At 50.6% G+C, this 115,343-nt stretch carries 104 protein-coding genes, 1 rRNA gene, 1 other RNA gene, 6 pseudogenes and 1 other annotated feature (1 of these 113 running past the window's edge); of the genes and pseudogenes, 55 read left to right on the top strand and 57 right to left on the bottom strand.

All coding sequences use genetic code 11. The features are described from left to right. From F4V72_RS00550 to F4V72_RS00480, 16 genes and pseudogenes are all read right to left on the bottom strand, one after another. Positions 1 to 324 carry the 5' portion of a type IV toxin-antitoxin system YeeU family antitoxin gene (locus F4V72_RS00550; protein ID WP_136058078.1) on the bottom strand. 48 nt of this gene lie to the left of the window's left edge, so only the first 324 of its 372 coding nucleotides appear in the window; its start codon is at positions 322 to 324; its stop codon lies off the left edge, out of view. Beyond that, positions 296 to 661, bottom strand: a complete 366-nt coding sequence (locus tag F4V72_RS00545) for a type IV toxin-antitoxin system YeeU family antitoxin (RefSeq protein WP_136058079.1) — start codon at positions 659 to 661, stop codon at positions 296 to 298. The genes F4V72_RS00550 and F4V72_RS00545 overlap by 29 nt, the downstream gene beginning before the upstream one ends. A gap of 17 nt (positions 662 to 678) precedes the next feature. Then, positions 679 to 895 (bottom strand): annotated as a pseudogene (locus F4V72_RS00540) (DUF987 family protein). Further along, positions 892 to 1,182 carry a hypothetical protein gene (locus F4V72_RS00535; protein WP_109183672.1) on the bottom strand — a complete coding sequence of 97 codons (291 nt, stop codon included), beginning with the start codon at positions 1,180 to 1,182 and terminating at the stop codon, positions 892 to 894. The pseudogene F4V72_RS00540 and the gene F4V72_RS00535 overlap by 4 nt, the downstream one beginning before the upstream one ends. A gap of 139 nt (positions 1,183 to 1,321) precedes the next feature. Next, the gene (locus F4V72_RS00530; RefSeq protein WP_109183673.1) at positions 1,322 to 1,798 is read right to left on the bottom strand and encodes an antirestriction protein; all 477 of its coding nucleotides are present in this window, start codon (positions 1,796 to 1,798) and stop codon (positions 1,322 to 1,324) included. An 83-nt stretch (positions 1,799 to 1,881) separates the two neighbouring features. Beyond that, positions 1,882 to 2,253, bottom strand: coding sequence for a hypothetical protein (locus tag F4V72_RS00525; RefSeq protein WP_109183674.1), 372 nt, complete (start codon positions 2,251 to 2,253; stop codon positions 1,882 to 1,884). Positions 2,254 to 2,407: 154 nt separating this feature from the next. Further along, entirely contained in the window at positions 2,408 to 2,662 is a 255-nt protein-coding gene (locus F4V72_RS00520) for a hypothetical protein (protein WP_109183675.1), read from the bottom strand. After that, positions 2,662 to 3,480, bottom strand: coding sequence for a DUF932 domain-containing protein (locus F4V72_RS00515; protein WP_136058080.1), 819 nt, complete (start codon positions 3,478 to 3,480; stop codon positions 2,662 to 2,664). Before F4V72_RS00515 ends, F4V72_RS00520 begins: the two co-directional genes overlap by 1 nt. A gap of 108 nt (positions 3,481 to 3,588) precedes the next feature. Continuing rightward, positions 3,589 to 3,819: a hypothetical protein gene (locus tag F4V72_RS00510; RefSeq protein ID WP_136058081.1), complete on the bottom strand. Its 231-nt coding sequence runs from the start codon at positions 3,817 to 3,819 to the stop codon at positions 3,589 to 3,591. Then, on the bottom strand, positions 3,816 to 4,049 hold the full coding sequence (locus F4V72_RS00505) for a DUF905 domain-containing protein (RefSeq protein ID WP_109183677.1): 234 nt from the start codon (positions 4,047 to 4,049) through the stop codon (positions 3,816 to 3,818). The genes F4V72_RS00510 and F4V72_RS00505 overlap by 4 nt, the downstream gene beginning before the upstream one ends. A gap of 73 nt (positions 4,050 to 4,122) precedes the next feature. Next, positions 4,123 to 5,091, bottom strand: a complete 969-nt coding sequence (locus F4V72_RS00500; RefSeq protein ID WP_232081657.1) for an inhibitor of vertebrate lysozyme family protein — start codon at positions 5,089 to 5,091, stop codon at positions 4,123 to 4,125. 35 nt (positions 5,092 to 5,126) lie between these two features. Beyond that, entirely contained in the window at positions 5,127 to 5,537 is a 411-nt protein-coding gene (locus F4V72_RS00495; protein WP_136058082.1) for a hypothetical protein, read from the bottom strand. A 146-nt stretch (positions 5,538 to 5,683) separates the two neighbouring features. Further along, entirely contained in the window at positions 5,684 to 5,899 is a 216-nt protein-coding gene (locus F4V72_RS00490) for a transposase (RefSeq protein ID WP_136058083.1), read from the bottom strand. Between the two features lie 12 nt (positions 5,900 to 5,911). Next, positions 5,912 to 6,058 carry a hypothetical protein gene (locus F4V72_RS24015; protein WP_001509365.1) on the bottom strand — a complete coding sequence of 49 codons (147 nt, stop codon included), beginning with the start codon at positions 6,056 to 6,058 and terminating at the stop codon, positions 5,912 to 5,914. Positions 6,059 to 6,466: 408 nt separating this feature from the next. Beyond that, positions 6,467 to 7,342 carry a GTPase family protein gene (locus F4V72_RS00485; RefSeq protein ID WP_136058084.1) on the bottom strand — a complete coding sequence of 292 codons (876 nt, stop codon included), beginning with the start codon at positions 7,340 to 7,342 and terminating at the stop codon, positions 6,467 to 6,469. Between the two features lie 101 nt (positions 7,343 to 7,443). Continuing rightward, complete coding sequence (locus tag F4V72_RS00480; protein ID WP_232081656.1) at positions 7,444 to 8,358, bottom strand: hypothetical protein; 915 nt, start codon at positions 8,356 to 8,358, stop codon at positions 7,444 to 7,446. A gap of 501 nt (positions 8,359 to 8,859) precedes the next feature. Between F4V72_RS00480 and F4V72_RS00475 the strand changes: the two genes are divergently transcribed. From F4V72_RS00475 to F4V72_RS00445, 7 genes and pseudogenes are all read left to right on the top strand, one after another. Continuing rightward, positions 8,860 to 9,066 carry a helix-turn-helix transcriptional regulator gene (locus F4V72_RS00475; protein WP_025715112.1) on the top strand — a complete coding sequence of 69 codons (207 nt, stop codon included), beginning with the start codon at positions 8,860 to 8,862 and terminating at the stop codon, positions 9,064 to 9,066. A gap of 97 nt (positions 9,067 to 9,163) precedes the next feature. Then, on the top strand, positions 9,164 to 9,757 hold the full coding sequence (locus F4V72_RS00470) for a hypothetical protein (protein ID WP_136058085.1): 594 nt from the start codon (positions 9,164 to 9,166) through the stop codon (positions 9,755 to 9,757). Positions 9,758 to 9,954: 197 nt separating this feature from the next. Continuing rightward, entirely contained in the window at positions 9,955 to 10,527 is a 573-nt protein-coding gene (locus F4V72_RS00465) for an inovirus-type Gp2 protein (RefSeq protein WP_136058086.1), read from the top strand. A 182-nt stretch (positions 10,528 to 10,709) separates the two neighbouring features. Next, positions 10,710 to 11,129, top strand: coding sequence for a putative zinc ribbon protein (locus tag F4V72_RS00460; protein ID WP_136058087.1), 420 nt, complete (start codon positions 10,710 to 10,712; stop codon positions 11,127 to 11,129). Continuing rightward, positions 11,117 to 11,515: pseudogene (locus F4V72_RS00455) on the top strand (putative zinc ribbon protein). Before F4V72_RS00460 ends, F4V72_RS00455 begins: the two are co-directional and overlap by 13 nt. Positions 11,516 to 11,555: 40 nt before the next feature. Further along, positions 11,556 to 12,095: a hypothetical protein gene (locus F4V72_RS24205; RefSeq protein ID WP_211361491.1), complete on the top strand. Its 540-nt coding sequence runs from the start codon at positions 11,556 to 11,558 to the stop codon at positions 12,093 to 12,095. A gap of 113 nt (positions 12,096 to 12,208) precedes the next feature. After that, positions 12,209 to 12,793, top strand: a complete 585-nt coding sequence (locus F4V72_RS00445) for a hypothetical protein (RefSeq protein WP_136058088.1) — start codon at positions 12,209 to 12,211, stop codon at positions 12,791 to 12,793. A gap of 488 nt (positions 12,794 to 13,281) precedes the next feature. Here the strand turns inward: F4V72_RS00445 and F4V72_RS00440 are convergent, their stop codons facing one another. The 6 genes from F4V72_RS00440 to F4V72_RS00415 all read right to left on the bottom strand — a co-directional run bounded on the left by F4V72_RS00440 (position 13,282) and on the right by F4V72_RS00415 (position 20,163). Further along, entirely contained in the window at positions 13,282 to 14,076 is a 795-nt protein-coding gene (locus F4V72_RS00440; protein ID WP_136058089.1) for a transcriptional regulator, read from the bottom strand. Then, positions 14,063 to 14,569, bottom strand: a complete 507-nt coding sequence (locus tag F4V72_RS00435; RefSeq protein WP_136058090.1) for a CaiF/GrlA family transcriptional regulator — start codon at positions 14,567 to 14,569, stop codon at positions 14,063 to 14,065. The genes F4V72_RS00440 and F4V72_RS00435 overlap by 14 nt, the downstream gene beginning before the upstream one ends. 159 nt (positions 14,570 to 14,728) lie before the next feature. Further along, positions 14,729 to 15,823 carry a fimbrial protein gene (locus F4V72_RS00430; RefSeq protein ID WP_232081655.1) on the bottom strand — a complete coding sequence of 365 codons (1,095 nt, stop codon included), beginning with the start codon at positions 15,821 to 15,823 and terminating at the stop codon, positions 14,729 to 14,731. A 94-nt stretch (positions 15,824 to 15,917) separates the two neighbouring features. After that, positions 15,918 to 16,670 (bottom strand): fimbria/pilus periplasmic chaperone, encoded by a 753-nt coding sequence (locus F4V72_RS00425; protein ID WP_150342417.1) that lies wholly within the window; start codon positions 16,668 to 16,670, stop codon positions 15,918 to 15,920. 56 nt (positions 16,671 to 16,726) lie between these two features. Further along, complete coding sequence (stdB, locus tag F4V72_RS00420) at positions 16,727 to 19,216, bottom strand: fimbrial outer membrane usher protein StdB (RefSeq protein ID WP_150342416.1); 2,490 nt, start codon at positions 19,214 to 19,216, stop codon at positions 16,727 to 16,729. Positions 19,217 to 19,560: 344 nt separating this feature from the next. After that, positions 19,561 to 20,163, bottom strand: a complete 603-nt coding sequence (locus F4V72_RS00415; protein ID WP_232081654.1) for a fimbrial protein — start codon at positions 20,161 to 20,163, stop codon at positions 19,561 to 19,563. 988 nt (positions 20,164 to 21,151) lie between these two features. Between F4V72_RS00415 and F4V72_RS00410 the strand changes: the two genes are divergently transcribed. The 27 genes from F4V72_RS00410 to F4V72_RS00285 all read left to right on the top strand — a co-directional run bounded on the left by F4V72_RS00410 (position 21,152) and on the right by F4V72_RS00285 (position 49,746). Further along, on the top strand, positions 21,152 to 21,910 hold the full coding sequence (locus F4V72_RS00410) for a CZB domain-containing protein (protein WP_136058092.1): 759 nt from the start codon (positions 21,152 to 21,154) through the stop codon (positions 21,908 to 21,910). A 57-nt stretch (positions 21,911 to 21,967) separates the two neighbouring features. Then, complete coding sequence (locus tag F4V72_RS00405; RefSeq protein ID WP_136058093.1) at positions 21,968 to 22,294, top strand: hypothetical protein; 327 nt, start codon at positions 21,968 to 21,970, stop codon at positions 22,292 to 22,294. A 658-nt stretch (positions 22,295 to 22,952) separates the two neighbouring features. Next, positions 22,953 to 23,696: a type IV pilus major pilin gene (locus F4V72_RS00400; protein ID WP_136058094.1), complete on the top strand. Its 744-nt coding sequence runs from the start codon at positions 22,953 to 22,955 to the stop codon at positions 23,694 to 23,696. Positions 23,697 to 23,784: 88 nt separating this feature from the next. Beyond that, complete coding sequence (locus tag F4V72_RS00395; RefSeq protein WP_136058095.1) at positions 23,785 to 25,572, top strand: pilus assembly FimT family protein; 1,788 nt, start codon at positions 23,785 to 23,787, stop codon at positions 25,570 to 25,572. Between the two features lie 73 nt (positions 25,573 to 25,645). Then, a complete protein-coding gene (locus tag F4V72_RS00390; RefSeq protein ID WP_232081653.1) occupies positions 25,646 to 26,167 on the top strand; it encodes a TcpQ domain-containing protein in 522 nt (173 codons plus the stop codon). 29 nt (positions 26,168 to 26,196) lie between these two features. Next, on the top strand, positions 26,197 to 27,699 hold the full coding sequence (locus F4V72_RS00385; protein WP_136058096.1) for a type II and III secretion system protein: 1,503 nt from the start codon (positions 26,197 to 26,199) through the stop codon (positions 27,697 to 27,699). Further along, positions 27,699 to 28,283: a hypothetical protein gene (locus tag F4V72_RS00380; protein ID WP_136058097.1), complete on the top strand. Its 585-nt coding sequence runs from the start codon at positions 27,699 to 27,701 to the stop codon at positions 28,281 to 28,283. Before F4V72_RS00385 ends, F4V72_RS00380 begins: the two co-directional genes overlap by 1 nt. A 3-nt stretch (positions 28,284 to 28,286) precedes the next feature. Then, positions 28,287 to 29,108 carry a hypothetical protein gene (locus F4V72_RS00375; protein ID WP_136058098.1) on the top strand — a complete coding sequence of 274 codons (822 nt, stop codon included), beginning with the start codon at positions 28,287 to 28,289 and terminating at the stop codon, positions 29,106 to 29,108. Next, a complete protein-coding gene (locus F4V72_RS00370; protein ID WP_136058099.1) occupies positions 29,096 to 29,617 on the top strand; it encodes a lngG in 522 nt (173 codons plus the stop codon). The genes F4V72_RS00375 and F4V72_RS00370 overlap by 13 nt, the downstream gene beginning before the upstream one ends. Before the next feature lie 20 nt (positions 29,618 to 29,637). Beyond that, positions 29,638 to 31,152 carry an ATPase, T2SS/T4P/T4SS family gene (locus F4V72_RS00365; protein WP_269059979.1) on the top strand — a complete coding sequence of 505 codons (1,515 nt, stop codon included), beginning with the start codon at positions 29,638 to 29,640 and terminating at the stop codon, positions 31,150 to 31,152. Next, positions 31,136 to 32,167: a type II secretion system F family protein gene (locus tag F4V72_RS00360; RefSeq protein ID WP_136058100.1), complete on the top strand. Its 1,032-nt coding sequence runs from the start codon at positions 31,136 to 31,138 to the stop codon at positions 32,165 to 32,167. Before F4V72_RS00365 ends, F4V72_RS00360 begins: the two co-directional genes overlap by 17 nt. A 15-nt stretch (positions 32,168 to 32,182) precedes the next feature. Continuing rightward, positions 32,183 to 33,445 carry a hypothetical protein gene (locus tag F4V72_RS00355; RefSeq protein ID WP_136058101.1) on the top strand — a complete coding sequence of 421 codons (1,263 nt, stop codon included), beginning with the start codon at positions 32,183 to 32,185 and terminating at the stop codon, positions 33,443 to 33,445. Between the two features lie 15 nt (positions 33,446 to 33,460). Continuing rightward, entirely contained in the window at positions 33,461 to 34,348 is an 888-nt protein-coding gene (locus F4V72_RS00350) for a prepilin peptidase (protein ID WP_136058102.1), read from the top strand. A gap of 229 nt (positions 34,349 to 34,577) precedes the next feature. Further along, a complete protein-coding gene (locus F4V72_RS00345; protein WP_394355410.1) occupies positions 34,578 to 35,024 on the top strand; it encodes a transglycosylase SLT domain-containing protein in 447 nt (148 codons plus the stop codon). 107 nt (positions 35,025 to 35,131) lie between these two features. After that, a complete protein-coding gene (locus F4V72_RS00340) occupies positions 35,132 to 36,064 on the top strand; it encodes an omptin family outer membrane protease (RefSeq protein ID WP_136058104.1) in 933 nt (310 codons plus the stop codon). A gap of 92 nt (positions 36,065 to 36,156) precedes the next feature. Then, positions 36,157 to 36,378 carry a glycogen synthase gene (locus tag F4V72_RS00335; RefSeq protein WP_136058105.1) on the top strand — a complete coding sequence of 74 codons (222 nt, stop codon included), beginning with the start codon at positions 36,157 to 36,159 and terminating at the stop codon, positions 36,376 to 36,378. A 163-nt stretch (positions 36,379 to 36,541) separates the two neighbouring features. Continuing rightward, a complete protein-coding gene (locus tag F4V72_RS00330; protein ID WP_136058106.1) occupies positions 36,542 to 37,039 on the top strand; it encodes an RDD family protein in 498 nt (165 codons plus the stop codon). A gap of 54 nt (positions 37,040 to 37,093) precedes the next feature. Continuing rightward, the gene (locus F4V72_RS00325; protein WP_136058107.1) at positions 37,094 to 37,696 is read left to right on the top strand and encodes a YebB family permuted papain-like enzyme; all 603 of its coding nucleotides are present in this window, start codon (positions 37,094 to 37,096) and stop codon (positions 37,694 to 37,696) included. Positions 37,697 to 38,103: 407 nt separating this feature from the next. Continuing rightward, a complete protein-coding gene (locus tag F4V72_RS00320) occupies positions 38,104 to 39,927 on the top strand; it encodes a DEAD/DEAH box helicase (protein ID WP_136058108.1) in 1,824 nt (607 codons plus the stop codon). A 221-nt stretch (positions 39,928 to 40,148) separates the two neighbouring features. Continuing rightward, positions 40,149 to 40,781, top strand: a complete 633-nt coding sequence (locus F4V72_RS00315) for a DNA-binding protein (protein WP_136058109.1) — start codon at positions 40,149 to 40,151, stop codon at positions 40,779 to 40,781. Further along, positions 40,747 to 42,279 carry an LAGLIDADG family homing endonuclease gene (locus tag F4V72_RS00310; protein ID WP_136058110.1) on the top strand — a complete coding sequence of 511 codons (1,533 nt, stop codon included), beginning with the start codon at positions 40,747 to 40,749 and terminating at the stop codon, positions 42,277 to 42,279. Before F4V72_RS00315 ends, F4V72_RS00310 begins: the two co-directional genes overlap by 35 nt. A gap of 380 nt (positions 42,280 to 42,659) precedes the next feature. Beyond that, positions 42,660 to 46,325, top strand: a complete 3,666-nt coding sequence (locus F4V72_RS00305) for an ATP-binding protein (RefSeq protein WP_136058111.1) — start codon at positions 42,660 to 42,662, stop codon at positions 46,323 to 46,325. Continuing rightward, positions 46,325 to 46,948 carry a condensin complex protein MksE gene (locus tag F4V72_RS00300; RefSeq protein ID WP_136058112.1) on the top strand — a complete coding sequence of 208 codons (624 nt, stop codon included), beginning with the start codon at positions 46,325 to 46,327 and terminating at the stop codon, positions 46,946 to 46,948. The genes F4V72_RS00305 and F4V72_RS00300 overlap by 1 nt, the downstream gene beginning before the upstream one ends. Further along, a complete protein-coding gene (locus F4V72_RS00295) occupies positions 46,948 to 48,186 on the top strand; it encodes a hypothetical protein (protein WP_136058113.1) in 1,239 nt (412 codons plus the stop codon). The genes F4V72_RS00300 and F4V72_RS00295 overlap by 1 nt, the downstream gene beginning before the upstream one ends. Further along, positions 48,183 to 49,061, top strand: a complete 879-nt coding sequence (locus F4V72_RS00290) for a DUF7281 domain-containing protein (protein WP_136058114.1) — start codon at positions 48,183 to 48,185, stop codon at positions 49,059 to 49,061. The genes F4V72_RS00295 and F4V72_RS00290 overlap by 4 nt, the downstream gene beginning before the upstream one ends. Before the next feature lie 146 nt (positions 49,062 to 49,207). Then, positions 49,208 to 49,351, top strand: coding sequence for a hypothetical protein (locus tag F4V72_RS24010; protein ID WP_170245732.1), 144 nt, complete (start codon positions 49,208 to 49,210; stop codon positions 49,349 to 49,351). A gap of 2 nt (positions 49,352 to 49,353) precedes the next feature. Then, positions 49,354 to 49,746, top strand: coding sequence for a putative signal transducing protein (locus tag F4V72_RS00285; RefSeq protein ID WP_136058115.1), 393 nt, complete (start codon positions 49,354 to 49,356; stop codon positions 49,744 to 49,746). 532 nt (positions 49,747 to 50,278) lie between these two features. On the opposite strand, the gene F4V72_RS00280 is transcribed toward F4V72_RS00285, so the two are convergent. The 16 genes and pseudogenes from F4V72_RS00280 to F4V72_RS00210 form a co-directional block, all read right to left on the bottom strand. After that, positions 50,279 to 50,824: a hypothetical protein gene (locus tag F4V72_RS00280; protein ID WP_136058116.1), complete on the bottom strand. Its 546-nt coding sequence runs from the start codon at positions 50,822 to 50,824 to the stop codon at positions 50,279 to 50,281. Between the two features lie 27 nt (positions 50,825 to 50,851). Continuing rightward, positions 50,852 to 51,682 (bottom strand): cytolethal distending toxin subunit B family protein, encoded by an 831-nt coding sequence (locus F4V72_RS00275; RefSeq protein WP_136058117.1) that lies wholly within the window; start codon positions 51,680 to 51,682, stop codon positions 50,852 to 50,854. Between the two features lie 15 nt (positions 51,683 to 51,697). Further along, complete coding sequence (locus F4V72_RS00270; RefSeq protein WP_170245731.1) at positions 51,698 to 52,345, bottom strand: cytolethal distending toxin subunit A; 648 nt, start codon at positions 52,343 to 52,345, stop codon at positions 51,698 to 51,700. A 292-nt stretch (positions 52,346 to 52,637) separates the two neighbouring features. Then, positions 52,638 to 53,003, bottom strand: a complete 366-nt coding sequence (locus F4V72_RS00265) for a DUF1353 domain-containing protein (RefSeq protein WP_136058119.1) — start codon at positions 53,001 to 53,003, stop codon at positions 52,638 to 52,640. Positions 53,004 to 53,133: 130 nt separating this feature from the next. Further along, a pseudogene (locus F4V72_RS00260) lies at positions 53,134 to 53,460 on the bottom strand (DUF4880 domain-containing protein); the annotation flags it as partial. Then, positions 53,457 to 53,965 (bottom strand): annotated as a pseudogene (gene fecI / locus F4V72_RS00255) (ferric citrate uptake sigma factor FecI). The pseudogenes fecI and F4V72_RS00260, both read right to left, overlap by 4 nt. Before the next feature lie 760 nt (positions 53,966 to 54,725). Then, positions 54,726 to 54,952 (bottom strand): annotated as a pseudogene (locus tag F4V72_RS00250) (tyrosine-type recombinase/integrase); the annotation flags it as partial. A gap of 77 nt (positions 54,953 to 55,029) precedes the next feature. Next, a pseudogene (locus F4V72_RS00245) lies at positions 55,030 to 56,299 on the bottom strand (tyrosine-type recombinase/integrase). Between the two features lie 197 nt (positions 56,300 to 56,496). Then, positions 56,497 to 56,745: a hypothetical protein gene (locus F4V72_RS00240; RefSeq protein WP_232081651.1), complete on the bottom strand. Its 249-nt coding sequence runs from the start codon at positions 56,743 to 56,745 to the stop codon at positions 56,497 to 56,499. A 148-nt stretch (positions 56,746 to 56,893) separates the two neighbouring features. Beyond that, positions 56,894 to 57,109, bottom strand: a complete 216-nt coding sequence (locus F4V72_RS00235; protein WP_136058121.1) for a transposase — start codon at positions 57,107 to 57,109, stop codon at positions 56,894 to 56,896. An 11-nt stretch (positions 57,110 to 57,120) separates the two neighbouring features. After that, complete coding sequence (locus tag F4V72_RS24005; protein ID WP_001458941.1) at positions 57,121 to 57,270, bottom strand: hypothetical protein; 150 nt, start codon at positions 57,268 to 57,270, stop codon at positions 57,121 to 57,123. A gap of 1 nt (position 57,271) precedes the next feature. Then, on the bottom strand, positions 57,272 to 57,979 hold the full coding sequence (locus F4V72_RS00230) for a WYL domain-containing protein (RefSeq protein ID WP_150342415.1): 708 nt from the start codon (positions 57,977 to 57,979) through the stop codon (positions 57,272 to 57,274). A 213-nt stretch (positions 57,980 to 58,192) separates the two neighbouring features. Further along, positions 58,193 to 59,068 (bottom strand): GTPase family protein, encoded by an 876-nt coding sequence (locus tag F4V72_RS00225; RefSeq protein WP_109183680.1) that lies wholly within the window; start codon positions 59,066 to 59,068, stop codon positions 58,193 to 58,195. Between the two features lie 99 nt (positions 59,069 to 59,167). Further along, positions 59,168 to 59,383: a hypothetical protein gene (locus F4V72_RS00220; protein ID WP_047414867.1), complete on the bottom strand. Its 216-nt coding sequence runs from the start codon at positions 59,381 to 59,383 to the stop codon at positions 59,168 to 59,170. Continuing rightward, the gene (locus F4V72_RS00215) at positions 59,370 to 60,068 is read right to left on the bottom strand and encodes a hypothetical protein (protein ID WP_047414869.1); all 699 of its coding nucleotides are present in this window, start codon (positions 60,066 to 60,068) and stop codon (positions 59,370 to 59,372) included. Before F4V72_RS00215 ends, F4V72_RS00220 begins: the two co-directional genes overlap by 14 nt. A gap of 48 nt (positions 60,069 to 60,116) precedes the next feature. After that, on the bottom strand, positions 60,117 to 60,461 hold the full coding sequence (locus tag F4V72_RS00210) for an FxLYD domain-containing protein (protein WP_041692654.1): 345 nt from the start codon (positions 60,459 to 60,461) through the stop codon (positions 60,117 to 60,119). Positions 60,462 to 61,046: 585 nt separating this feature from the next. On the opposite strand from F4V72_RS00210, the gene F4V72_RS00205 reads away from it, so the two are divergent. The 3 genes from F4V72_RS00205 (at position 61,047) to F4V72_RS00195 (ending at position 66,677) form a co-directional block, all read left to right on the top strand. After that, the gene (locus tag F4V72_RS00205; RefSeq protein WP_047414871.1) at positions 61,047 to 61,973 is read left to right on the top strand and encodes a helix-turn-helix transcriptional regulator; all 927 of its coding nucleotides are present in this window, start codon (positions 61,047 to 61,049) and stop codon (positions 61,971 to 61,973) included. A 283-nt stretch (positions 61,974 to 62,256) separates the two neighbouring features. After that, on the top strand, positions 62,257 to 64,209 hold the full coding sequence (locus F4V72_RS00200) for an ATP-dependent nuclease (RefSeq protein ID WP_136058123.1): 1,953 nt from the start codon (positions 62,257 to 62,259) through the stop codon (positions 64,207 to 64,209). Positions 64,210 to 64,394: 185 nt separating this feature from the next. Continuing rightward, a complete protein-coding gene (locus F4V72_RS00195) occupies positions 64,395 to 66,677 on the top strand; it encodes a hypothetical protein (RefSeq protein WP_015683443.1) in 2,283 nt (760 codons plus the stop codon). A 315-nt stretch (positions 66,678 to 66,992) separates the two neighbouring features. Here the strand turns inward: F4V72_RS00195 and F4V72_RS00190 are convergent, their stop codons facing one another. Beyond that, positions 66,993 to 68,822 (bottom strand): hypothetical protein, encoded by a 1,830-nt coding sequence (locus F4V72_RS00190; protein ID WP_136058124.1) that lies wholly within the window; start codon positions 68,820 to 68,822, stop codon positions 66,993 to 66,995. Between the two features lie 99 nt (positions 68,823 to 68,921). On the opposite strand from F4V72_RS00190, the gene F4V72_RS00185 reads away from it, so the two are divergent. The 3 genes from F4V72_RS00185 to F4V72_RS00175 all read left to right on the top strand — a co-directional run bounded on the left by F4V72_RS00185 (position 68,922) and on the right by F4V72_RS00175 (position 71,638). Then, positions 68,922 to 69,143 (top strand): AlpA family phage regulatory protein, encoded by a 222-nt coding sequence (locus F4V72_RS00185; RefSeq protein ID WP_136058125.1) that lies wholly within the window; start codon positions 68,922 to 68,924, stop codon positions 69,141 to 69,143. A 30-nt stretch (positions 69,144 to 69,173) separates the two neighbouring features. Continuing rightward, the gene (locus F4V72_RS00180; protein ID WP_109183684.1) at positions 69,174 to 70,682 is read left to right on the top strand and encodes a DUF3987 domain-containing protein; all 1,509 of its coding nucleotides are present in this window, start codon (positions 69,174 to 69,176) and stop codon (positions 70,680 to 70,682) included. Positions 70,683 to 70,957: 275 nt separating this feature from the next. Then, on the top strand, positions 70,958 to 71,638 hold the full coding sequence (locus F4V72_RS00175; protein WP_109183711.1) for an inovirus Gp2 family protein: 681 nt from the start codon (positions 70,958 to 70,960) through the stop codon (positions 71,636 to 71,638). Positions 71,639 to 71,724: 86 nt separating this feature from the next. Here the strand turns inward: F4V72_RS00175 and F4V72_RS00170 are convergent, their stop codons facing one another. The 7 genes from F4V72_RS00170 to smpB all read right to left on the bottom strand — a co-directional run bounded on the left by F4V72_RS00170 (position 71,725) and on the right by smpB (position 90,983). Further along, on the bottom strand, positions 71,725 to 72,966 hold the full coding sequence (locus F4V72_RS00170) for an integrase (protein WP_109183685.1): 1,242 nt from the start codon (positions 72,964 to 72,966) through the stop codon (positions 71,725 to 71,727). Between the two features lie 182 nt (positions 72,967 to 73,148). Then, positions 73,149 to 73,511: a transfer-messenger RNA gene (gene ssrA, locus F4V72_RS00165) on the bottom strand. 71 nt (positions 73,512 to 73,582) lie between these two features. Next, positions 73,583 to 74,746 carry an HlyD family efflux transporter periplasmic adaptor subunit gene (locus F4V72_RS00160; protein WP_079836885.1) on the bottom strand — a complete coding sequence of 388 codons (1,164 nt, stop codon included), beginning with the start codon at positions 74,744 to 74,746 and terminating at the stop codon, positions 73,583 to 73,585. A gap of 7 nt (positions 74,747 to 74,753) precedes the next feature. Next, positions 74,754 to 76,934 carry a type I secretion system permease/ATPase gene (locus tag F4V72_RS00155; RefSeq protein ID WP_070801714.1) on the bottom strand — a complete coding sequence of 727 codons (2,181 nt, stop codon included), beginning with the start codon at positions 76,932 to 76,934 and terminating at the stop codon, positions 74,754 to 74,756. Further along, positions 76,931 to 78,340: a TolC family outer membrane protein gene (locus F4V72_RS00150; protein WP_053529740.1), complete on the bottom strand. Its 1,410-nt coding sequence runs from the start codon at positions 78,338 to 78,340 to the stop codon at positions 76,931 to 76,933. The genes F4V72_RS00155 and F4V72_RS00150 overlap by 4 nt, the downstream gene beginning before the upstream one ends. A gap of 65 nt (positions 78,341 to 78,405) precedes the next feature. Then, entirely contained in the window at positions 78,406 to 89,880 is an 11,475-nt protein-coding gene (gene bapA / locus F4V72_RS00145; RefSeq protein WP_150342414.1) for a biofilm-associated protein BapA, read from the bottom strand. Positions 89,881 to 90,500: 620 nt separating this feature from the next. Continuing rightward, positions 90,501 to 90,983 (bottom strand): SsrA-binding protein SmpB, encoded by a 483-nt coding sequence (gene smpB, locus F4V72_RS00140; protein ID WP_001518569.1) that lies wholly within the window; start codon positions 90,981 to 90,983, stop codon positions 90,501 to 90,503. 188 nt (positions 90,984 to 91,171) lie between these two features. Between smpB and F4V72_RS00135 the strand changes: the two genes are divergently transcribed. Next, positions 91,172 to 91,609, top strand: coding sequence for a type II toxin-antitoxin system RatA family toxin (locus F4V72_RS00135; protein WP_001543334.1), 438 nt, complete (start codon positions 91,172 to 91,174; stop codon positions 91,607 to 91,609). Then, complete coding sequence (locus F4V72_RS00130) at positions 91,599 to 91,889, top strand: RnfH family protein (RefSeq protein WP_053508972.1); 291 nt, start codon at positions 91,599 to 91,601, stop codon at positions 91,887 to 91,889. The genes F4V72_RS00135 and F4V72_RS00130 overlap by 11 nt, the downstream gene beginning before the upstream one ends. Before the next feature lie 165 nt (positions 91,890 to 92,054). On the opposite strand, the gene bamE is transcribed toward F4V72_RS00130, so the two are convergent. From bamE to nadK, 3 genes are all read right to left on the bottom strand, one after another. Then, entirely contained in the window at positions 92,055 to 92,393 is a 339-nt protein-coding gene (gene bamE, locus F4V72_RS00125; RefSeq protein ID WP_136058126.1) for an outer membrane protein assembly factor BamE, read from the bottom strand. Positions 92,394 to 92,542: 149 nt separating this feature from the next. Then, complete coding sequence (gene recN / locus F4V72_RS00120) at positions 92,543 to 94,204, bottom strand: DNA repair protein RecN (RefSeq protein WP_053508971.1); 1,662 nt, start codon at positions 94,202 to 94,204, stop codon at positions 92,543 to 92,545. Positions 94,205 to 94,289: 85 nt separating this feature from the next. Then, the gene (nadK, locus tag F4V72_RS00115; protein WP_053508969.1) at positions 94,290 to 95,168 is read right to left on the bottom strand and encodes an NAD(+) kinase; all 879 of its coding nucleotides are present in this window, start codon (positions 95,166 to 95,168) and stop codon (positions 94,290 to 94,292) included. Positions 95,169 to 95,291: 123 nt separating this feature from the next. Between nadK and grpE the strand changes: the two genes are divergently transcribed. After that, positions 95,292 to 95,885, top strand: coding sequence for a nucleotide exchange factor GrpE (gene grpE, locus F4V72_RS00110; protein WP_023180624.1), 594 nt, complete (start codon positions 95,292 to 95,294; stop codon positions 95,883 to 95,885). A gap of 60 nt (positions 95,886 to 95,945) precedes the next feature. Here the strand turns inward: grpE and F4V72_RS00105 are convergent, their stop codons facing one another. Both F4V72_RS00105 and F4V72_RS00100 read right to left on the bottom strand, forming a co-directional pair. Continuing rightward, the gene (locus F4V72_RS00105) at positions 95,946 to 97,232 is read right to left on the bottom strand and encodes an HlyC/CorC family transporter (RefSeq protein ID WP_127172650.1); all 1,287 of its coding nucleotides are present in this window, start codon (positions 97,230 to 97,232) and stop codon (positions 95,946 to 95,948) included. A gap of 19 nt (positions 97,233 to 97,251) precedes the next feature. Then, complete coding sequence (locus F4V72_RS00100; protein ID WP_001664422.1) at positions 97,252 to 98,043, bottom strand: cytochrome C assembly family protein; 792 nt, start codon at positions 98,041 to 98,043, stop codon at positions 97,252 to 97,254. A 165-nt stretch (positions 98,044 to 98,208) separates the two neighbouring features. On the opposite strand from F4V72_RS00100, the gene ffh reads away from it, so the two are divergent. The 5 genes from ffh (at position 98,209) to rplS (ending at position 101,932) form a co-directional block, all read left to right on the top strand. After that, on the top strand, positions 98,209 to 99,570 hold the full coding sequence (gene ffh / locus F4V72_RS00090) for a signal recognition particle protein (RefSeq protein WP_000460056.1): 1,362 nt from the start codon (positions 98,209 to 98,211) through the stop codon (positions 99,568 to 99,570). Positions 99,571 to 99,916: 346 nt separating this feature from the next. Beyond that, positions 99,917 to 100,165 (top strand): 30S ribosomal protein S16, encoded by a 249-nt coding sequence (rpsP, locus tag F4V72_RS00085; RefSeq protein ID WP_000256453.1) that lies wholly within the window; start codon positions 99,917 to 99,919, stop codon positions 100,163 to 100,165. Positions 100,166 to 100,183: 18 nt separating this feature from the next. Then, a complete protein-coding gene (gene rimM, locus F4V72_RS00080; RefSeq protein ID WP_023246179.1) occupies positions 100,184 to 100,732 on the top strand; it encodes a ribosome maturation factor RimM in 549 nt (182 codons plus the stop codon). A 44-nt stretch (positions 100,733 to 100,776) separates the two neighbouring features. Further along, on the top strand, positions 100,777 to 101,544 hold the full coding sequence (trmD, locus tag F4V72_RS00075) for a tRNA (guanosine(37)-N1)-methyltransferase TrmD (protein WP_023246178.1): 768 nt from the start codon (positions 100,777 to 100,779) through the stop codon (positions 101,542 to 101,544). A 40-nt stretch (positions 101,545 to 101,584) separates the two neighbouring features. Then, a complete protein-coding gene (gene rplS / locus F4V72_RS00070; RefSeq protein ID WP_000065257.1) occupies positions 101,585 to 101,932 on the top strand; it encodes a 50S ribosomal protein L19 in 348 nt (115 codons plus the stop codon). A gap of 156 nt (positions 101,933 to 102,088) precedes the next feature. Here the strand turns inward: rplS and dgcN are convergent, their stop codons facing one another. After that, on the bottom strand, positions 102,089 to 103,309 hold the full coding sequence (gene dgcN, locus F4V72_RS00065) for a diguanylate cyclase DgcN (RefSeq protein WP_079836881.1): 1,221 nt from the start codon (positions 103,307 to 103,309) through the stop codon (positions 102,089 to 102,091). Next, a complete protein-coding gene (locus F4V72_RS00060; RefSeq protein ID WP_053508962.1) occupies positions 103,302 to 103,820 on the bottom strand; it encodes a YfiR family protein in 519 nt (172 codons plus the stop codon). Before F4V72_RS00060 ends, dgcN begins: the two co-directional genes overlap by 8 nt. Positions 103,821 to 104,259: 439 nt before the next feature. On the opposite strand from F4V72_RS00060, the gene aroF reads away from it, so the two are divergent. Genes aroF through F4V72_RS00045 form a run of 3 tightly spaced genes read left to right on the top strand, consistent with a single transcriptional unit; the run spans position 104,260 to position 107,426 of the window. Then, entirely contained in the window at positions 104,260 to 105,330 is a 1,071-nt protein-coding gene (gene aroF / locus F4V72_RS00055; protein ID WP_136058127.1) for a 3-deoxy-7-phosphoheptulonate synthase AroF, read from the top strand. Positions 105,331 to 105,339: 9 nt separating this feature from the next. Further along, the gene (gene tyrA, locus F4V72_RS00050) at positions 105,340 to 106,461 is read left to right on the top strand and encodes a bifunctional chorismate mutase/prephenate dehydrogenase (RefSeq protein ID WP_079814106.1); all 1,122 of its coding nucleotides are present in this window, start codon (positions 105,340 to 105,342) and stop codon (positions 106,459 to 106,461) included. A gap of 56 nt (positions 106,462 to 106,517) precedes the next feature. Next, positions 106,518 to 107,426 (top strand): SMP-30/gluconolactonase/LRE family protein, encoded by a 909-nt coding sequence (locus F4V72_RS00045; RefSeq protein WP_136058128.1) that lies wholly within the window; start codon positions 106,518 to 106,520, stop codon positions 107,424 to 107,426. Here F4V72_RS00045 and pheA read toward each other — a convergent pair. The 4 genes from pheA to bamD form a co-directional block, all read right to left on the bottom strand. After that, complete coding sequence (pheA, locus tag F4V72_RS00040; RefSeq protein WP_136058129.1) at positions 107,387 to 108,547, bottom strand: bifunctional chorismate mutase/prephenate dehydratase; 1,161 nt, start codon at positions 108,545 to 108,547, stop codon at positions 107,387 to 107,389. The genes F4V72_RS00045 and pheA overlap by 40 nt on opposite strands. A gap of 22 nt (positions 108,548 to 108,569) precedes the next feature. After that, positions 108,570 to 108,696: a sequence feature (Phe leader region), on the bottom strand. Then, a complete protein-coding gene (gene pheL, locus F4V72_RS00035) occupies positions 108,648 to 108,695 on the bottom strand; it encodes a pheA operon leader peptide PheL (protein ID WP_102025861.1) in 48 nt (15 codons plus the stop codon). (Overlaps the previous feature by 48 nt.) 102 nt (positions 108,697 to 108,798) lie before the next feature. Then, complete coding sequence (gene raiA / locus F4V72_RS00030) at positions 108,799 to 109,137, bottom strand: ribosome-associated translation inhibitor RaiA (protein WP_000178449.1); 339 nt, start codon at positions 109,135 to 109,137, stop codon at positions 108,799 to 108,801. A gap of 271 nt (positions 109,138 to 109,408) precedes the next feature. Beyond that, the gene (bamD, locus tag F4V72_RS00025) at positions 109,409 to 110,146 is read right to left on the bottom strand and encodes an outer membrane protein assembly factor BamD (RefSeq protein WP_136058130.1); all 738 of its coding nucleotides are present in this window, start codon (positions 110,144 to 110,146) and stop codon (positions 109,409 to 109,411) included. A gap of 131 nt (positions 110,147 to 110,277) precedes the next feature. Here bamD and rluD point away from each other — a divergent pair, with 131 nt between their 5' ends. The 4 genes from rluD to F4V72_RS00005 form a co-directional block, all read left to right on the top strand. Next, positions 110,278 to 111,258, top strand: a complete 981-nt coding sequence (gene rluD, locus F4V72_RS00020) for a 23S rRNA pseudouridine(1911/1915/1917) synthase RluD (RefSeq protein WP_023246170.1) — start codon at positions 110,278 to 110,280, stop codon at positions 111,256 to 111,258. Continuing rightward, on the top strand, positions 111,255 to 111,986 hold the full coding sequence (gene yfiH, locus F4V72_RS00015; RefSeq protein WP_053529745.1) for a purine nucleoside phosphorylase YfiH: 732 nt from the start codon (positions 111,255 to 111,257) through the stop codon (positions 111,984 to 111,986). Before rluD ends, yfiH begins: the two co-directional genes overlap by 4 nt. A gap of 129 nt (positions 111,987 to 112,115) precedes the next feature. Beyond that, complete coding sequence (clpB, locus tag F4V72_RS00010) at positions 112,116 to 114,689, top strand: ATP-dependent chaperone ClpB (RefSeq protein WP_023246168.1); 2,574 nt, start codon at positions 112,116 to 112,118, stop codon at positions 114,687 to 114,689. A gap of 451 nt (positions 114,690 to 115,140) precedes the next feature. Beyond that, positions 115,141 to 115,343 (top strand): 16S ribosomal RNA (locus F4V72_RS00005); the annotation flags it as partial.

Below are 115,343 nucleotides of genomic sequence, written 5' to 3'. Positions count from 1 at the left end.
AAGATAAACATAGCCACAGGAGCCGAGAGTATCGGCCTCGCAGACAAGGCCATTGTGGTACAGGGTGACGCAGTGCTGATGGTGGGGATTAAGTTCACCGGAAAGCAGCATCAGTTCCAGCTGTTTGAGCATCAGCGGGAATGCCTGGTCAAGCTGGCGTAAATGCGCAGCGCTGAATTTACCCACAATACTGGCGCGGTCGGCAAGGTAGTGCAGGCGGTTCCCCTCCTGGACCAGGCGTGCACCGAACAGTGGCGCGACGGGACGATTCAGGCCCCACCAGGGCGAGGCGATATCATGTACTGTGGTTGTGGTCTTCGTCATTTGCGGGCTCCTCTGACGGGGTTAATTCAACAGATGTCGGGTAAATCATCAGGCAGACAGCGCCCTGTGGACCGGGTTCTGATTCGCAGGTCAGGCCGTTGTGGTGAAAGACATTCGGCATCAGTGCCTCCGGTGAGCCGGGAGCAGCTGTCGCGACCATCTGCTGTAATATCAGCGGGAAGGCCTGCGCCAGCCACCGGGCTTCCTCCTCGGTGAAAGCCGCCCTGATATCGTCCCGGCTGGTCTGTAAACGGAACAGACAGCCGTCCTGCAGCAGACGGCCCCGGATGCAGGGGACTGAATGATTATCCGGTCGTTTACGGTTGTTCTCTGACATTATTTTTCCTTCGTGGATTAATTCAGGGTGACGCACATCAGGCGGGTGTACGGGCCGTGATGGTCCCGGCGACGTTCAGCGTACACCGCCAGTACGCCACGAATATCCTGCACGTCCCGGCCGTACCAGTACGCTGCCGGACCACGGGTATTTCCCGGTACAGAAGCGAAACAGGCGGGACTGCGGATGCCGGCGGTATATCGTCATTGCCCGGCGTTTGCTGATGATTTTCATACGCCGGACCTGCCTGAGCCGGTGCCTGTCAGCAGGGCATCAACAATGTCATTCCAGCACCACTCCTCATCATCCGGAACAGGTAGCGTTATCTGTCTGAACGGTATCTTCAGAAGCCCGGCAAGGCGTGCAGCAATATCAGTGAGAGGTTTATCACCCTGCGCGATATCGGCACACTCCAGGAAGAGGCCGTGTATATAAACCGCTTCATCCCCGTTCTCCAGGCGAAGAACGGTCACGCCACTGAAAATATCAGCGGGTGTAACCTGCATTTCATCGTTTCTCATGGTGTCATTACCGTTTTAAAGCCAGCCGCGTTCAGCGAATGAGACAATATCCATCCCCCCCCACCACCAGGTGATCCAGCAGGCGGATGTCGGTAATGTGGCGGCAAACAGAGGTAACAGTTGTCTCATGGCGGTATCCTCAGTCGGTGATATGCATGATGGCGCTGCATTCAGGATGGTTAAGGGCATAATCCCGCAGGCGGTAATAGTGCGCGGTCATCAGGTCGCTGTTCGTGCGGCAGGCATGGTGGCTGTACTCCAGCAGGCAGGCGGTGATCCCGGCAGCCTCAGGGCTCATGTCCGTGCCGTTGCCGTTCATGCCGTTGTACAGTGACCAGACGTCATCCCCGTCATTCGCCTCCGGGGCCATAAACGCGCCACCGTTACTCAGCGTGTAAAACTGCCAGATACCGCCGCTGTAGTCCGCACACAGGCGGTCCGTCCATGCGAAGATGCGGGGCTCCAGTAATATCCACTGCGGGATACCCCGGAAGTGGCGGGGCCAGAAGTCAGGGCGGTCCTCGTCCTCCACGGGTGTGGCGGTGATGAGAGTGTCATCTGATGCAGGGATAAGTTCAGCGTCGGAAGCGCTGGTCGGATTAAATGCTGTGGTCATCATGGTTTCCTCAATAAACAGAAATAAAACCGGCTCCGGGGATATCCGGAACCGGCTGAGCGGAATGGCAGGACGGTGTGACGTCACCACCAGGCGTGGAAGCACAGACGGTGGGCGTCAAAATCAAACGACGCCAGCTGTTGCTGTACAAACTGTTTCAGATTCTCCACGTCAGACCAGTAGTCGTCGTTGTACTCCTGTGAGCCGAAGAAGAAGCCTTCGGTGGTCGGGAACAGGTCGTTGCAGTTTTCCGGCGTGAGGCGGTCGAGGGTGCCCCGGAGTTTTTCCAGGTCATGACGGGTCAGCGGCACATCGGTACAGTTCTCCACCTCCCCGGCGTTGGCATCAATCCAGTTGAGCAGGGCGTTGAACTTGCGGTAATAGCCGACGGCCTCATCCTGCTCCCTGCGGGTGGTGTCAGCCGGACGTTTAATGAAATACACATCGAGTCCCATGAGGAACCTCCTGATTCAGTTGAGATAAATGAAAAAGGCCATGCACGGGAGGGGCATGGCCTGTGGTGTCTGTCGGTGAATAAGCTGAGTGGGGGGATGTTGTTACCGGCGATATCACGGGTCAGTAAGGCAGGTCTGCCATGACGTTTTCGTCTTATTTGCCGGGGTGAGTACTCCGGTTCAGGCAAAATGCCGGACAGGACTGTGCATAGCCGTCAGTGTCAACGCGCGCGGGCCAGATACCCTCAGTAATGAACAGCCGGCACAGGCTGAGTTCAGCGGGCCGGTAACAGAGGCGGGAGCACCAGGCGCAGAGGTCATCGTCGGAGACGGAGCGGCAGCCCGGCTGGTTTTCCAGAGATACCGGATAAATCCCGGTCTGACGGGCATCAGCAGGAACATGGCGCATCAGCTCAGCGCCTGCTGCATCTGTTCCGCCATCACCCACAGGGCACGGTTGAGCCTGACGTCGCCATCAATACCGTTCACCGCGCGGGTATGGGTACGTTTACCCTGAGCGGTGCGACCGGGAAGACCGCCCTTCAGCAAATTTTCCTGAAGCGTATTCCAGACGGTCCATAAATCCTGCCCGTAATCCTCCCGGCGACGTGGGGTAAGAACCTGCGTGGTGGTTACGGGCTGGTGCTCTTCGCCAAAGCGATACGTCAGGGCGGCTTTTGCCAGCGCCTGTTGTGCCGGTGGCGGGAGCTGCAGTGACTGCATGGCTTCACGCTTTTCTTCCACCCGGTCAAACACGCCCAGGACTTCGTAAGCGCCCTCAATCACTTTCCCGGCGATATCGCCCCGGTGTGGAACTCTGATTTCGCCAAAGGACTGCCCGCAGACGAGCGAATTGGTACAGACGCTTCTGAAGTACCCCGGCAGCATCTGGTACGAACTGGAACCATCGTGGCTGTTGAGCAAAATAATCTCCGGCACTTGCATACCGGTAATCTGCCCGGCACGGCGCAGGCGCAGCAGGTGTTTGGTATGTTCGCGTTTGCCGGGGTCCCTGACTCTGGACTGGCAGGCAAAGAAGGGCTGAAACCCTTCGCGTTGTAGATTCTCCAGCAGTGTGATGGTGGGGATGTAAGCGTATCGGTCACTGCGGGATTCGTGGCGGTCTTCACTGAACACGCTGGGGACCACCTGCATCAGTTCTTCATGGGTTAATGGACGGTCACGGCGTATCTGGTTTATCCGCCCGAAGCGGCTGGCTAATCGCATGGTTTACTCCTCGGTAGTGGGGTAACGCTATAAAAAAGACCATGCTCCCGGTGGGAACATGGTCTGATGCCGGGCAGGTTGCGCCCGCTGTGGCTGAATGTCGGTGGGCTACGTCTGTGCTTCTGTCAACTGGTCACTGGCCTCCTCCAGTGCGCTGACTGCTGCATCCAGTGCAGCAATGGCCGTCTGCATAGCATCGCCGCGCTCGCCGTTCTGTATGCCTTCCGGCAGGTTATTAAAGGCGTCCTCTTCCTCATCGAGCACAGATTGCACGTCATCCTTCAGTTCAGCGAGTTGCTGTGACAGTTCGGCCAGGTGTTTGCGGCGTTCGTTATTCACACCGGCCCCTTACGAATGCCGTAGTCGGCAATAAAGCGGTTCAGCCCCTGACCGGCTCTGGCGGCGAAGTTCCAGTCCCGCCAGATAAGGCTTCCGTCAGTATTACGAATTACCAGACGGAAATGAGAGCCCTGGTCGTCTTCGATAGCAACGTTGGTATATTGAGACGCAACCGCTTCTGCCTGCTGGCGAGTAAACGGTCCCTCAGGTAGTTCAGTGAGTTCAGGCATACAGTTTCCTTAAAACAAAAAAGCCATGTACCCGGAAGGAACATGGCCTGATGGAATGTTTTAACTCTGATGATTAATGCTGCTGGTTTTTCTCTTTAACCTTTGACCATGAAGGGCGTTTTTTTCCTGAGAATTCCTTCTGCATTGACCAGTAGCCAATCGGGAACTGTTTCACGAGCACCCCGTTGATACCAATATCGACCGACAGATACTGACCATTGCTGATACTGCCCTTGCGGATATACGCATCCGGGCTGCAGGTACCCGTGTCATACTGTCGCCATGATGCGGTATCACGGGCGGCGACATAAAAATCACCGAAGGCACAGCCGGTTGCTGATTTGCGATTCAGAACGGCAACGTAATACTTAGTACTGGCGATAATGGTGCAACTGCTGTTCTGAGCGCCACAGACCTGCCATAACGATTTGCCACCGTTGTCCTTAAAGGTCCAGATAGTGTTTGCTGGTGCGCCGTCTGCAGGCGTTGTCGTCACTGCCGGAGCCTGTTGCACCGGGGCAACGTCCGGTACATCACGGCGTAATATTCGTGCTTCTGCATCTCCGGCGTCACCAAACATCTTTTCCTCACCACCGTTGTAGTAAAAACCTGCCACAACATGTTCTGAAGGGATATACAGAATTTTCAGATAATGGTCACCGCAGTTACCCTGTTCACAGACAGAGCCCAGCAGCCACTTCTCGTCACCAATATCGACCGGAATTAATCCACTGTCAGGGCCGTTCATTGACCCCTGTTTTCCCGTTAACCCGGTAAGTCCTGCTGACTTCAGGGCGTCATCAAGGTCTTTCCTGAATACCGGGTCAGCATCGTAAATGCTGCCCAGAAAGGGGCAGGAACCGTATCCGTTGTCATTATCACCTGCATCAGGATTGCAACTCATTGCATCCTCTGCAGTTTTTGCAATATTAGCGGCATAAACCCCGGTGGTAATAAAACAAAGCAAGGATATCAATATTGCCTGTTTTAATTTACGTAAATTAAAAGACATTATTAGCCCGATTCCATTATTTTTGTTCAAAATAAACGGGCCCCGTGCAGAGCCCTGTAACAGACTTAAAAATCAATAGTATTCAGCCCGACGTTCTTTTTGATGGTGGGATCGTAAATAACGACAGTAAGGTGACCGTTCTCCGGTGAACGGACAAACTTCGCGGTGGCCTCACCGCTGCATGTCGCATGACGGTTATAGTCCATCATTTTTCCCTTTGCGGTGGTAAGGTTCACCACGATGAGATAAGGGTCGTAACAGGCCATGCCCCCCGGGCTGCTTAACAGCGCATAGTGGCTATCATCAGAGACACTGACGAGGCTGCACGTTCCGTCTTTCACATCTTCACTTCCGCACATCAGCTCACTGCCGTCTTTCACATCAGTCACTGTCCGGGGCAATTTAACCGCTGCAGCACTGGCTGAGGCACTCAATAAAAAACCAGAAACCATTAATGACAATATAAATGCTTTCATCTGTTCATCCTGTTTATTGTTAAAGTAACAATGATTGTGTGGCGTAAATCACGGGCTGGTCTGCATCCTGTTTATCATTACGGGGAAATATTCACTTCCCCCTGAACATAACCACAGGCAGGGCCTGAGCAGGCCCTGCGAAATAACTAACGGTCCCCCCGGTCACGCAAGACCTTTCGTGCCAGACGCTTTTCCGCCTCCGTTGCGCTGCTGAAAATACCGTTGTCGGTGACAATTCTCTTAAGTTCTGCACTACTTTTTGTCTCCAGTCGGTCATGAATCGCTCTTACCTCCCGCGCACTGTCGAGGGCGTCTTTTGCCACTTCTTTAGCCAGTTTCCCGGCTGTATCCCAGAATCCCATCTCATTTACCCTTTACAGATAACCGTTATCCTTGCCCCACTCACACCCGCAGTCCCGGCACATCCAGCCATCGGCCCAGGGAATGGTGTCGTGAGAGCCACAGTCCGGGCAGCGTTTGCCGGAAGTCGGATTGCCGGGTGTGATACGTCTTATTTTCATCGTGTTATCCTTCTGTTGTTTGTTGACGTGGTTCCGGGCTGAAGCCAGACGGCGCCAATATTCGTCAGAGGCAGTCAGGGATACGGGACTGATATCCGCCCGTCAGATACCCGTTACACTTATGAAGTACCAGCCTGCGGAGGATGTTCAGACGCTTTTTCACAGGGTTAACCTGAGGTATTAACGGTCTGCAGTATCAGCAGAAAAAGGGAGCGAAAATATAAAGCCCTTCCTGCTTATCTCCGGTGAATCAGGAATGAATCTGGTTCATCATGTTGATTTTAAATAAGTAAATATGACCTGATTTTATAACCCTGTAGTCGGGCAGGATAATGAATTAAATCGATCGGTTCGATCGATAATCATGATTGTGGGGAGCCTTTTCACCAAAGGAAGAGGAAAGGGGAGTCAGAAGAAGATCCAGTCCCAGACGGCCCGTGCGACGGACACCACCGCATCGCGCACGGTACGAATCACCGTTTTCAATGGGGCGGGCAGGAGCGACGATGACTCTGCTGTATCAAACACACGGCCCACCGCCTTACCAAAGCCGTCACGGGCCTGCGTCCTGACCGGCTCGGTACAGAGCCTCCCGTGCAGCTGTGTTGCCACCGGGCTGGTGGCGCGGTCAGGCAGACAGCGCATCATGGTTGCTACCATGTCCTCAATACCCCAGCCGCTACAGGCGGATACCAGGCAGACCGGGTGATGTGGCTTAAACATCGCCGTAATGGCGGCCTGTTTCTCCTGAAGATTTGCCCGTTGCTGTGCTGAGGGGGTACTGGTACGGGTATCCCATTCATGGCAGGGTTCGATTTTGTCGGCCTGGTTAATGACAAACAGCACCTGCTGCTGGTACGTCTGCATCACGCCGCGCCAGAACTGCTCGTCCACCGACAGCGCCCGGTCATCAGCCTTAATGACCCACAGCACCAGATCCAGTTCAGGCAGTATACGCCGGTACAGGGTGCGGTATTCATGGTCCCGTTGCCCGTTTTCCCCCACACCCGGTAAATCGACAATCACCAGACTGTGACGCCCGCTGCGCAGCCGGAAGCGCAGTACGTCACGGGTACAGGCGTTCACATCACTGACCGGGGAGACCTCACCCCGGAAGAGTTCATTACAGAGCGATGATTTACCGGCACCGCTTTTGCCCATGATACCAATCACCGGTTCGTAGTGGGTGAGATTCTGAATACGTTCAAGAATAAGCCGGCGAAGCGTATCGGGAAGCGACGCCAGCGGTTGTTCAAGGGCCTGAAGGCCGTGTGGTTTATTCATACAGGGTTCTCAGCGTGAAAAAACAAAAATCCCCGCGCTCCGGTCAGGGAGGCGGGGGATTCACGAAGATAATATCTGTCTGAAATTATTTGGAGTGAATGCTATTTATCTTCTGCATATCTGGCATCGTGCCAGGCATTCATAATGATCACTTCAAGTTCTTCATTAATTTTTCGACCATTATTCTTTGCCAGCATATCGAGCTTTTCTTTAATATCCTTCTGGACATAAGTGTTAATCACTTTTTTGTCAGCTATGTTTTCCCGGAATATATTCTGGTTGTATGTTTTTTTCATCCGCTGAATCATCAGACGCCGGGTATCAGGGTGGGCGGGCCAGGAATAGAGTACGGCCGTGAGAAACGTAACTACCTGTTGCTGTCTGATTTCAGTCATAAATGAAGGCATATAATCTGGTTTGATATGCTCCATCACATACTTAAAAGCCCACGCACATTGCTTATGGTTTTTTACGTCAATCCACCTGAATGGCTCCGGTAGTTCCCGGTTAAGTCTGAACCAGTGTTTTTTTAATGAGCAAAGTGTATTGCTTTTAATCAGTAAGCCAGTATCCCAGTTATCAAAGCAGGAATATATTGCAGACAGTGCATCCTCCCGGCTTTCCGGAATGACCGGGATTAAATCGTTCTTAATGAGAGGTTTCAGCTCGCTGCTGAAATTCACCTCAAACGCCCCAGCTTCATAGGGTCCCATGGTTGAAAGAACATTCCATGCAAAATACGCTGATGCGTAATCCTTTATCCATTCAAACTCTTTTTCCGGAACGATGCTGGAAAATAGCTCATTCTTCATTCCCCGAACAAACTGATTGTATTCCTGAGTGCTCTTAAATTCGTTGTTAAGCTCTCTCAGGATCATGTCGATAATGTCCTGGTTTTTATAGTCAGGGATAAGGATGAGCGGCGTTCGATCACTGTAACCTTCGATTTTTCTCTTCATATATTCAATATAAAACTGGCACGCTCTTTCTGTTCTGTCCGTCAGTTGTTCTTTCATAATTACATTTTTATTGGTTTTAAAGTAGATATCACTACGTAGATTAATACGTATACAAAGCGTAGTCAAATGCGTTGCTTTCTTCGTAGTAATTTACGGATTAAAAAGTGTAGTGAAAGTCATATATTAAATAATGCATAGTGATACGATTTTAAGTGGTTTTCAATGAAAAACAACAGGATAAGTCGCTCGCCGACCTTATAGAAAAGTAAAAATGTCTGTTTCAAAGGACAGATATTCCGGTGACTATAAGTCCATGGAGACAAAAGAGGAAGGATGACCGACACCTGAGCGATTAATGTCTGCAAAGATGAGGTAACAGAAGAATGTCAGACAGTCATGCACATGAGCACTTCGAAATACATCTCAGAACGGGTTGACCTGCAGAGGTCAATATAACTCGCTTTTTTTACGTATCTCCCCATGGGTATGCCCCGGAGCAGTGACAGCAATTAAATATCACTCATCCGGCTTACCTTTCTTAACCGGAGATACCAAATCATGACTACGCATCCCTTACTTACCGAAGACCAGTTGATTGACATGGCATTTATTACCAGTTTGCTGCAAATGACAGACAAGTGGATTTACAAGCTCATTAAGGACGGAGCCTTTCCCAAGCCCATCAAGCTGGGTCGAAGCTCCCGATGGCGGAAGAGCGAAGTGGAAGTCTGGCTCCAGGAGCGTATCGACCAGTCCCGTAAATAACCTCACTCAGAACTAATCCCACTGGCAAGACAATAGCTATCCGGTTACCCCGGAGGTTTTCTGCTGCCTGTAATTTAAGCCTTAAGGAAAATAAACAATGAAAGAATATAAACCTCGTTACGAAGAACTTCACAAATATTACCAGGTCTGGCTGACCGACTTTACGAAGTTAACGGTCAGGTCGGGCATGTGTCACCAGAATATCTACCACCACCATACCCTGACGGTTGGCAGCCTCAAGTTCCCGGGAGAGGAAGAGGTTATTGCCATCGTTCCCCAGTGCCTGCATCGAATTATTTATGGCAGAGCTGCAGCATCTTTGACGGTCAATGATGATCTGAGCGTCAGCCTATTCACCCAGGAGCACCTGCTTGCTCACCATCCAATGCTTGAAGGTGTTCTGCTTTCTGAGTGCGTACGTTTAAAACAGCGTCCTCTGGCGAACAAGCTCATCAGTTTGTTCCGGCAGTTCAGCGGTAGCGAGCTGCGTCTGAAGCTGGTCTGGTTGTGCTGGTACGATTTGATGCTGGGTAATTGCCTTGATGACTGGACCGACAATCTCAGGTTCAAAAAAGACAAAGAGATGGATATCTGGATCAATGACCGACAGGCAGAAAACCCTGCGCTGACCGGTCTGATGGACGAGTACGTCTGCTTTGCGTGGCGGACGACAGCCGAACCACTTAATTAGACATCAGGCCAGGTCCTGCAAGGGTTCTGAGGTCAAAGTAGAGAGTGAATATTAATTTGGGTTAATTAATATTATTAAGTTGAAGGTACACCCTTTTACATCCCTCTCAGTAACCCTTGTCAGTGATCTCATCATATCCTCCCACCGGAGGCTTCCTCAAACCTGCTGCTCTCTGCCAGCATGAAAGAATTTATCCTATGCAAAATAAACCTAAATGGGAACCAGACTGGTATCTGGGATCTCTTCTGAACAACCATATCAATGAAATGGTTGACCGCTACTCCTGCCTGCGGGCACTACGCATCGATCTGTTCTATCAGCATCATACTGCTAAATATCATCTGCAAGACCACCGCCAACTTGAAATGGATATCCGTGTGCTGATGGCTGGAATGATGCAGGTTGGCGTTGTCGTGGGTTTCTTCTGGGTAATCGAATGGACGGAAGATCACCACTACCACGCGCATGTTGTCTTCTGGCTTGATGGCAAATACACACAGAAACCCTACATCTGGGCTGAGAAGGCTCGTGAACTCTGGGCGTTAATAACTAATGGTGATGGCTGGCTACACCGCTGTGAGTTTAAGCCGCATTACAGCGCCAGTATCAATATCCCGGTGCATTACGACGATGCGGACAGTATCGCCAATATCCGACAGGTGCTGGCGTATATGGCTAAAACTCAGCAGAAGCATGGCCTGCTGTTGTTTGGCTGCAACGAGGTACCTGAACGACCAGTAACCGGACGGCCACGTAAGACGGACTTCTGAATCCGGCAGTTTTTTACGCCAGAACTCCATAGTGTGACAACCACAGTACCGTAACGACAGCCAGCACAGGCTGACTCCCCTTTCGATACTTCTTAACAGACCCGCCATTCACTCACTGACTATGCTGCTCATACCGGGACGGCTGATGCCTGCGTGTCGTCTGGCGGTAAGGAACTAATACTATGTACGCTAAATCTTTTCTCGCGCTCGACGGTAACGGTCGTCTGACTGGTGCCCGTACCGCACAGACCACCCCTTACGACCGCTATACCTGCCACCTGTGTGGCAGTGCACTGCAATACCATCCGGAATACGACACGGAACGCCCGTGGTTTGAACACACCGCCAGTGGTCTGACCGGGGATGGTCAGCATTGCCCTTACGTGAACCCTGACACCAGCGAAGTCAGGCTGGTGAAACGTCTGCAACGGTGGGTACCACAAGCGCTCCCGGTGGTACGCAAAGCCGACCGGCACTGTACAAACTGCAATTCTGATTATTATGGGGAACGTTACTGTCTGGGCTGTCGCACTGGTGAGCACAGCCACAGGCTCCCTGATGCTGAAAAGCGGACTGCGGAGGTGACGGAATGCGTATGCTGAAGTGCCATCTGGCAAATAACCGTGAAGGTCACTTTGTGACGGCTGAGGAAGCCATGAGCGCACCCGGGCAGGTATGGAGCTGCGCCTCCTGTGGCTGTCGTCTGGTGTTACATGCTGGCGCTGCTGGTGGCCCGGCGTGGTTTGAACACGATACGTAGACTGTGGCCCGGGATGTGCTGATGAACTGTACCTGGCTCGATCCTGAAGTGAAAGCCGAAGCCCGGCACAGAAAACTGCGCAGTATGATCAACGGGCTGGATACGCCTGTGACGGTTCTGTCCTGGTACTGCGTGTGGTGCGAAAACCATTATCAGGGGGATAAACGCTGCGTTCCCTGCGGGACAGGCATCTACAGCATCGAAGACACTGATGCAGGAAACCTGTGACCTCATCCTGTTATCCGCCATCACCCGGAGTAAATCCATAATGACACATTGTCATCCAACGTCCACTGACGCACACCTTACCGGGGGGGATAGTCTCCGTAAGGTCCTTCAGCAGGCCACCGACCAGTATCCACGCCTTGTGGCATTTCAATTGATTCTGCCAGCGGTGACGCAGGATACGGTACTACATTTTCACGACGTTGTTTATCAGCAGGTCAGCGGACTGGCAGCCACCCGTCAGCTAAGCGGCAGACCGGTTCCCCCGACGGTACTGCGCTGGATTTGGGCGTCTCCGCCAGGCCAGACGGGCAGGATGTTACTGCTGCTGAACCAGGACACCTTTTGCCATCCCCGTTATGACAGACCACCGGACCGCTGTTTTGAAACGATGAAGACGCTGCTGCGGGATGCGGTCAGTACGTTAAATGACGTCCGGCACCACCAGCCGCCGGAGATAACCGTGTTCAGGGTGGACCGAACCAGCCCGGCGCAGGCAGACGCGCAGTACAGCCGTCTTCGGGAATGTGCCCTGTCGCTGGCTCCCGCAGCCACTGCCCGTAGTGAACGCATCAGCCCCTGAACCACGATTACACCAGTCTTTCTTTCAGAAATCCCATGCTCAGCATCAAATCAGGGTACCGCCACGTGCAGTGCCGGGTTTGCTGCGCCCTGTACCAGAGGAGAATAAATCCGATGTATAACCCCTGTAATGAAATAACGCCACTCGTTGAAGTTTACCAGCGCTGGCTTAACGACCAGACCCGGCTTGCCGTTCGCTATGGTATCAGTACCCGTAAAACTCACCGCTGGCACACCCTGACGACCACCGGTATCACGCTGGCTGACGGACGACGGGTAGCCATGGTGGTTCCGGCCTGTCTGCTACCGGTTTCACCGGGGGTGAGAGAACCCGGGAATGAGGGGGCTTTTTCTGTGCTGGCCGATATCAGCAGTCTGCGGGCTTATCCGCAGTTACCCGGTATCCTGCTGAGTGAGTGTATCCGGCTGCGGCTTGATGGTTTACATAACTGTCTTGAGCGGGTTTTCAGTCGTCTGAGGGAGCCAGGCCTGCGGGAGTCCCTGACGCTGCTGTGCTGGTATGAGCTGGTGAATGGCCTGCAAAACAGCGACTGGCTGTATCTGCCGGGATTAAGTGAGCAGGAAGTGAAGACATGGGTGGTTACGCGGTTGTCGCAGTATTCATCGCTGTACGGCGTAGTGGATGAATACGTGTTCTTCTCCTGCTTTGGTTTCTGGTCTGAGACCGCTCCATGTTAATGCTGCCGAAACATTACCTGGGGAGTAGAAGGTAAAGTCCGGGCTCCTGGCTGCATATCCGCACAGTGATAGATTGCCCATTCGGAGCGAATCGCTGACAGATGTTCCGTGTGAAAACACAATCGATCAAAACGGAATACGCAACATGATGAGAAAACCTTATTTTAATAACGTTGATACAGGGAAAGTCATTCACCTGTGATGAGTTTGTTATAACCGTATTACACAATAATAACTCACTGCAATCTTTTGCCACTGTATTGCCTCGCTTGCGGTTTTTTTGTAACCACGCTTCATGTCTGTAATTGTTTGTTGCCTGTATTCTTACTTATATGCCGGTGTTCCATTGTGTTAAGTCGCCTGTCTTTCTTGCAGGTGGCCCGGATATAAACAGGGGCGTGTACTTTTTGTTCTCGTCAGCGAGGGGGGGGGATAATGGCTGTTGACGGGGTTGTTGTTAACCGGGGGCCATCAGCCATCAGCTGCGGTTACTCTTTTTGACGCCCGGAATCTTCAAATCCGTACATGTTGTTTATTTCATCCGGAGGAATGAAAGCGGTCCGCTGTTTTTCCGGACAGAACCGGGTGCCGTAGAGAAGTTCATACAGTCGGTTTTTCATGCCCAGTTTTACCAGCAGCCGATATTTATCCTGCCAGATTTGCTTCTCGTTCCTGTTCAGTACAGCTGTCATTTCCGACAGTGAGTACTTCCCTTTGTAAACCTCCTCCAGCAGCTTCTGCTGCTCAGGTGTGATACCACAGTTTACGGTGGCCCGGAACATCAGTAAGGCCATGTAGTTCATCAGACGTTTCGGGTGATTAAAAATCAGCGGAACCGCGAATAATCCTGTGGCGGGTTTTGGGTCAGCCAGAAAACTGGTCAGTCTGCTTTTAACCCGGGAGGACAGTTTTTCGTTCTGCCTTATACGTGTCACTATGACGGTGAGCTCCTGGTGCAGTACCGCCGGCAGCTCCCCCCAGTTGTGCAGAACCACCCGGTCACTGAACAGCAGTTCATCGCTGATAACCAGGGCCGGATGATACAGCAGTACCTCTTTAAGGGCATAGAACAAAAAAATATGTTCACGGGGACGCAGGCACAGCACCAGCATTGCCTCCGGCTTTCGGTGCAGTTGCTGCAGCAGTTCAGGCAGTGTGTACGTGGTTTCACACTCACTCCAGGGCAGAACTGCCCGGCTCAGATGTGCCACAGCACTCACCACCGGCCAGCAGTCACCGTGAATAATGACCTGCCGGGCCGGCATCCGGTTACTCCCCGTCATCCTCATCCTCCTTTTTCAGTATTTTTCCTGCGTTTCTGTTACTGCGCAGGCGGTTCCACAGTTCATTCGCCTGCGCACTGTCACCATTCCCCACCCGACGACGTGATGCCGGTGGCGTTACCGTCCGTTCACGCCTTGCCGGTGCCGGATTTTCCAGAACACGCACGACAAAAATCTCATAGCGTTGCGCTTTATTGGACAACGTCTGGTGGCGGCAGACGCAGACCACCCGCGAGGCTTTATTTCTCAGGTAGGACATCAGGTAGCTGGCCCGCCTCGCAGTAATGTGAAAGGCCTCCGATATCTGCCCGCGCTGAACCCAGTCCTGTTGCTGCTGACACCAGTGCGCCACGATGATATACAGGGGTTCGCCGGCATACTGGCGAACACTCTCCGGAATAAAACAGGCATCATGATTTGTCTGTCCGGGATAATGAATGTCATTATCCGCTGCCGTGTATTGCTTCTTTCTGTGTGTATTGTCAGGGCACATAAAAACCTCGTTATCATGATTAACGAAAAAAAGACCGGAGGTAATTAATATCTGCAGATTTATAACTTTATATATTCATATATGAATACAGTCATATGTTCATTATTTTACTGGCGGCATCCGGCGGGCGTTAATCATTCAGTTCCCCGCCGGAGTCCGTCAGTAATAACTCACCTTCACCGTCACCTGCGTCCTGTATTTCCCGGTTTTTACTGGTTTACCCGTTGGTAACAGGGTGGCAGTATATTGTTTATTTACTGTAAATATACCATCGTGGAATTCCCCCAGTTTGTTGGCAGGTGAAGCTTCGGGCAGGGATGCACTCTCGTTATTAAACGTAACGAGGTTTCCTGCAGGGTCAGATATTTTCAGCTGAAGACCATTATTCTCATTGTTTTCATTCTTCAGAATAATCGCTTTATTGTCAGAAGACGGCGTTCCGCCACTGTTAATTAAAAAAGCCACTTTCAGCGGAAGCTGCAGATAATAATTCCCGACACCTTCATATGGCCCTGTGAGCTGGTTCTTTCCACAGGCCGGGTCACTGTCAGCGCTGGCCCGGATGGAAAAAGTACGCGGCAGGGAAAAATTGTTGTCCACATCCGAGGTTATCACCGGCCCAAAATCCACTTTGTTCGTGCTCAGGCCGGCCTGCACGAAACAATTCGGCACATACTGAATTCTGGTTGCCGTGGTGTTAATTTGTATAGCGGAACCTGTTTTATTCAGGTGAGCATACAGTCTGAATGACGACAGCGGAGGCACAACATAAAACCCGGAGGCTATTTTTCTGTTTACAGTCAGTTTCAGCCGGATAGTCAGCGTCCTGTTTCCGGTATGCTGAATACCGTTACCCGTTGATATATAATCGCTTCCGATACCGACATAGTCGGGGGACCCGGTGAAATGGTCAAAGACGGCCTCCCCGCCACCGGATGAGTCAGACAGATGAATCTCTAATTTCAGCCCTGCCTTATCCAGTGCATCTGTTAAAGGTTTAAGGTCCCCAAGACGGGCGAACGCCACCCGGAGGGCAGTGCCGGGCCGGGTGAACCCACCGTACTGGCACTGGTAGTCAATGGTATACGGCGGGCTTGTGTACAGAACCGTACCGGGGCCCGGGGCGGTTTCCGGTGCGAAACTGACTGACGGGGGAACATTCAGAGTTACCGTTCCGCTCCCCCCCGTCGTGGTACACATTGTATCTGAGTCAGCGGCATACGCATACCCCGGCCCGGCCAGAACAGACACCATCAGCAGCCACCGCAACAGCGCCGGCAGGTTCAGCCTGCAGCTCTGCGCAAACGCTGTCCGGTCATCCCGTGTTTTCATTGTTCCATTCCCGGCCTTAATCATGAATACGCTCCCGGAATGTGCATTCCCCCGCCGTACAGGTAAAACGGTTCATTCTCATTGCCCCGTAATCATCCACATTGCCCACCAGTATCCGGTCCGTACCGGCAGGCAGGACGGTATTCAGCGTCTGCGATGAAAACGGCGCCACCATCGTTCCTTCCTTAAAGCCCGCCAGCTTCTGCTTCGGGTTTTGTCCCAGCCAGACAAGCGTGATGTAATACGGCGTCGGATTTTTCAGCGTCAGCGTTCTGCCTGACTGCAGTACCTCCAGTTTCTGCTCGGGCGCGGCACTCCCTTCCGCAGCCAGCGAGGCCGGGCGCAGGAACAGTTTCAGCTGGCTCTGCGTGGCAAGCTGCAGAATATTTTTGCTTTTGTCATCCGGTGCGGGCGGAATTTCCCTGACGTTGAAATAAAACAGACTCTCCCGGTCCGCCGGCAGCGGGGCGGCACCACTGTTCTGCACCCGCATGATCCTGACCCGGGATTTTTTCCCCGCATCAATACGCTGCAGCGGCGGCAGCGCCATCAGTACATTCGTCGCCTTTCCCTGACTGTCCTCCACCCATGACTGCGCCAGATAGGGCTGGTCCCGGCTCTCATTACTCAGCCCGACGGAGACCGCCTTCGCATCGCTGCTCATGATGATGCGGGTCCGGTCAACATTAATGGCCGCCTGACTGACACCGGGCCCGGCAAGGGCTGCCACCAGGGCGGCAATGAGTCCCGCTTTCTGTCTGTTGTTCACCTGTTCTCTCCGTATGAATAATGTTGTATGTCTGCCACGTGCTGTACGCCTGACCGTTACCGACAGGGGAGCAGCAGCGCGCCCTGGCTGAGATTCGCGTTCTCCGGCAGGGACAGCCGGCACTGCGTCCTGCCGTTCCAGGTCACGACCAGAGCATTGCGCTCTGAAGCATCAATGCCCGTCAGGTAGACCAGCCCGTTATCACCGACCATTCCCGCCGTTTTACCGGTTTTCTCCGGGACCACCTGCGCCCCGAAAGGCGGACTTTTCCCGTCAGCCAGCCGGATATGCCCGAGAACCTGTTCCCCCCGGCTGGTCTGAACAGGCCAGTAGCCGACCGCCCCTTCCGTCAGCACCTGACTGACCACCGGGTCAGTCACATCCACCCCCGCCGGCAGGGCGGACACATCCACGGAGCTGTCACCCGGACGATAGCTGCTGCCGGCACTCACCACAGCAATGCCGAAACGGTTGGTCACGCCATTGCCACTGTTAACCGGCACCCCGGCCACGCCCCCGGTGTCAATCATCATGCGGGGCTCATTCCCGGCCATTGACTGACTGAAGGCAGCGCCGTGAGCCGTGGCGGTCAGTGAGCCGTACCAGTTCAGTCCCAGACTGCGGTACTGGCCGGGCTGCAGGGTGAAGTCCGCCCCGGCCTGACCATAAGGCAGGCGGCTCTGAACGTTGCCGCTGAAGCTGTTACTGCTGCCGCTGTCATACTGACTGTGACCGGCACTGATATTCCATGTGGTGTCGGGACTGTGGAAATCGCTGTAGTTCAGGGTCTGCTGCATACTGCCCCGGTTATCCTTCTGCATGCTGTAACTCACCTGGCGGCTGTCGCCCCACGGGACGCTGACTGACAGCCAGACCTGGTTCTGCGTCAGGCTGTATGCCGTCTGGTTGCGGGACAGGGACAGCGACAGGTTAACCCCGTGAACGGCCCCGATATCTGCCGACTTACTGACCGACAGCGTCCAGTTATTACTGCCGTCAGTATTCCAGTAGCTGATACGGCTCAGGGACAGGGAAGCACTCATGCTGAGCGCTTCCAGGTACTGGCTCCAGCTCACGGAATAGCTCTGCTTTTCATCCTGCAGGTAATTCCCGTCATACCCGGAGCGTGCCAGGTATTCCTGAAGGGAGATGAAGTGCCGGTCGGAAAAACGGTATCCGACAAACGCCAGCGTGCTGCCGGTGCTGTCGAAGGTTTTGGTGTAGTTAATCCGGTAGCTGTAGCCCGTCTGGCGTGGCGTGTGTGCAGACGGCAACTGCGCCTGTGAGCGGGTGACATCAGCCGATATCGCCCCCAGAATGCCCATGTTCTGCGCCGCACCCAGGGCCAGCGCCTGGTAATCCCCGGTGGAGGCAATGACCCCGCCGTACAGGGAGGTGTTGTTGAATGCTCCCCAGGTGGCTTCCCCCATCATAAAATCGGGGCTGACCGTGTTGTTGTTATGCCGTCCGCCGTACAGCGGGCGGCCGGCCGCCACCTTGTAGCGAACCTGTCCCTGACGGGCCATAAAGGGTACGCTGGCAGTGTTGACCTGCCAGGTGTGAACCGTCCCGTCGCTTTCCCGGACACTGACATCGAGGTTTCCACTGATGTTCTGACTCAGGTCCGGCAGGATAAAGGGACCGGGGGAAACCCGGGTCTGGTACAGAACGCGGCCGTTCTGGCTGACGGTGACCTGCGCGTTACTGTTCGCAATGCCGCTGATTTGCGGGGCGTAGCCCTGCAGGGAGGACGGCAGCATCCTCTCATCGCTGGCCAGGGTGATACCGGCGAAGCGGAAAGAGTCAAAAATGGCGGAACTGAGATACGTCTGGCCGAGCGTCAGCTTTGAACGCAGCGACGGCAGCGGGCGGAACAGATACGTCTGCGGCAGCCAGAAATCAGACTGCACGTTCCCGTTTCCGCTGTCATAGCGGTTGTACTGGTAATCGCTGCGCAGGCGCCAGGCGCCGAGGTTAAATCCGGCAGTGCCGTACAGGCTGTAACTGGTGGAAGTGTCACCATGATGCGGCATGTACCGGTTCGCCATCAGGTTATAGTCGAGCAGCGCTGCGCTGACGCCATCATCCCAGCGGGCAGGCGGCACCCAGTCAGGGTCCTGATATTCCATCCAGGCCTGGGGCAGCGTGACGGTCAGGGACTGATTATCCGGCGAGTACTGCACCCGGCTGTCCGCCGTGGTCAGGTTCAGACACCGGCCGCCTGTCCCTTCCACCGGAGCAAGCTGACGGCGGCTCTCCTCTTTCAGGCCCAGCATATCTGTCAGCGCCGGAGTGATACAGAACAAAGAACGTCCGTCGCCGGCGTCCACTGCGGTGACCGTATACTGACTGCGGATGAGTCTGTCATTGAGATAAATATCCAGCAGGTAATCGCCCGGCGCGACATAGCCGTCCCGGCTGAAGGCAGATAAATCCACGCTGCTGTGGTCACTGTTTTTCAGAAAACCGGCGCTGAACTCCGTCGCCAGTACCGGCAGCGACAGTATGTTCAGGGTAACCAGCAAGGCCAGACGTTTCATTTTCATGATATATGTCGTTATCTTTTCACCGGAATGTCATATAAGGGAAATCTGTACACACTGCATACGCATATAAACAGGTAAATAATAAGTATGTTTAAATCTGTTCAGTTTAAATTTATTCATATGCGCAGAAATATAATCCACCGGATAAATAACAGGTATCCGGATAATCACGGACAATAAATAACCAGCCGGTTATCCGGACGCCTGAAAAAGAAAAATAAACAGCCTCCACACGAAATACCGTGTTGTTACGGTTTGTGCGGGTTTAATAAAAAAAGAACCGTTTATTTTTTGTTGTTTATTTGCTTTTTATATTCCTGATTAATACCGGACTACCGCCTGTATCAGAAATAATGCAGTTTATAGGTGACTGTGGCACCGACACTGCCGGCTTTGGCTGCTCCGGTAATAGTCATCATGCGGGCATAGAATTGCAGCTTATTGGTTGACGAAGTGGTATCGAGCTGAATATCACCCTCTGTGGGGCTGGTTTTTGTCAAATCCACAGGCGTAGAGGCATCACTTTTCAGGAGCTGAATCACCACATTTTCTGCCGGATTAGTGGCACTATTTGCTATTTCCCCTTTAGTCGCATCTCCGTTTGCCGGGGCCTGAGCATTCGGGAACGTCACGGATACTTTTGAATATTGAACAGTCGTACTCCCGCTAGCTGGCTCATCAAATGAGCATCCTGTCAGATTGATGGTGACCGGTACTGCACTGGAGGTTTTATCTGCGCCAGATAGTGTTTTTAAACTCACCTGACCCAGGTTTACCTGAATATTCTGGTCGTTCGGCACAATGCTGCAGGGCGCATCAATAACAGAGCCGGTGAACTCTATCGTTCCCTGGCCTGCATCAGTTGTGGCGATAGGTGCTGCAAAAGCAGGTACGGTACTCATCATGGCAGCAACGGTGGCTGCGGATAAAAGCGTTTTTCTGAACATAATCTTATTCCTTTGGATAAAAGCACTAAAAATAAAATCGTTTTCCCGAGTGAGGAACACAGCAGACATGATGTGGAACTGGTTCATTTGAGTATGAGCAGGGACGCAGTTAATTATTTGCAGGCTATCCTTAATAATCTATGAACCCATTTTCCGGAGTGAATACCCCCGGACAGATAGATATTAAGGGAGCGCTCAAATAATCACCTGAACACACATCAGCGGACACTGTGTAGTGCAGTTATAGGAAAATTCTCAACCTGATTACATTAAAATTAAACGATCGATAAGATCGATATAATCAATCGTAAATTAGGAATAATACTCAAAAAAATATTTATCAGAATAATTATTATCGTGAAAACGATAAGTTAGGTAACTGGCTGAAAACATAAATGACAAAAACACGGGGGCGGATGAGGGAGGATGTGGCTATTATAGTTGTAAAAAAATCAACAGAGCTAAATTCTTAATAGTCCCTTTGAATATATTTTTTCCCTTAATCACGTACTTTATTTGTGGTTTTTATGGGATTTTATACTGAACAGTAAATTTTATTTAAAGCTGACGGTCACCCCCGGAACAGGTGGGAGCAGAAAATGAAACTGGTTCTCATTCGGAGTATTTTTTTTAATTAATGTGATTTTCATCACATTCATGAAAGGGCCACCGACGAAAGAAGGAGGTACACGGGAAGTGCCGACATTGTTTCTTTCCGGTAAATATACAAAGCTTATGGAGAGATAATGGTATGTTCACCCGATAAATCCGGGCTGCCATGGTTCGTTATAACCGGGCGTAACGATCGACATATTCGATCGTTACGAACAGTATATTTAATTTTTAAAGGGTACCTGACGGACATAAAGTAGCTCCGGTTCTTTCATAAGATGATTTTATAGAAGCGAATTCACAGGCTGATAATTATTGCTTTATCAAAGGGATAAAAAACAGAACGAGGTTTTTATTGTCGAAGCGTGGAGTATTTATGGCACCTGAGAGTAAAGAGAAACTGCAGTATGTCTACAGGCTCCAGCAGAGTAAGCTGGTCAGTATTGGCCACCTGACTGAGAACCTCAGTGGTATCCGGAGCAGTCTGGAAAGCTTCTGCGATGAGCAAAGAGAGCTGGCCAGCGAACTGGAGAGTTGTACCAACAGGTGTCGGGTGACCATCAGACGCCTTGAGCAGAAAGGTAATAAAGATAACAGTAATAAAGAAGAAAATGCCGGAAATGATGACGAGGAATACAGGGCACTGTCTCCGGCGAGAAAGAAATCGTTTTTACACACTCTCCGGGAAGTACATGACACATCATCGTCAGTTGCCGGGAAGATTTACAGATTGTCTTCCGCTCATAAATATTCTGCAGAGTTACTGGACCTGTCGGTGATTATGGTGAAACACTTCCTCTGGCGTGAGCGGGTGTTTATGGCCATCATTCTGGGGGGGTATGACAGTGAGGTACTGAAACAGGTCAGTATCAGAAGTTGTGCGCTGGGCAGGTGGTATGACGACAGGGGTAAAAAAGCGTATTCTCATTTACCGGCGTATCGTTTGCTCGGAGAGGTTCACTCCCGTTACCATGATGTGATAAATGAACTCGTTGATAAAGGTGCGGAGAGAATGACATTCAGTGAACTGGCTGCGGAATTAACAAAACTGGAAGTGCTGGGTCAGCAGCTTGTGGGACTTATTGGTCAGATACAGCACCATGTTGCATTGTTGCAGGATTTACAGACTGACTGATTTTTTCTGGCAGATTTTTGTATCCGTACGGTTCTGCTAAATTTACAGTTTACAGGTATGTTTGTTGCTGTTGGCACGGTACAAAATGACGATTCTGTCCGGATGAAGTTCCACAGATACCCGGCCTGGCTCATTCTCTCTTATTCTGATCTGAATTGTCAGGCCATATCCGGGAAAATCTGGCTGATAAGTCATATTTTGCCGGATTCTCCCGGCGCTGCAGCTTTGATTGATGACGTTACTGTTCAGGACCGGATGGGTAATCGTATCCGGGTTTTTCTGACGCAGAGATATCCCGCACCGGTGCGTTCCCGGGCTGTGATTGATTTCCCCACCCCGGTGGTACATATCTTTTCCCGGTTCTCCCTCACGACGGGGCGATAATCTCCCTCAGGCAGACACAGTTCCGGGAGACTCAGGCACTGACAAAAATACAGGAGCCAGTTCTGGATGGGGCCACTGACAAAACCGCAATGTGATGCCCTCCTTTATTTTTTTATTACGATAAATGAAATCTGTGTTTATAAAACATCAGGAAGTACAGCACTGAGCATATCCCTTCCAGCATAAATACCCTGCCGGGTACACCTGAGCGCTTCAGTCTGGTTCCAGACTTACGAAAAACAGATATGTGAGATGATCTGGATCATGTTTCTCTTTATAAAATTAAATGGTTACAAATATAATCAGCCTGAAAACCATCCCGACGTCTGATGCCTTATTAAGGCAATTCACTGTTTTATCGACTTTTTATAATTTCTTACGGAATAATTCGTTTATTGTGATGAATATTATCGATCTTATCGATCGATAATTCGGTCTGTAATTTCAGGAGCAGAAAACATCATCATTTTTTTCAGATTGTTCTGGATGGAAATAAAGGAGTGTCCGTACCGGGAAAAGAGATAGCGTTTCAACCTGAGTGAGATTGAGGATCTGTCAGCACTGTATCATTCATTACGATGAGTGGTGGGTTATTTTATATTTATAAATGAGGTTCAATATGAAAACAATTTGCCTTCGGGACATCAGAAAGCGTTTTATGGCACAGCCAGAGAAATATTTAAATCTGAAGAAGCAACGTGGTATGACTCTTCTGGAAATCATTATTGTACTGGGTATTATCGGTACCATTGCCGCTGGGGTGGTTATTCTGGCTCAGCGTGCGTATGACTCCAAGGCAATGACTGACCTGACAACTAATATCAATACTATTCGTACCGCAATGAAAGATGCTTATGGGGCAACGGGTATTTATCCATTGCCAGCAGGGACAGCCACGGCCGCATTGAATGACCAGACAATAAATGAGGCCGCTGGTCAGGCAACACCTATCGGGAAACTGATTGCCCTCGGAAAATTATCTGCGGATGAAGCTAAAAATAATATTTCAAATGATTTCATTAGTACAGGGGCCGGTGATATCAGTGCCAATGGTGTTCAGAAGGGGTATTTCATTGAGATTAATGGTCTGAATCAACAGCAGTGCCGTAATATCTTACTCCAGGCAGGAAACAGCTTCGATTATGTTGAGGTTACTGATAATGCTCCTGCAGGTGCGTATCACTATAATAATACTTCAGTTAATCTTGTTGACGTGCTTACTGGTGTCACTCCCGCCGTGCCGGGAGCAGATGCCACTCACCCTGGAACACCAGCCATTTTAACCGGCTCAGGTGTTTTCCGCTCTCTGGTAACTGGTGGTAACACGCAGATTACCGCTGATGGTGTCATTACTGCATGTAGTGACAACTCGAGTAACAGCGTAGTTCTCGGTAGCCGTTGATTTTATTTGTTTCATCAGTGCTCCCCTGCCGGGGAGTACTTTTCATCGTGGATAAATACAGGAGTATATCGTGGTGAATGGGACCTTAATGAAAAAAAAGATAATAAAGTCCCGGGGCTTTTCACTGCTGGAGGTTATTTTTGTTCTGGCTTTCCTGGGGATTATTTTACTGGCTGCCGGGAACTATGCCCGTAAATTAATTGATGAGAAAACCCGCCAGACTGCTGCTGATGCTGTGGCCCAGGACGTTTATGGCACCCTGCAGTTTATTAATGCGGGCAGCATTACCGCGACCATTAATAACGTCACGAAAAAAATCATCAACCCCTTATATCAGCAACCGGCTGACCCCATATCTGAAGACCCGGCAGATATTAACACGCTGGGCATACAGAAGAATCCTCTCTGGCTGGCTCATCCCGGTTCATCAGCAGAAGCCTCCAGCCAGAGTGTCTCTCCATATATTGCCCGGTCATGGTCAAAAAGCGTGACCACACCCGTTTCAAACGGGTTGCAGGTCACTGATCCTGACACAGGAACAACCTATTACAGTCATTCCCTGAAATGGAGCCGGGCTGTCTGGGGGCCGGATTCGGTCCGGGGATATTTTACAGACAGTGCATGTGCCGGTGCTTCAGGTCATGTTTACTTCAATCAGCAGTTTTTAAGCTGTGATGAGAATCCTGTGCTGAGAGGCAGTGAAATTGCCATTTCACGTATTGATTTGGTCAGCGACAAAGGTACCGTCAGCCGGCCTGCGGGGGCAACCACCGCCGTCCCCGTCGGCATTGACCGGGTGGACGTGTACATCAGTTTCTCCCCGGTGGATAACAATCCGGCCCGGATTGAGCAGTTTATCACGCCGTTAATGACAGCGTTCAGGCTGAAGAAAATTACGCCGAATGCGAATGCCATATATCTGGTCAGGCAACAGACTCCGGCGGCCAGTAATGCCTGGACATTACTGGATAAAACCACGGGGCAGCCGGCGACCCCGACAACCCCGGATGTGAACCTCGCTCACTTCAGTGACCTGCCGGACATGATTGACAAATTACAGCACGGACAGACGTATGCCATCCGCTTCAGTTTTGACGGTAAAGGGGATTATCTCAGAACTGACGGTCTGAACTCTGCAGATAAAGTCTGCTGGAATACAACGACTGGTGCCGCCGGTCCCTGCCTGACCTCGCCTGCGCAGGACGCCCTGGTATTAAAGCAGCGTCAGAATATTCATGAGTTCGCAAATCTGCAGGTGGGGGATGTGGTTTCCAGGGGAAACCGTCTGCTGGCTGACGGGACGACCGCTGAGGAATATTACACTTCCCCACAAATCAGCTATGCAGCGTTCGGTAATACCGGACAAATCGCTCCTTTATTCCGGAACCCGGCTGATGGCGCGACAGACTTATGTTCGGCAGATAATGCCTGTGGTCTGCCGGGACCGGATACGGATGAAATTGCGGATACTCATAATGGCGCCATTGCGGTTCCGGTACAGACCTGTCCCCGGAATGTGGTGGATGGCAACGGTACGCATGTGGATATGTTTCCCCGGCTCAGCGCGTCGGTATCCTCCGTCGTTTCCGGTATGAGAAAGGCGCCTGACGGAACGATCAGCCCGAATAATCCTGGCCACTATTTTGATAACCAGTCCAGGAATCTTGTGGCCCTGAGCCGGAGTGATGTTTCCATCAACCGGCTGGGGGGGAGTGTCCTGCAGATAAGTCAGTCGGCCGATGGCGCCACATGGCGAATTGCCGCCATGGTGGGGACTGAAGATACCGGCGTTGCCGGTCATCCCTGGCAGTATTATAACCCGCCCTGGCTTTCCGTCATGATAACGACCTGGTGCAGTTCTGTTCAGCAGCCCTGAATATTCTCCGGGCAGGGTGGGGCTTATTTATTTTCTCTGAAATATTGCCGGTATTTAATTAATGGAAGAAAAGATGAAAGTAAAAATAATTTCCGGGATTGTACTGATGACGCTGTCATCGCTTTCCATGGCGGCGGTTCACGCCTCTGCCGGTACCTCCGCGAACGACCTTTCCCGCAGTCCGTTTCAGGCGGACAGGGACAGGGCACGTATGCAGCCAGGATACCCGGCTCCGACGGTATCTGCCGCTCAGCAGGACAGGAGTACAACGGGCACGCCACCTTCTGCGGGTCAGCCTGCGGCTGTGTCTCCCGGACAGCAGGCTGTCGCCGGGGCATACAATCCCTGGCTGACGATTAACCTGCAGGAAAATCATCTGCTGAGTCAGGATATTGATGCCTGGGCCAAATCACAGGGGATGCGCCTGCTCTGGAACAGTAACCGGGATTACCTCATTTACAGTGCCATTCACCTGACCGGAAAAAACCGGGATGAGGTGCTGAACCAGCTGGGGCAGCTGTTCCGCTCCGAGAACTATGGCCTGGTGGTCAAACTCTATGAAAAAAATAACGTGCTCGTCATTGACGGTCAGTAAGACAGGACGGAAATAAGGATCCTATTACGATGAATGTTAAACACACGCTGTCCTGTCTCATGGCGGTACTGCTGCTTCAGGGGTGTACCACCGACTTTAATCACAAATATACCGATAAGGATTTGCTGGACAGCAGTCCCGGCCTTCAGGGGCTGGACGCTCAGAAACAGCAGGCTTTCATGAAATATGACACCTCGTTTCTGGGAAAACCGGTGGTGTACAGTGCAAAACAGCAGCAACTGCTGGCAAGGCATGTGGAGTTCCGTTCTGAAATCCCGGTGTCAATTAATACGGTGCTGGAGACCCTGTCTGCCCAGACGAAAACCAGTTACCGGCTCAACGACCAGCCCCCGGGGAAAAACACACAGCAGGATAACCCGGGGGGAGAACCGCTTATCCGGGATAACAGCGTGAACTTCTCCGGTACCTTTGAGGAGTTCATGCGCTATCTGTCTGCGCTGTATGACGTTACGGTCACGCTGACCGACGACAATATCCTGCAGGTGAATGTCTACAACACCTATGCCCTGAAGCTGGACTTCTTCGGTAAGGATAACCAGTACGATTCAAGTCTGGATCTGTCCGGCAATGAAGCTATCAGCGGCGGCGTGAAGGGTAAATCCGAATCCAAATTCCAGAGTACCTTCTGGGATGATGTCACCGCCATGGCGCAGAAATACGTTTCCAGCGGGGTGTACAACGTCTTCAAGGATGTGGGCGTCCTGACCTTCAGCGGCCGGCCGTCGGAGTACACGGCTCTCGCGGGTATCCTGAAGGATTACAAGCAGGCCAACAGCAAACAGTTTGTCATCACCTACAAGGTGTTCATTCTGGACAAAAAGAAGCTGCGTAATCTTGACGGCGAACTGGGGCTGAAATTCAAAAGTGGCGGTACGTCACTTAACCTGAACTCCGGTCTGATTGGCACGCCTTCCGGCGATATCTATTTTGGTCGTGACTTCTACGCCGATGGCCGTCTGGGTGTGGCGGCGAAGCTGGACGCACTCTACCAGCTTACCGGCAGTAAGGTGCTGCAGAGCGGCACCATGGTGACCCGCAATAACAGTCCGGTTCCCCTGAACCTGACCGAATCCCAGAACTATGTCTCCGGTATTACCAGCACGCTTTCTGACACGATTGGCGGTTCTTTCAGTTCGTCAGTCACCACCGACACCATCACCACCGGGACCAGCGTCATCCTGACCCCGAGGGTACTGTCCGACGGACGGGTGGAGCTGACGTCTGCCTACACCAAAAAGAACCTGAACGGGATTGATGTATTCCCGCAGGGGGCGACCAGCGACCAGAACCAGGTGCAGTTACCCAATATCAGCACCACCGAACTGTTCAACACCGTGGATGTCACGCCGGGCTCACTGATCATTGTCGGGAAGTATGAAACGAAGGTGAATGCTGACGACCAGGGGCTCAAGATTCTGGGCGGGAACCTGAACCGGAATGACTCAACCTCCACCGTGGTGATGGTGGTCGGGGTGGATTATTACAACAAACCGTTCCAGGAAGGCCGGTAATGCTGACGGAAATCATGAAAGAGCACAGGCTGCATACCGGCACCTGGTGGGTTCCGTTGCCGTCCACCACGCATGCGCAACGGACCCGGGCGGTCCGCAGTCTGCTGGAGCGGCAGTATCGTACCGTCACCTATGATGTGGCCAGTGAGAATTCAGACCGGCCGGGGAAGAAAACTGAGCTTCCGGAGGGGCGTGAATTCAGGGGGCTGACAGAACACCACTCATCGGCCCGGGAGCCTCTGGCGCTGTATATCCGTCTGCTGTATGGCGACGGGATATTTTATTCCCGGACCGGTGACGGGATGGTCTGGTTACTGATTGTCAGTGATGGCGTGATTGTGCCGGGCACTGACTGTCTGGTCAGTCCGCTGGTCTTCGACTCGCTGATGGAGGACCGGAAGTTCAGCCAGTACAAGGCACTGGCGGTCAGGGAGCTTTCTGACGACTGTGCGGACGAGATACTGACGCACTATCAGGCCAACCAGCAGCGACTGAAAAAACGGCGTTACTTTTTTTATGGCGCACTGGTGTGTCTCGGGCTGGTTCTGCTGGCCATCCCGGCGGTATTCATTTTGATGGGGTAGATTATGAGCCGTTCACTATATAACTGGTTATACCGGGACACCCTGTCGTCACGTGGCCGGACGGCCCTGTTGTTCGGAGGGGTGGTGATACTTGTGGCTGCCGTCGTCGGCGGCACCTGGTATTACTTCCATGCGAAAGCGGTGGAGAAAGAGGAACAGGCCCGCCGGGCGGCGCTGGTCCTTCAGCAGAAGCGGACCAGTATTCATAACTTTTATACCACCGCCCTGAAGGGCGCTGATGTTCGCGGTTTTCTTGCACTGTATACGGAAATCCTGCGCAGCCGGCAGCCGATAGAACTGGCCGGATTCCGGGAGGACAGTTTCAGTTGCACCACGGAGAGCTGTAGTTTTTCCTATCTCGCCGGGCAGAACACCGTGTTCAGCGTGCAGGACAAGTATTTCCGGAACGTGTCCTATGCCCCCTCCTTTTCCCAGGAATCGGTGGATTACACCGGTATTCCGTCAGGAATGAGCAGCAATCCGGTTCTGGAGGCGTTTAACCGGCAGGAAAAAATCAGTGAGCCGGCCTGTAATGACATCCTGAACTATGTGTACAGCTATAACTCCCTGGTGGAGGCCGGGCAGCGTTTCACCCTGAAGGCACTGCCGGCATCCTCCGTCAGTGCTGACGAGGCGTCGCTGCCGGGCAACCCCGATAACCACGGGCTGCTGGCTGGTAAATGGCAGGTGTCACTGCCGGATAACTACGTCAGCGTACACGCGTTCTGGCAGAACAGGCCGTATTCCTCTTCCTTTATTTTTCAGTCAGTGGCCGGGAAAAAGGGCATCCTGGATATCAGTGGGACATTATTATGCAAAAAATAAACATCATTCTTCCGGCGTTATTTCTGGCCTCTTTTTATCTGCAGGCAGCACAGGAGGTGCCGGCCGTTTCCATACCTCAGCAGGCAACCGGCATGGCGACACCGGATGCTCCCCCCGTTACTGCCGGTCAGGAGCAGATAGTGCGGGCCCTGCAGGATGACATCGCGTTTGAACAACAGAAACGCCAGTTAAGTAACGAGCTGGCGCTGGAGAAACTGCGCGCAGAGCTGCAGAAGGTTCGTGGTGAGAATGCGCCTGCGGTGACCTCGATGCCGGTGGCGCCGCCGGTGGCCACTCCGGTTCACGATGAACCCGTTGCTCCGGTATCCCGGGCCGCTCCGCCATCGGTGGTACTGATTTCACAGGTAGCCGGGGTGTCCCGGGTGGGGGTATCGGTCAACGGACAGCTGCAGTTTGTCGGACGCCACGAAACGTTTCCTGCCAACGGGAAAAGGTACCGGCTGGTGCCGGCGAAGAATAATCAGCTGACGGTCCGGGAAGTGAAGTGAGTGTACTGACCACGGTTGTGATGCTGGATGAATCGGTACTGGCCTCGCCTGACTGGACGTTCCGGCAGCCGGAAGAGGGCATGCTGTGCGGTGAGAAGGATGGCGTGAATTATCTGCTGGTCAGCGACCTGCGTATCGACACCCTTGCTGCGGTGCAGGTGGATTATGAGTACCTGACCCGGGTGAAAAAGGTGTCCTGCCAGGGCGCGGCACTGGTGTCCGGAGAGCTGTATTACCAGATTCTGGAAAACCTCACGCTGTCCTCACTGACGGACAACCAGAGCAAGTCCACGGAGATACAGCGTCAGCTGGAGGATTTGCTGACGCATGCCACCTCCCTGGGGGCCAGTGATGTACACATCACCCGGCGGGAGGCTATCGCCACCGTGGAGCTGCGTATTAACGGGGTGCTCATTCCGGATGAGCAGATGCTGTCCACCCGGTGCGATGAAATGGTGTTTGTGCTTTACAACGTCCAGGCCAGTACCAAGGAGACCACGTGGAACAGGAGTGTGCCGCAGAGTGCCAACATTCTGTACACCCTGGCCGGGCGGAAATACCGCTTCCGTTACGCCCACTTTCCCATCTTTGGCGAAACGGACGGCTGTTATCACGCTGTACTGCGCATCATTCCGTCGGGGGTGCGTAAAAGCAGCCTGATTGACCTGCGTGAGATGGGGGTGTCTGAGGATGAGGCCGGCGACATGCGGCGGATGCTGAGTAACCCGTACGGGGCTTATCTGGTGTCCGGGACCACCGGGTCGGGTAAGTCCACCACCCTGAAGGTGCTGATGGAGTGGATGCAGCACTACCGCTATGACGACAAGGGCAGCTTTCTGACCATTGAGGACCCGGTGGAGTATCAGATTGCCGGCGCCAGGCAGAGTTCGGTCCTGGATGCGGATGACGGTGGCTTTCATATCGCCATCAAATCCGCCCTGAGGCGTGACCCGGACGTGCTGATGGTGGGGGAGATTCGGGACCCCGTTTCTGCAAATGCCCTTTCGGGTGCGGTGGAAAGCGGGCACTACTGTTTCACCACGGTGCACGCGGGCAACATTGTGACGCTGCTGCAGCGCCTGTCCGCGCTGGGGATGACCAGCGACAAGCTGTCCACGCCGGGGTTCATTGCCGGTCTGCAGTGCCAGAAGCTGCTGCCGGTGCTGTGCGACCACTGCAAAAAGCCGCATCCCGGGGCCGTGCTGGGGGGCAGAACCTTTGATGTGTATGAGCGCAACCGTGACGGCTGCGAGCGCTGTAACTACAGCGGGATTTCCGCCCGTCAGCTGGTAATTGAATATATGCGCCCGACGGACCCGGAGCTGGAGGCCATATCCCGTCAGGACTGGTATGGCGTTTACAGCCAGTGGCGAAGAAAACGACAGACGGTCAGGACGCTGTCGGAAGGGTTTGACCTGCGTGAAAAGGCCGTGGCCTGCGTGCTGGCCGGACGGGTGTGTGTGCTCTGGTTCGGCCTGGAGTTCGGGGACGTGGAGCCGGAGAATCTGGAGGTGTTACTTGGCAAAATTCACTAAGAAACAGCGTTTTTATCTCTACCAGTTCTGTGCGGACATGCTTAAGGCTGAGCTGCCGCTGTATGACTCCGTCGTGAAACTGCAGACAGAAGGCAGAACCCTGCTGGGGGCCGGCTTTGTGAAAAAGCTGCAGGCATTTCTGGACAAAATGGCCACAACGGAATCGGTGGCGGGGGTGTTTGAGGGGTTTGTGCCGCGGGTGGAGCTGGGGGTGATTTACTCCTCTGAAAAAAGCGGTGCCCTGGCTGAGGGATTCCTCAGTATCGTGGCGACGCTGAAGTTCGAGCAGCAACTGCGCTCACAGCTGATAAAAGCCGTCACCTTCCCGCTGATTATGCTGTGTCTCGCCCTGGTGGTGATTGGCGGGTATGCGGTCAAGGTGTTTCCGGCCTTTGAGAAGGTCATCCCGACCAGCCGGTGGCCGGGCATAACGCAGGTGTTGTACAGCTTTGGGACTGAGCTGTATCAGGGGCTGTGGATACACATCATTGTGGCCTTTGTGGTGGTGGTTATTGTCATCCGGCTGGTGATGTACAACGTCACGGGGAGGCTGCGTAACAACATCCTGGACCGGGTGCTGCCTTTCTCCACCTATAAAAGGATGTCGGCCTCCCTGTTTCTGAGCAGTCTGTCAGCGATGATGCGTAACAATATTCCGCTCAATGAGTCGCTGGATGTTATCCGGCTCAACGCCAACCGCTGGATGAAGAGCCACCTGGCCATCATGCAGAACAATATGGCGCTGGGCCAGCCCTACGGGAAAGCCATGAATACCGGTCTGCTGGGGGCGAGTGAACTGCTGAACATCAGTCTGTATTCCAGCCTGCCGTCATTCTACGACGTGCTGCTGTCCGTCTCGGAGAGGGCCAGGAAGGATATTGCGGAGAACATCGAATGGCTGGCCGGCATTCTGCGGTCGCTGGCCACGGTGGTACTGGGAGGCTGTGTGGTCTGGGTGTTTGCTGCGCTGTATGCCCTGTCAGACGCGATATCACAGATGAGTTCCTTTCATTAAAAGAAGGAGAGAGAGATGAAGAGAATTAACACTTCACTGAAAAAGACAGGGATTTTATTTTCTCTGGTGCTGCTGTCGCCGGGAGTGATGGCGGCAGAGAATCTGAACTTTAACTACACCCGGGCGGGTGCGCTCAGTCTGGATCCGCGGATGTCACTGCAGGCAAGAGCCTGTCACTCAAAAGGTGACCCGATAAATATTAATTTCCGGCTCAACAGTCTGAGACAGGGTACCCCGCATATCACGCTGGCCATTAAAGGAAAGAGTTACAGTAAAAGTTACAGTGTGTTTCCGGCAACAAAGAGTATGGCCGGTAAGGCGGGTGCCGGTGATTTCACTGTTCCGTTTAGTATAAAAAAGAACGGAACAGCCAGTGGAGCAAACGTAGTCACAGTACATCATGACGCCGTTCCGGCACAATTTGGGGAAAAGTTTTGTTTTATGAAGGCGACGGGAGGCAAGATCGCGGTCCTGGAGAACACCCCCGGTTTGCCCGGGCACAGCTACGAACAGGTTTGCAGGAATAAACCCGTAACACTTGACCCCCGGTTTAACTGGGGCGGAAATCCCAATGGTGGTGCGCCCCAGCCTGATTATATTCCAGACAGCATAATATTTAATCATGTTTTTTTCACAAGCTATACGCCAGGAAAGCCCGCGCGTGATGAACAGCAATGGCAGGATGTTAGCGGGCCCGTGTCAGACAACGGAGACGTCGTTTCTGAGCTTTATGGTTATGCGCTCCCCATCCCCCAGATGACGGATGGAGGAAACTTTACTTTTAATCTCAGCAACAGGAATATCACAACGCTGAGGCTGGATATTAAAGTTAGTGGCCAGGCTGTGTATACCTGGTTATGGGAAAAATCAAAAGACAATCCAAATATACTGCGTCTGACCTATACTAATCCCGTCCAGGTGCCGATGATTAGTCCCGGCCCTGCCGACAGTAACAGTGACCCGTATGCCAGAAATCATTTTTATACGGGGAATAGTTTTTATAAAGGCACGCTGGCGTCGGAAAACTCACTGAGTCAGAAATATACAGATTATATAAAAAATATTATACCGTTATCATTGCCGTCAGACAGTAACGGGAACATCAATCTTGTTAATACCGACAGCCTGTCATTTGTATTGCAGAAAAATGGCGATCCGGATGCATCTCAGGGCTTTATGAAGCTCAGTGTTTTCGGTCAGCCACTGCAGTTCGGGCCTCTGAAAGTAAACGATAAGGATGTCGCCAGCGCCATGCAGATAAGAAATGCCTGTTACTGACCGCGGGAATAAAGCATGGTGACGGAACCGATATATTACCGGGTGTTTTTCCTGATCTGCCTGCTCACAGGGATGTGTGCCGGCAGTTTCATGAATGTGGTTATTTACCGCCTGCCCCGGATACTCTTCAGTACGGACGGTGAAACGCAGATTTCACTGGCCTGGCCGCCTTCACACTGTCCGGTATGCCGGAGCCGGATTAAATTTTATGACAATATTCCGGTGGTAAGCTGGCTTGTGTTGCGGGGCAAGTGCCGGAACTGCCGGACGCGTATTCCGGTCGTTTACCCGCTGACGGAGGCCGTGACCGGGCTGTGGTTCGCCGGGGTGTACCTGTACCTGGCGGGGCCGGTTAACACCCTGTTGACGTTTTCCGGTGCTGCGGGCCTGCTGCCGCCACTGACGCTGTTCTGCCTGTTGTACTGCATCACGGTTATTGACTTCCGCCATTATCTGATACCGGATGTGCTGTCGCTCGGGCTGTTGTGGGCAGGTATGGTGTTTTCTGTCTGTGACCTGTTGCCGGTGGCGCCCTTTCAGTCCGTGGCGGGTTGTGTCCTGGCTTATGCGCTTATCCGGGGCGTTCAGCGGGGATACCATGCTGTCCGTGGCTATGAGGGGCTGGGCGGCGGTGATGCCAAACTCTTTGCTGCCGCTGCGGTCTGGGTCGGTGTGGCTCAGGTGCCGTGGCTGATTCTGTTCTCTGCGGTGGCGGGGGGGATGCTGTATGGCATACGACGGTTTTATCAGCGGTGTATTCTGGTGCCATCCGGGCGGCCGGAGGCCGGAACAGAACGGGAGGTGGATGACGCTGACCCGGATATATGCCGTCATGAGTTTTATATTCCGTTTGGCCCGGCTATCGCACTGGCCACACTGGTTCTGTATTTAACCCGGATATAATGAACAGCATATTCAGAAAGCATATTATCCGTTTTCTCGTTCCGGGAAAGCTGGGCACCGGTTTTTTACTTGGCGCCGGCTTTATGCTGTGGCTGGCAATTGAAAGAAAACCGGTATTTGATGAATTTGTTTTATTCATTATTGATTTTTTTAATCTGATGCATTCCTGAATCTGAGAGGAATATCCTGTATGAACAGACTGACTTCCTGTTCCGGTGTCGGGCGTATTCTGGCTGCCGCCTGTCTGCTTATTATCAGTCATACCGTTCCGGCGGCAGACTGTTTTGAATCTGCCGGCAAAGATGCAGGCATTGATCCGGATTTACTACGGGCCATCGCCTGGCAGGAATCCCGTCTGCAGTACGATGTGATTGGTAAAAATCCGGTATCCGGTTATGGCATGGGACTGATGCAGATAGACTCCCAGCATCTGGCTTATATGAGGAAACGGGGTATTGACCGGGAGTTACTGGTTTCGGATATCTGCACCAATATATACACCGGTGCGCTGATTCTGGCACAGGCCTTTAATAAATGGGGGCCCACCTGGGAGGCCGTCGGCGCCTATAATGCCGGCTTTGCCGCCACACCGAAACAACATTTCAGGCGGATGGTCTATGCCAGAAAAATATACACAGTGTACCGGAAACTTAAACACGGTGAAAACCGTCATTAACGGGCAGGTTAATGGCAATAAACAGGTGTAATAATGCGGAGTGAAACATAATGATAAAAATGCGAAAGATATTATCGGGTGTTCTTATTCTCAGCAGTGGTATTCTGATGACCGGGACTGCCCGGGCTGCCACAGTAACGGATAATAATGATGACGGATTCCTGGATGCATCAGAGAAAGCGGCGCTGGCGGAGTGGTTCACACCGGAAAAAGTATCGGCTGGTTTATCTGTCGGAACGCTGAGTGGCAGTGCCAAAGAAAGGGTTTACCAGGATGGGCGCAGAGTCAGCCAGCTGGACTGGAAATTTAAAAATGCGCCTATTCTGAAAGGGAATATCGACTGGGATTTGTCCCCGTGGGTCAGACTCGGTGCATCGGGGTGGGTGACGGCGGGCAGCCACGGGGCAAGTGATATGGTTGACCGGGACTGGATGCTGCCGCATCAGGCAGGTTACTCCCATATTTCTGAATCTTCTTCCAGGCTGCGCTCCGCCAGTTTCTGGGATGTGAACACCACCATCTGGGGCGTGAATAATGACCGCTGGCGTCTTGGTGTGATGGCGGGCTGGCAGCAGACCGATTATCGGTGGGATGCGCGTGGCGGATATTACAGTTACTGGAACGGACTTGTCCAGGGCAATCTCCCGGACGGGAAAGGGATTGGCTATAAACTGCAGTTTAAAATGCCTTATATCGGACTGACGGGAGGGTACCGTTACCGTGATATTGAGATGAACACCTCGTTTAAATACAGTCACTGGGTACGGGCTTCCGACACGGATGAACATTATTTACGTAATGCCACTTTCAGGGATAAAAATCGCGACTCGGATTTTTATTCCGTGTCGGCAGATATCGGTTATTACATCACCCCACGGGCAAAAGTGTTTATTGAAGGTGAATGGATGCGTGTGACCAATGGCAGAGGGAGTGAAACGGCCACTTTCCATGACACAGGAGAAGTCGGTTATTACCCGGATGCCTCAGGCATTGAGAGTTCGTCTTATAACGTAACCGCGGGACTGAAATATTACTTCTGACGGACAAGTCTGATGGTCGGCTCATCGCGCAGTTATTATCTGGTGTCCGGTCATCAGACTTTCGTGATCCGGTTCAGGGCTGGAACCAGGAAATGAAAAAAAGTACCGATGATATTTATGCGTTCAGTAACTTTGAATTCCTTGCCATTACTTTTGCTCAGATGACCGTACAGGGACGGGAGATTAATATGGATGCAGTGACCGGGAATATGGATGAAAAACAACGGGAATGGTTTCTTGCAAGATACCGGTTCTGGCTTGCGTCATATGCCGGGAATGCCGGAGAAACAGACAAAAACGATATCATCCGGTAATGATTTTCGGGCATTTGTTGCGGGATGGTTCAGGATACTGTACTTCAGGTTCCGGTACCCGATCTGATGCCATTTTTAATGATAACGCAGAATATGGCTGACCGTTCACAGGCCATACAGAACGGCTGACCTGTGAATGTTTTTTGTGGAGTAAACAGAGCGTATGCAGAACCAGAATGCACAACCTGAAGAACAACCTGAGTATGAATATGCGGGATTCTGGCTGAGAACAGGCGCGTGCCTGGTTGACAGTCTGTTTTTTTCACTGATTTTATTGCCGGTAACGATAACGTTTTACGGCACTGATTATTTACTGAGTGACAGACTATTCCGGGGGCCTGTGGATATTGCCATCAACTGGATTGTGCCGGCTGTTCTGACCGTCATTCTGTGGCGCGGTTTTCAGGCCACGCCCGGAAAGATGGCGCTGAGATTACGGGTACTGGATGCTGAAAGTGGCTGTCCCGCCAGTACCGGGCAATATATCGGCCGCTATCTGGGCTATTTTGTCTCGACAGTCCCCCTGGGGCTCGGTTTTTTCTGGATTGCCTTCGACCGCCGCAAGCAGGGGTGGCATGACAAACTTGCAGGAACCGTTGTGGTGAGGTGTATCCATACCCCTCCCGTGAAATTCCGTGACAGGTCGTTGCCGCGTCGGTGAGCCGGGGATGGGGCTGTTCCGGGTCAGCGGCATTAAGAGTACCGGAGGAATGATATGTGTATAAATTATCCGGCCAGCTATGAGACCGGCGATATTGTTTTTACCTGTATCGGATCTGCATTATTCGGACAGGTATCAGCCGCTTCCCGGTGCTGGTGTAATCATGTCGGAATGATTACGGGACACAATGGCGTGGATTACCTGGTGGCGGAAAGCCGGGTTCCCTTTTCCACTGTCACCACCCTGTCACGTTTCATTCAGCGTTCTGCCGGAATGCGTTATGCGGTGAAACGACTTAAAGGAGGCCTGACTGAGGCGCAGAAGCATGATGTGCTGGTTCAGGTAAAACCCCGGCCGCATAAACTTTACCATACCGGATTCAGCTACGATTCTTCCCGACAGTTCTGCTCAAAGTTTGTTTTCGATATATGCCATGAAGCGCTGTCAGTCCGGGTGGGGAAGACTGAAACGTTCAGGGAACTGTTGTATAACAAGCCGGATGCGCGCCTGATTTTCTGGAAGTGCTGGTTTCTGGGCTCCATTTCCTGGAGCCGCAGGACGATTACACCGGCCAGTCTGTGGCGTAATCCGGACCTGGAGCTGATTTATCGCAGTCAGAAGCCGGACCGTGGTGATTCTCCGTTGATGGTTCGCTGAAGTCATGGGAGAGAAAACACAGGCGAAGTGAAATTTCTGTATTTTTAATAATTTTACAATATGTAACTTGTTTTTATTGAAAGTTCCTGTCTGCAACGGTGATATTTTATTTTTATGCGAAAGAAAGTGATGCCTTAATATGCGTCAATAATGAAGTTTTATGGGGAACAGCCATTATTTCAGGGCTGAAACAGGGTGGGATGATGTCACACAATACCTTACGCGCTTTGGTATACAGCGACGGGCGGTAGCGTATCCGAAAGGTATTTATACGGGCATGACAGCGGGAGTACATATTACCGGGGCGACAGTATTATCGCTTTTGCGGCAGGGCATGTGAGCAGGCAGAAAAATTTATTCCTGGATTCAGGTGTGGTTGTTAACGTGTATTGAAACGGAAAATAATTATGGCAAAACTGATGACTTCTCTGGCGCAGTGCTCTCAAAAAATGACTCTGGGGGAACGACGCGTCGCTCAGCGCCTGGAATCACATCTTGGTGATGACTGTCTGATCTGGTATGACATTCCGGTAGGGAGACAATATCAGCATCCGGATTTTGTGATCATTGATCCCTCATCAGGACTCATATTCCTGGAGGTCAAGGACTGGCGGAGAAGTACTTTCTGTCATGCCGATCCCCGTATGGTCATCCTGGAAACAGAGCAGGGGGCAAAACGGGAGAAGAATCCGCTGGCTCAGGTCAGGGAGTATGCCTGTGCAACGGCTGAGATGTTGTCTCAGGATCCCCGTCTGCAACAGACCGGGATATATCAGGGCAAACTTAATGTGGCGTGGGCATATGGTGCGGTGTTTACAAATATCACCAGGCAACAACTGAAATCGCTTTCTGCTGACGGCGCCGTTGAGGCTATATTCCCGGAGGCGCTGACGATTTGTCAGGATGAAATGACGGAATCAGTTTCACAGGAAGCCTTCAGGAACAAAATCGCGGGCCTGTTTACCACCCGCTTTCGGCCTGCCATCCCGCCATCAACGCGGGATATTATCCGCCGGCACCTTTTCCCGGAGATCGCGATACCGGCTAAAAAATCAGACAGTAATCTGCTGAAGGTCATGGATATCCAGCAGGAGCTTCTGGCGCGTAATATCGGGGAAGGCCACAGGGTGATCCATGGTGTTGCAGGCTCGGGGAAGACGCTGATTTTACTGTACCGTTGCCAGTACCTTGCTGAGAATTCGGAACGCCCGGTTCTGGTCCTTTGTTTCAATATTACGCTGGCAAACTACATCCGGGAGTGTATTGCCGATAAAGGGTTATCGCAAAAAGTGCATGTATACCACTTTCATGACTGGTGCGGTATTGCCGCGCGTAAATTCAGTCTCACCGTCAGTCGTGAAGGCCCCTGGTTTGATAACTGTTTTGCAGCTCTGGAAAGTGCTGTTGACTCGGGGATGATCACGGATACCGGCTATGATGCGGTTCTGATTGATGAAGGACACGATTTTGACCGCCGGTGGCTGGCCCTGATTGCCCGGCTGTTTGATAACAGTCAACGCTCCCTGCTGCTGATGTATGATGATGCTCAGTCACTTTACCGCCGTGAGCGGGCGCTGAACTTCTCACTGGCAAGCGTGGGGATTCAGGCGCAGGGGCGTACCTCAGTCCTTCGCGTTAATTATCGTAACCCTGAATGTATCCTCAGTTTTGCGTATGCCTTTTCACGCGACTATTTTGAAAAACACCGTAACCAGGAGGTTCCGCTGGTATTGCCGGAAGCCTGTGCTGAGAAGGGAAAAACACCGGATATAATGCAGTGCAGTTCTGCCGAAGAAGAAGCGCTGCATGTCGCTGACTGGCTCGGGCAAAAATATGCGCTTACCGGTCGCTGGGGGGATATGGCGGTGCTGTGTCCGACACGGTTTTCGTCTCAGCGGCTGACTGAATTACTGGAGGAGCGGGGGATCCCCTTTGTTATCAGTTTCACATCAGCAGATAAAAAGCATTATTCCCATAAAGATAATGTTGTGCATTTATTGACCTTTCAGAGCAGCAAAGGGCTGGAGTTTTCTTTTGTTGCCGTCATCAATGCGTCTTTTGTACATCAGGGGGCAGAAGATGAGGCAGAAGCCATTCCTGCCTTATATGTCGCCTTTACACGTTCCACCCGGGAGCTGCTGGTGACGTTTTACCGGGAAAACAGCATCAGTCGCCATCTGGCAGACTTTGCTGAAATGGATCCGGAAGCGCTTCAGTGCAACGGGCAGTAAAACAGATGGTGACCCGCGTATGGCGCGTTGCCCCGTGCGTCAGGTATGACCGGAGTTGAGGAAAATATGTCGTGTTTTAACATTATTATCCTCTTAAGGCGGTGAAACTGTGACAGTGGTCAGGGCGGCTGAGCGGATGAAAGGTTTACCTGTGCCGGGCAGTACTGTTGCTTGCGGGTGAGATGAACAATAAAGTTACAGACAACCGGAAGAGATACAGGGTGACAGCAGATATCAGTTACTGGATTGAAAAATACTGTTTTACGGAAACCAGCGAGCCGGTACGTCTGACCCGTCAGTGGGAGGATGTGCTGCGGGAGTGCCGGACACAACAGGCCGATCCTCAGGGACGTCTGCGTATTGCGCTGGTCAACGTGGATTACGTGACCAGTTTTGAGCTGCCCTTCCGGTTACTCTTGCTCCGGGCACCGCAACTGATTGCGGAGGTGAGGGAAAACCAGAAACTGCGTCAGAAAAATGTGCTCTTTAACGGTAAACGGTTTGGTTGTGTTTACAGTCTGAAAACCGGTATCAGCGATATACCGGATGAATTTCAGTATCATCTGTCACACCGTATCCGGCGGATTGTGTCAGCAGACAGTACGGAAAAACCTTACCGGCAGATTGCAAAAGAGGTGAAAATCCCCCGGGAACGCCTGAAAGTGGCGCTGACAGCGGGTCTTGAGGTGACCGCGCTGGACGGGCTTTTCTGGTTCGGCTGCCAGCGGCTTGCGGCTGATGTGCTGATACTGAGAAAAGCGGGGATGCGGATAGCCACTGCGGAGAAAATGGTATCAGATAACCTGACCGGAACAACACGTGGTATACCGGTATATCGTTGCGACGGAGGCTGAACACGGATGCTGTCGTCGCGGATTATTTATCGGTTATGTTTACTGCATAAATAACGATTTTCTTTTTTCGGCTGAACAAACAGCTCCGTTTCTTTCTCTTTATATTATTAACGCAGTTGCTGTATCCGGAAAACCAGATTTATACCAGATGGAGAGAAGTACTGTATTCTCAGTTTTTATATTACAGGGAGCTGAGTTTTTTATGAAATCGTTCAGAAAATTTTATGCTGATAAACCCGGTGTCATAAGCAGATTTTCAATAAAAGGGAGGTTTGAAGATATGGACGAGCCACACCAACAGAAGCATAAAACGTCTGCCCTGACTCCTGCACCAGGGATAAGTGATGAGCTGAATTATGACATTTGTGGCATAATATCCGGTTGTTTCACTAAAGATACTATTGTATCAACATCTGAAGGCCCATTTTATTTAGGTGATTTATGTGATATTAACAAAAATCCCGGCGTTATTACGCAGGATCGTTCAGTATTAAAGACAGGTGGTGTGAGTGCCGGTGGTATACAGGATATCTTCGGTTTGCTCACAGACTGTTCTTATATAAAGGGGGGGGCGAAAAACCTGGTTTTACGTATATCAGAAGACTGTAAGTCAGAAATGACCGGGTTAACGGATTTACGTAAAGGGGATTTGGTGGTCTGTCAGAACGGTCTTTTTGGGTCACAGGTTCCGAAGTATAATAGTGAGGTTCTGGACGTTTTTGATGCGCAGGAGTTAGGTAAGCATATCAGTAATATGGCTAATGTGCAGAATTCAGATCTGTATTTCGCAGATAAATTCCATAATAAATCCGGATATTTTTCGATTAATATATATAATGTCCTGAGTAAATTTGATGCTTTTGTTTTTCGTGTGCCTGAAAAGATATTAGGAGCATCGAAAGAATATGTTGCTGCTTATCTGAGAGGTTATTTTGACGGTGGTACACGGTTTCACTTAAACCGAGTTTCTGCCCCGGCATCCTGCCGTGAGTTAGCTTCGGATCTTGTTTATTTATTAAATCTTTTTGAAATAAGTGGTAAGATAACAAAAACACTCTCCGGGTTTGAAGTGGTTATTTCCGGGAAAGATGACATTAATCTGTTCAGGGAAGAGATCGGATTTCTAAATGATATTCATGATTTTTCAGGAGCCAGAGCAGAACCGGTTAATTCCGTTATTGATTATGCTAAGTTATGTAAAGAGTATAATGCCAGAGCGCTGGAAACGTTAAAGGATTTTTTGACATTACCTGAAAGTCTGGCCGAACTGTTAAAACAACCGGATAAGTATAAAGAAAACTTCATATCGCTCGGACTGGAACAGCAATTTAACATGCTGAAAATACTTTCACATACAGGTTGCAGGGTAACTGAAGTTAAAGAATATGCTAAATATACAGGGCGTGATGAAGTATTTGGTGTTATTAATGTGGCCGGGAACCACACCTGGTGTGCTAATGGTATTATTATATCTGGAAACCCGCCAGGTCAGATATAATAATATTGTACCTCGTATAATTAAGATGTTTCATGCGGGGCTGATAATGAGTAGAACGGTTCGAACTGTGGTGGATATTAACAAAAAATTACTGTTGTTACGAATTCTGAATATTTTTTTGAATGGGGGATGGAGTTTATTTTTTTGTAGCGATTTTTTGTTCGCGTCATTACATAAAAAAGTAATTCTATTTTTTTCAAATGATAATGATAGCTGATTGCTAAGGGAGAAGCTGGATTTGATTCTTTAGTCGTGGGGATATGCCTGACTATGTTTATTACTCTGTCACAAGTTCTTCTGATTTGATCGTGAAATAACATGGTGCATATTGAAAAAATCGATGGGATATGTAAAATCCCTTTTGTATTTAGAGAGTTATCATGTCACAACTTCTTCGTATTATTCTTATACACACTCACCTGCCTGGCGTTGTTGAAATTCAACTGGATCAACATACCAATATTTGTGGGACAAATGCTTCCGGAAAAACGACGCTTCAGCGCCTTGTTCCTGTTTTCTACGGCGAACAGCCCAATAAAGTCGTACCAAGAACGCGGAAGAAGTTCGACGAGTTTTATCTCCCCTGTAGCAATAGCTATATCGTTTATGAATACCAGCGAGAAACAGGTGACAATTGCCTGGTTGTTTTGACTGGTAAAAATGAAGGCGGCGTTGAATATCGTTTTGTTAGCGCGCCTTATCATCCTGACTTTTTTCTTCGCTATATGGAAGATGGCGCGAAAGGGTTGAGTTATAACGAATGGTCTGCCCAGATGCGCAGCCGGGATGACGTTTCAGTTTCAGCCAAAATAGGTTCAACGACGGAGTATCGCAGCATCATTCAGAATGATGTCGCGTCGTTTCGTGGTAATTCGACGGAGATGATGAGGCTTCGCCGTTTGGCGGCATCGTTTAGTCTGGTGAGTGGTAACTATAAGCTCAGGCATATTGAGAAGTTAGTGAGCGCCGTTCATGCCGGTGAAGGCAAAATGGAAACACTCAAAACTATGCTGGCGGCGATTTTTGCCGATGATGGCGTTACTCTCCCGCAAACAAAAGTAAAAAGCGGCTTTGCGCGGGAATGGATCCAAAAAATGCGCCAGTCGCTGCGTTACGATAAATTGCAGCAGGAGTTTGAATTCTTACAGCGCCTGGGGCTGAAACTGGATGATACGGAGGCGCAGTTAGCTGCGCTCCACCCTCTGTTAAGAAATGATGAGCAAATGCAGAAGCAGAAGCGCGCGGATGCAGAGCAGTTGTTTCACCAGCGTCGAGGAGAGCTTGTTCAGTTAGAGGATAGCTTTAATCAACAGAGTCGCGAACTGAACGATCGATTAAGTAAAACGCAAAGTGAATTAAAAACGGTTCAGGCATGGCTGGATCATGTTCAGGAAGAGAACGATCGTTATGAACGTAAAGATATCCGCCTTTTGCAGACGCACATGGACGAATTGCCCCAGTGGCGGGAGGCGCTTTTAGCGCAAAGTGAGCAATACCGGCTTATGCAGGATCAAGTCGGTGAACTTTCCCGAGAATTTGAGCAGCACAAAGCAAAACTAAAAGACAGTTTTTACCGTCAGGACCGGCTGACTCAGCAAAAAATTCAGGGTTGCCAGCGGGAAAAAGAGGCGGTCAGGGATAAATTTGACAGCCAGAAAGAGAAACTTCGGCAGCGCTTCGAAGAGCGAAAACAACAGCAGGAAAATCACTACGGTGAACAACTGGAGAAGATTTCATGCGATCGAGCGGCTGTTAGCACTGAGCTTAAACATTCCCAGTTAACCGCTGAAGAGCAAGAAGAGCGCCAGATTGCAGAGTTGCGTATTGAGCAGGCCCATGAGTGTTTATTGCAACTGGGCGATCAACGACAAAATGCGCAGACAAAGCTGTCCGAGGCTCGTAAACAGCAGGATAGCGCAGAAAAGCAATTGCACGATGCCCGTGCTGGCCTGCATCAGGCTGAAGAACAATTGCTGCAACTGCATCGCCAGTTGGATCCTGAACAGGGGACATTACGCCACTTCTTGCGTTCACGTTACGAGGGCTGGGAGCAGAATCTGGGCAAGGTTCTGAATGAAAACCTGCTGGAACGTAAAGACTTGCAGCCTGAACGAAGAGATCTGTCGGAATCACTGTACGGCCTGCAACTGGAATTAAGCGTGCTGGATATGCCGGATTTTGCGCAGGATGAAGCTTCAATTCGACACAGCCTTGATAAGACAGAGCAAACCAGGGCGTATGCTGAAGAAGCGAAGAAAACGGCAGATGCCAACTTTCAGGAGCACCACCAGAACGTCAAGCAGCTACAATCACAGGCTGATGAGTGTGAAAGACAATATCAACGTCAAAATCAGGAGGTAGGCTATGCCCGGGATGCCCGTACTCGTTTAATCGCAGAGCATGGGGCGCTGGAGCAAGAACGTCGACAGGAAAAACGCGCCCGCTTAAGCACATTAGAAAAAGCGCATACCGAATTAACGCAACAGAAAGAACACGATTTTCGTGCGTTAACGGAAGAATATAATGCACAAATGTTGCAATGGAGTATCGACCTTCAAAGTGAACAGCAGCAAATTGATGAGAAGGTGGAAGAGCTGTCCCGGCAGATAAACAAAAAACGTGCCGATATGGAAGAACAGATAAGAATATTCCAGCAGGCTCTGGACGATGATTTAGCGAAGAAGGGAATTGATCCCCACGAAGTCAAAATACTGCGGGAGCGCATTGAAACGCTTAAAAAAGATATCCAGGCGGTTGAAGAGCGTCGGGATGAGCTGATCGAATGGCAGCGTTTTATCAAACTTGACTGGGAGCAGTTGCGGCCTGAGAAACAGAAGCAGGAAGATGAACTCTCTCAGCAGAAGTGTGAGCTGTTGCAGTCAGAACGCCAGTTAAAAGCAGAGTATCAGAATAAAAAAGACAGGCTTAATGATGAGAAAAAACACTATGATACGCTGATGCGTCAGGCTGGTGAGCTTGTCAGTCAGTTAAAGGTATTACTGGAGCGATTATTGCCTCTGCCGCTGGCCGAAATTGTTCCGGCTTATATTGATTCTGCCGCTGATATTAATGAACGGATGTCGCGTACCAGCGATATGCTGGAGCAACACGCCAGCGTGACCCGTACGCTGGAGAGCAAACTGAATGAGTTTAAGTCACGCTTTAATCAGGATGCAGACCCTACTTTCCTTGAATTATTGGACTCTGAGATAGATAAGTTACCCGATCCTTCACGAAGCCGCCAACAATTGCCAATACTCGAAAAACTCCTGCAACTGCTTAAAGATAAACAGCAGCAATTGCTGGAGATGGGGGAAAATATCGGTGGCGATCTGAAAAAATTCTTTGATGTTTTCAGCGATATCAATCGCCGGATTTCGCATCAAAGTCGGCGATTGAGCGATGCGGTTACCGACGATTTACAACTGGAGGGCATCAATAAATCTGAAGTTCGTATTTTATCGACAATCGACCAATTACGATTCTGGAAACCCTTAAAGCGCTTTGCTAAAAACTATAGCGACTGGCGCTCATCTGGACAGCAACTCCCTCCAGAAAGCTATTTAAATGCTCTTATGGATGTGGTTGAACTGCTGCATGCCGATGAGCGTTTTACTATGGAATCGTTATTAAACCTCGAACTTCATCTTAATGAAGGTGGGGAAGATATTGTTATCAAAAACGATCGCCAACTGCTGGAAGCATCAAGCCACGGTATGGCCTATTTGATCTTGTGCAAGTATCTTTTGGCGTTCACGCGTTTGTTAAGGGGCAAATCAGACGCCGTTATTCACTGGCCTATTGATGAAATTGGCACGCTGGCCTACCACAATGTAGAGAAATTATTTATTGCCTGTAGCCATAATAATATTGTGATTGTAGGCGCTTTTCCGAATGCGGAATCGGATGTGTTAATGCTGTTTAAACACCGCTATTTGCTTGATGCCGATCAGCTTGAGCCGACTCAGCGCAGGTTGAAAAGGATTCAGCCGAAAGTGAGCCGCCTGGCAGCCCGACTGGCGCAGATGGAACAGGGGGCAGTGTAATGCTGGAACATGGACCCTTAATCAAAAGGCTGCTGACAGGGGAATTTATTTGCCGTATCAACGACCCGGATGCTTATCGTCATTTACAGGATGAGAGTACCCGGCAAGCGATGGACAACTATTTGCGCCCTCTGAACTACAGAGTTGTCAGTAATGAAACGCAAACCGTCTATTATGCGGGCTTTTGTGAGATGAATCGCGATACTCGCAGCCAACTGATGAATCAGTTTAAGGAAATCATCTCTTCTCTGCTGCCTCTGCTTGAGTGGTTACAACTCATACAGGAAACGCAAGGGCGGGAGAGTACGCTGACAGCAGGAGACTATATCAGGTTGTCGGAAATCATGACGCGTGTAGAGGATAATCAGAGCCTCCAACAGCGTCTGAATCAGCTTTCCAGCGATCGTTTTTTCAATTGTCGAAGTGATTCCATTGATCTTCAGCTCAAACAAATTTTCCGGCGTTTGAAAGAGCACGGCTATGTCAGACAACCCAACGCCGAGCAGCAGATATTTATTGTCACGGGGAAAGTTGATTATCTGATTGATATCATCCGCTTTATCCGTGATGAAGAGCATTTACCGGTTGAAGACACGCCGCCTGTTCAGCAGGAGCTTCTGTAATGGCGCAGGAGATTTCTCCGCTATCCAGTCTGTTTAAAAACGGCGCTGACCGGTTGGCATTGTTGGGAAAACACCATCATGTCTTAATGAAGGGCTATGTCGATGGGTTTATTGATGAAACGGCTTTTAGCGACCAGACATTAAAAAAGCTGATTGCAGCGCGTATTGTATGGCGTCCTGATGAGCAACAGCCACTGATGCTACGCCCACTGGTGAGCGAACTCATCGCCAGTATGGTTGCTGATGAGAGCCGACGGCAGATTAATGCGGATGTGGCAGAAAAGCTGGAACAAATCCGCAATAAGGTGCAGGCCTGGCGCGATGCTTATTATAAAGGTGATTACAGTATTGCTGAACGGCAAATGCAGAGGTTGACTGAGCTAGTTCACGATCTCAGCGGGCAGTTTGAAGAGGCCATCGACAGCCTATGGCACCGTCTGAATAATGATTTCGGTTTCGTCAGCACTCTGAATGAAAAAATTAATGAGAATGCGCGGGCGCAAAACCAGGTTCGTCGGTTGCTTGATGGACTGGCTCTGATCGTTTTCGATGAATTGATAGAGTTTGCTGAAAATAATAGCTCACTACGTAAGTTATTAGTGAGTCAGTTACAGTTGCGTGTCAGTCTTCACCATAGTTCATTACTGGCCGTTCAGCAGCGTCTGGTGGATCTAATGGCTAAATTTCGCCAGCAGCAGTCGCGCACATTATTAGTGACGAATATGGCTGCTTTTTTGCGTCAGCATCCACAATATCAACCCGCCAGCTACCCTGAACGCCGGGAAGTGCCGGATGTATTCAATATTGCGACGCCACTTTCACTACAAGCCTCCATTTCGCTCGACAGACCCGTGGATCGACAAGTCATGGCGGAGATGTTGCTCGCTTTGCCTCGGGGATCGGTTATGCCTCCGCCTGTGCCAAAAAGTGCGGGCTCAGTAATACCTCCCATTGATGAGGAGGTCGCTGCTCGTCAGATTGCGCTTAAAATGGACGTTGAGGATTTTTATGTTTTCGCTGCCGGGCAATCCGGGCCGGTGAGCGCGCTGCATTATCTGACGGAAAATCATCTGAACTGGGACAGTGAGATATGGCTTTACCAGGTTATTACGGAATATCAATCATTGCCGTTAGCGGATAAGCCGCGTTTTTGGCTGCGTTGTGATGAGCGTCAGGCCAGCCCGGTAAACGATCTGCGCATTATATCGGATGTGAGTATTGGCGTGAGGGTAAAATGACCGAATCAGAATCGTTATCGTATAACGCGCTCGTCTGGCTGAAAAAACTTGATCATCGCCTGAAAGCGAAAAATTGCGAGAAGAAAAATACCGACGGTAAAATCGTGATTCAGGTTTTGCGTTGGTGTACTGCGCTGGATTTGATCCCGGCTAACAGTTTGTTGCTGCCTGATTTCATTTTTACAATGGCGTTGCTGAATAAGATTTCAGAAGCTCAGCAGCGTCTCAAACAGGCAAATTTTCGTGACGATATTAGCACACAAAATCGTATTGAGAGTGCGCAGTTAAGCGATCAGGAGATTAAAACGGCGGGAATTCGACCACAGCAGCATCGGGTACTGCTCCGTCTTAATCAGCCTTTAGTCAATGCGTTAGGGATGACTATTGAAGTTGTGGATACGGACTGGCGTAATATTACGCTGACGCAGTTTGATGTTCTTATCGTGGTGGAGAATCAGGACTGTTTCTACCATCTGGCGTTTTTTGATTATTCCCAATGTGATTTCCACTCTCCCCTGATTATTTACCGTGGCGATCGGACATATAGCAAAGGGACTGTTGCATTGAAGCGTTTCTGGTTGAAAACCGGGAAAACAGCGATCTATTTTGGCGATTTTGACCCGAAGGGGGTCAGTATTGCGATGAATGAAGGTTATCATTCTATGTTATTACCTTCGCCAGCCGTAGTGATAAAAAAATCCTCTTCAGCGATGTTTCCTGATGCGCAGTTAAAGTTCTTACCTGAATTATTGAGAGGTAAGGCTCATTCCCATTTTTGGGACTATCTGTTGGTTCTGGAAAAACATCAGGCGCTGAGGCAGCAAAAAATGCAGGGTGAAATATTGAAAGTGGTTATGTTGAAAACATCAGATTAGTTGAGACGAGGGCAATTCCACTATTACCTTCCTCCGTACTGACACGGAAATCGGGTTACAATTTTGTGAAAGGCAGTTGCAGCGCCAGAAGAGCCATCTCATCTTGAGTGACACGACGGAAGAGCCCGGAACACCGCGTCCGGAGAATGACAACCCGCAGATCGGTGATGTACCAGTCTGAGCGTTCTTATCGCAGCGCCGGTATGGGGCTGTCACCCGATCCGGGAAGGCTGGACACCCGACGCCGGGTGCGGATGTGTGGACAGGGGAGCCTTGCTGGAGGGCATTGACAATGTGGAATATTCATCCTGAACGGGGAGAGTTCAGGCTTCTGGAACAGTTCCTTTCGCCCCTGGATGCACGAATTGTGGCTGGCCGTCTGGTGAGTGAGGGGATAGAGGTGATGTTACTGGACGAGCATATGGTCTGGAATAATCTGCTGCAGTCACAGGCTGTAGGGGGCGTAAAACTGCTGGTGAAACAGCATGACCTGGAGGCTGCGCGGAGGGTGATGGGGGATATCCGTCTGGGGCACTGGTGTCCGGACAAGGTGAATCAGGATGAGGCAGTCAGGGAAAGTCGCGCGGCATGCCTCCGGTGGGCGAGGTGGTTGCTGAGTGCGGTCATGATTGTTTTTTTGTTTATTCTGCCGGTCATTGCATTATTCAGGAGAGTATTTGAATGACTGTCCCTGCCTGGAGGAAATATCATTAAATTATTTTTCTGTCATTTTAATTTTGCTACTCAGATTGGCGGTGTTTGTTGCCATCAGTGCGCTACTGATCTGGTTTTTCAGGCTAAAAAAGAAGGGCTCTTTTTTCACTCCATCCTTTATGTGGCGGTTATTTGTGTGATTTATGCCATGTTATCATCACTGATGGAAACACCCCACACTTAAAATGTCAGCCAGAATATACCAGGGGGTACGCTGTTGAAAACAGGGACACAGGGGCTGCTGGTCTGGAGTATTCAGTCATGGCGTCGGGTACTGCGCAGGCAGACCATGCCTGTGCAGAGAACAGCGACGCCCGGAATATATGACTCACTGGTAAAGACTTTAATTGTTTGATCGTGGTCAGGTATCACATCAGCAACGTCTGACCCCATGCTCTAAACTGTTTACAGTACACCTGCACCTTTGCATATTGCTGAGTTCTGAACGCCTGCCCACCAAATCACAGACAACCTCATAACAGTGCCATATTACATATTCCCTCTTATAAAAGTGGAGACATCCGGGAGGCGGAAAATGCCGGAGCCAGGAACCACAGTTGCTTGTATATCTCATCTGATTGTAATGGTGGCAGAATGCATTTTTTCAGAACGGGGAAGCCTTTTCCCTCAATATCCGAGGAAAGACAGTCTCCTGTCGCAATATTTTTTATTAAAACTGCACCTGTGTTTGTCGGGATTAGAGAAAAATATGTCCGGACTAAATTCACCCCCCTCAGAGAACAGAAATCTGTGGTAATTTTGTCATCTATTGGCTGAGCACAAAAATCGCCGACCTTAAACCCCCCAGGCTCTCTGAACTGGACTATGCCATACGGATATTGAGATAAAGGAAAGGCGGGATCGCTCACTTCCACTAAATCATAATGCACAGACTCGTCCCTGTCCTGAAACACATTGTTTCTCATAACAAATCCAGTGAATACCCCCCTGATCGTCACAGAAGGTATGTAATTCATGTCATTATCAGCAAAAGATAATGAGGGAGAAATAAAAAAGGATAAAATTACGAAAATAATGTATTTTTTCATTAGTTAACCATCTCCATTTATGCAGCGTCATTCATTACGCGACGCGCTGTTAAACAGTACAGGTAAATGATCGGATGAGAGTTGAGATGCCATATTACCAAAAGAAATCGTTGCTCCCAGTAAGGTTGCGGATGGTGAGCGGTCAACAATGACGCCATAATCAAGAATCCCTCCACTACGTTGTGTCGCCACTGCAGGAGCAACGACCGTAACAGATCTGTCCAGACGCTCCAGAAGCAAATCATTTTCAAGTCTGGCTGGCGCGCGGTTAAAATCGCCCGCCAGGAACCATGAATAACCCAGTCGGGATGACTGGTTAAAAAATTCATTAACCGTACGAACTATGGCAAGAGCATCAGGCCCCCCGCTGGCAAGAGCATGCGTAGTTAAGAAAACATCAGTCGCCAGGCTGATACCAATAACCGGGCGGGATGCCACGGTCGCAGGTCTGATAACAAAAACCTGTTCTGCTCTCTGCCGGGATACAATAGCCAGATTCACCCTGTTAGCACCCACATCTACACGCGAGAAATAAATATAACGGATATCAGGACGTCGTGTCGTTCCTAAATTCCATGTATATTCATCAATAGGTATTCCCACTCCGACGGGTTGAATCTGACGACCGGTAAGCATGGCAGTGGCCGGAACAGATCCTGCTTCCTGAACCATAAGAATATCTGCACCTTCCGTTCCTGTTACCAGTTGCCTTACATTAATATTCCATTTATTTTCGCCAGCAGCGGAAGAGCCCTGTAAATTCCATGTCATTATTTTATAATCTCCAATATTAGCATTTGCACTAATACTGAATATAGCCATGACGAAAAAGAAACCTGCAGAAATAATACTTTTCATATCGACGTTAACTCTTTAAGGTAAAGGATTGGTACTTGTTAATGCAGGTGCCATGTACCATATCTGGTCATAAACTTTATCCTTCTCAGAAATACATTCCGTCAGATAGACCGTGGAATAGATAGTGTGAGTGATAATATCATACCTCACACATTTATTCTTCACAGGACTTTTTATAAAAACGCCACCATTAGTGGCAGGAATGAGAAGGAAATCTTGTGCACTATTTTGATTATTACAGACGGAATGAATTAAACCGTTTTTATATGCTTCTATACATGTTCCTGTAACACCATTGATAAATCTGAAAGTGTTTTCTCCCCTTTTGTTAACCGGAACTATATGCCAGTTTCTTACCCCGCCAAAACTGGATGATGTTGCTGAACCATATACCCACAACCAGTTGCCTTCAGCCAGTGCCCATACAGTCAGGACACGACCATTTTGGGCCATAATAGTTCTTAGTGATGTATAAGATACTTCACCATCAGAGTTTATTTCAGGAGGCGTTTTTAGTCCGGGAGATGGCAGGGGTAATGCTGGTGGTACTGGAAAATCCGCTGAAGGATAAATGTTTCCTTTACTCTCGTTTTGTTTATCCTGAGAGGAGCAACTTGTTAAAAAAATAATGAAAACAGAAAGATATATTCCTTTAATTTTCATATAATCTCCAAACCATGACATGGTCAGGAGATTTAAAAACTAACAGGTACTACTTGTCAAGAACATTCCCTGAACTATTCTTCTCGTCGGTTTTATGTTCTTAGATTTTAATTCCTCTGCTCTGTTATTTCTCCTCAGATAGAACGTTGTTTCTACGAAAATCTGGAATCTGACGAGCCCCTCTTTTTGTGTTTGATATCCACATCCGTTAAGGACATAAATAGCATATGGTACCTGGCAACTCATCACTTTTTCCGGGGTAGTGTTGCGTGGCAATATTAGGCACCGCGCCTCACGCTATCTTAATACGCTTTCCATAGTTCCCCCTCCCAAACACCCGCACCGCCCAATATATTACCGTTATCTTCCACTTCGGCACGCCCGGCACCGTCATTTCGTCGAGAAATATCGGGTCAGCCTCATTCCTGATACGTAGCGCGTTGTCGTACAGGTAATCGTGAATGATGGATGCTTTGCCGTCTGGTGGTAACAACGTCCAGAAGATGCGCGGCACACTGGCGGGGTCAGTTACAAATCCAGCTGGTACGCTTATTACGTTGCTGTTGTCGTCGCTGAGGTAAAACGCAAGCGGCTCGTATACGTGCCAGTTGTAATGGCCCGGCATTTCAAGGATTGCCGGAGTTGTGAAGCGGCTCATGGTTTTTCATTATCTGTGTATGTTTTAAAGGAATTGCGAAGGTTTAGAAAAATTTCCTACCATTGTAAATACTTCTATTGCTGTTTCCGGGGCCTGGTGGCCCCTTTTTTTATTGATCACAGCAGATGGTGGTACGGTAGTCAGCGCGCAGCCCTTCGCCCATTTCTGAACGCCAGAGCTGCCAGCCGCCACTCGCGCAGATCAGCAGCAGACCCTTCAGTATATGTCGGCGTGTCAGATGGCTGTCTTTCAGCGTCCGGCTGGCCAGATTGCCAGGCATACTTCTCATCTGGCAACGCAGATTTTCCACCTGCTTCCACGCCCACTGGTGATCGGTATTTTGTTCATACCACTGCTGCCAGCGTGCCTCCTGCTGCGTGCTCACGCGATCGCCGCTTAAAACGGCGTACCAGTGGGAGGCCGAATACAGTGCCAGACCGGTGAGTGTGGTTTTCACAGTCCGTACTCCAGGCGGAACAGAAGACAGTGCATGGTGGCTTTGGCGACATATTTTTTTACTGAGCTAACCGACACGTTCAGGCGAGAAGCAATTTCGCTGTAGGTCAGACCGTCGAGCTGGGAAAGCAGGAATACGTTACGGGTTTTACGACTCAGTCCATCCAGCATCTGGTCGACAAGCTGTAGCGCTTCGAGATGCAATTGCCTCTCTTCCGCAGATGGAGCCTGCGTTTCAGGGAACCGGGCGAGGATTTCCAGATATGCTTTTTCCAGTGCGTTGCGGCGGAAGAGATCGATCATCACTCGTCTGGCTACAGTACATAAGAACGATTTTGGGTCACGGATAGTCGTCAGCGACTCACCATTGATGACCCGCAGAAAGGTATCCTGAGCGATGTCGTCTGCGTCAAAAGCCGACTGCAACTTGCGTGTCAGCCAGTGCTTCGATGCGCACTATAGAACGATTCAAACGAGAGAGAGGCGCACTGAGCGGGATTAGACATGACTGATAGTTTCAAAAGTTAATCATTTCGGCGGCATAGTAATATGAGAATAGTTATCATTACAATAGAGGCGGTGGATTTTTACACGTCCGACAATGAGCCTCCGTTTGTACGTTTTTAAGTAGAACAAGAAAATTATCTGTAATGTGAGCAGTATGATGAGTCTCAAAAGTTTCTATGATGAATCTGATACTTACAGAACCTGAACGAATCACTTTGTTGCACCTTTTGTTAAACTATCCATACCGCGATATTCGAACCAGGGGATGTGTGTGGTGGACTGTTGATGTTGTCCGGCGGACCCCGGTCCACGATAAATTTCTGCGGAACTGGGATGTTCATGGCGGGTAACTTACGACTGGTTTCATGCATGGGAATAATCCGGCATTGCCGAGTTATCCGGTGGACATCAGGACAGGCGTTACTTTTGCTATGTCACCTTAAATGATAGCCACTGCTGTTGAGGTTGTCTGCTCAGAATCACTGTTTCTGGTCCGTATCGCACAACGTGTTGAACAGGTGCACGGGCCATTATCCTGTTCACTGACGGTACCTTATCAACTGGAGCAAAGAGACACTGGAGTCTGAACTGGATAATTTACTGGGAGCATACGGTGATCGCTCTGCAGTTAATTTATCTGACTACTTAACTCATTATTTTTAAACCAGTCACCTGCACAGCTTTCTGGCATATGAGTTTTATGCAAAAAATAAAAGCCACCCAACTTTAATTGCTGGATGACTCTGGATAAACTCGTTTTCATTTCAAGGGGTTATTGATTTTTGCATAATCAAATGGAGAAATGGCATCTTCAAGGTTAGCATCCAGAAAATCAGCCCACCACTGTAGCATCAATCTGCGTTCATCCAGAAATTCCGCTTTATGAATGTAAGCGGCGCGTACGCCGTTACGCTCCTGATGGCTCATTTGCCGCTCTACGCATCTTTTGACCACAATCCTGATTCAATCAATGAACTACAGCACAGAATATTGCGGTAGACGATTAATTATTATAATAAAAAATAAAAGAAAGCTCCCCCAGCCCGTAGTGGCTGGGGGATGGTCACAGTTCAGTCGTTGGAGACAAACCGACAAGACTGTCAATGTAATCCGCATACCACTGCATCATTTCGCGTCTGCCATCCAGATACAGCGCATGATTGTAGGTACCGCGAATGCTGTTCTTGTCCACATGAGCGAGCTGTGTTTCAATCCACGCTGAGTTAAAACCCTGTTCATGCAGGATAGTGCTCATCGTGTGACGGAAGCCATGTCCCGTCAGCCTGCCTTTGTACCCCAGCAACTCAATAACCTGATTAACACTCTCCTTACTGATCGGCTTGCGTGGATCATTTCTGCCGATAAAGACCAATGGGTGATGTTTTGAGATCGGCTCAAGTTGTTTAAACAGAGTAATAACCTGCGCTGAAAGCGGCACAATATGAGGTCTTTTCATCTTCATCACTTCTGCCGGGAGCTCCCATAATTTTGTTTCAAAATCGATATCCTCCCAGCGTGCAAAACGCAGTTCTTGCGTGCGAACACCGGTTAACATAATGATTTGAGTGGCTGTCTTCGTGATAATACTACCAGTGTAACTTGCCAGATCGTTAAGGAAATGCGGAAGTTCATTAGCGGTAAGGAAAGGGAAATGTACTTTTCTCGGCGTAGCTAACGCACTGGCAAGATCGGGGGCTGGATTGTAGTTAGCTCTACCAGTGACAATTGCATAGCGGAACACCTCGCCGCAGCGCTGACGAACTTTGCGCATTTTCTCCAGTGCTCCGCGTTTCTCCATTTTACGCAGGGCTTCTAGCAACTCCATTGGTTTGACTTCAGCAATAGGGCGCTTGCCGATATAGGGAAAGATATCTTTCTCAAAGGTATCAATGATTTCATCACGATAGCGTAATGACCAGCGATCGGCTTTAGTCTGATGCCACTCGCGAGCAACCGCCTCGAAAGTGTTTTTCAGGCTTATTTGCTGGGCTACTTTCTCTTCTTTCTTTACTTCGCCCGGATCGCCTCCTGCAGCAAGAATTTTTCTGGCTTCGCTACGTTTTTCGCGTGCGTCGGCCAGTGAAATATCGGGGTATACGCCAATGGACAGCATCTTTTCTTTACCGGAGAAGCGGTACTTCATACGCCAGTATTTCGAGCCATTAGCGTTAATCAGCAGATACATACCACCGCCATCAGCCAGTTTATAGGGTTTTTCTTTTGGCTTTGCAGTTTTCACTTTAATATCGGTTAGCGCCATGACATTCTCCGGCTTTTGATGAAGGGGATTTCCGCCAGTACCTAACCTGATACCCCCAATGTACTCCTTGTATAACAAAGATGTCGTTAAAACCCATTGTTATACATCACATTTTTACCATTATGGGGGTGCTGATATTTTAAAGGAAAATAACACCCCCTAATGTACCCCCAAAAAGGACTTGATGCCGATTACCTTTAGGCGACAATGGTGGGGTCATTTCTCTTGTTTTATCAGTTATTACAGGGGTTTTGTTGACTTCGAGGGAGTTCAGAAGAGGCAAATTGGCGGAAGATCATAGCAGGCCATGCCCCCCGGGCTGCTTAACAGCGCATAGTGGCCATCATCAGAGACACTAATGAGGCTGCACGTCCCGTCTTTCACATCTTCACTTCCGCACATCAGCTCACTGCCGCCTTTCACATCAGTCACTGTCCGGGGCAATTTAACCGCAGCAGCACTGGCGGAGGCACTCAATAAAAAACCAGAAACCATTAATGGCAATATAAACGCTTTCATCTGTTCATCCTGTTTATTGTTAAAGTAACAATGCTTATATGGCGTGAATCGCGGGCTGGCCTGTCTCCCTCGTATCGTTACAGAGAAGACATTCACTTTCCCCTGAATATGAACCACAGGCAGGGCCTGTGCAGGCCCTGCGAAATAACTAACGTTCCCCCCGGTCTCGCAAGACTTTTCGTGCCAGACGCTTTTCCGTTGCCGTTGTACTGCTGAAAAAACCACTGTCAGTGGTTATCTTTCTCAGCTCTGCGTTGCTTTTGCCTTCCAGGCAGTCATGCATCTCCTTCACTTCACGCGCACTGCTGAGTGCGTCTTTCGCCGCCTCAACGGCGAGTTTACCGGCGGCCTTCCAGAATCTCATGGGAGCCACCTTTACAGATAACCGTTGTCTTTGCCCCACTCACATCCGCAGTCCCTGCACATCCAGCCATCGGCCCAGGGAATGGTGTCGTGAGAGCCGCAGTCCGGGCAGCGTTTGCCGGAAGTCGGATTGCCGGGTGTTATACGTCTTATTTTCATCATGTTATCCTTCTGTTATGGGTTGATGTGGTTCAGGGACAAAGCCGGACAGCACTTCACCAATGAACCGGAAATGGGGTAATGCCTGTAAAAAATCCGGACGGGAAAGGATGGCGCGCACAGTAGCGTCGGGGGTAAAACTGTCGGGATGAAGCGTGACGACCCGAATATCAGCCAGTGGCAGTGCGATGATGCGGGCCTGGTGTGCTCCCGTCAGATACCAGTTACCGGCATGCAGAACCAGCCGGTAGGGGGCGATATCCGTATGGCTGCATCCGTTGCCACGCAGGGTCACTTTCCGGCACTCCTGGACGGCATTCACCAGTTGGGTAAAGACCCCACCATCGGTGATGGTCTGTGCAGATTCGCCCTGCCAGATAAGGCAGGGCGACTCCCCCGGGCCGCTCAGAAGCGAACTGACAAGATGACCATCCAGTCCCGGAAACAAGCTCTCAACGCCAGACTGACGGGCAAAGGTCATCACCGCCAGTTCCCGCTGACGGCTGCCGGACAGCAGACGGCACCGGCCCTGACGATACTCCAGGTCCAGGTACATCAGTCGTTCACGAAAATCCCGGCGCAGGGTGCGGACCGACACGCCAAACTCGGCGGCCAGTTTGCGCATATCCAGCGTTTCGCCTGCCACAAGACGACCAATAATCATCGACAGTCTGACGGCAAGCCGGTCATGGCGACGCTCAGCCTGAGTCATGAGGCTTCATTCTCCGGTAAGCTAATTCACTGAAAAGATGTGGGTTAGTGTAACAAGGGGGTATGGCAGGGTATGGACACAGAAAGACGATTTTTTAAATCGGTCGATATCAGGAATGGCGCTGCCTGTCAGGGAGGCTGGCTTTTTTACCTGGTGTAAAATCGCCATAAACGGACAGGGTGTGTCCGACGTCATGACCATGCCCGGGCAACATCAGAAGAATATCCAGTCCCAGACGGCCCGTGCGACTGACACAACCGTTTCCCGTACGGTACGCATGACCGCCCGAACCGGTGCCGGAAGCAGAGGGGATGACTCCACGCCATCAAACACCTTTCCCACGGCATGGCTGAAACTGTCCCTGGCCTGCTTTTTTACCGGCTCCGTGCAGAGCCTGCCATGCAGCTGTGTCGTCAGTGGGCTGGTGGCCCGGTCAGGCAGGCTGCGCATCATTGTCTCGACCATCGCATCCAGCCCCCAACCAGTTCGGGCCGATACAACACAGACTGGATGGTGCGGCAGGAAGATCTGTTGTACAGCGCTCTGCTTGGCCTCAATTGTCGACTGTTGGCTATGGGATGGTGTATTGCTGGTGGTATTCCATTGATGGCAGGGTTCGGCCTTGTCAGCTTGATTAACCACGAACAGAACCCTCTTCTGATAATCCTGCATCACCTTGCGATAGAAGTGTTCATCCACTGACAGTGCCCGGTCATCGGTTTTGATAACCCACAGCACTAAATCCAGTTCTGGCAGAATGTGACGATAAAGTGCTGTATATTCCTCGTCACGTTGCTCGCTTTCACCCACACCAGGTAAATCAACAACCATTAGGCTGTGATTGCCATTACGAAGTCTAAAGTGTATCGCCTCACGCGTGCAGGCCTCCACATTGCTGATCGGAGTGACTTCACCCTGGAACAGAGCATTGCAAAGTGATGATTTACCGGCACCTGTTTTGCCCATAATGCCAATGACGGGTTCGTAGTGAGTCAGATGTTGGAGACGTTCAAAAACGAGATTGCGTAGGGTATGCGGTAACGAAGCCAGTGGTTTTTCAAGGGCCTGAAGGCCGACAGATTTATTCATACGGATATCTCAGCGTAAAAAACAAAAATCCCCGCTATCCGGTAAGGATGCGGGGGGATTCACCGAGATGATATCTGTCTGAAATAATTTTTAATGCAATTATTTTTTCATCGGCGGGATCTTCGGGCCACTCACAGGGGCAAAAGTACCCTGAGATGTTGTCTGAGCAGAAGTTTGACGACCATACCCCGGAATTTGATTACCTTGTTGCGGACGCGCAACCATCTGGATTCCCCTGGTTTCAACTTGAGCACCATTCACTGCCATTTGTAGCCCGGCCTGTGCACCTAACTCCCGGCCATCAAAGGTCGGCATTCTGGTTATTTTCGGCATCTGATTCTTTGTCATGTGGAACCTCAATGTAATTTTCAAATACGACCATTTTACCGTATTCTTTTGAAAGATAGATAAATCCCGTCGTCCAGAGAACTGTACCTGTTTCCGAACTGAGTACAGTAGCATTTAGAAGCCCCAGCTCCTGCGTTTTCTCATTTTCGTTATACAGATAGACTGTTCCATGAATGAGCATATTATTTTCATGCAACAGAACGTAGCATTGCCCTGTATTTCTGTGCATGATCTCAACTGACCGTATAAAGGCATTATCATCACCGTATTTATTTGAAATGCCCTTACGCAGTAACAGTTCATGAAATGTCCGTTTGGTCGCAAGATAGACAGCAATCAGCCCTAAGGGGATAGCACAAAGCCCGCCCAGTAAGATCTCCAGTGGATTAATCGCTATCTTTTCCTCATTGGGAATTGACCAGACTGACAGTAATCTCCAATTAATGGATTTGGTATCACCGATCCCAGCAATCAGTTGAAATAAGCTCACTGCTGCCTGCATTGCCAGATAAGTAACGATACCAAATACAACCGACATCAGAACATATCGAAATGAATCCCAGGATTTATGTTGAGTGTAAGTATCATAAATTAGTGCCATAATGACACCAGGGATCATTATTGTTACCAAAGATACTGTCAGTGTGTTCATTTACATTCCTGATAATTTGCTCTTGAGAACAAACATTCAATAAAAACATCAATTTATAACGTTAATCTCAGTAACCTTGAAACTATCAGGCTTAACAGCAAAACTATTATAAGGAGCCTGTACTTTCCAGTTCTGTCCGGCCTCAAGATTCTCTACCATAGCGATGGTTTGCCCCACTACAGTATTATTTTGAAGAAGGTTAAATTTCACAAACACATGCTTGAGTGTCTGACTAGTAGTATTAATACCATTACCTTCAATTTGCTGCATTCCATTTGGTGTTGTGGCAAAATGAAGATCAGAAAGTGCGACCTTCTGGCTACTATCTGCTGCGAATACTGAACCAGAAACCACAGCTGTAGTAAGAATGACATTACGAAGAATTTTTTTCATTGCATTACTCTTAAAATAGAAGTTGAGCTATGTAAAGCAATTAATGGCAGGCCACATTGACCTGCCTGGCACTGGTTGAACTATTTAGTCTTACGACAAGCCGTACAATGAGGAATGACAAGGACTTTACCCTTTTTCGGCAAAATTACCTTACCCGTCTTTTCATGAATGGCTTTTGTAGCAAAAGAGATTTCACAATCCTGTTTACAGCGTGGGCAGTAGCCCATTCGTGGTGTGGTCATTTACCACTCCTTATGTTGCAAGGAGTGTCATTTCACCAGAGGCAGGCTTGTCGGCTACGCTATAATTAACGTATACTCAACATTCTGATCAGCAAGACTCAGTGGTGAATTACGCTCCGCAGAGTTTTTGTTTTTCTGGTGAGGGATTGTTTGCAGACAGTCCCTCACTCCCCCCTCAGTGCTAATCCAACCAGATCAACGACTTCACCTGAATGAACCTTCCTGAGCTATCATGTCGATTTGATTACTTTCTCGACTGAGATAATCCTATCTCATTGCGTAAAGCAGTGCAACATGTGATAATGAACAGTATATTTAATAGATCATAAAGCGGAGCGTATCGATGACAATGTTTCATGATGTTCATCTGGAACTGCTGGTCGACGCCTATTCACTTCCCCAGGCAGAACGACTTGCGTACATAGACCTCTGTATTCGCTATCTTGGCAGCATCTCCAGAGCTGAGATTATGGCTGAGTTCAAGGTTGCTCAGGCTGCAGCATCTAAGGATCTTGCTCTCTATCGGGAGCTAAAACCGGATAACTGCAGCATTGATACTGCAACCAAAAGAACAGTTATCCTTGCAGACAGCTATACCCCATTAATTAGGATTGGTGTTCACACGGCCCTTAACCTTATTCAGTATGGGTTTACACGCTCCGAATTAATGCAAAAGCGGCCAATGCTACCCATTGATGAAGTGGACCCGCTCTATCAGCCGGAACGTCTCAAAGAAGAACAGGTAGCGGCGGTAACAAGGGCAATAAAGGGACAATGTGCCATTAGATGTTCCTACGGTTCAAAAAGTGGTGATCACAGGGAAAGGATACTGTTTCCATTAGCATTGTTTGTTGACCGTAAGAACTGGTATTTCAGAGCTTATGACCGAAATGAGGAACAACCACAGCGCAGTGGTTTTAAGAACTTCAAACTATCCAGGCTTTTTGATGCTCATTTAGATACAACAATTTCGCCGACTCTTGCTGAGAAGACGGATAGAGAGTGGGACGAAGAAGTCACTTTTATCATTGAATTTAAAAAGAATTTACCAAAAGAAACAATTAATGAGATATCGCGCGAGTTCTCTATAAATGGTAACGTCCATTCCGTCACTTGCCGTGCAGCATTGGCCTGTTATGTAAAAACCAATTGGAAAATTGACTTGGTCAATGATGAAAATAATAAGTGGTTATACTTTGATGTACTAAATGCAGAGGCTTTACAAGACGTTCAGTGTTTAGCTCCATTGTTTGAACAAAAAAACAGTTAATTATTACCAGATATTGATCGTGGCTGAAAAAGCAGCCACGATCAATCACCTACGGGCTGTTCTCATCTTAACTAACAAGCCATAGTTTGCTTATACCCTGCTCAGTAGCTTTGCAATTAAGCTCATCCATCACATCCCTCTATCAGTCTCTTACCGGAAAAAAAATACCGCCAGAATCAGTTCTGCTATTCGTAAAAATGCGGGTTTACAGTCGGCATCACCTTTTGAGGTCGCTCGTTTGTGTAGAGTGAGATAGCTATCTGTTTGTAATTTAGAGGGATATATGGCAGCAGAGAATCGTTCAAAATTGCTTCGCATGACCATTCGGAACATTGGATGTATAGGGAATGAAGGCATCGATATTGCACTTGATAACATTGTTTGTCTTGTAGGTAAAAACAACGCTGGTAAATCAACAGTCTTGCGAGCATATGAGTTAGCTAAGGGGCCAACAGCATTTGATGCCAGTAGCGATCGACATCAGCATGCTTCAGAGGATGAACATTCAGAGATTTTGCTCGAAGTTCACATTCCTAACGGTATTGGTAATGTAGATGCAAAATGGAAAGAAGAAAGGGACGGTTTTCTCGTCGTTAAAAGCCGTTGGCAGTGGAAAGCACCTGATTTTTTGAAAGTCCGTACAACTTGGGATCCTACCGCTGGAGAACATGGTGAAGGGGACTGGGCAGAGGACACTAAAGCAGGCGGCGCTGATTCAGTTTTCAACTCACGTCTGCCAAGACCTTTGCGTATAGGATCTCTGGATGATGCAGGGAAAACAGAAGATGTGCTTTTGAGTTTTGCTCTCGCCCCTTTACAGAAAGAGCTTGAGAACGCGCGGCTTAATCCCGAATCGCCATTAGCAAAAGCGATTGAAAGTGTTTCTGGAAGTATCAACTTGCTTAGTGAACAGCATCAAGAACATTTTAATGGTATTGCGGGCCGAGTTTCCGAAGGGTTTAAAGGTATTTTTCCGGGGCTGGATGTTAGTCTGAGCATCGGTGCTGCCCCTCTGGCTCCTAAAGTTGCGGATCTCATCAAGAATGGCTCCAGTTTAAAAATCACTGACGGGAGGGCTAATACCTCTCTTAGTCAGCAGGGCACGGGCGCTCGCCGCGCACTATTCTGGTCAATGTTGCAAGTTCACAATGAACTTAATCGCGACAAAGAAGTACGTGCTGAATTCCGCAAGCGGCTTGAGAAAGAAGTAACTGAACTTGAGAAGAAACTAAAAAAGCCGCCTAAAAACGCTGATTTGAATGCCCTCCATGATGAGCTTGCTCAGGTTAGAGCTCAACTGGATGCACATGATAGCGGTGCTCCGCTCCCTGATAGTCCTGATGATCCAGCTTTCCCCGGCTATTTACTGTTAATTGATGAACCCGAGAATGCCCTTCATCCTATGGCTGCTCGTGCAGCACAGAGACATCTGTATCAGTTGGCTAAGAACCCAGACTGGCAGGTGATTATGACTACTCACTCTCCGTGCTTTATCAATCCATTTGAAGATCACACAACCATTGTGAGGCTTGAACGCGATAATCCGGAAGAAAATTCAGCAGTTACACCAAGAACTTACCGCTCTGACCATATAGCTTTTGAGGGTGATGAAAAACAGCGCTTGCAGGCATTGCAACATATTGACCCCAGCTTTTCAGAGGTATTCTTCGGTTCTCATCCAATTCTCGTTGAAGGAGATACCGAACATGCTGCATTTATGGCCTCGATCATCGAGCGTGATAATGCATTGATGGATCAGATTGCGGTCATACGAGCCAGAGGGAAGGCCATACTGGTACCGCTAATCAAGGTACTGACTCACTTTAAAATCCATTTCAGTCTTGTCCATGATTCGGATTCACCTAACCGCTCCGATGGAGTTAAAAATGGAATGTGGACTGAAAACCGAAAAATCCATGAAGCATTGTGTCAAGCCAGAAACGCGGGACTAACAGTCCGCCATCGAGTCAGTGTACCTGACTTCGAGCGCTTCCTTGGTCATCGGGAAGCATATAAGGATAAGCCATTGAATGCTTACCTCCAGATCAAGTTGGATGATGAGTTAGCGGAACGGGTACAGAGGCTCATGGATTCCCTTCTGAACTCTGATGAACATTGCTCGTTTGGGAATGAAATCGATCACGATCGCTATATGGAAAAGCTACAGGGAGTTGTTTCTGGGTGGGCCGAGGCGAATGGATATGCGGAGGATCTGCGCTTTAAGAGCCAAAGATAAGAGAATCGACATGTGTATGATTTTTCAGTGGTAGTAGAAATCTAACGGGATGGATTACGTCAGAAATGTGGCTACTAACACAGTAGCCACAATTACCTTGCTCGGTCCTTGTAAGCAATCACTAGACATCCCCAACATGAGCTTTAAAATAGGTATTAATTCAATCCTGAATACCAAGAAAATCAATGCAATCAATCCAATTCGACCTACACAAACTTGGATGGAAGGCTTTCGAGGATCTCGTGTCATGTATCTTGAAAGAGACCTTTGGGCAGACATTTCAAATATTCTCTGACGGTGTTGATGGCGGTCGCGACGGGGCTTTCTATGGCACTTGGTCTGGAACTGGGTTCGGCGATGGCATAAGTAATAGCTTTACTACCCAATGTAAACACACTAGCAAACAAGGTATGAAGCTTTCAAAGGGAGTTGTTAGTGATGAACTTCCTAAGATTGAGCGGCTTGTGAGTGAAGGGCTAGCCGATGTGTACCTTCTATTCACTAATTGTTCAGTTTCCGCAGAAACAGCAGCTGTGATGGAAGAGGATATACGTAAAACTGGTGTAAAGTTCGCAAAGATTTATGGGGCAGAATGGATAAACCACAGCATATCCTTATACCCAAGTCTTAGGCGCATGGTACCCCGAATATATGGCCTTGGTGACCTTTCTCAAATAATTACTAATCAGGCATTTAGGCAGGCGAAAAGTGTTCTCGATTCAATTGCTCCAGATCTTGCATGCTTCGTCCCCACAGAGGCATACCGCCGTTGTGCACACGCTATCAGGGATTACGGATTTGTAATGCTGATAGGTGAGCCAGCAAGTGGTAAAACGATGATAGCTAACTTGTTAGCGCTCTCAGCGGCTGATGAGTGGGGACTGCAAACGTTGATTTTAAGTTCGCCGGAAGATTTGGATCGGCAATGGAATCCAGATGATCCAGGACAATTTTTTTGGGTTGACGATGCTTTTGGATCTAATCATTGTGACTTTAACCGAGTCCAGGAATGGAATCAAAGGCTCCCTAAGTTGAAAGCTGCTATACACAAGGGAGCACGAGTGATTTTCACTTCACGCAGCTATATCTTCCGTGCAGCTCAGAATCGCTTAAATACAAATAAATTCGAGTTATTCAGAGATAGTAGAGTCACAATTGAAGTTGAGAAACTCTCCGATCCTGAAAAAGCCATGATTCTGTACAACCACTTGAAGCTTGGGAAACAGACTAAGACTTTTCGAAGGGCAATAAAAAATTTTCTACCGTCGGTAGTATCAGTACCCAAATTTCTTCCAGAAATTGCCCGGAGATTCGCCAATCCGCAGTTCACAAATAAGCTTGTGCCTAACGAAGCTGCAGTCGTTGGTTTTTTCTCAAATCCTACAGGGATCATGGCAGATATTATTGGTGGACTAGCGCCCGCTGAAAGAGCGGCATTAGCCCTTGTATTTTCAAATGGAGGGGAACTACCAATCCCACTTCGGATTGAAAACCCTCAGACAACCAATATCATCACGTCCATGCAATCAAATCTTGGCGACGTAAAAGCAGCATTGTCAGCATTGGATGATTCACTTATCAGAATAAGTAAAACACAAGACGAACACTACTGGAAATTCCGCCATCCAACCATTCGCGATGCTTTCGCAACTGATGTTGCGGGGAATCCAGAACTCATCGATATCTACCTTTCAGGAGTCACAAAGGAAAGATTAATCGAGGAAATCAGTTGTGGGGATATGGGGATCGAGGGGATAAAACTGGTTGTGCCGCACAGTATGTTCAACAGTGTTCTGAACATCATCGATCCCAGTGGTAACAGAGCCCTCATCAGTAGGCCAATACTCACATTTTTGGCAAGTAGATGTTCAACTGATTTCTTGGGGCTTTATTTCAATAGCGACGAAGCAAAGACATATTTGCTTGATTTAATTAGCTCTGCGAGAAGATACGATAATAGCCTGACAATATTGAGTAGGCTGAATATAAATGGTCTACTCGGGGATGACCTCAGAAGAAAAGTGCTGGATAAACTGAGCGTTCTTGCCTCAATAAACCATTCAGATTGTTTCATTGACGCCGACTTTGTCGGAGTTTTACTTTCAAAAGAAGAGAATGAAGCCAGACTTTCTGTCCAAAAAGTCGAGTTTTACTCTAATATGAATGAAATAATCCAAGATATAGAGGACTCTTGGGCTACTGACGACGATGTAGACGAAGCATTTTACGATGTCACACGCCTTTTGGAGCGATTTCGTGACGAGAACAATGAATTGTACTGTGAGGATTTTTATGATGAAGATGAATGGCAAAAATCTGAACAATTCATTCGTGAAATCGAAATTAGGAAAGATAAGCTCAAGCTTCAGCAATCCGAAGCAGTGGATTACGATGAACTAGAAGCTGAAGAAGCCCAGAGTACAGATTTGCAATTGGGGCGGAGTATTTTCGATGATGTTGACGAGTAAGTTCTTGGGGAATTCTTGGTAGCCTGTCTGGCATGTTTAGAGATTCAAAGATTTTAAATGCAACATTACGATATATTGTGATTTTAAAATGGGCTTAATTTGGGGTTAGTAGTATTAGCTCAGGTCTGAGCTAATACAGATTAATCGATCAAATATAGCGTGAGATAGATTTTCTTAATGTTGGTTATCTATATTAATATTAACTGAAATTTTGAAAAAAAATCCAGTTCCCCCCTGCTACAGCCGCTACATGTAGCGGCTGTAGCAGGGGGGAACATGTCTCTGGTTTACCCTGCATTGCCTTCCCCCTTAAGATCAGCAAGCTTTTTTGATAGCGAGTTGTAATGCCTTACATATCTTCTCTCTAACATGTTGCGATCTATCTGTTGTTCCTGCAAACATCACAATATTTACCATAGGTTCTTTAGGATATCTCAAATAATGAATAAGAATGTTCAGACTAGTAAGACAATTATGTAGTGTACAGTTATCAAGAAAACCGATCAGATTTTCACTCAGTTCGCGTGCTGTCAAAATTTTATTTTGTAGAATAAGTTCAGAAAGTTCTTCGCTTTGAATATTCTCATCGGTTTCTTTAAGCAATCGATTCAATTTATCTAATGCACATTCTATCTCATCCAATAGACCATATATAGCCTGTGGATAAATGTCAAAGGGCTCCGCCTCATCGGGGGCGTTAATTTTTATTATCATACAGTTGTATGTTTTTATTGCACGCATGATAATCATGTTATTTGCGCACGAAACGACTGGACCTTCTATTTCCCCCTTAGTTAATGCAATATGATCTGGTGTAATGCTTTGATTAACCATTGCGCCGTTTATAAGTGACAGCAATGTTTTGTTTCTGATTGTATTCCTTTTAATCTTTATTTTTAGAGCAAGCTTTATGATCGCGAAGGCTGATGGTAAATAGCCAAATGGTAAATTTTTAAAATCAATGTCATTAAGCAATAGATATGCTTCATTAAGTTTGTTATGGCAGAGGAAATAAATTATGTTTGATAGTTTTGCGTAAGGTTTTAGAACATCGGAATGTACGGTGTGATTTAGGTATGAAGACATATCTAAAAAGATAGAATGATGCCAGGAGTATTCGGTGTTAGCACTGAAAACAATTCTCTTTAAAAGTTGGATGTAATAAAACTCTCTATCTTTTATGTTAATTGTTATGGGCCAGATAGCCTCTTTAAAGAATGCCAGTGTTATGTCATGAATCAGTGTTTCATCATATCCTGAAGAGTAGAGATACCGACATAAAATGCCATAGCTGGTATTATAACCTATGCCGTTAGCTACAGTGTATCTGTAATTTCTGGATAACAGGTTTACTGCTGAAGTTTCTCGCTCGAAGACCAATAATAGATTGAGTGATAAATAGGCCTGCTCAATGATGTCTAAATTATGTTCGTGAGCAGAGATGTATTTTTTGGGGATCATGTTTTCTATATTTTTGGCTCGGCATAAATTTATTTTTTGTTTTATACTCTCATTGTTTTGCCCACAACCTTTTTTGATATTTGAAATGAAACTCTTAATTTGACCGAGGTTAGCTGCAGAAGAAAACTGAAGGCGTTTTATAAGCTCTCGCAGATATGTTTGTACACCCTTATAAACAGGCCTTGTGTCATCGGGTTCGAAAGGGCAATGATTGCTTGTTAAAAAACAATGGATATGATAATAGAGATGCGACTCATCGCCTGCTTCTAAGGTATTGTATATATCCAAAGCCACAATCGGAGGTAATGCAGAATGGATATATCGTTCTGCTACTTTTTTGTTGTCTGAATGAGAAAATACAGGGATACGCATTAGCGCATTATAAAGTTGTTCGTATTTGAAAAAAATATCTCGTCTTTGATAGTGATTGAAAACTTTTTTGGGGTCGATTTTTTTTATTATGTCATCATAGCCACTATTAAAAATATCATCACGATCACCATCAGCATCAACACCAGACTCAACTTTTCCCTCATCAGGAGTATTACGAGTCTTGCCAAAAAAAGATTGATGGTACGAAAAGTTGCCATTTCTGAGCTCAGCACGCCGTTTATCGTCTTTTTTGAATAAGTCAAAGGCCTGGTACAGATGATGCATCATATCTGCAAATACATGAGTCGCCATTTTCCCTCCGGTTGGTTTCCATTTTTTGACGAGGACAGTATCTCAGATGGTGTGAGAAATTTCGAATCCAGCCAAAGACGTCCAACAGGAGAAGTGAAAATGTCGAACATTAGTGAACAAAAAACACACCCGTTACGCATCCTGCGCATGACGGAGTTGACAGTGATGCTGGGGATCTCACGTTCAAGCATCTACGAGAAACTGAACCCGAAATCCAGGTACTACGATGCTGATTTTCCTAAACCAGTTCGGTTAGGGGCTGCATCCGTCGGTTGGCGCTCTACTTCTATAGACGAGTGGATCGCTTCCCGAATCGTTTAATTTTTTTGCAAAATAATAAAGGATGATGCAATGAGTAACAAAAATGAAATTAATCATGAACTTAACCTGAAGTTTGATATTCTGCCACGTCATATCAGGCGATGGACTTTGTACCTACACCACATCACAGGTGTGGCTGTTGAGATTATCGTCGTTACGTTATTAGCATTTTTGGGGTTGGCCTGCCAGGATCTGTTTTGCGTTCAGTTGGGCAATAAACAGCGATTTCCTCTAGCGTTATATCTGTTGCTGCTCTCCAGATCTGGTAGTGGTAAGTCAAGAATATACAGGTTGCTCAAGATTCCTGTTGAGCAACGGGAGCAGCGATTTGAAGACGAGTATTGTGTCGAGCTTGAGGAGTATGAACGAAGGGTTATTATCTGGCAGGCTGAGTTTAAAGTATTAAATAAGCTTTACAAAAAAGCGCTGAGTCAAGGGGGAGATACAGCTGAAACACGCAGAAAACTTGAAGAGTGTATCAGCCGCCAACCGCAGAAACCCGTAAGGAAATCCATTATTTTAACAAACCCGACAAACGAAGCGCTCACTAAAGAAATCGGGATGGGATATCAGAATAAGGCTCTTTTTAACGATGAAGCAGCAGGTGTGTATACGAGTAATTTGTACAACGACCCCACACCTTTCAATACATTCTGGTGTTGGGATAAAGTCACCATTAACAGGGTGTCACGGGAAAGCTTTGTTATTGAAAATTATGTATTTTCATCTTTATTAATGATGCAGCCTCATCCGTATGACAATTCCAGCAAACGGAAAAGGGCCAATATCAGATTCACAGGATTGCTGGCCCGTACCCTGATGATAGATATGGAGCAGATTACAAAGCCATACACCATCAATGAGCACAGTGCCAGGGATGAAAGCCTGCTTCAGGAGCTGTATTCTGTCATGTCACAGCTTATGGACGCCGGTGTTAAGCGAAGAGAAAATGGCGATGAGTATATTGCGCTTACCCTTGCCCCGGACGCGCAGGATCTAATGGATGAAACGTCGTTGAGTTTGCAGCAGCAGATGAAGCCTGGCGGTGCCTTATATCACTATGATGATATAGCCGCTCGTTTTATCGAGCAGAGCCTCAGGATTGCAGGTATTTTTCAGGTTACCGGTGACCCTGATTCGACAGAGATTGTAAGGGAAAATTTGTTGTCTGCTTTGAATCTGACTGACTGGTTTGTCAATCATACCATCACAAAAATTGATGCTACAAGAGAGCTAAGTGATGATGAAAAAATATTATTCTGGATGGAGTCGCATCTTGTAGAAAATAGATCTTTCGAATTCAGAAGAAATGACATTATCAAAAATGGTCCGAATTCAGTCAGGCGTGCTGAGAGGTTGATGCCAGCGCTGGAAAAACTTGAGTCGAGAGGGAAGGTGCAATTATTCGAAGTGGCGGGTATAAATTATGTCAAATTTACGGGTTCAAAAATGGATCCTGTCGAACTGGCAGAGAAAACTAACACGCCCGTATACCAGTCTGGATCACTGGCAATGAGCAAGCTGACTAATCCTGAATAACTTCAGAGTAATATTTATAATTTATCAATGAGTTACCTTGTTGGTAATCCCTGATTGATTGCGGGTTAGAGTGTCACGAGTAATATCGTTTCTTAGTTTTGGTTAGTCGGTATATGTAATATATCTCCTTGTTAACTTATACCGATATACCAGTTAACTGATCAACCACGATACCAGCATAGATAATCCCTCTCTGTGAGAGGGACTGTACGCCTAATCACATGGGTAGCCTACTGCTACCCATTAATCAATAAGTATTATCTGAGTAATTTATGATGAGATCACCTTATGAGTTATCTGAAAAAGAATTTAAATCCCTGCTACTGGCAGCGGAAAAGAAATATGACTCCCGGATATCAAGCTATATGCTTCGTCAATCGCTTGCTGTGATATCTAACTATCTGGAAAACTATGACCGGGTATTTGCATTACGCGCTGACCTGAGATTTGCTCAGTCCCATGTGCCTGGAGAGCCAGACTTGCCGCTCTGCTTTCAGAGGGATGATGAGAAAGCCATAACCCGGGCTATGGAATCCCTTAAAAGCCAGTTACGGGAAGAGCACAAGCGTTCTGGCAGGAGTGGTAAGCCTAGGCCACTCGGCTATATCTGGGCCAGGGAACGTGTTACAGGGGAACACCCTCACTACCATCTGGTCCTGCTGTTTGACAGAGAGGCCTATGCCTATCTGGGGAATTACACTAAAGTGGATGCTGATAATATGGGAGTCCGGATACAGAAGGCCTGGTGCAGCGCAACAGGGCTTGATTACCCTGACTATGCGTACCTCCCGCATTTCCCGAAGAACCACAGCAGCTGGTTCACTCGGGATGATGCGTTAACGTTAAGTTCTGATTATTATGACTTTCTGTTACGAGTCGCTTACCTGACGAAGTACAACACCAAAGACTTAAGTGACGGTTACCGTAATTTCGGTACTAGTCAGATTCAAGATTAATTATTCATTATAAAAAGGGTAAGGGGCCTTATGCCCCTTGCTTTACCAAGAGGAAGCTCGCCAATCAAACTAGTTAAGCGAGGAATTCAGACGACAAGTTTTAACTCTCTTTTTCCGTTTTCAACAATGCTCCCGCTGTCGGCTTTGTTTACGAAATCAGCCCACCATTGCATCATAGGGCGACGTTGTTCAAGATAATCACTGCGGTTATAAGCACGACGTACCTCGTTTTTGTCCACATGAGCAAGTGCGGCTTCAATGACATCAGGAGGAAATCCTTGCTCATTGAGGGCTGTACTGGCGATAGAACGCAAACCATGTGAAACTAGCACTCCTCCTAAACCGGCACGCTTGAGTGCAGCATTCACTGTTTGACTGTTCATCGGCTGAGTGGGCTTAATGCGACTTGGAAAAATAAAATCTCGGCCACCACTGAGCGGCTTCATCATTTCCAGAATAGCCAGAGCTCCATCAGATAATGGAACCGTATGGTCCCGGTTCATTTTCATTCGGGCAGCTGGAATTTTCCATTCGTTAGCATCAAAATCGATCTCATTCCACCGAGCTTCGGCGGCTTCGGCGGGGCGGGTGATGGTGAGAAGTTGCCACATGAACAGACACCGCGTAGACAGGCTGATACTGGCCGTACGCATAGTTTGCATCAACTGAGGCAACTGATCCGGACGAATACTGGGCATGTTCTTCTTCTGAGGTTTCTCGAAGGCTTTGCCAATATTAACACTGGGAACTGCATCAATCAGGCCCGTGTTTTGGGCATATATCATGACTTCATTGATACGTTGGCAAAGTCGGCGGACGGTTTCCAGTGCTCCTCGGGCCTGGACAGGTTGAATTGCTTGAACCAGTATATGGGCTTTAATATCTGTAACGCTGATGTTGCCAATCGTAGGAAAGATATCTCTTTCAAGCGAGCGCCAGATATCATTAGCATAGTCCTCGGTCACACTGGCTTTCTTCACATTCCACCAACGCTCGGCAACTAACAAGAAAGTGTTGGTTTTGGCCTCTTGAGAATTTCTCATCTGTTCTTTTTGGTATTCCTGAGGATCAATTCCTTTTGCCAGTAATATTTTTGATTCAGCTCTGAGTTTACGAGCATCGGAAAGCGAGACAGCAGGATAGGAACCGAAGCTCTGTTTAGTTCGCTGTTTTGTCAGAGGTCGGTAGTAACGGAATTGCCAGAGCTTACTGCCACTGGATTTGATTAGCAGCGTCAGTCCGTCACCATCATACAGCTGGTAATCGGCATCTTTAGGTTTGGCTGCTTTGATTTCCGTATCCGTTAACGGCTTGGTTTTTCTTGCCACGGTGGAGTCTCCATGCTTTTAGGCCCAACAAAGACCATATATCTTTTCGTTGGGCCTATCAATGGGCCTAAAACAATTAGCTTGGGTAGGATCAAATCAGACAGCGCTGGACATAAAAAAGCCCGTAACTTGTTGTGATTACGGGCTTTTCGGTCTTTCTTGGATTGCTTTGTAACCAAATTTGGTGGAGCTGGCGGGAGTTGAACCCGCGTCCGAAATTCCTACATCCTCGGTACTACATGCTTAGTCTGTCTTTACATTCGCCTGGCACCTGCGGACGGACACGCCACTACCAGACTAGCCTGATTCGTTTTAACGCTTCAACCCCAGGCAAGGCATCCACGCGATCTCTTTTGGGTTTGACCTCTCTTGATCCCCGTCCTAAGAGCGGAGGCTAGGGAGAGAGGGCTCTAAGCAGGTTATTAAGCTGCTAAAGCGTAGGTTTCGTCGTTTGCGACTATTTTTTTGCGGCTTTTTACGAGGCCAACCGCCCCTCGGCATGCACCTTGGGTTTCGCAAATCCCGTCGAATCCAGAATCAGCCCCAATGTGTAAGTTGAGTATAACAGACTTGTGACACGCGTGACCAGCCCCCGTATCTTCTTATCCTCAACGATTTACCGCTCGCGCAGCGCTTCTTTCGCTCGATTAAACGGTTTGATTAAATAGTCGACGATGGTTTTTTCACCGGTTTTGATATCCACCGTGGCGATCATGCCTGGAACAATCGAAAAACGGCGTCCAACTTTATTTTGTAGATAGTCCTGATGGGTGCGGATAAACACACGATAGTAGAAAATTTCCGGCTTTACCTTATCCTGAATGGTGTCCGGTGAAATGGTCTCCACCACGCCGTCAAGCCCGCCGTAAATGGCGTAATCATAAGCGGTGATTTTAACCAATGCGCGTTGACCGGGATGAATAAAGGCGATATCACGCGGCGAAAGACGGGTTTCAATCAGCAGATGATCGTCTACCGGTACTATCTCCATCATCTCGCCGTTAGGCGGGATCACGCCGCCAATCGTCGTGACCTGGATATTCTTAACAATACCGCGTACCGGCGAACGTACGGTGAGGCGGGTAACGGAATCCTCGCGTCCTTTTAAAATGGCGGAGAGCATATCGACCTCGGCGTTCGCTTTCGACAACGCTTCGCGTGCCTGTACATAATATTGTGAGCGCAGGTCGGTAATTTTTAAGCCTAAATCACTTTTTTGTCGTTGCAGTCGCAGTACTTCAACATGACTGGCCGCGCCGCTTTTTTCCAGCCGCTGGGTAATGGCCAGCTCTTTATTAACCGATACCAGAGCATCCCGTAGTTCGGCTTCAGTATCGGCCAGTTGCGCACGGCGGCTTTTATAGAGACGCGTCTCTGCGGCAATCAGATCCGGCCAGCCGTTTAGCTCATCGGGGAAGGCGAGGGGTAAGTCGCTGACTTCCGCGGTTAACCGTGCGCTGGAGGCGAGTGAAGCGCGATATTTTGCCGCACTTTCGCCGACATTGGACGCCAGACGCGTAGGATCAAGCCTGGCGACAATCTGGTTAGCCTGGACCCTGTCGCCTTCCCGCACCGTCAATTGCGCCAGGATGCCGCCATCCAGCGACTGCAGAACCTGTTCGCGTGAACTGGGGATCACTTTCCCGTTGCCAGTGGAAACCTCATCCAGCCGGCCAAACCACGCCCAGATGCCGAGAATGAGAAATAACAGTGAGCAGATCAGAACAATACGACCCGCGCCGGAAAACGCCCGTTCACGCTGAATATCGGGATCGTCCATCGCGGCATCATGCTGACTGATTTTCATTTTTCCACTCCCTACGGTGACTTTGCATCCGATCCGCGTTAAGCGCCTGCGCTTTTGGCGCGTCCATCACCAGTTGCCCTTCTTTCAGGACAACGACACGCTCAACCAGCTCCAGTATTGGTACCCGGTGCGTCGCGACGATCAGGGTACGGTTGCCAAGCCATTGATGTAACCGCTGAATAAACTCTCGTTCCGTATGTTCGTCCAGCGAGGCGCTGGGTTCGTCAAGTAGCACAATATTGGGGGAGCGCAGCAGCATTCTCGCCAGCAACAGGGACTGACGCTGCCCGCCGGACAGGCCGTTACCGCCTTCCATAATGGGATGATCCAACCCTTTTGCCAGCCGTCTGACGAAGACGGCGCCGCCGCTGACTTCGAGCGCGTCAAAAATCTGTTCATCGCTGGCGTGTGGCGCGCCGAGCGTCAGGTTCTCACGTAGGCTACCGAAAAAAAGCCGCGCGTTCTGGCTAAGAAAGCCGATGTTGCGGCGCAAATCCGCCATATCGATGTGCGGCAAGCTGAGATTATCAATCCGGGCCTCTCCCTGAATCATCTCCAGGCCACCCGCCATCGCCTGTAAAAGTGTGGATTTACCCGCACCGTTACGCCCTAGTATCGCAATCCGCTCGCCTGGCATGATCTCCAGACGCACGAGGCGCAGCGGTATGCGTTGATCGTCGTTATGGTAACGAAACTGAGCGTTTTCAAAGAGGTAATGCCCGTGGAGGATGTCGCGGTGTATCAGGCTATCGTCATGCTGTGTCTCGGTGGGCAGTTGCATAATGTTGTCGAGACCCATCTTCGCCGCTTTCACCTGCTGCCAGCGCGCCAGCACGCCGCACAGGTTGGCCATTGGCGCGATCATCCGCGAGCCGAGCATCGACGCGGCGACCACCGCGCCGGTAGTCATACTGCCTTCAATGACCATCGGCGCGCCGAACATAATCACCGCGGCATACACCAGACTTTGTACCGACATCCCCCAACTGATAAGCCCTTGCGTGAGTTTGCGGGTGCGTAGACCCGACTCACCGGTAATACGGATATAGCTATTCCACTGCTGGAGAAAGCGGTTCTCCGCCTGCATCAGTTTAATATCTTCCAGCCCCTGAACGCTTTCAACTAAGACTGCATTGCGTAGCGTCGCTTCGTGGGCGGCCTGGTTGGCAAGGACAGCCAGTTTTTTTTGCAGTGCGACGCCCGGCAGGATCATCAGCAGAGCCGCCACTGGCGCTATCCATGCCAGCGGTGGGGCGATAATCGCCAGGACTATCATAAACAGGAAAAAGAAAGGCAGATCGACAATGGTCGCCAGCGTTGAAGAGGTGATCATCTCGCGGATCTGCTCCAGTTCGCGTAACTGCGAGATAAAACTGCCGGTGGAACGGGGGATAGCGCTGTTGCGCAGCCTTAACGCATGACCGAATACCCGATCGGAAATGCGCATATCGGCACGTTTACCGAGCACGTCCATAATGTGCGTACGCGCTTCACGCAGAAGAAAACCGAACAACACCGCTACCAGCACGCCGAAGGAGAGAACGTACAGGGTAGGATACGACTGTGCGGGGATCACCCGATCGTAAACCTGCATAGAAAAGACAATCCCGGCCAGCGACAGCACGTTAATCAGAAAGGCGGCGACCATTACCGGTAAATAAGGGCGGATATCCTGCAGAACCAACTCGCGCATCCAGTCGGGTTTAAAGCGGGAGATATAGCGGTCGACGCGGCTATCCTTGAGCGCCGATAGCGGGCGTAGCGCGGCAACATAGAGGATCTCCGGCAATAACTCGTTGAGCGTCAGGCGGTTACGCTGACCCTCTTCTTCGATCACAAAAACATCTACCGCATCTTCGCCATCAACATGTTCGATGACCAATAACTGCCCGTCCCGGAGCTCGACAACCAATGGCAATCGCCACTGACTAAATGCCGTTTTGTCTATGCCCGGCGCATGAAAGGATAAACCCGCCTGCCGCGCGAGCTGCGTTAAGGCGGTCGTTCTGCTTTTCCCCCTAAACCACGGGGCGTTGGCCTGAATCGAACCGGGAGAACAGGCAACGCGATAATGACCGGCGACATGGCTGATGGCCTGCGCCCATTGGCTCAGCGCGCGCTCACTGAGTACCTCTTCTATATCGGGGGCGGCGCGGGTCATGGCTGGATCTCCACGGATTGAATACTGCGATGATTTAACGCGAACGCCTGACGAAGCGCGCCGGTGTTATACAGACAGTTCAGTTGCAACTGATGCAACTGGCTTTCCGTTTGCAGTTCGGCAAAGCGCGCCTGGTAAACTTCCTGTTCCGCATTAAGCACGTCAAGCAGTGGGCGCGAACCGAGGTCAAGGTATTGCTGCTGATACAGTTCACGCGTGCGTTCGCTAAGCTGCTGTTGCCGACGAAGGATTTGTAACGCGCTGGCAAGACTCATTGCCTGGCTGCGCGCCTCCATCAGTTTCTGGCGGACATCAAGCCGGGTGCGCTGAATGGTCGATTGAGCCGCGTCTACCGCATGGCTGGCAGCGTTGCGCCGGGCGGTCAACCCTCCGCCCTGGTAAAGCGGCATCTCAACTTTCACCCAGGTGGAATACTGGGTTTTATCGAGCACTTCATGACTGGGATATTTATCATTGAGATAATGTTGTACGGAAGGTTCGAGCGAAATCGTCGGCGTCATTTGCGCGTTGGCATATTCCAGATTCGCCCGCGCAACGTTGGCCTGCGCCCAGGCGGCCAGTACCGCGGGCACCAGCCGATCGTCGGGAGTCGACGTCTCACAGCTGCGAGCGAGTTTTGCCGGGAAGTCATTATTGATGCCATTAAGCGAATTCCAGCCCAGCCAGCTCATCAGTGATGCTTTCGCACTGTCGAGATTGGCCTGATACTGCGCCAGTTGCGAGCGGGCGGATTCGATTCTGGCTTCGGTTTGCACTACGTCAGATAGCGACGTGGCGCCTTCATCGCTGCGCTGCCGGATAAGTTTACCGATGCCGTCCAGCGCGACGAGCTGTTCTTCCGCCGCTTCTACCATTTGCTGCCAGCTCTGCGTTTGAACAATGGCGTTGGCGGTTTCGTGCGCGACGGTATCAATACTGAGCAACACATTGGCCTGTTGCTGCGCTGCGCCTGCGGTTTCGGCGCGAACCTGGCTTGCCACTTTGCCGAAGTCATAAAGCATTTGCGATACCGACAGCACCAGCGAGGGGCTATACCCGTGATCGGTGTAGGTGTTGCTGTACCCATTGTTCACGCCAGCGCTGACTTGCGGATAATATTTCGATCTGGCGACCTCTATTTGTTGATTCTGTGCGAGCAGTTTGCCGACGGCTTCGCGAATAGAAGGATGCCAGTTAACGGCGCGATTGACCGCGTCATTGAGCGTCAGGTTGCCCGGCGCGGCGGCGCTGAGCGGTAACTCGGCGGCGGAGCCATCCAGCGAAGGAAGCATCTGGTCCGTTGCTAATCCTTCGGATGTAATGATCGGCGGCACTTCTGCGCCCCGGGTCTGATGATGAAACAAAGCAAATGCCAGTACGATGGCGACAGGCGCGACTTTTCCCATAGTTTATCCCTTTTAAATATCACAGCTTGTTGCCCCGAACGTCGTAGCGTCCGGGGCTTTTTTCATCAACCGCCGGTGATCAGGTGGTTGTTCTGCAACAGATCATTTAGCGTGAGCTGCACATTCTCCAGAGTGACAAGGTCAGTTGATTTAAACGCGCTGCCGGCACCGTCGCGATCGACGGATATCACCGTATTGGCGCCGCTGGTATGAACCTGAACAAAGTTACCCAGCATCGCCGCCTGGTGATCCCAGCCGGTCAGCAGTTCGTGAATATCGATCTTATCACCCTGCGCGGTGGAGAAGTTTTGCCAGCGATCGGCGCCGTTACCGCCGGTCGCGTCCGCGCCGTTTAACAGGTGGTAAATCAGCGTATCGCCATAGGCGGAGCCGATGAGAACATCGTTTTGGTTGGTACTGACGATTTGCGGTGCCATATCAATGGTCAATGTGGCGCTATCCGTATGACCCATCTTGTCATCCAGTTGATAGGTAAAGACCTCTTTACTGGTGATGGACGACATCGCGACGCCATTATTCAGGGTGTAGGTGTAGGCGCCATCGAGGTTAATTTGCAATGTGCCGTAATGTCCCTGAATTGTAGCGCTGGTGGTATTCGCTGCGGCGTCCAGCGTAGCGGCGCTGCCGTTATACCCGCTAATGCTCAGGCGGGTATTCACCGTATTAAGCTGATCCATCGCCCCCGCCGCATCGCTGCCGTCAAAAATATTGCCGAGAACGGTATGCGTTCCGGACGTTTCAAAATTATCCAGATCGACGGTGGTGCCGATGACGCGTGGTGTGATCGTCGCCGCCCCGGCCAGGGTATTGGTGCCAGTGAAGTTAAGCGTGTACGTTCCTGCATCCAGCTCCAGGCCGCTCAGGTTGACGGTCACCGTCGCGCCACCCAGCGTGATATTCGCCACCGGAACGGTTCCGTTGCGTATGACGGTCCCGTTCTCCTGAATGGCCCAGCTAATATTCAGATTGCCCAGCGTAATGAGCGTGGAGACATCAAAGACCAGTGATGCGCCTTTAAGCACGGTCCCCGTTGCAACGTCAAAGGTGCCGCTCCCGCTGCCCGATTTGCCGAGTAGTCCCCAACTGGCGCTGCCGACGCTGGCGTCCAGCCAGGCGGCGGTGTCCTGAAGCGTGGCGACGCTAAGGGTATCGCTGACATCATTAATCGCATCCAGCGCCCTGGCGGTTGGCGTGATATTGAGCGAGGCCGTATCGGTATCGCCGTTTGGCGCTTTGACCGTATAAATAAAGCTGTCCGGCGTTTTAATGCTGTCGGCGCCGACACCGTTCTTCAACGTGTAGGTATAGTTGCCTCTTGCGTCAATGGTGAGCGTGCCATACAGCCCGTTTACCTCCGTCGTGCCGGTCGCAGAAATCGCCACGCCGTTCACTTCAGTGAGGAGGGCGTTGGAAGGGGCGACATCATTGGTCAGCACGTTGCCGGTGGTGTTGGCGGTGATACTGTCAACGGCATAGGTGTGATCCTGGGAAATCGCCAACGTATAGCCAGTGAGGACGCTAATGCCGCTGGCGGTATTCAGCACGAACAGGTATTCGCCGCCAGGCAACGTCAGGGTCAGCGGCTGGGACTGTCCGGCTAACAGCAGGGTGTTAATCCAGCCCTTTTGCACCCGGAACTGCTCATATTGCTGAATGGCATCGTTGAAGCGATAAACGTACAGATCGAACGTGGAGACCAGTGAGACGCCACCGACGGTTCCCTGTAACGTCATGGTTCGCGTAGCGCCTTCTTCAACGTTAAAGATGATCGGATTAGCCATATCATCAAGCAGATTCGCGTTCAGTACATTACCAAGTCCGACGCTTAATACCGTGACGCCGCTTTGTGTCGAGGGACCGTTGTTGACGTAGCTAACGTGGGTATCAAAGACCAGAGAGGCGTTATTGTCTGTCGCCACCACGCTGCTCGCTACAGGCGCGGGACCCAGATTGATAACCAATTGCGCGGCGCTGCTACCGACGCCATTCTGGGTGATGGTGTAGGTGAAGCTCTCTTTATGTCCATATCCTGCCGTAGGGTTAGTCAGAGTGTAGGTGTAACTGCCATCCTGATTAATGTGCAGCGTGCCGTATTGCCCCTGAATATCCACGCCGCCCGCGCCGACCAGCGTACTGACGCCGTTGGCGTTGGTGATGGCGGTGACCGTAGTGCCCGTCGGTGCGGTATCATCGGCCATGACGTTGCCGGTACTACTCGTTGGCCCGCTAATAATACCCGCGCTGGTCTGGTGTACATCGACATCCAGGCTGGTATACGACCCGGTGGCGAGCAGACTGGTGTTATAAGTGAGTACCCGGTACTGGCCTTCGCTCAGTCCGCTCAGGTTCAGGGTGACGCCGCTCCCGGTCAGGGTAAGCAAGTTCGCGAAGTCGCCAACGGCGGTGTTGACGATCGTCGTCCAGGCGCCGAGGCTGGTGTCGTAGCGCTGTACCACAATCTCCTGAGTGCTGAGAAGCGAAAGCACGATTCCCGTTGCGGCGGCATCGATGGTTACGTCTCCCGTACCACCTTCAGCAATGGTGAACTCAACCTGAGCGGTATCGTTACCCAGAACCGAGGCGACATTGCCAAGCGCGCCAACCAGCAGCAGGCCGTAATCCGAATAGTTTTGCGTACTGGTAGTGGCGGTAGAGGTCAGATCAAGGCTGGTGATATTATCCCTTGCCGCCAGCGGCAGAACCGGCGCGGTAATGCCTAACGTGCCGGAGGCGTTACCCGCAGCGTCAGTCGCCGTCACGTTAATGAGTTGACCTTCAATTTGTTTTGTCGGCAAGGTAAGAGACCATGCGCCGTTGCTGCCGGCGGTGGTGGTGAGCGTCACGCCGCCCGCCAGCGTGACGGTTACTATGCTGTTTGCCTCTGCCAGTCCGGAAAGTGAACCGCCATCGGTGCTGAGCGTACCTGACGGTGTTCCGGGCGCCAGCGTATCGACAATCACCGTCGCGGCGGTGGAGACGCTGCCTGTTCCGTTGGCGTTAGTCGCGGTGGCGGTGAAGGCGTGGCTGCCTTCGGTCAAATTGCCTGTCGGGGTAAAGCTCCAGTTTCCGCTGGCGTTCGCCGTGGTGGTGCCGAGCAGCGCCCCGTTGTTATAAATATTCACCGTGGCGCCCGCCTGAGCGGTACCATTCAATGTGGGTTGTGCGTCATTAGTGACCTGACCATTAGCGATAGCGCCGGTATAAATACCCACATCATCCACTACGTTGGTGATGATCGGCGCTTCCGGTACGCGCGTATCGGGCGCGGTAAATCCGGCGGCAATACCCGTGTTGCCTGCTTTATCCTGGGCAAATGCCAGCAGCGGCTGACCGTTGGTCTGCGCGGGCGTGAGTGTGGCGGTGAAGCTGCCTGTACCGTCGGCGATGGCGGTTCCCAGTACCACACCAGTATCAGAGGTAATTGTCACCGTACTACCCGCTTCCGCGGTGCCCGTCACGCGATTACCGATAGCATTGATGACCAGGTTGCCGGGCGCGCCGGGCGCAATGGTATCCACGATAATCGTTGTCGATGGCGAAGCGGCGCTAACGTTGCCAGCCGCATCGGCAGCGCTAACGCGATAGGCGTGACTTCCCTGGCCGAGCGCGGCGGTTGGCGTCCAGCTCCAGTTGCCGCTGGCATTGGCGTTCACGGTCGCGACCAGCGCGCCATTATCGAAGATACTTACCGCGCTGTTGGCTTCCGCGGTACCGTTGAGCGTCGGCTGTGTGTCATTGGTCGATTGTCCATTGCCAATGGCGCCGGTATTGTTCGGTACATCATCAACGATGCTGGTTATAAGCGGAACCGTTGGCGCAAGGGTATCGACCACTATAGTAAAATCGCTGGTTGCCGGGCTAATATTGCCTGCCGGGTCGGTGGCGGTCACTGTTAACGTACGCGTGCCGTCGCTTAACCCTGTAGTCGGCGTGAAGCTCCACGCGCCGTCCGCGTTAGCCGAGGTAACGCCAAGCAGAGTGCCGCCGTCATAAATACTGACCACGCTGCCCGCTTCGGCAGTACCGTTCAGAGTAGGGCGGTTATCATTGGTTATCTGACCATTAGCGAGATTTCCTGTTACCCCACCCGCTACGTCATCCACCACGGACGTCAGGATCGGCGTCTGCGGCGCGGTGGTATCGACCGTCAGGGTGAAGGCTGTACTGTTCGGGCTGTTGTTTCCGGCGGCATCGGTGGCGACGGCGGTGATGACGTGCGTTCCGCTTGCCAGCGTTGAGGTGGAGACGCTCCATGCGCCGCCAGGCTGAGCCGTTGTCGTGCCAATGACCGTACCATTTTCATAGAGCGTGATCGTGGCGCCGGCTTCTGCGGTGCCGCTGAAGATTGGCGTAGGATCGTTGGTACTTTGGCCGTTCGCGATTGTGCCGAGGCCTGGCGCCTGATCGTCACTGACTGACGTGATTACCGGCGCCAGCGGCGGCGTGGTATCGACGACGAAATTAACGCTGTCCGAAACGGGGCTGGCGTTGCCTGCGGCATCAACAGCAATGACGGTAATTACATGGTTTCCCGTCGCCAGAGAGGCGTTGGGCGTGTAGCGCCAACTACTGCTATTGTCGGCGGGAATTTCAGCCAGCAGCGTGCCGTTATCGTAGAGACGAATAGTTGTGTTGGCTTCACGGGTGCCGCTAATGACAGGGCGCGCCTCGTCGGTGATCTGCCCTGAACTCAGATTGCCGGTAATGGGTCCCGTACCGTCGTAAACCGTGTCAATAACAGGCGCGGCGGGAGCCGTGGTATCAATAGTGAACGAGCGTGTTTCGGACGCGGCGCTGGTATTGCCGGCCGCATCGGTTGCTGTCGCCGTCAGGTTCCAGACACCCGCACCCAGGGAGGTAGACGGTGTAAAGCTCCAGCTACCGTTGGACTGAACTTGCGCCGTGCCGACCAGCGCGCTGCCATTATAAATCGAGATGGTTGCACCCGCCTCACCGGTACCCGAGAGCGTCGGTCGGGTTTCGTTCGTCGAGCCGCCATTGGGGACGATGCCCGTTACCGGTGCCGTATTGTCTGCCACGCTGGCGATAACCGGCGCGGCGGGCGGTGTAGCGTCAATCGTCAGCACAAATCCGCTGGACACCGCGCTGCTATTACCCGCCGGATCGGTGGCGCTAAGGGTGAGCGTGTGGTTGCCGTTTGCAAGCGGCGTCTGCGGTGTGAAACTCCACGTGCCGTCGCTATTCACCGTCGTTGTACCGATGGACGTTGGATTACCGTCAAGATAGACATTAATCGTCGCGCCAGCCTCTCCGCGCCCGTTCAGGGTGGGCGTCGCATCGTTCGTTAGCTGCCCGCTGACCAGGTTGCCGGTAATGCCGGGCTGGTCATCCACGACGGAGGTGAGAACCGGGCTCGCGGGAGGCGTAATATCGACCACGATCGTCCACGGCGCGGAGACAGCGCTGGTATTGCCCGCCGGATCGGTAGCGCTAACCGTCAGATTATGGCTTCCCTCTGACAAATTGCCGGACACCGGGAAGGTCCAGCTACCGTTTTCGCCTACCAGAGCTGTGCCAAGCGGCGTACCGTTGTCAAAAATGGTGATTGTCGCGCCAGGTTCGCCAGTTCCGTTCAGTATTGGCTGCCGATCGTCGGTTGATTGCCCCGGTAACACCGGGACGGTTGGTTGATTGTTATCGTCAATCACGGAGGTGATAACCGGTACATCTGGCGCCTGCGCATCAATATTCAGCGTAAAGCCATCAGAAGGCTGGCCGCTATTGCCGGCGGGATCGGTCGCCACGGCGGTGAATAGATGGGTGTTGCTCTCCAGCGGCGCGTTCGGGGTGAAGCGCCAGTTACCGCTTTGATCTACCGTGGCGGAACCGATTTCTACGCCGTTATCCAGAATGCGGATCGTGGCGCCAGCTTCTCCCGTCCCGTTGAGCGTCGGGCGTGAATCATTGGTGAGCGCGCCGTTAACCAGCGTACCGATCACGCCGGGGACATCATCCGTTGCGCTGGTAATAACCGGTTGCGCCGGCGCGCTAAGATCGATAGTGATCCCGACCGGTGCGGACAGGCCGCCCTGGCCCTGCGCATTGGTTGCCTGGACGGTGAAGTTATGTGCGCTTTCGCTTAATGGCGTAGCGATCTCAAAGATCCAGTTCCCGCTGGCGTCAACGGTGGCAAAGCCTGCCGAATCGCCATCAATGAAGACTTCAACGATAGAGCCGATATCGGTGGTTCCGCGCAGCGTCGGCGTGGTGTCGTCCGTGGCGCCGCCCGCCGCAATATTCCCCTGTACGCTCCCGACATTATCTTCAATCGCAGTGATGGTCGGGACGGTGGGCAGACCGCTGTCGGAGGCGAGGAAATCCGCAGCAGGGCCGTTATTCCCCGCGCGATCGATAGCGATCGCCGTTAGCGTACCGCCATCGGTTTGCGCCGGACTGAGCGTGACGGCGAATTCACCAGTGCTATTAGCGACAGCGCTGCCGACCAGGGTGCCATCGGCATTACGAATTTCAACGGTCGCGTAAGGATCGGCAAGTCCGGCGACGCGCGTACCATCGTCAGCCACCGTCTGGACTGTTGGCGCGGGCGGGGCGGTGACGTCCACGGTAATGGTGATCGGCTGGGTTTGCGCCGTGGTATTTCCAGCGCCGTCAGTCGCGCTGAAGGTTAGCGCATGACTGGCTTCTGACAATACTGGCGTATTGAATGTCCAGTTTCCGTCGATAACAAGCGCCGTACCGATTTCTGCGCCATTGTCGTAAATCGTGACGATGCTGCCGTTTTCGCCGCTGCCGTTGATAGTCAGCGTCCGATCGTTAGTAAAGGCGCCATCGGTTAATGGCCCGGTCACTGGCGCAACATCGTCGAGGATTTCGTTAACGACGGGCGGCTGCAACGGTACGGTATCGATGGTGAAGGTAAAGCTGTTCGATACGCCGCTGCTGTTTCCGGCGGCATCGGCGGCAATGGCGGTCAGGGTGTAGACGCCATCCGGCAACGCGCTGGTCACCGGCAGCGTCCAGGTGCCGGTCTCATCGACGGTGACGACGCCTAAAACGCTGCTGCCGTTATAGAGCGTAATTACGCTGCCGATGTCGCCAGTGCCGTGAATGACTGGCGTATTGTCGTCAGTGGTTGCGCCGCTGACAATATTATCCTGTACATCGCCGACGTTATCTTCGGCAAAAGTGATAACCGGATTTGCGGGCGCAGTCGTGTCTACCGCAAAAGTGACTGAGGCGGAAGGTGGACTGATATTGCCCGCTACATCGGTTTCCGTGACGGTAATGATATAGGTTCCTGGCGTCAGTGCCGCAGGCGTAAAGTTCCAGCTTCCGTTATCGCTTACCGTTGTGCGGCCAATTTCACTGCCATTATTGTAGAGAATAATCGTGCTGCCGATCTCTCCCGTGCCGCTGAAGGTCGGCGTGGTGTCGTTCGTTGCACCATTATTGCCGATGTTGCCGATAACCGGCGCGACGTTATCACTGATCAGCGGCGCGTCAGGCTGCGCTGGAGGCAGGGTATCAAGCGTGACGGAGAAGACACCGGAGGTCGGGCTACTATTGCCCGCGGCATCCGTGGCAGTGGCCGTCAGTACGTTTAACCCTTCGCTAAGATTACTGGTTAGCGGATAGGTCCAGCTACCCTGTGGATTGACCTGGACGGTATCCAGTACAGCCCCGTTGTTGTACAGGGTGATGATGGCGCCGGGTTCGCCGGTGCCGCTGAGGGTCGGCATACGCTGATTGGTAATACTGCCGTTTGCCAGCAACACCTCGCCTTCTCCGCCTGCGATAGCGGCTGACACGATCTGCGGCGCATCCGGTACCTGGGTATCTACGCGTAGGGTAAAGCTGATGGATTCGGGGCTTTCGTTCCCCGCCGGATCGTTGGCGCGAGCAGTCAGAAGGTGGGTGCCGTCGCCCAGCGCGGCAGGCGGTGTAAACTGCCAGCGACCGTCCGCGCCGACCAACGCCTGACCTATAGCATTGCCGTTATCGTAAAGGATGATTGTGTCGCCTGCGGTGCCGCTACCGCTCAACCGGGGCCGGGATTCCTGGGTAATCTGATTGGTATCAATCGTATTTCCGTCGCCGTCAGCCACGCCGATAACGCCGGGTGCGGCAGGGGCCTGAGTATCAATGGTAATCGTAAAATCGGCGGAAAAAGGCGTGGTGTTGCCGTTACTGTCGCTGGCCGTCACGGTAAAGGTGTAGGTGTTGTCCGCCAGTGGCGAGGCAGTGGTGTAGGCGTAGCTCCAGACGCCGGAATTACCGACGATAATATCGGCCATCCGGGTACCGTTCTGATACAGGTGTACTGTGGAGCCCGGTTCACCTGTACCGTTAATCGTTGGCGTGCTGTCGTTAGTGAGCCCCAGATGCGCGACGCTACCGAGAATACCCGGCGCATCATCTGTAATGAAGGTGATTACCGGCTGCTGCGGCGATTGCGTATCGACCACCAGGTCGAATGAAGCGGCTGGACTTGCATTGCCTTTAGCGTCGGTTGCGATTACGGTTAGTCGATGCGCGCCTTCGCCTAAATTTTGCGACGGCGTAAACGTCCAGCCGCCGTTGGGCTGTAGCGTGGCGAGTCCCAGCGAAACGCCGTTATCAAAGACTTCGACGCGCGCGCCAGCCTCCGCCGTACCGCTAAGGGTGGGGCGGTTGTCGTTGGTGGTTTGTCCGTTAACCAGTGGCCCGGTAATACTTTCAACATCGTCCAGCACCTGAGTGATAATGGGCTTATCCGGGGCGGTGATATCTGGCGCTTGCGCTGTGGTTGGCGGGCTGACGTTGTTGGCGTTGTCGGTGGCGGTGACGGTAACCTGTTCGCCGTTCGTCTGTGCGGGGACGAGGGGAAGGGTAAAATGACCTTCGCTATCTACTTTTCCGCTACCGAGCGGCGTGCCGTCCGGCGTGGTGATCGTAATGGAGCTACCCGGTTCGGCGGTGCCGCTGATACTGGCGCCATCCTCACTAATTACCACGTTTTTCGGCATTTCCGGCGCGGTACTGTCCGGCGCGATGACCGTCGCGGCGGCGCTTTCGTTGTTCGCTATATCGGTGGCGGTAGCGATAAGCGCCTGGCCGTTAGTTTGCGCCGTATTCAGCTGAACGATAAATTGTCCACTGCCGTTAGCGACGGCGCTGCCAAGTATGGTATTGCTACTGTCGCGGATAGTGACCGTTGCCCCGGCTTCCGCCTGACCGCTTACGGACAGACCGTCGGTCGCCACAATAAGGCCGTCCGGTGCTGCAGGCGCAGTTTTATCCGGTGCGCTCAGAGTTTCTACCGGACCGCTATTCGCGGCTTTATCGGTAACGCTAATGCTTAATGTTTCACCGTTAATTTTCGCCGGGCTAATACCTATTGAGAAGGTGCCGTCGTCGCCTGCCGTTCCTCTACCGAGCGTATTTCCCTGGCTGTCTTTGATAACCACCGTGCTGCCAGCTTCCGTGGTGCCGGTGAGTCTGTCGCCGACGTCGCTAACCGCCAGGTTTTCCAGCACTGGCGGCTGCGTGTCGATATCAATGGTAAAGGAGACGGACTGCCCGCTGGTGCCGCGATCGTTTGTCGCGGTAGCGGTGAAGACATGGTCGCCATCGGGAAGCGCAAGCGAGGGGGTAAAGCTCCATTTGCCGTCAGCATCAGCGACAATGGGCGGAAGGGTCGGTACAGGAAAGCCGTTATCGTTAATCGATATCGTACTGCCTGGTTCGGCAGTACCGCTGAGGGTTGGACGGTTATCATCCGTGGCATCGCCATTTTTCAACAGCCCGGTAACGGTGCCAGCGTCATCCGTCACGGTAAGGATAATCGGTTGGGCAGGATACTGTGAATCAGAAGCGGTAAATTCTGTGGCGGGGCCGATGTTACCGACGGCGTCCTGAATACGCGCTTCCAGGCGCTCGCCGTGGGTCTGGGCCGGATTCAGCGTGATGCTGAATTGGTTATTTTCTCCGGTAATCGTGGAGCCCAGGTAATTTCCCGCCGGGTCATAGATCGACACGGTACTGCCAGCTTCAGCGGTACCGCTAACGGTTGTGCCGTCTTTCGCGACATTATCAATGGTAGCGGCGTCAGGCGGCGTAGTGTCCACAATGATAGTAGGCGTTGTGGTCACGTTGCTCACGTTTCCGGCTTTGTCGATCTGTTCGACGGTAAAGGTATGTTCGCCATCGCTTAACGGCGTAGTCGGCGTAAAGGTCCAGCGTCCATTTTCGTCTACGATAGCGCTGCCGATAACGGTTGATCCTTCTTTTATCGTGATGGTATTGCCTGCCTCTCCCTGCCCGGAAAATAGCGGTTTTGCCTCGTCAGTTCGGTCATTATTCTGTAGCGGCCCGGTGAGCAAACCGGTGTTATCGGCAATCAGTTCAACGATTGGGGCATCGGGGCTGAGTGTGTCGATAGTCAGCGTAAAGCTGGCTGATTCGCTACTTTCGCCTTTAACATTAGTTGCAATGGCGGTGAAACGATTTTCTCCGTCCGCTAGCGCGCCGGGAATGGCAAAACGCCAGCTTCCGCTGGTATCAACCGTTGTTGAGCCTATTTCCTGACCATTGGCGTAAATATGGATGACTGCGCCTGCGCTGCCGGTTCCCTCCAGAGTGGGGGTATTATCGTTCGTAAACTGGTTATTGCTCAGCGTGCCGGTGAGTGGAGCGGCATCGTCGATAGCGGCGGTGATAACAGGTGTATCGGGGAGAGGAATGTTGGGCGCATCGATGGTTGCGGATGGGCCTGTATTGCCGGCATCGTCAGTAGCGGTCACGGTAAGTTGTTCGCCGCTAAGCTGTGGCGCGGTCAGATCAATACTAAATTTACCGTCGCTATCCGCTTTGCCCTCGCCAACGACGTTGCCTGAAGGATCTTTGATCGTAATGGTACTGCCCGCTTCGGCCTCGCCGCTCACCGTTTTTCCGTCCGCTGAAATCAATAATTCGCTGGGAGCGAGAGGCGGCGTAGTATCTACAGGATTACTGCTACCTGGATTATTGCCGTTGGGGTTACTGCCGCCGGGATTGCTGTTATCAGGGGGATTACCGTCAGGATTGGTGTTATCGGGGGGCGGATTATCGCCATCCGAATGATGATGAGAATCGCCGCCGCCGGAAGACGCGATAGCGGCAATGCCGCCAGCCGCCACCGCGCCAGCCAGTACCCACGGCCAAACGGCGCCTCCTGCTTCATGGGAAGCGCCAGAAGTGACCAGCAGCTCATTAATATCAGCGATTTGTTCGAAATGTAGCCCCGCTTGCGGATTTTCCACCCACCATAACGTGCCATCGTTTTCCGCCAGTACCAACTGGCTTGCGCCCAGATCGTTGGTAACGTAAAAGTTTTTAATCGTGATCGTTTCGCCGGAATGGAGCGTCACCACCAGATCCTGATTAATGCGCGTAAGTTGACTAATTTCATCCCGGGCCACTGATAATTTAACAATTGAAGGCGCGTTAAGAGTGACCGCTGAGGATTCCACAGTCGTGGAGACGCCAGTCAATTTCGAAACCACGGCGAGTAGACGCATAAATTAGCTCCTGATGGATTTGCTCTGTGTATTAATTAACGGGCACGACGTTTAGGGCAAAATGCGTAGACGAGCCTTCCCGTTCACCGTGAGAGATGAATTTCCGTAGCCATATTCTTTTTTATGAGCGTAGGTGAAGGTGTAGTTTTCTCGCCGAATAACCCTTTGTTTTTTGTGCCTGACTAGTGCTTTCGTATTAGATGATATAGTCAGAAAAAAACTTTTCTGCAAATTAAGATCTATTGATAGAAATGTTAGTGCGTATGAAATATAACGAAGTTTGTGTTAAGGCGGGGAGGGTAGGCTAACAACTAAAGATAATTTTTTATTTATGTTTATGTTTTATAATCACTTTTTATTTTTTCTTGTTTTTGTTTTTTAACATAAAAGCAATACCTTTTGTGAAGGTATTCAACGATAATAAATTTTAAAAAAATCATTTGAAATGTTGCGTTATTAGGCTACAAACCTTTTTTAAAAACAAAGAATATATTCTTAATGAAATGTGGTATTTATTGTTCTTGATAAGTACCAGACGCAGAGAATATATTTTCGGCACATTAATTAGATATGAATATTGACCAGCTTCATACTGAGAGGCTGGTCACAAAAAATGTCTATTATCGGCCTGCATTTTTCATAATGCGTGCTTTATCCAGTTGCCACTCACGTTCTTTAAGGTCGGAACGTTTATCATGCTGTTTTTTACCTTTCGCCACGCCGATCTTCACTTTGCACCAGGCATTTTTCCAGTACAGAGAAAGCGCGACGACAGTATAACCTTCACGATTAATACGGCCATACAGCGAATCCAGCTCACGCTGATTTAACAACAGTTTGCGGGTTCGGGTTGGGTCGCATACGACATGTGTAGAGGCCACCGCCATCGGCGTAAAGTTTGCGCCAAACAGCCAGGCCTCGCCATCTTTGAGGATAACGTAGCTGTCGCCGATATTCGCTTTTCCTGCGCGCAGAGATTTTACTTCCCAGCCTTGCAGGGCGAGACCAGCCTCGAACTCTTCTTCGATAAAGTATTCGTGCCGGGCGCGCTTATTCAGCGCGATGGTGGCTGAGCCCGGTTTATGTGCTTTTTTCTTCGTCATAAGTGTCGTGAATTCATAGGTAATCTGATATCGAAAACACCCCATTGCGTCCTGACGAGGTGCAAAAATCTATCTTAGCATGAGTTGGGCTATGCACGCACAATTAAGGCATGACGGTTGGGGACAGCATTTTTTTTACTCGCTGATAAGTGGTATTATTTACACGATTTATGTTGATGGGAATTGCTATGCCTCAGATTAGTCGGACTGCTTTAGTCCCCTACAGTGCGGAACAGATGTATCAGTTAGTGAATGACGTTCAATCGTATCCCCAGTTTTTGCCTGGGTGTGTTGGCAGTCGTGTCCTGGAATCATCGCCAGCACAGATGACGGCGGCTGTTGACGTATCGAAGGCGGGTATCAGCAAAACGTTTACGACGCGTAATCAGCTAACGCGTAACCAGAGCATTCTGATGCATCTGGTTGATGGTCCCTTTAAGAAGTTGATCGGCGGCTGGAAATTTACCCCGCTCAGCCCCGAGGCGTGCCGTATTGAGTTTCAGCTTGATTTTGAGTTTACTAATAAACTCATTGAGCTGGCGTTTGGTCGTGTATTCAAAGAGTTAGCGTCCAACATGGTGCAGGCTTTTACGGTCCGTGCCAAAGAGGTTTACCGTGCCGGATAAACTTATAGTTGAAGTGGCTTATGCGCTGCCGGAAAAGCAGTATTTGCAGCGCGTAATGCTGGAAGAGGGTGCGACGGTCGAAGAGGCGATTCGCGCTTCCGGCTTGCTGGAATTGCGCACGGATATCGATCTGGCGAAAAATAAAGTGGGTATCTACAGTCGCCCGGTAAAACTCACCGATACGGTGCAGGATGGCGATCGGGTTGAAATTTACCGTCCCTTAATCGCAGATCCAAAGGCATTACGCCGCCAGCGCGCCGAAAAATCGGCTGGCAGATAATTAGCCTCTTTTGTCGGATAACGGTGTGAAAGCCGTACCTGGCCTGAAGCGCAGGTGTGTCTGTAAGCCAGATAAGCGTAGCGCCATCAGGCAAACTCGTACCGAATGGCGGGGAAGAGTTTTGCAGGCCTGATGAACGTAACGTCATCAGGCGATATCACAAGATTACTTCGTCAACGCCGGTTTGTTATCAATATTCGTTAACACGCTGCTGCTGTTAAAGGTGAGCGTCAGAGTCTGCTGCGTCACGTTCTCATGTCCTGGCTGCTGGCGGAAAACATAAAACCAGGTGTTCGTACCAAAAGGATCGGACATCATCGGCGTGCCTAAAGCATACGCCACCTGTTGTTGCGTCATACCAACACGCACTTTGGCAACATCCGTAGGTGTAAGATAGTTCCCCTGATTGATGTCAGGTCGGTAAACCACTCGCTCCAGAGTGGAACAGCCTGCGGTCAACATCAGGAGTACTGCTGCGGCAGCAGTCAGCGTTTTACAGCGCATAGTGATTGGGTTCCTTTTCGGGCCTGAGCAGTACGTGGCTCATATGTAATATGCCGATGATAATAGACCTTTCATCACTTTAAAACCTTTTGCTGTCGGGTCTTACGGCGTTTTTGTTGTGAACTCAGACCTTCGGGAGATAAAAAAGTTTACGCTGCCAGCAGTTCTTTTGCGTTTGCCAGCGTATTACGCGTAACTTCACTTCCTCCCAACAGGCGGGCCAGTTCCTGTAAACGCGCACGTTTATCTAAAGGCTGCATATGTGTTTCGGTCATTGCCCCGTCCGTTTCTTTACTCACAAAGAAGTGCTGGTGACCGCACCCGGCGACCTGTGGCAGGTGAGTGACGCACATCACCTGGGTGGATTCGCCAAGCTGACGCAGGAGCTTACCGACCACGGCGGCGGTTGGGCCGCTGATGCCAACATCGACTTCGTCAAAAATCAGCGCCGGCGTTTCCATTTTGCGCGCGGTAATCACCTGAATAGCCAGCGCAATGCGCGACAGTTCACCGCCAGATGCTACTTTAGCAATAGGTTGTAGCGGCTGACCTGGGTTTGTAGTCACTTTAAACTCCACGCGATCGGCGCCGTCGTTGCTCAGATGATGCTCATCAAACTTCACATCGATAGTAAACAGACCGTGCGGCATCGAAAGTAAATGCATACTTTCAGTGATCAACTGCCCCAGTTCCTGGGCGTAAAGCAGGCGTTGTTGATGCAGCGCTTGCGCCGTTTCCAGCGCCTGTTGGTGATGCTTATTGACCGCCAGCGTCAGAGTTTCCAGCGAATCGGCCTGATCGTCGAGCTGCTGCTGTTCTTCGAGCAGTGACTGATAAAGCTGCGGCAGCGCTTCCGGGCTGACGTGATGTTTTCGCGCCAGCGAAATTTGTTTAGCGATGCGCTGTTCAAGCTCAAACAGGCGATTAGGGTCTAAATCCAGACGCTCGCAATAGTGGCGCAATTCATCGCTGGCTTCGGTGAGTTGGATAGTGGCCTCTTCCAGCATATCCAGGATGCCGGAAAGCTTGCTGTCCATACCCACCAGCTCGCTGACCAGTTGTTTTGCGCTATATAACTGGCTTTGCAGGTTAACGTCTTCGCCGTCCGCGAGTAGCGCCAGAGCGTTCTGGCTGGTCGTAAGCAACTGCCCGCTGTTAGCCAGCCGTTTGTACTCTTCGTCAATTTGCTCGAATTCGCCAGCCTGCGGGGTAAAGTCGTTCAACTCTTTTAACTGATATTGCAGCAGTTCCGCGCGTGCGGCGCGTTCCTGGCTTTGTTGCTGGTGATGGGCGAGATCGCGGCAGCTTTGATGCCATAATTGGTAGTGGGCGGCCATCTGCTGCGCTAAAGCGGATTCGTTAGCATAGCTATCCAGCAGCGATTTTTGCTGTTCGGGTTTGGTAAGCTGCTGGTGCGCATGTTGACCATGAATTTGAATCAGCAACTGACCGAGCTCACGCAATTGAGACAGGGGCACAGCGGTGCCGTTAATAAATCCCCGTGAGCGACCATCGCTGCTGATGACGCGGCGAAGCAGGCATTCGCGCCCTTCTTCAAGCTGGTTTTCTTCCAGCCAGCGCAATGCCGCAGGCGTGTCTTTCAGAGAAAAGCGGGCGCACAAATCGGCGCGGGTCGCTCCGGTACGGACCATATCGGCCTCAGCGCGACCGCCCAGACACAGGCCCAGGGCGTCAATCGCAATAGATTTGCCCGCGCCGGTTTCACCGGTGATGACGGTCATTCCGCTCTGAAAATCGATCTCAAGCTCACGAACGATAGCAAAATTGCTGATGGTCAGTTGCGCCAACATAGCTGTTTTCCTGTATGAAAAACCATAACTGTAATTAAATACAGTATAAACTGGTTTTTTATACAGTAAAGAGGCTGACGTAAAATTAGAATAATTTTTTTGACCAGCCGAGCTTTGTGCTTAATGTATTGAAATAGCTATAATCTTTGGGATGTATCAGGTTGAGATGGTAGTCGCAGCGGCGAATCAGCACATCTTCTCCTTCCTGAATAGGCAGCGCTATCTGGCTGTCGCAGCTAATTTCCAGATCGCTACGGCGATGCGAAAAACGCAGACGAATCGTGCTACTGCTGTTAATGACTAACGGGCGCGCCGACAGGGTATGCGGGAACATCGGCACCAGGGTGATCGCATCCAGTGAAGGGGTCAGAATAGGGCCGCCTGCGGAGAGCGAATAGGCGGTGGAGCCGGTCGGCGTAGAGATGATCAGACCATCAGATCGCTGCGAAAAAGCGAAGGTTTCATCAATATAAACCTCGAACTCGATCATATGCGCCACTTTTCCTGGATGCAGTACTACTTCATTAATGGCGGTGCTGATACGCTTTTGGCAATCCTGTTGACAGACCTGCGCTTCCAGCAGAAAACGTTTCTCGGAGATATAGCGTCCTTCCAGCACATCGGATAACTGTTGCAGGGCGTTGTCCGGATCGAGATCGGTCAGAAAACCAAGATTACCGCGGTTAATGCCAATCACATTGATGTCATAACGCGCCAGCGTACGCGCTGCGCCAAGCATATTGCCGTCGCCGCCCACGACTACCGCCAGATCCGCCTGTTGACCAATTTCCGCCAGCGTGCCGGTTGGCACATTTTTCAACTGTAATTCGTGGGCGATTTGTTGCTCCACAATGACCTCATAACCCTGAGCGCATAGCCAGCGGTAGAGCATTTCATGTGTCGTGAGTGCGGTGGGATGACGCGGATGCCCCACAATGCCGATACACTTGAAATGATTATTCATTTTTCTGAGGTCCTTGTAGCGAAGATTGATGACAATGTGAGTGCTTCCCTTGAAACCCTGAATCTGATCCCCATAATAAGCGAAGTTAGCGAGATGAATGCGAAAAAAAACGCGGAGAAATTCATGAGTAGTAAAGAACAGAAAACGCCTGAGGGGCAAGCCCCGGAAGAAATTATCATGGATCAGCACGAAGAGGTTGAGGCAGTTGAACCAAACGATTCTGCTGAGCAGGTGGATCCGCGCGATGAAAAAATTGCGAATCTGGAAGTTCAGCTTGCCGAAGCCCAGACTCGCGAACGCGACACTGTGTTGCGTATCAAAGCGGAAATGGAAAACCTGCGCCGTCGTACCGAACAGGATATCGAAAAAGCGCATAAATTCGCTCTGGAGAAGTTCGTCAACGAATTGCTGCCGGTAATCGATAGCCTGGATCGCGCGCTCGAAGTCGCCGACAAAGCCAATCCGGATATGGCGGCAATGGTCGAAGGGATTGAGCTGACGCTGAAGTCTATGCTGGATGTGGTGCGTAAGTTCGGCGTGGAAGTGATTGCTGAAACCAACGTGCCGCTGGACCCGAACGTGCATCAGGCGATTGCGATGGTGGAGTCGGAAGAGATTCCGGCAGGCAATGTGCTGGGTATTATGCAGAAAGGCTATACGCTGAACGGCCGTACCATTCGCGCGGCGATGGTAACTGTTGCGAAAGCCAAAGGCTAATTGCTTCTCGTAGCGCCGGGTAGCGGTTAACGCCTTACCCGGCCTACTATCGCTATCTGTTTATTCCGCCACGCTTTCCCGCAACGGTTTTACCGGTACAACCTTCACCTGCTTAATCATATTTTCCTGTACGTCGAGAATATCGATATCGTACTGCTCAATGCGCACGCGCGTGCCAGCAACTGGAATTTCCTCCAGCGCCTCCAGAATCACCCCGTTGACGGTGCGCGCGTCATCTTCCGGCAGGTGCCAGTTAAACGCTTTATTGATTTCCCGGACGTTGGCGGTACCGTCAATAATGACCGAACCGTCGTTTTGCGGCGTGACCTCTTCCGCCAGTGTCGGCGACATCGATGTGGTGAAGTCGCCAACGATCTCCTCGAGAATATCTTCAACGGTGACCAGCCCCTGGATATCGCCATATTCATTGACGACCAGTCCGACTTTCTTTTTATTGCGCTGAAATTTAATCAGTTGCGTACTGAGCGGCGTACCTTCCGGGACGTAATAGATTTCATCGGCGGCGCGCAGCATCATCTCTTTAGTGAACTCTTTTTTCTCGGCCATTAACCGCCAGGCTTCACGTACGCGCAGCATACTGATGGCGTCATCCAGCGAATCGCGATAGAGCACAATGCGTCCGTGCGGCGAGTGGGTAAGCTGCCGCTCGATAGACTTCCAGTCGTCATTGATATCGATCCCGATAATTTCATTACGCGGCACCATGATGTCATCCACGCTGACCTTTTCCAGGTCGAGAACCGACAGCAGCATATCCTGATTGCGGCGAGAGATTTGCGAACGGGACTCATGCACGATAGTGCGTAATTCCTCTTTGCTTAACGACCCGCTGACCACGATGTCCGTTTTAATGCCCATCAGACGCATCAGCAGGCGGGTGATGGTGTTAAGTAACCACACCAGCGGCATCATCAGTATCTGTAACGGCGCCAGCAGGAAGCTGCTGGGATAGGCCACTTTTTCCGGATAGAGCGCGGCGATAGTTTTGGGCAGAACTTCGGCAAAAACTAACACGACAAACGTCAGTACCCCGGTGGCGATAGCCACGCCGGCGTCGCCGTAAAGCCGCATGCCCACAATCGTGCCGAGCGCCGAGGCAAGAATGTTGACCAGGTTATTGCCGATCAGCACCAGGCTTATCAGTCGGTCGGGTTTACGCAATAATTTTTCTACCCGTTTTGCCGAGCGATTACCTTGCTTCGCCATATGGCGTAAACGGTAACGGTTTAGCGTCATCATTCCAGTTTCGGAACCGGAAAAATAGGCCGAGATGACCACCATGATGATTAATATGATAATCAGCGTGGTGGTGGAGATGTGTTCCAGGGGAAACTCCTTTAAAAGCTTAGCTTACAAATTGCTGTAATATGCGGCTACCAAAATAGGCCAGCGTCAGAATACCCGCGCCTGCGACGTTAAACCACACGACCCGCCGACCCCGCCAGCCCTCATGGTAATGCCCCCACAGCAGAACAATATAGACAAACCATGCCACGATAGAGAGCACAGCTTTATCGATATTTTCCATACTGAACAGGTTATGCATGTAAAACAGGCCGGTACACAGGGTAAGGGTCAGCAGTACGACGCCAATCTGCGTAATATGAAACATTTTGCGCTCAATGCTCATCAATGGCGGCATTTCATTACTAAACGCCAGCTTTTTGTTCTTCAACTGATAGTCGATCCACGCCAGTTGTAGCGCATACAGAGCGGCGATTATCAGCGTTGCGTAAGAGAAAAGCGACAGTCCGATGTGCACCATCATGCCTGGGGTCGCTTCCAGATGCGTAATATATTCATTAGGCATGAACGTAGCGAAGGCCAGGTTAATCAGCGCAAAGGCATAGACGATGGGCAGAAGTAGCCAGCCGCGGTTACGCGACGCGACAACGGTCATCACCGTGCAGATCATCAGACTGACCAGCGAACCGACATTCAGCAGGCTCAGGTTTTGTCCACTGTCGCCGCCGGGCAGAATACGCGATTCCAGCGCGACAGCGTGGCACACCAGCGCGATGACCGCAGAAAGAATAGCCATACGCCGCCAGCCGCTGTTTTTTTGCAACAGTCCGGGAACGATCAGCGCGAGGCTGAAGGAGTAGGCGACAAGGGCAAGTAAAGCAAAAACGGGCATAGTTGTGTCGACAGTTGACCAGTGAGAAAGAAAAGCAGTATAGCGTTACGTGACCGCAGCTCCAACCGTTGCATAACAACAAAGGCGGCTTCATGGTATACTGTGGCGAAATTCTGTAACTGTGTCGCTGCGGCGACCAACCGTTTCCACCCCAGGCGAGAGACAATGTTTGATAATTTAACCGATCGTTTGTCGCGCACGCTGCGCAATATCAGTGGCCGTGGGCGCCTTACTGAAGACAACGTTAAAGAGACGCTGCGCGAAGTGCGTATGGCGCTGCTGGAGGCTGACGTTGCGCTGCCGGTAGTGCGTGAGTTTATCAATCGCGTAAAAGAGAAAGCGGTTGGTCATGAAGTTAACAAGAGCCTGACCCCAGGGCAGGAGTTCGTCAAGATTGTCCGTAGCGAACTGGTTGCGGCGATGGGCGAAGAGAATCAGACGCTGAATCTGGCCGCACAGCCGCCAGCCGTAGTATTGATGGCGGGTCTGCAGGGGGCGGGTAAAACCACCAGCGTCGGTAAGTTGGGTAAATTCTTGCGCGAGAAGCACAAGAAGAAAGTGCTGGTCGTCTCTGCCGACGTCTATCGCCCGGCGGCGATCAAACAGCTCGAAACGCTGGCTGAGCAGGTTGGCGTGGATTTCTTCCCGTCTGATGTCGGCCAGAAACCCGTTGATATCGTCAACGCCGCGCTGAAAGAAGCGAAGCTGAAATTCTACGACGTGCTGCTGGTGGATACCGCTGGTCGTCTGCACGTTGACGAAGCGATGATGGACGAAATCAAACAGGTTCATGCGTCTATCAATCCGGTAGAAACCCTGTTTGTCGTCGATGCGATGACCGGTCAGGATGCGGCGAATACTGCTAAAGCGTTTAACGAAGCGTTGCCGCTGACCGGCGTGGTACTGACCAAAGTTGACGGTGACGCTCGCGGCGGCGCGGCGTTATCTATTCGTCATATCACCGGTAAGCCGATCAAATTCCTCGGCGTGGGCGAGAAAACCGACGCGCTGGAGCCGTTCCATCCGGATCGTATCGCCTCGCGTATTCTCGGCATGGGCGACGTGCTGTCGCTTATCGAAGATATCGAAAGCAAAGTTGACCGCGCACAGGCTGAAAAGCTGGCGACCAAACTGAAGAAAGGCGACGGTTTCGACCTGAACGACTTCCTCGAACAGCTCAAACAGATGAAAAACATGGGCGGTATGGCCAGTCTGATGGGCAAATTACCGGGCATGGGCCAGATTCCGGACAACGTCAAATCGCAGATGGACGATAAGGTGTTAGTGCGCATGGAGGCGATCATCAACTCAATGACGCTGAAAGAGCGCGCGAAGCCGGAAATCATCAAAGGTTCCCGCAAGCGTCGTATCGCGCAGGGCTGTGGGATGCAGGTGCAGGACGTTAACCGCCTTCTGAAACAGTTCGACGACATGCAGCGCATGATGAAGAAAATGAAGAAGGGTGGGATGGCTAAGATGATGAGAGGTATGAAGGGGATGATGCCGCCCGGCTTCCCTGGACGCTAATTTTTTTCCGGCCTGGCTCACTTGCTATTTCGGCACCGGGGTGTGCTCGCCATCCTCACGTACTGCGTGGCCGCTAAAACAAGGGTATAAGGCTATCTTGTTTGCCATTTTAGTCCCGGGGTGTGCTCGAAATACTCACGTACTGCGTGTACGCTCCGCTTTCTGCGCGCACGCCGGAACTAAACTGGCTGCACCGATATACGCCTTCTATCCCTTGTTTCGTGTTCAGTAGCAAGATGCTGATTGCATTTTCCCCAGAAATCAGTAAAATTTTCGGGCTTTTAATATGACGCCGGGCTCCGTTCCTCGATGGGGCCCGGTTGTTTTATTCACACAAGAGGATGTTATGGTAACTATTCGTTTAGCTCGTCACGGCGCTAAAAAGCGTCCGTTCTACCAGGTTGTTGTCACCGACAGCCGTAATGCACGCAACGGTCGCTTCATTGAGCGCGTTGGTTTCTTCAACCCAATCGCTAGCGAAAAAGAAGAAGGCACCCGCCTGGATCTGGATCGCATCGCTCACTGGGTTGGCCAGGGCGCAACCATTTCCGATCGCGTTGCGGCGCTGATCAAAGAAGTAAAAAAAGCAGCCTAATCTGTCACGGTGGTCATGATGAGCAAGCAACTCACCGCACAAGTACCCGCTGAACCGGTTGTACTGGGGAAAATGGGTTCTTCATACGGTATTCGTGGTTGGCTCAGAGTGTTTTCCTCCACTGAAGACGCCGAAAGCATTTTTGACTATCAGCCCTGGTTTATCCAGAAGGCGGGTCAGTGGCAGCAGGTACAGCTGGAAAGCTGGAAGCACCACAATCAGGATCTGATCATCAAGCTGAAAGGCGTTGACGATCGAGATGCCGCGAATCTTCTGACGAATTGCGAAATTGTCGTGGATTCCTCGCAACTTCCTGCGCTTGAGGAGGGAGACTACTACTGGAAAGACCTGATGGGCTGCCAGGTAGTCACCGCTGAAGGCTACGATCTCGGTAAAGTCATCGACATGATGGAGACCGGGTCGAATGACGTTCTCGTCATTAAGGCGAACCTGAAAGATGCATTTGGTATCAAGGAACGACTTGTACCGTTCCTCGATGGGCAGGTTATCAAGAAAGTCGATCTCGCTACTCGTACTATCGAAGTAGACTGGGATCCTGGTTTTTAAACCACCGGATAAACGGTAATAAATGGCGTTATGGGGATTGGCTTGTGTTTATTGGCATAGTTAGCCTGTTTCCTGAAATGTTCCGCGCAATTACCGATTACGGGGTAACTGGCCGGGCAGTAAAAAAAGGCCTGCTGAACGTCCAAAGCTGGAGTCCTCGCGACTTCGCGCATGATCGGCACCGTACCGTGGACTCCCGTCCTTACGGCGGCGGACCGGGGATGTTAATGATGGTGCAACCCTTGCGGGACGCCATTCACGCAGCAAAAGCCGCGGCTGGCGAAGGCGCTAAAGTGATTTATCTGTCGCCTCAGGGACGCAAGCTTGATCAAGCGGGCGTTAGCGAGCTGGCCACGAATCAGAAGCTAATTCTGGTGTGTGGTCGCTACGAAGGCGTAGATGAGCGCGTAATTCAGACCGAAATTGACGAGGAATGGTCAATTGGCGATTACGTTCTCAGCGGTGGCGAACTGCCGGCAATGACGCTGATTGACTCCGTTGCCCGGTTTATTCCGGGGGTTTTGGGGCATGAGGCATCAGCAATCGAAGATTCGTTTGCTGATGGGTTGCTGGATTGTCCGCACTATACGCGCCCTGAAGTGTTAGAGGGGATGGAAGTACCGTCGGTATTGCTGTCGGGAAACCATGCCGAGATACGTCGCTGGCGTTTGAAACAGTCGCTGGGCCGAACCTGGCTTAGAAGACCTGAACTTCTGGAAAACCTGGCTCTGACTGAAGAGCAAGCAAGGTTGCTGGCGGAGTTCAAAACAGAACACGCACAACAGCAGCATAAACATGATGGGATGGCATAGGCCCCCGAATATCAGTTTACCCAGGATAAGAGATTAAATTATGAGCAACATTATTAAGCAACTTGAACAAGAGCAGATGAAGCAGAACGTACCTTCCTTCCGTCCGGGCGATACCGTGGAAGTGAAAGTATGGGTTGTTGAAGGTACCAAGAAACGTCTGCAGGCATTCGAGGGCGTGGTTATCGCTATTCGTAACCGCGGTCTGCACTCTGCATTCACTGTTCGTAAAATTTCCAACGGCGAAGGCGTTGAGCGTGTCTTCCAGACTCACTCTCCGGTAGTTGACAGCATTGCTGTTAAACGTCGTGGTGCTGTTCGTAAAGCTAAACTGTACTACCTGCGTGAGCGTACTGGTAAAGCGGCTCGTATCAAAGAGCGTCTTAACTAAGAGCGCGCTTTCGCAACATCCGAAAGCTTGTAGAAAACAAGGGGCTGGCATTATGCTGGCCCCTTTTTTTATAGGTTACTCCACTTCATAGAAGATTTTATGATTAGGCTGGGTCTGTGATATCAACGTTGAGTCAGAAATGTTCTGGCTCGCTCCTTAGTTTAGCGAGCGTTCCGTACGCCGGTGTTTAGCCTGATACATATTTCGATCGGCCAGTTCTTGTAGTTTTTCGGCAGTGGCATGTTCCCATGTCAGCGCGAAGCCAATACTCAGGGTCATCGTTATCCGCAGGCCGTTATGTAGTTCAAAAGGTCGATTAAACGCCTGGGATAGCGCCGCGCAAATACGTTGTACTTCATACTCCGAATGTACACCGTAAAGCACCATCGCAAATTCATCGCCGCCGAGTCGGTAAGTCTGATAACGGTTACCACCGAACTCCGCTAATCTTTTGGCAACCTCAATAAGTACGCGGTCGCCTGCCGCATGTCCCCAGGTATCGTTAATATATTTAAAGTTATCGCCATCCAGAAATAACAATGCCGAACTGCTACGGGCGTAATTATCCTTCATCAGCGCGTTAATACAGCTGCGAAATGCCGCACGATTGGCAAGCCCTGTCAGCGGATCGTGCAGCGCGGTACGCAGTAGTTGTGCATTTTTAGCCTGGAGCCGTAGCTGCCACTCTTCCATCTCATCCAGAAGACTATTGAAATCCTGCGCAAAAAGGTGAAATTCCTCGATACGCTCATCAGGTACCCGGCGTGAAAAATTTCGGTTAGTGCGAACGTCGTGTACGACTTCAGTAATATTTTGTAGCGCATCCACAACGCCATTATGCAAATAACGCGTGAGCAGCAGGGCAATACCGGATGCCAGCAGAATACATCCTGTCAGCACTGCCAGCGATAGCCAGATAAAATGGCCAATAAGGCTATCGCGGGCAACAAACCGTACTTCGCCGATGGCCCTACCGTTGTGCCAGACTGGTTGCGATACCGGTAATGGGAAAAGCCAATGGCTAATTAAACCGATGAGCTTATCGTCTGCGGCTCGCGCATCATAGCGCCATGAGGCGATGATACGGCCATTTTTATCGCGGACCTCCGCTGCTGAAAATTGTCCCTGACGTCCCAGAGTGGCGAGCGTTTCCGCCGCGGCCGCGTCATCGGAAAATACCAGCGCCGCTTCAAGGCTATGGGTCATCGTGGCGGCGGTCAAATCGAGATTTTTTTGCGCATACTGTTTGAGCGTAAGGACAGATGCAACGCAAATTAATAGCCAGATCAATGTCATTGTGAGCAGCACGCTGATTATACTAATCCGCCGTAGTGTGCGTTTAAATGTTGGTCTGGACAGAGAAAATTCCTTATTCATGCTTTTGATTCCGTGCAAGCATTAATACTTCTGGATTCACTCTCACGCCGCTATGCGAGAGGGAGTCCAGATTCACGGAAAATTTGACTTCATCATTGTTAATGATCAGACAAAATGCGCTGCCAATAATACATTCGGTATTTTGTTCGGTAATTAATAACAAGGCGTTAACTGGATAATGACGCGTTAATTCTACCTGATAAGATGGCGATTCATTGCCAAAGTAAAAACCGTCACAGCGGGCGCTCATGGCCTCTTGTGTTGTACGGATGACAAGAGGTTGATAAGGGAAAGCCCAGCCAGCCTCTTCGCTAAGTACCCTGACAAAACGCGAAGATGAAAATATGCATAGCCTTGGCGGTCCGGATAACGTCGGCCAGTGTGTATAACTGACGATACCGGAGACGATGGCGCGTACGGATTTCTCTTCTTCCGTGACGCGTTGAGCATACAGAGGCAAGCTTGCTAATAATAGCGATAACAGAAAGATAAATAGGTGAGAAAAACGCATTAACAAGTCCCCACCATCTTCAGTCGTAAAGCATTAAAATACATCCATGATTATTTGTAGCAAAATAACATTATTTTGCCATATCATCATTATTTCTTATTGATAATATGAATGTCTTAAGTGATATCACTAATATTAAATTTTTGTGATAACGGTATTAATTAACGTATATCAGAAAGTAAAATTATGCGTGCGGAGAAAAAATAATCAAAAAATGGCGAGCATTGCTCATTTTAGCGCTTTTCCGAGGATGGGAATAAAATAATTTACTTATAGTGTAAATTTTTTGATACGAAATGAAGGGTTTTAATCTGATCCTGCGTTTAGTGTAAAGTTTATTTTACGTAATATGGATTGAAATCTTTACTTTTTGTGGTATGGTTTAAACATCCTCGTGGAGGATCAACTATCGCAAACAAGAAAAGACAGGATCGCCATCATGCAAAAAGACGCGCTGAATAACGTACGTATCACCGATGAACAGGTATTAATGACGCCGGAGCAGCTTAAAGCGGCCTTTCCGTTGAGCCTGGCGCAGGAAGCGCAGATAGCGCAGTCCCGAGGAATCATTTCTGACATTATTGCCGGGCGCGATCCGCGTCTGTTGGTGGTATGCGGTCCTTGTTCTATTCACGATCCTGAAACCGCTCTGGAATATGCCCGTCGATTTAAAGCCCTTGCCGCAGAGGTCAGCGATAGCCTCTATCTGGTAATGCGCGTCTATTTTGAAAAGCCGCGGACTACCGTCGGCTGGAAAGGGCTGATTAACGATCCTCATATGGATGGCTCATTTGATGTGGAAGCCGGGTTGAAAATAGCGCGTCATCTACTGGTGGAACTGGTGAATATGGGGCTGCCATTGGCGACCGAAGCGTTGGATCCGAACAGCCCGCAATACCTGGGCGATCTGTTTAGCTGGTCGGCGATAGGCGCGCGTACAACCGAATCGCAAACCCACCGCGAAATGGCGTCTGGTCTTTCTATGCCGGTCGGCTTTAAAAACGGCACAGATGGCAGTCTGGCGACAGCAATTAACGCCATGCGCGCCGCTGCGCAACCCCATCGTTTTGTTGGCATTAACCAGGCCGGTCAGGTAGCGTTATTGCAAACCCAGGGAAATCCGCATGGCCATGTGATTCTGCGTGGTGGCAAAGCGCCAAATTATAGCCCGGCAGATGTTGCTCAGTGTGAAAAAGAGATGGAACAGGCGGGACTACGTCCTTCGCTGATGGTAGATTGCAGTCATGGTAACTCCAATAAAGATTATCGCCGCCAGCCAGCCGTGGCAGAATCTGTAGTTGCGCAGATTAAAGATGGCAATCGTTCAATCATTGGCTTAATGATTGAAAGTAATATTCATAAGGGTAATCAGTCTTCCGAACAGCCGCGCAGCGAAATGAAGTATGGCGTTTCCGTCACCGATGCTTGTATTAGCTGGGAGATGACCGATGCCCTGTTACGTGAGATTCATAAAGATTTGAGCGGCCAACTGGCGGTGCGTGTAGCATAAGAGGTTGTTATGGTTGCTGAATTGACCGCGTTACGCGATCAAATAGATGATGTCGATAAAGCGTTGCTGAATTTACTGGCTAAGCGCCTGGAACTGGTTGCCGAAGTCGGCGAGGTGAAAAGCCGTTTTGGCCTGCCTATTTACGTGCCGGAACGTGAGGCCTCTATGCTGGCTTCGCGACGGGCGGAAGCAGAAGCGATCGGTGTTCCGCCCGATCTCATTGAAGATGTCTTGCGCCGGGTAATGCGTGAATCTTACTCCAGCGAAAATGATAAGGGGTTCAAAACGCTTTGTCCTTCTCTGCGTCCGGTCGTCATTGTGGGCGGCGGCGGACAGATGGGGCGTCTGTTCGAAAAAATGCTCACGCTGTCGGGCTATCAGGTCCGTATTCTGGAACAGCAGGACTGGCCGCGCGCCAGGGAGATTGTCGCCGATGCCGGAATGGTGATCGTCAGCGTGCCGATTCATGTTACTGAACAGGTCATAGCCCAACTGCCGAGCCTGCCGTCCGACTGTATTCTGGTCGATCTGGCATCGGTGAAAAGCGGCCCGTTGCAGGCAATGTTGGCGGCCCATGATGGTCCTGTACTGGGCTTGCATCCGATGTTTGGTCCGGATAGCGGGAGCCTGGCGAAGCAGGTGGTGGTCTGGTGTGATGGGCGCCAACCGGAAGCGTATCAGTGGTTCCTTGAGCAAATTCAGGTTTGGGGCGCCCGGTTGCACCGAATTAGCGCTGTCGAGCACGATCAGAACATGGCTTTTATCCAGGCGCTGCGCCACTTTGCTACCTTCGCTTATGGGCTGCATCTGGCGGAAGAGAACGTCCAGCTTGAGCAGCTTCTGGCGCTATCATCTCCGATTTATCGACTAGAACTGGCGATGGTCGGGCGTCTGTTCGCCCAGGACCCGCAACTGTACGCTGACATTATTATGTCATCGGAGCGCAATCTGGCGCTTATCAAGCGTTACTATAAACGTTTTGGCGATGCGATCGGTTTACTGGAGCAGGGCGATAAGCAGGCTTTTATCGACAGTTTTCGCAAAGTCGAACACTGGTTTGGCGATTATGCCAGACATTTTCAGAATGAAAGCCGTGTGTTATTGCGTCAGGCGAATGACAGCCGACAATAATGATGACATCTATACTGAAAGCCAGCTTTGCTGGCTTTTTTCGTTTAAGGAACCGTATGACTACGCCGCACGTTTTATTTGATTATGTCGGACATTTACCAGAATGCCCCACATGGAGCGAAGATGAAAGCGCGCTGTATTGGGCCGATATCCTGGAACAGGAGATCCATCGTTACCATCCGGCGAGTGGGGCGCATAGCGTGCTGGCGTTTCCGGAAGAGGTGGGATGTTTTGCCTTGCGTGAGCAGGGTGGATTTATTGTGGCCATGCGTCATGCTATCTGGCTGGCCGATAAAAATGGATTATTGCAGCGTAAGGTTTGCGACAATCCCTCTAATGTGAAACTGGCGCGTTTCAATGATGGCGGCACCGATGGCGATGGGCGTTTTTATGCCGGGACGTTCTGGGCGCCGGGTGACTATAATGGCGCGTTGCTGATGCGGATCGATCATGATCTGACGGCAAAAGTGATCCAGTGCGATATCCAGGGACACAACGGCTTGGCGTTCAGCCTGGATAACCAGTGGATGTATACCTCCGATACGCCGAATGGCGTGATTTACCGCACGTTACTTGATAAGCATGGCGAACCGGGTAAGCGTGAACTTTTTCGCCATTTTGGCGAAGGAGAAGGACTTCCCGACGGCGCGGCGATGGATAGCGAAGGGTGCTACTGGAGCGCGATGTTTGACGGCTGGCGCGTGGCGCGTTTCTCACCGCAAGGAGAGCCACTGGAAGAGTACCGGTTGCCGGTACGTTGTCCGACGATGGTTTGCTTTGGCGGCGCAGACATGAAAACGTTGTTTATTACGACTACCAGAGAAAATATGTCTGCTCAGGAAGTGGCGGATTATCCGCTCTCAGGCGCCATCTTCACCCTGCAGGTAACCGTCGCAGGGATGAAGAAAAGCCGCTTTATTGAACGTCAGGCAGGTTCTACCGGCACGACGTTTTCGCTGGGATAGCAGCCAAGCACTTTCATTGAGCGAGTGATCTCGCCCAGCTCTTTTAGCGCGCTTTGCATTACCTGCGACTCCAGGTTCGCCTGAATATCGAGATAAAACATCTCTTCCCACGGATTGCCGTGAATTGGGCGCGACTCCAGCTTCGTCATGATGAGATTGTGGTTACGCAGCACCAGCAACGCTTCAACCAGCGCGCCAGCCTGCTGCCCGGTGGCGATTAACAGAGTGGTTTTTGCCGGAACCTGATCGGAAACGTTGATGGCTTTGCGCGCCAGTACCAGAAAGCGGGTGATATTCTGCGTCTGGTTTGCGGCGATGCGTTCCAGCACCTGTAAACCGTGCAACATGCCGCCTGCCTCGCTGCCGAGCGCCGCGACGCGCGGAGAGTTCGCCTGCGCGACTTTTTCCATCGCTGCCGACGTACTTTCGGTATAGTCGATTTTCCAGTGCGGATAGCGGCTCAAAAACTTACTACACTGCTGGAACGGTTGCGGATGGCTGTACACCGTTTCGATGGTATTCAGATCCGTGTTGCCGCAAACCAGTACGCAGTGATCGATAGTTACGGTCATCTCACCGACAATCGACAGACTGGTGTGTTGCAATAAGTCGTACACATCGTTGATGGCGCCGGAGCTGGTGTTCTCTATCGGAACCACGGCGTAATCGGCCTGGCCGGTTTCGACCTGATGAAAAATATCGGCGAATTTTGCGCAGCCGCTCTCAATAAATTGCTCAAAATGGCGTGCGGCATACTGGCGCGCCGCGAGATGAGAATAAGAGCCTTTCGGCCCAAGAAACGCAATACGTGCCGAATGAGGGTGAGTATTATTCAGATGTTGTTGCAGCAGCGCCTGCTGAGTAAGCACGGAGTCTTCAATGATAAGCTGGAACAGACGGGTAATGTAGTGTGCGTCGAGATGGTGAGCTTTACCGAGATGGATGAGCCTGTCCAGCAGCGCGCGTTCACGATCGATATCCCGAACCGGACGATGTGACAGTAGCTTCGCTTGTCCCACTTCAATCGCCAGCGCGCGTCGTTTTGCCAGTAGAGCCAGTAACTCTTCGTCTAAAGCGCTGATTTTATCTCGCAGCGCCAGTAACGGGTTTTCCGATGTCATAGTGTTGCCTTTTTTGTTATCAATAAAAAAGGCCTCCCGGTGGGGGGAGGCCTTCTTGTTCGTCTTCGCATTCTTTATCACATGACGAAACGCCTCCCGGTCAGGGGAAGGTAAAAAAGAATGCGAAGAAAAACCGGGCTAGCTTCATAACTGTTTCCTTTGTGTACGTAAGTACAGTACCCGTACTGTTTTAATCCTGTCAACAAAAAACGCGCCCGAAGGCGCGTTGGCGATACACTCAATGTAAGGGACTACTCTTCTTCTGCTTCGACGAAGCTGGCATCTTTCACCGATGCGGTGGCACGACGGGCTTCGCCTTTGTGCTGCACTTTATTGAGCTGCCGTTCCAGCTTGTTGATCAATTCATTAATAGCGGTGTACATATCTTCGTGTTTTGCGCTGGCGACCAGATGTCCGTTCGGTGTATTAATGGTGGCGTCAGCAATAAAGCCCTGTGGCTCTTTGGACAGAATGATATGGGGATTAATCAGGTGAGTTTGCCATTTTTCCAGTTTGGCGAGACGGTCTGCGACATGTTGGCGGATTGCCGGAGTAATTTCCATTTGTTTACTGGTAATGTTCATTGTCATAAATTTTACCTCTTGTCTTTCCCGTCTTGGTGATTCCAGCATACCGTTCTTAATGTCAAAATGTGTGATGTAAATCACATTATTTTGTCACTTTTTGTCAAGGCGAACTTTTTGTGAGGCATCGCAGGAAGAAGCGATCTTTTACTTGAGGAATGCCTGAAAGCAGGCCATATTTGACTGGATGTATTGCAGTGAAATCATTTCTGTTGCATCAGATACCGAATAAAAAAACGGCAGCCGGGAGGCTGCCGTTTTGCTTGTTTGTATTGCTTCAGGTGTTTTTGCTGTTAGCGGCAATAATTTTCGCTACTTTGTCAGCTTGCGTATTTAGCTGCATCTGACGATAGGCGTTTTCCATCAGCGGCAACGCATCGCGCGTGGCCTGCGTATCAGGATAATTGCGTAGCATACCTTCTACCCGGTTTACCACCGCAACCCATGCGCCGCGCGCGGTATAGTACTCTGCGACGGAATATTCATATTTCGCCAGACGGTTTTTCAGGAATACCAGACGCTTAGTGGCGTCGGTTGTGTACTGGCTATTAGGATAGTTGCGTACCAGTTTCGAAAAGTCATTGAACGCCGCCCGCGCATGCTGCGGATCGCGATCGCTGCGATCGACGCCAAAGAAACCTTGCAGCGCGCTATCATCCAGCGCCATGTTCGTCAGGCCGCGCATGTACATGACATAATCAATATTAGGGTGCGTTGGATTAAGACGCATAAAACGATCGATGGTGGCCTGCGCTAGCGGCAGATCGGCGTTTTTGTAATAGGCGTAGATAAGATCCAACTGCACCTGCTGAGAATACGGTCCGAATGGATAACGATTATCTAACGCTTCCAATTGCGTTATTGCCTGTTTCCAGTTACCGTCCTGCAGCTTTTGCTGAGCAGTCGCGTAGATTTCATTCGGCGGATTATCGGGCACCTCTTCCTTTGAACCCGAGCAACCCGCCAGAAACAGGCTCAACGTGGCTGCTGCCACCAGATATTTCATGCGCGTCATGACGTTTTGACTTTCCTCAAAATGTTTTACGGGAGATTCTCTGTTCCTGCTCCCGGTTAAGACCAGCTACAATAGCACACTATATTAAACGGCAAAGCCGTAAAACCCAACGTTAAACGAAGAAGCTGTATATGGCACAACGAGTACAACTCACCGCAACGGTCTCCGAAAACCAACTCGGTCAACGCTTAGATCAAGCTTTGGCCGAAATGTTCCCGGATTATTCACGTTCGCGTATAAAAGAATGGATTTTGAATCAGCGCGTGTTGGTCAATGGTCAACTTTGCGATAAACCAAAAGAAAAAGTGTTAGGCGGCGAGCGGGTGGCTATTGATGCGGAGATCGATGAAGAGATTCGTTTTGAAGCGCAGGATATCCCGTTAGATATTGTTTATGAAGATGACGATATTCTGGTTATCAACAAGCCACGCGATTTGGTGGTACACCCTGGCGCCGGTAACCCGGACGGTACGGTACTGAACGCGTTGCTACATTATTATCCGCCGATTGCGGATGTCCCGCGCGCGGGCATCGTGCATCGTCTGGATAAGGACACGACGGGGCTGATGGTGGTGGCGAAAACCGTTCCGGCGCAAACGCGCCTGGTGGAGTCTTTACAGTTGCGCGAGATCACCCGCGAATATGAAGCTGTCGCGATCGGACATATGACGGCGGGAGGAACGGTGAATGAGCCAATTAGTCGTCACCCGACCAAACGTACGCATATGTCGGTGCATCCGATGGGCAAACCGGCGGTGACTCATTACCGTATTATGGAACATTTCCGTGTGCACACGCGCCTTAGGCTGCGTCTGGAGACCGGACGTACGCACCAGATCCGCGTGCATATGGCGCATATTACGCATCCGTTGGTGGGCGATCAGGTATATGGCGGGCGTCCACGTCCACCGAAAGGCGCATCGGAAGAATTTATTTCCACGCTGCGTAAGTTTGACCGACAGGCGCTTCATGCAACGATGCTGCGTCTCTACCATCCTGTATCGGGTATCGAAATGGAGTGGCACGCGCCGATTCCACAAGATATGGTGGACCTTATCGATGCGATGCGCGCCGATTTCGAAGCTCATAAAGATGATGTGGACTGGTTATGAATGCACTGATTGTCCCGCAGTGGCCGCTGCCGAAAGGCGTCGCAGCCTGTAGCTCTACCCGTATTGGCGGGGTGAGTTTACCGCCTTACGACTCGCTGAATCTGGGCGCGCATTGCGACGATAACCCGGAGCATGTTGAAGAGAACCGCAAGCGTCTGTTTGCGGCGGGCAATCTGCCTTCGAAACCTGTCTGGCTTGAACAGGTTCACGGTAAAAATGTGTTGAGGCTTACCGGGGAACCGTATGCCTCCAAACGTGCGGATGCGTCTTACAGCAATACGCCAGGAACCGTCTGCGCGGTAATGACGGCAGATTGTCTGCCTGTGCTATTCTGTAACCGTGAGGGAACAGAAGTGGCGGCGGCTCATGCGGGCTGGCGCGGATTATGTGAAGGCGTACTGGAGGAAACTGTCGCCTGCTTTGCTGACAACCCAGAAAATATCATCGCCTGGTTAGGCCCGGCGATCGGCCCGACCGCGTTTGAAGTGGGGCCGGAAGTACGTGACGCATTTTTAGCAAAAGATGCGCAAGCCGATAGCGCATTTTTGCCGCGCGGGGAAAAATTTCTGGCGGATATTTATCAGCTTGCACGCCAACGTCTGGCGAATACCGGCGTTGAACATGTCTATGGCGGGGATCGCTGCACCTTTAGCGAAAGTGAGACTTTCTTCTCTTATCGTCGCGACAAGACGACAGGTCGTATGGCAAGTTTTATTTGGCTGATATAACCTAAAGAATCAAGACGATCCGGTACGGGTAACTTTCTTTTCACATAATTCCGGTCATTCACCTTGAATAATTGAGGGATGACCTCATTTAATCTCCAGTAGCAATTTTGACCTGTTATGGGAGGAGTTATGCGTCTGGATCGTCTTACTAATAAATTCCAGCTTGCTCTTGCCGATGCCCAGTCGCTCGCGCTGGGGCACGACAACCAATTCATCGAACCTCTTCATTTAATGAGCGCCTTGCTGAACCAGGAAGGGGGATCGATACGTCCTTTATTAACCTCTGCCGGCATTAATGCTGGCCAGTTGCGCACCGCTATCGATCAGGCGCTGAGCCGTTTACCGCAGGTGGAAGGCACCGGCGGCGACGTACAGCCTTCTTCGGATCTGGTACGCGTACTGAACCTTTGCGACAAGCTGGCGCAAAAACGGGGGGACAATTTTATTTCGTCAGAGCTGTTTGTTCTGGCGGCGCTTGAGTCTCGCGGCACGTTAACCGATCTGCTGAAATCAGCCGGTGCGACCACGGCCAATATCACTCAGGCAATTGAACAGATGCGTGGAGGTGAAAGCGTGAACGATCAAGGGGCTGAAGACCAACGTCAGGCCTTGAAAAAATATACTGTCGATCTGACCGAGCGGGCTGAACAAGGCAAGCTTGACCCGGTAATTGGTCGTGATGAAGAAATTCGCCGTACCATTCAGGTATTGCAACGCCGTACTAAAAACAACCCGGTGTTAATCGGTGAGCCAGGGGTCGGTAAGACGGCAATTGTTGAAGGACTGGCGCAGCGCATTATTAATGGTGAAGTCCCTGAAGGCTTAAAAGGCCGCCGCGTACTGGCGCTGGATATGGGCGCGCTGGTGGCCGGGGCAAAATATCGCGGCGAATTTGAAGAACGTCTGAAAGGCGTGCTGAACGACCTTGCAAAACAGGAAGGCAACGTCATTCTGTTTATCGACGAACTGCACACGATGGTCGGCGCTGGTAAGGCTGATGGCGCAATGGATGCCGGGAACATGCTGAAACCGGCGCTGGCGCGTGGTGAGCTGCACTGCGTGGGCGCCACCACGCTGGATGAATACCGTCAGTACATCGAAAAAGATGCGGCGCTGGAACGTCGCTTCCAGAAAGTGTTTGTGGCTGAGCCAAGCGTTGAAGACACCATCGCGATTCTGCGTGGCCTGAAAGAACGTTACGAGCTGCACCACCATGTGCAGATCACTGACCCGGCGATTGTGGCGGCGGCAACGTTGTCTCACCGCTATATCGCCGACCGTCAGTTGCCGGATAAAGCTATCGACCTCATCGATGAAGCGGCATCCAGCATTCGTATGCAGATTGACTCTAAGCCGGAGGAGCTGGACAGGCTCGACCGCCGCATTATCCAGCTCAAACTGGAACAGCAGGCGTTGATGAAAGAGTCTGACGAGGCGAGCAAAAAACGCCTCGATATGCTGAATGAAGAACTGGACGATAAAGAGCGTCAGTACTCTGAGTTAGAAGAAGAGTGGAAAGCGGAAAAAGCGTCACTTTCTGGTACACAAACCATTAAAGCGGAGCTGGAGCAGGCGAAGATCGCCATTGAGCAGGCGCGTCGTGTTGGCGATCTGGCGCGGATGTCCGAGTTGCAGTACGGCAAAATTCCGGAGCTGGAAAAACAGTTGGAAGCAGCCACCCAGTCCGAAGGCAAAACCATGCGTCTGTTACGTAACAAAGTGACGGATGCGGAAATTGCCGAAGTACTGGCGCGCTGGACCGGTATTCCGGTTGCCAGAATGCTGGAAGGCGAACGTGAAAAACTGTTGCGTATGGAACAAGAGTTACACAGCCGCGTGATCGGACAGAATGAAGCCGTTGAAGCGGTCTCGAACGCCATACGTCGTAGCCGCGCGGGGCTGTCCGATCCGAACCGTCCGATTGGTTCCTTCCTGTTCCTCGGGCCGACGGGGGTGGGTAAAACCGAACTGTGTAAAGCGCTGGCTAACTTTATGTTCGACAGCGACGACGCGATGGTGCGTATTGACATGTCTGAGTTTATGGAGAAACACTCGGTGTCTCGTCTGGTCGGGGCGCCTCCGGGATATGTCGGTTATGAAGAAGGCGGTTATTTGACGGAAGCGGTGCGCCGTCGCCCTTATTCCGTCATCTTGTTGGATGAAGTGGAGAAAGCGCATCCGGATGTATTCAACATCCTGTTGCAGGTGCTGGACGACGGTCGTTTGACTGACGGGCAAGGGAGAACGGTCGACTTCCGTAATACGGTCGTCATTATGACTTCTAACCTCGGTTCTGATCTCATTCAGGAGCGTTTTGGCGAACTGGATTACGGTCGGATGAAAGAGATGGTGCTGGGTGTGGTTAGCCAAAACTTCCGTCCGGAATTTATCAACCGTATTGATGAAGTCGTGGTATTCCATCCGTTAGGTGAGCAACACATTGCTTCTATTGCTCAGATCCAGCTGCAGCGTCTGTACAAACGTCTGGAAGAGCGTGGTTATGAAATCCATATCTCCGACGAGGCGCTGAAACTGTTGAGCGCCAACGGTTACGATCCGGTCTACGGAGCACGTCCGTTGAAACGTGCTATTCAACAGCAGATCGAAAACCCACTGGCGCAGCAAATCCTGTCTGGTGAATTGGTTCCTGGCAAAGTGATTCGCCTTGAAGCCAATGGTGATCGTATTGTGGCAGTGCAGTAAGTCACAAATTTGAATAAAACGGGCCCTGACGGGCTCGTTTTTGTTTAAAAACCAGGCGAAAATAAGCTTTTGGTTCAAATGTTGTTTGAAAGGTGACCGATTGAGCTTTTTTTTGCATTTAGGTCTTGTCAGCCCCAAATAACTCCCTATAATGCGCCACCACTGACACGGAACAACGGCATACAGGCCGCCGGGTCAGGAAGGCTTCGTTAAGAAGTCGGTGAGGAAAGCAAAAATAAATGCTTGACTCAAAAAGAGGAAAGCGTAATATACGCCACCTCGCGACGGTGAGCTGAAAGCCGCGTCGCACCTGCTCTTTAACAATTTATCAGACAATCTGTGTGGGCACTCGAAGATACGGATTCTTAACGTCCCCGGACGAAAAATGAATACCAAGTCTCTGAGTGAACACGTAATTCATTACGAAGTTTAATTCACGAGCATCAAACTTAAATTGAAGAGTTTGATCATGGCTCAGATTGAACGCTGGCGGCAGGCCTAACACATGCAAGTCGAACGGTAACAGAAAGCAGCTTGCTGCTTTGCTGACGAGTGGCGGACGGGTGAGTAATGTCTGGGAAACTGCCTGATGGAGGGGGATAACTACTGGAAACGGTGGCTAATACCGCATAACGTCGCAAGACCAAAGAGGGG

The sequence above is a fragment of the Salmonella enterica subsp. diarizonae genome, from assembly GCF_008692785.1.
Lineage (GTDB): Bacteria > Pseudomonadota > Gammaproteobacteria > Enterobacterales > Enterobacteriaceae > Salmonella > Salmonella diarizonae.
Note: the sequence above shows the minus strand (reverse complement) of the source record. Positions and strands in the feature narration are given on the sequence as shown.

What these genes read in the sequence shown, in the direction of transcription:
- F4V72_RS00545 (WP_136058079.1), bottom strand. Translation starts at nt 661, where the DNA reads ATGTCAGAGAACAACCGTAAACGACCGGATAATCATTCAGTCCCCTGC.
- F4V72_RS00535 (WP_109183672.1), bottom strand. Translation starts at nt 1,182, where the DNA reads ATGAGAAACGATGAAATGCAGGTTACACCCGCTGATATTTTCAGTGGC.
- F4V72_RS00530 (WP_109183673.1), bottom strand. Translation starts at nt 1,798, where the DNA reads ATGACCACAGCATTTAATCCGACCAGCGCTTCCGACGCTGAACTTATC.
- F4V72_RS00525 (WP_109183674.1), bottom strand. Translation starts at nt 2,253, where the DNA reads ATGGGACTCGATGTGTATTTCATTAAACGTCCGGCTGACACCACCCGC.
- F4V72_RS00520 (WP_109183675.1), bottom strand. Translation starts at nt 2,662, where the DNA reads ATGCGCCATGTTCCTGCTGATGCCCGTCAGACCGGGATTTATCCGGTA.
- F4V72_RS00515 (WP_136058080.1), bottom strand. Translation starts at nt 3,480, where the DNA reads ATGCGATTAGCCAGCCGCTTCGGGCGGATAAACCAGATACGCCGTGAC.
- F4V72_RS00505 (WP_109183677.1), bottom strand. Translation starts at nt 4,049, where the DNA reads ATGCCTGAACTCACTGAACTACCTGAGGGACCGTTTACTCGCCAGCAG.
- F4V72_RS00495 (WP_136058082.1), bottom strand. Translation starts at nt 5,537, where the DNA reads ATGAAAGCATTTATATTGTCATTAATGGTTTCTGGTTTTTTATTGAGT.
- F4V72_RS00490 (WP_136058083.1), bottom strand. Translation starts at nt 5,899, where the DNA reads ATGGGATTCTGGGATACAGCCGGGAAACTGGCTAAAGAAGTGGCAAAA.
- F4V72_RS24015 (WP_001509365.1), bottom strand. Translation starts at nt 6,058, where the DNA reads ATGAAAATAAGACGTATCACACCCGGCAATCCGACTTCCGGCAAACGC.
- F4V72_RS00485 (WP_136058084.1), bottom strand. Translation starts at nt 7,342, where the DNA reads ATGAATAAACCACACGGCCTTCAGGCCCTTGAACAACCGCTGGCGTCG.
- F4V72_RS00480 (WP_232081656.1), bottom strand. Translation starts at nt 8,358, where the DNA reads ATGAAAGAACAACTGACGGACAGAACAGAAAGAGCGTGCCAGTTTTAT.
- F4V72_RS00475 (WP_025715112.1), top strand. Translation starts at nt 8,860, where the DNA reads ATGACTACGCATCCCTTACTTACCGAAGACCAGTTGATTGACATGGCA.
- F4V72_RS00470 (WP_136058085.1), top strand. Translation starts at nt 9,164, where the DNA reads ATGAAAGAATATAAACCTCGTTACGAAGAACTTCACAAATATTACCAG.
- F4V72_RS00465 (WP_136058086.1), top strand. Translation starts at nt 9,955, where the DNA reads ATGCAAAATAAACCTAAATGGGAACCAGACTGGTATCTGGGATCTCTT.
- F4V72_RS00460 (WP_136058087.1), top strand. Translation starts at nt 10,710, where the DNA reads ATGTACGCTAAATCTTTTCTCGCGCTCGACGGTAACGGTCGTCTGACT.
- F4V72_RS24205 (WP_211361491.1), top strand. Translation starts at nt 11,556, where the DNA reads ATGACACATTGTCATCCAACGTCCACTGACGCACACCTTACCGGGGGG.
- F4V72_RS00445 (WP_136058088.1), top strand. Translation starts at nt 12,209, where the DNA reads ATGTATAACCCCTGTAATGAAATAACGCCACTCGTTGAAGTTTACCAG.
- F4V72_RS00440 (WP_136058089.1), bottom strand. Translation starts at nt 14,076, where the DNA reads ATGACGGGGAGTAACCGGATGCCGGCCCGGCAGGTCATTATTCACGGT.
- F4V72_RS00435 (WP_136058090.1), bottom strand. Translation starts at nt 14,569, where the DNA reads ATGTGCCCTGACAATACACACAGAAAGAAGCAATACACGGCAGCGGAT.
- F4V72_RS00430 (WP_232081655.1), bottom strand. Translation starts at nt 15,823, where the DNA reads ATGGTGTCTGTTCTGGCCGGGCCGGGGTATGCGTATGCCGCTGACTCA.
- stdB (WP_150342416.1), bottom strand. Translation starts at nt 19,216, where the DNA reads ATGAAAATGAAACGTCTGGCCTTGCTGGTTACCCTGAACATACTGTCG.
- F4V72_RS00415 (WP_232081654.1), bottom strand. Translation starts at nt 20,163, where the DNA reads ATGTTCAGAAAAACGCTTTTATCCGCAGCCACCGTTGCTGCCATGATG.
- F4V72_RS00410 (WP_136058092.1), top strand. Translation starts at nt 21,152, where the DNA reads ATGGCACCTGAGAGTAAAGAGAAACTGCAGTATGTCTACAGGCTCCAG.
- F4V72_RS00405 (WP_136058093.1), top strand. Translation starts at nt 21,968, where the DNA reads ATGTTTGTTGCTGTTGGCACGGTACAAAATGACGATTCTGTCCGGATG.
- F4V72_RS00400 (WP_136058094.1), top strand. Translation starts at nt 22,953, where the DNA reads ATGGCACAGCCAGAGAAATATTTAAATCTGAAGAAGCAACGTGGTATG.
- F4V72_RS00395 (WP_136058095.1), top strand. Translation starts at nt 23,785, where the DNA reads ATGAAAAAAAAGATAATAAAGTCCCGGGGCTTTTCACTGCTGGAGGTT.
- F4V72_RS00390 (WP_232081653.1), top strand. Translation starts at nt 25,646, where the DNA reads ATGAAAGTAAAAATAATTTCCGGGATTGTACTGATGACGCTGTCATCG.
- F4V72_RS00385 (WP_136058096.1), top strand. Translation starts at nt 26,197, where the DNA reads ATGAATGTTAAACACACGCTGTCCTGTCTCATGGCGGTACTGCTGCTT.
- F4V72_RS00380 (WP_136058097.1), top strand. Translation starts at nt 27,699, where the DNA reads ATGCTGACGGAAATCATGAAAGAGCACAGGCTGCATACCGGCACCTGG.
- F4V72_RS00375 (WP_136058098.1), top strand. Translation starts at nt 28,287, where the DNA reads ATGAGCCGTTCACTATATAACTGGTTATACCGGGACACCCTGTCGTCA.
- F4V72_RS00370 (WP_136058099.1), top strand. Translation starts at nt 29,096, where the DNA reads ATGCAAAAAATAAACATCATTCTTCCGGCGTTATTTCTGGCCTCTTTT.
- F4V72_RS00365 (WP_269059979.1), top strand. Translation starts at nt 29,638, where the DNA reads ATGCTGGATGAATCGGTACTGGCCTCGCCTGACTGGACGTTCCGGCAG.
- F4V72_RS00355 (WP_136058101.1), top strand. Translation starts at nt 32,183, where the DNA reads ATGAAGAGAATTAACACTTCACTGAAAAAGACAGGGATTTTATTTTCT.
- F4V72_RS00350 (WP_136058102.1), top strand. Translation starts at nt 33,461, where the DNA reads ATGGTGACGGAACCGATATATTACCGGGTGTTTTTCCTGATCTGCCTG.
- F4V72_RS00340 (WP_136058104.1), top strand. Translation starts at nt 35,132, where the DNA reads ATGACCGGGACTGCCCGGGCTGCCACAGTAACGGATAATAATGATGAC.
- F4V72_RS00335 (WP_136058105.1), top strand. Translation starts at nt 36,157, where the DNA reads ATGAAAAAAAGTACCGATGATATTTATGCGTTCAGTAACTTTGAATTC.
- F4V72_RS00330 (WP_136058106.1), top strand. Translation starts at nt 36,542, where the DNA reads ATGCAGAACCAGAATGCACAACCTGAAGAACAACCTGAGTATGAATAT.
- F4V72_RS00325 (WP_136058107.1), top strand. Translation starts at nt 37,094, where the DNA reads ATGTGTATAAATTATCCGGCCAGCTATGAGACCGGCGATATTGTTTTT.
- F4V72_RS00320 (WP_136058108.1), top strand. Translation starts at nt 38,104, where the DNA reads ATGGCAAAACTGATGACTTCTCTGGCGCAGTGCTCTCAAAAAATGACT.
- F4V72_RS00305 (WP_136058111.1), top strand. Translation starts at nt 42,660, where the DNA reads ATGTCACAACTTCTTCGTATTATTCTTATACACACTCACCTGCCTGGC.
- F4V72_RS00300 (WP_136058112.1), top strand. Translation starts at nt 46,325, where the DNA reads ATGCTGGAACATGGACCCTTAATCAAAAGGCTGCTGACAGGGGAATTT.
- F4V72_RS00295 (WP_136058113.1), top strand. Translation starts at nt 46,948, where the DNA reads ATGGCGCAGGAGATTTCTCCGCTATCCAGTCTGTTTAAAAACGGCGCT.
- F4V72_RS00290 (WP_136058114.1), top strand. Translation starts at nt 48,183, where the DNA reads ATGACCGAATCAGAATCGTTATCGTATAACGCGCTCGTCTGGCTGAAA.
- F4V72_RS24010 (WP_170245732.1), top strand. Translation starts at nt 49,208, where the DNA reads ATGACAACCCGCAGATCGGTGATGTACCAGTCTGAGCGTTCTTATCGC.
- F4V72_RS00285 (WP_136058115.1), top strand. Translation starts at nt 49,354, where the DNA reads ATGTGGAATATTCATCCTGAACGGGGAGAGTTCAGGCTTCTGGAACAG.
- F4V72_RS00280 (WP_136058116.1), bottom strand. Translation starts at nt 50,824, where the DNA reads ATGAAAAAATACATTATTTTCGTAATTTTATCCTTTTTTATTTCTCCC.
- F4V72_RS00275 (WP_136058117.1), bottom strand. Translation starts at nt 51,682, where the DNA reads ATGAAAAGTATTATTTCTGCAGGTTTCTTTTTCGTCATGGCTATATTC.
- F4V72_RS00270 (WP_170245731.1), bottom strand. Translation starts at nt 52,345, where the DNA reads ATGAAAATTAAAGGAATATATCTTTCTGTTTTCATTATTTTTTTAACA.
- F4V72_RS00265 (WP_136058119.1), bottom strand. Translation starts at nt 53,003, where the DNA reads ATGAGCCGCTTCACAACTCCGGCAATCCTTGAAATGCCGGGCCATTAC.
- F4V72_RS00240 (WP_232081651.1), bottom strand. Translation starts at nt 56,745, where the DNA reads ATGAAAGCGTTTATATTGCCATTAATGGTTTCTGGTTTTTTATTGAGT.
- F4V72_RS00235 (WP_136058121.1), bottom strand. Translation starts at nt 57,109, where the DNA reads ATGAGATTCTGGAAGGCCGCCGGTAAACTCGCCGTTGAGGCGGCGAAA.
- F4V72_RS24005 (WP_001458941.1), bottom strand. Translation starts at nt 57,270, where the DNA reads ATGATGAAAATAAGACGTATAACACCCGGCAATCCGACTTCCGGCAAA.
- F4V72_RS00230 (WP_150342415.1), bottom strand. Translation starts at nt 57,979, where the DNA reads ATGACTCAGGCTGAGCGTCGCCATGACCGGCTTGCCGTCAGACTGTCG.
- F4V72_RS00225 (WP_109183680.1), bottom strand. Translation starts at nt 59,068, where the DNA reads ATGAATAAATCTGTCGGCCTTCAGGCCCTTGAAAAACCACTGGCTTCG.
- F4V72_RS00220 (WP_047414867.1), bottom strand. Translation starts at nt 59,383, where the DNA reads ATGCCGACCTTTGATGGCCGGGAGTTAGGTGCACAGGCCGGGCTACAA.
- F4V72_RS00215 (WP_047414869.1), bottom strand. Translation starts at nt 60,068, where the DNA reads ATGAACACACTGACAGTATCTTTGGTAACAATAATGATCCCTGGTGTC.
- F4V72_RS00210 (WP_041692654.1), bottom strand. Translation starts at nt 60,461, where the DNA reads ATGAAAAAAATTCTTCGTAATGTCATTCTTACTACAGCTGTGGTTTCT.
- F4V72_RS00205 (WP_047414871.1), top strand. Translation starts at nt 61,047, where the DNA reads ATGACAATGTTTCATGATGTTCATCTGGAACTGCTGGTCGACGCCTAT.
- F4V72_RS00200 (WP_136058123.1), top strand. Translation starts at nt 62,257, where the DNA reads ATGGCAGCAGAGAATCGTTCAAAATTGCTTCGCATGACCATTCGGAAC.
- F4V72_RS00195 (WP_015683443.1), top strand. Translation starts at nt 64,395, where the DNA reads ATGCAATCAATCCAATTCGACCTACACAAACTTGGATGGAAGGCTTTC.
- F4V72_RS00190 (WP_136058124.1), bottom strand. Translation starts at nt 68,822, where the DNA reads ATGGCGACTCATGTATTTGCAGATATGATGCATCATCTGTACCAGGCC.
- F4V72_RS00185 (WP_136058125.1), top strand. Translation starts at nt 68,922, where the DNA reads ATGTCGAACATTAGTGAACAAAAAACACACCCGTTACGCATCCTGCGC.
- F4V72_RS00180 (WP_109183684.1), top strand. Translation starts at nt 69,174, where the DNA reads ATGAGTAACAAAAATGAAATTAATCATGAACTTAACCTGAAGTTTGAT.
- F4V72_RS00175 (WP_109183711.1), top strand. Translation starts at nt 70,958, where the DNA reads ATGAGATCACCTTATGAGTTATCTGAAAAAGAATTTAAATCCCTGCTA.
- F4V72_RS00160 (WP_079836885.1), bottom strand. Translation starts at nt 74,746, where the DNA reads ATGGACGATCCCGATATTCAGCGTGAACGGGCGTTTTCCGGCGCGGGT.
- F4V72_RS00155 (WP_070801714.1), bottom strand. Translation starts at nt 76,934, where the DNA reads ATGACCCGCGCCGCCCCCGATATAGAAGAGGTACTCAGTGAGCGCGCG.
- F4V72_RS00150 (WP_053529740.1), bottom strand. Translation starts at nt 78,340, where the DNA reads ATGGGAAAAGTCGCGCCTGTCGCCATCGTACTGGCATTTGCTTTGTTT.
- bapA (WP_150342414.1), bottom strand. Translation starts at nt 89,880, where the DNA reads ATGCGTCTACTCGCCGTGGTTTCGAAATTGACTGGCGTCTCCACGACT.
- smpB (WP_001518569.1), bottom strand. Translation starts at nt 90,983, where the DNA reads ATGACGAAGAAAAAAGCACATAAACCGGGCTCAGCCACCATCGCGCTG.
- F4V72_RS00135 (WP_001543334.1), top strand. Translation starts at nt 91,172, where the DNA reads ATGCCTCAGATTAGTCGGACTGCTTTAGTCCCCTACAGTGCGGAACAG.
- bamE (WP_136058126.1), bottom strand. Translation starts at nt 92,393, where the DNA reads ATGCGCTGTAAAACGCTGACTGCTGCCGCAGCAGTACTCCTGATGTTG.
- recN (WP_053508971.1), bottom strand. Translation starts at nt 94,204, where the DNA reads ATGTTGGCGCAACTGACCATCAGCAATTTTGCTATCGTTCGTGAGCTT.
- nadK (WP_053508969.1), bottom strand. Translation starts at nt 95,168, where the DNA reads ATGAATAATCATTTCAAGTGTATCGGCATTGTGGGGCATCCGCGTCAT.
- grpE (WP_023180624.1), top strand. Translation starts at nt 95,292, where the DNA reads ATGAGTAGTAAAGAACAGAAAACGCCTGAGGGGCAAGCCCCGGAAGAA.
- F4V72_RS00100 (WP_001664422.1), bottom strand. Translation starts at nt 98,043, where the DNA reads ATGCCCGTTTTTGCTTTACTTGCCCTTGTCGCCTACTCCTTCAGCCTC.
- ffh (WP_000460056.1), top strand. Translation starts at nt 98,209, where the DNA reads ATGTTTGATAATTTAACCGATCGTTTGTCGCGCACGCTGCGCAATATC.
- rpsP (WP_000256453.1), top strand. Translation starts at nt 99,917, where the DNA reads ATGGTAACTATTCGTTTAGCTCGTCACGGCGCTAAAAAGCGTCCGTTC.
- rimM (WP_023246179.1), top strand. Translation starts at nt 100,184, where the DNA reads ATGAGCAAGCAACTCACCGCACAAGTACCCGCTGAACCGGTTGTACTG.
- rplS (WP_000065257.1), top strand. Translation starts at nt 101,585, where the DNA reads ATGAGCAACATTATTAAGCAACTTGAACAAGAGCAGATGAAGCAGAAC.
- dgcN (WP_079836881.1), bottom strand. Translation starts at nt 103,309, where the DNA reads ATGAATAAGGAATTTTCTCTGTCCAGACCAACATTTAAACGCACACTA.
- F4V72_RS00060 (WP_053508962.1), bottom strand. Translation starts at nt 103,820, where the DNA reads ATGCGTTTTTCTCACCTATTTATCTTTCTGTTATCGCTATTATTAGCA.
- aroF (WP_136058127.1), top strand. Translation starts at nt 104,260, where the DNA reads ATGCAAAAAGACGCGCTGAATAACGTACGTATCACCGATGAACAGGTA.
- tyrA (WP_079814106.1), top strand. Translation starts at nt 105,340, where the DNA reads ATGGTTGCTGAATTGACCGCGTTACGCGATCAAATAGATGATGTCGAT.
- F4V72_RS00045 (WP_136058128.1), top strand. Translation starts at nt 106,518, where the DNA reads ATGACTACGCCGCACGTTTTATTTGATTATGTCGGACATTTACCAGAA.
- pheA (WP_136058129.1), bottom strand. Translation starts at nt 108,547, where the DNA reads ATGACATCGGAAAACCCGTTACTGGCGCTGCGAGATAAAATCAGCGCT.
- raiA (WP_000178449.1), bottom strand. Translation starts at nt 109,137, where the DNA reads ATGACAATGAACATTACCAGTAAACAAATGGAAATTACTCCGGCAATC.
- bamD (WP_136058130.1), bottom strand. Translation starts at nt 110,146, where the DNA reads ATGACGCGCATGAAATATCTGGTGGCAGCAGCCACGTTGAGCCTGTTT.
- rluD (WP_023246170.1), top strand. Translation starts at nt 110,278, where the DNA reads ATGGCACAACGAGTACAACTCACCGCAACGGTCTCCGAAAACCAACTC.
- yfiH (WP_053529745.1), top strand. Translation starts at nt 111,255, where the DNA reads ATGAATGCACTGATTGTCCCGCAGTGGCCGCTGCCGAAAGGCGTCGCA.
- clpB (WP_023246168.1), top strand. Translation starts at nt 112,116, where the DNA reads ATGCGTCTGGATCGTCTTACTAATAAATTCCAGCTTGCTCTTGCCGAT.